Here is a 115,343-nt window from a genome sequence, read left to right as displayed (position 1 = left end):
AGAAAAAAAGAATTTAGAAAATCAGTCACTAAAATTACAGAAAGCAGAGAATGAGATCCAGCTATTATGGCTATATCTTCTTTCAGCGTTACTTGTTGCTCTTCTAATTATCGGTATCATTTTATATCAGAAAAGACAAAAAAAACTTCAGCAAGAAAAGGAACTTGAAGTAAAAAATACTCAACTCAAAATGTCTAAAAAAGTCCATGATGTAGTAGCCAACGGGATTTATCAAGTAATGACAAAAATTGAAAATCAGGAAAATTTTGATAAAGAGAAGGCTCTGGATGAACTGGAATTCGTTTATGAAAAATCCAGAGATATATCCTATGAAAAACCGGAGACTAAAGATACCGTAGAATTTGCTGAAAAAATATTCACACTCATTGATTCCTTTAAAAGCGATCATATAAAACCGTTTCTTACCGGAAACAGTCAAAATATATGGAATGAAGTAAGTGGAACTGTACAAAATGAAATTTTTCAAGTTATCCGTGAGCTGTTGGTCAATATGAAAAAGCACAGTCAGGCCAGTCTTGTGGTTTTTAAATTTGAAAAAAATAATACCCAAATAAACATTCAGTATAAGGATAATGGAATTGGAATCCCAGGAGAAATTATCCATGGAAATGGATTATCAAATACGGTTTCCCGTATTGAAAAAATAAAGGGGTCAATTATTTTTGACAATACAACAGAAAAAGGATTGAAAGTCAATATTTCATTCCCCACATCTTAAAAATGAAAAAAGAAATGTTCAAAAAAATTTTAATAGCCGAAGACCACGAAAGCAGCAGTATTTCTGTACAGAGAACACTGGAAGATCTTAATATTTCCGATGCAGACTATGTTTATTATTGTGATGATGCAGTAGCAAAAATTCAAAAATCAATCCGGGAAACTAATTTCTATGACTTATTAATTACGGATCTCTCCTTTGAAGAAGATCATCATGAGCAAAAGATTAAAGACGGTAAAGAACTCATCAAAACCATAAAAGATCTACAGCCTTCGTTGAAAACTATTGTGTTTTCTTCTGAACACAAATCCGGCATTATCAATTCTCTTTTTACAGAATATGGAATTAACGGCTTTGTCCGTAAGGCAAGAAATGATGCCAAAGACTTAAAAAAAGCAATTGCCTCAGTATATGAAGGGAACAATTATCTCTCGCTTGATCTTAAACAGGAAGTAAAAAAGCTAAACAGCTATGAGTTTTCAGAATATGACACCACTCTTGTTTCTCTCCTATCACAAGGCGTTCTTCAAAAAAACATCCCTGTATATCTCCAAAACAACAACATCAAACCCAACAGTCTGAGCAGTGTAGAAAAGAAGCTGAATAGCCTGAAAGAAGAGCTTGGGATCACCAATAATGAACAGCTTGTTGCTTTTTGTAAAGATCTGGGAATTATTTAGGGGAAAACAAAGCCTGTAATTTTATACAACCTTTCAACTTTTTGAAAGGTTTTTTGTTTTTACGGTTTCCCGTAAGGATAGGCCTATAAAGGGTTATACTTTTGGAATGTTAAACCAATTAAAATAAAATACATGAAAAAGTATTATGTAAACAAGAATGCACAAAGTAATGGCGATCATGAGGTTCATAATGAAAACTGCTATAGGCTCCCAACCATTGATAATAGAAAATATCTAGGTACATTTTCTTCATGTAAAGAAGCTGTAAAAGAAGCAAAAAAAGACTACCCTCAATCAAATGGTTGTTATTATTGCTCTCAGGACTGTCATACCAAATAACACCTCTAAAAAATCACCATCATGGAAACCTCAACCCCAACTGAAACTACATTTTATAAAGATAGCTCTGTAGTTGTTACACAATCAAGATTTGTCACCCAATCAAAAACATATGCAATGCGAAATATTTCTTCTGTTCATATTTTTGAAATTATTAAAAGTAAGACAAAAGCCATTCTAATGATATTTGTAGGACTAGCATTTCTTTTGTCAAAAGATATTTTTTGGATAGGAATAATACTTTTAGGTTTAGGGGTTTGGTTAATTTTCTACATTAAAAATGAATACGCTGTTCGAATAAGCACAAATGCAGGAGAAGCTAATAGCATTGTTTCAAAAGACAGAGATTATATTCAAAAAATTGTAAGCGCTTTAAATGAAGCTATCATTCATCGAGGATAATAAACTAATAACAAAAAACAAATACTATGAAAAAACTACTTTTCACCAGTCTTCTGGGACTGGGACTTTTATTACCTACTAACTTTTCGGCCTCTACAGCCAGCATTACTTCAACAAAAGAATTACTTACCAAAAACCCAAGAAAAGGAAAAACTAAAACCAGCAGAAAAAGCAAATCAACAAGATCTAGCTATTCTTCACCAAGATCCTATTCAAGCTCAACCAGTAGAGGTTGCACTTACAATGGTAACCAATTGTATGTTGGCTCAAGAGGAGGTTGTTATTATTACTCCGGAAATAGCAAGCAGTATGTGGATCGTTCTTATTGCTCTGGCTGCAACTAAAATACAAAGCTAATAACTATGGATTTTAAGTAATCTAAAAAAACACTCAACATATAACCATCATTAAAAAGCGAAGATTCTCTTCGCTTTTTAATGAATATACACTTGATACTACTTAAGCGTTCCAACTCAATTCTATATAAAGCTTTATTCGCAATACCAAGGTAAAACAATGAAAATCAAATAGAAATAAATTACATATTTTAATCTTTGTCAGCTAAGTATTATAATTTTTTGTACTTTAGGATAACACAAAAAACATTTAACTGATGAATAAAAAAATATTTTTTTTATTGCTTCCTTTCCTTGGATATGGACAATATAACTTAGTGAACGTTACGAATTACTGTGGTAATACCAATCCATCTCGTTCAAACAGATATACTCATATATTTGAAAAAACAGAAAATTTTCTGGTCTATAAATTCTATAAAGACTGCCAAGCATCAGGGCAGGATAGCACTTTTTCAGTTTGGGCTTATGACGGGCAAAATCCTCCTTATAAACTAAAATATGATAATGGTAATGAGGTAAATGATACCTCAAACCTTTGGGCGGGGGAACTAGTAAATAGTAATAATAAAATCTTTTATACTAAACCTCAAATTGCTAGTCCCAATAGTGTGGGAAGCCATAAAGAACTTTGGTATTTTGATGAAACCATTTCAAAGACCTTAGTTCATAAAGTAAATACAACCTCTTTTCCCTCTGGCTGCAAAACTTTTGAAAACCTTACCCCATTTTTGGGAGGGTTCTACTATACTGGTGATATCAACAATACTTGTTATATAGACCAAAATATAAATACCACATATCAATTTACAGCCAGTAGATATAAAAATTACTGGAACCCTCCATTTATTTTTAGCAATACAGAGCACAATGGAAGCTTATTCTATAAAACATGGAAGGATAATACGGTAACAAGCAATACTATTAAAAAATACAATCCCACAAATAATCAGACAACAAGCATAGTTTCATCTGAAAATGATCAATTTGGAGCTTATCCAAACTATTTAACAAAATTCAAAAACAAACTATTTTTCATTAATCGAACAACTCAATATGGCACTGAGATCTATTATTATGACGATGCGAACAATAGTATTAACTGCTTAGACATAACACAGGGAGCCAGCTCTTCAAATCCTTCTTTCTTAACAGTCTATAATGATAATTTATACTTCTATAATATTGCAAATAACAAATATTATATCTATAAATATGACGGAATCAACCCTCCTATCATAATTCATCAGGAAAATATTACCACACCGGGAGGAAATTATGATTATACTGGTATATGTGGATATAATGGGAATATATATTTCGTAAGAACAACCTCATTATTAGGAGGAGATCAGAATAACTTCACAACAGAATTGTTTGAATATGCAGGTTCCGGTAATGCTCAATTAGTAGCATCTTTTCCCGAATTCAGAGTTCTTCCTTATGGCCCTATAAATAACACCCTTATTAATTACCTTCCTCAGTTTAACAGTTCGGGAAGAAGTTCTATTTTCTCTTTTAAAAATAGCTTATACATTGTAGGATTTCAAAAATATGGCAGCAATTTTACCGGGGAAGACATATGGAAGATTTCACCAAATACTACCTTATCTGTTAATACTATTGATAGGCAGCAAAGAAGAGATGTTGTAGTATACCCTAATCCTACAAATGATGAGGTTAGCCTGAAGTTCACAAAGAACCCTAAAACGGTAAAAGTTGAGATTTATAATGCCGCATCACAATGGATGAAAACAATAGATTTTAATGATAAAGACGAACTAAGGTTTAAGATGCCTGAATCTAAAGGAACATATTTACTAAGAATCATTAGCGATCAAAAAAACATAGTTACTAAGGTGACAAAAAAATAAAATTGTACTACTACAAAATTCAGAATCTATAAAAATAAAAAAGCGAAGACTGGTCTTCGCTTTTTTATTTTCTAATCATTTCCGTATGCGGAATATCATCTTCCAAATATTTCTTTCCGGTATCCTCAAAACCAAAGTCCCCGTAGAACTTCATACCAGTGGAGAAACACTTCCAATATTTCCTCCTAAAAAATAACAAATAAAACAGCTGCTATTTTATAGCAGCCGTTTTATGGATTCTAGAGTATTATCCTGGGCTCAGTGAATATTAAACAATAGCTCCTGATGCATCTACCCAGCTATTTCCATTAAACCAGATCGGTTTTAATAAATCTGTATCAAATATCATGGAGCCTACAGAATTATTCTCAGGTCTTTGAGCTGAACCTACATGGATTGTAGCATTATATTTATTAGGAATATATGCGCCAAGAACATCATCCTTAACATTTTGGATTGTGGTCATTTTCCCATTATCAATAATACCTGCACTTGGTAAAGTAAAATATTTAATGGTTACATTCTCTATTTTCGTAGCTTCAGCAGAGTTATCAATCTGTACTTCCTGCCAAAATCCTCCTAAAACGGTAGCCCCCTGACCCTGGAACCAAGCTTTTTTGGATGCATAGCAATTAATATATACAGTATGAATTCCATCATCAAGAACATCTGCTATTGAATAATCATTTTCAAATGCACTTCCAATAAATGTATTATAACGGCTTCCTCTGCTTACCATTAAGCCATACTTTGTACAGGATTCCGGAGTTCCACCATAAAAAGTATTCTGATCACCTTGAAAAATATTGACTCCAAAAGGCATTCCCTCCATTTTAATATCATAAAAAGAATTGTTACTACAATTTCCAATTCCTTTTAATACTTCTTCTATTACTTCTTTTCCGTCTTTTATCTTTTTTTCTTTTTCTATTCTATGCCCGTGATCCAGTTTTAATCCCTGATAAGGAATATTTTTATTACCTGTATTCATAACAGTATCAACATCAGAACTACATTGTAAATTTTTGAAACCGGAAAGCATAACTCCTTTAAAATGAAAGCCAATTCCTAGGTCTTTATCAGCTTCCCGTACAGCAACATTCTCCCAATTACTATGAGCTATTCCTTGGGCAAAGATCAATACTTCTGTATTATACTGCCCTTCTACAACAATATTGTTAAGGTTTAAGTTTTTACAAAACGGTGGTGAGTCATTATTATCCTTAAATGCGTCCATCTCCAATGCAATACCTCCCTTCATACATTTTAAAACAACACCTCTGAAAGTTTCTCCTTTAATAGTCAGGTTCTCTATTTTTATATTCCCAATATCAGTATATCGATAAATACCGTTAGGAAAATATATAATAATCGCTTTGTCAAATTGACGATACACTGCGCCATTTTCAGGTATTATTCTCTCTTTTCTGTAATTTTCGCAAAATGCCAGTGCCTTTTTGATCGCAATACTATTATCTGTAAGATCATCTCCTTTAGCACCAAATCTTTGGATATTTAATTGTCCACTGGTCAAAAAGTTAATATCCACATAAAAATCATTTCCTTTTTTTCTGTAAACGACTCCATCATCAGTTACCGTCGCAGAACCTGTATACTTTTGATAGTTCACATTTTCCTTGGTAAAACTATCCACTAATTGAACTAGATCCTCTGAAGGATAAACACTCGTTGGGCTAAAAAAATCTTCTGTAAAAATCATAATAATCTCTTGTTTAAGGTTAACATGACGAAGATATTAAGAGACAGCGCCAAAACTTGACGTATCATAAAGAGAATCAAGGCAAAAGAAAAAGGCATCTCATCCGAGACGCCTTCTTTATTTTATTTCTTAATCATTTCCGTATGTGGAATATCATCTTCCAAATATTTCTTTCCGGTATCTTCAAAACCAAAATCCCCGTAGAACTTCAACAGATAATCCTGCGCTGAAATTCTGATCTCAGAAGTATGAAAACGATTTTCTATCGTGTCAATAGCATATTTGATCAATAACTTTCCTAAACTTTTCCCTCTTGCTTGCTCCGTTGTTAGAACTCTTCCAATTGAAGCTTCATCATATTTTATTCCTTTATCAAAAATACGGCAGTACGCAAGCACTTCCTCATTTTCTTCTGCCCAGATATGAACCGCTTTCTGGTCATAATTATCAAGGTCAGGATAAGGACAGTTCTGTTCAATAACAAAAACATCAATGCGGGCTTTCAATATAGCATATAGCTCAGGAACCGTAAACTCATCAAAAGTTTTAATTTTCCAAACAATATTACTCATCAAAGCTTACACTATTATTTTTTAAAAAATCATTCGTCTTTTCTATAAAGTCGAGAATGTGCTCTCCTCCTTCTTTCTTTTCTGCTGAAGTCACATATAATTCAGGAAGGTCTTCCCACGTTTTATGAAGTTCTGTTTTATAATCTTCAACATTTTTAATAATCACATTAGGCTTTAGCTTATCTGCCTTTGTAAAAACAATTGAGAAAGGAACACCACTTTCTCCGCACCATTGAATAAACTCAAGATCGATCTTTTGAGGATTATGCCTCGAATCTACCAAAACAAAAAGATTCACCAGGTTTCTCCTGTTCAGAATATAATTGGTGATCAGTTTTTCAAAATCTTTTCGTTGAACTTTTGAAACTTTTGCGTATCCATATCCTGGTAAATCGGTAAGATACCAACTCTCATTCACCAAAAAATGATTGATCAGCTGAGTTTTCCCCGGAGTTCCCGAAGTTTTAGCCAAATCTTTATGATTCATCATGGCATTGATCAATGATGACTTTCCTACATTAGATCTTCCAATAAAAGCATATTCGGGAATATTTGGTTCAGGACATTCCTGCCATTTTCCACTACTCTTTACAAACTCTGCTGTCTTAATAACCATTTTTGAATATATTTTAGAAAAATAAACCATTAAGAAAATCTCCTAATGGTTATTTGTTATTTATTTTAAACTTTATCTTTTATCCAGTTGAAAAGGATTTCGTTAAATTCGTCCGGCTTTTCCATCATGGCAGCATGGCCACAATGATCAATCCAGAACAGGTCTGAATTCGGAATGAATTTATGCATATCTTCCGCAACTTCCGGAGGAGTCACATTATCCTGTTTTCCCCAGATTAAACAAGTAGGTGTTTGAATCTTTGGAAGATCATTTAACATATTGTGTTTGATGGCACTTCTTGCCAGCATTACCGTTTTTATTCCTTTCATTCTGTCATTCACCACCGAAAAAACTTCATCTACAAGATCTTCAGTAGCGATCTTAGGATCGTAGAACACCTCTTCTGTTTTCTTTCTGATATATGATCTGTCATTCTTTCTTGGAAAACTATCACCGAAAGTTCTCTCATACAAGCCTGAGCTACCGGTTAGAACCAGGTTCTTTACCAAATCAGGTCTTGCCAAGGTCAAAATAAGCCCTACATGTCCACCCATTGAGTTTCCAACAATATTAACAGGCTCTGAAATATGACTTTCAATAAACTTGATGATATATTTTGCTATAGTGGTAAGATTTGTATTGAGTACCGGCAAATCATAGATCGGCAGCTGAGGAACATATACTTTGAATCCTCTGTCTGAAAAAAAATCTACCATTTTATCGAAATTACTCAAACCACCCATTAATCCGTGCAACAGCACCAATGGATGTCCTTCCCCCGCCTCTACATAGGAATATTTCTTTTCTTTTTTTGTACTAAATATCATACTAATGCCTTAATAAAGCCCTGCAAAAATACAAATTAAACCTCAAAAATATTTTGATTATCCTAATTTAAGATAAAAATAATACAATATTCCCCTTTTTAACTTTTTTTTTCAAAATCGCTTTATTATGGCGTAAATAACAGTTTTAACAACCTTCTACATATCAGATAATTACATTCTTAGAACTCAATCTTTAATAAAACTTATTAACATTGAGTCAAAAAGTGGGAAAAAGTGGGAAATTTTGGAAATTATTATATAAATTTGTCCCAAATGAAAAATTTCATTGGAACATATGAGTGTAAAATTGACGACAAAGGCCGCCTAAAAGTTCCTTCATCTTTAATCAAACAGATGGAAAACTTCGAAGACAAGGCATTTGTAGTCAAAAGATCTGTGTTCCAACCTTGTCTGGAGGTCTATCCTATGAATGCATGGGATAAACTAATGGGCAAAATTAATAAACTGAACAGATTCATAAAAAAGAATGCTGATTTCATACGAATGTTTACGGCAGGAGTAAAAACAGTAGAATTGGACAACGCAGGCAGACTACAGATTTCAAAAGACCTGATGACGTTCGCAAATCTTCAAAAAGAGATTGTGATCACAAGCGCAGGAGAACTCTTCGAAATTTGGGACAAAGATGCCTACGAACAGGTAATTGCCACCAATGAAATTGATTTTGCCAGCCTAGCCGAAGATGTAATGGGCTCTTTTGACGAAGAAGAACTGTAAAGTTATTAAGGATTTTATTAATAAAAAACACAATTAAGCATGTATCATAACCCCGTTTTGTTGAAGCAGAGTGTAGATGATTTGGTGACGAATCCTGACGGAATTTACGTGGACTGCACCTTTGGAGGTGGAGGTCACTCCAGGGAGATTTTGAGCAGACTTTCCGAAAAAGGAAAACTGTTCAGCTTTGACCAGGATCTGGATGCGCTTAAAAATACAATTGATGATCCCAGATTTACATTGGTGAATCAGAATTTCAGATTTCTGGAAAACTCTTTATTAATGTATGGCGTTCCTCAGGTTGATGGTGTTTTGGCTGACCTGGGAGTTTCTTCTCATCAGTTTGACGAAGCAGACCGTGGGTTTTCTACAAGAAGCAATGCGCCTCTGGATATGAGAATGAATGTAATGCAGAGTCTTGATGCCAAAAGAGTAATTAATGAATATGGCGAGGAAGAACTCGCAGATATTTTTTATTACTATGGAGAATTAAGAGAAGCAAGAAAGCTGGCAAGAGATATCGTTCATCATAGAAAAACAAAAAGCATAGAAACCACTGAGGATTTGAAAAAGCTTTTCAGCTATCTTCCACCTCATAAAGTGAATAAATTCTATGCCCAGCTTTTCCAGGCAGTAAGAATAGAAGTGAACCAGGAACTTGAAGTATTGAAAGAAATGTTGGTTCAGGCTTTCAATATATTAAAACCAGAAGGAAGATTAGTAGTAATCTCTTACCATTCCCTAGAAGACCGTTTGGTAAAAAGATTCCTGAAAAACGGAATGTTCGAAGGAGAACCGGAAAGAGATATCTACGGAAATTATAAAAAAGCATTCGAGCTTGTAAAGAGTAAGGCGATCATCCCGGATGATAAGGAGATTGAAGAAAATTCAAGAGCAAGAAGTGCTAAAATGAGAACAGGAATTAAAGTTTAAAAGCGGATGAGTGAATTGTCAATAATAAATTAAGATTGATCATTGACAACAAAAACAAATTCACTGCAAACCAAATTGATTTAATTGAAGTGGCAAAAAGAACAACAAATCGCCCCCAGAAAAGACTCACTTTTATAGATATTATAAAAGGTAATTTTCTGAATCGTGATGAGATCAAAATACATTACAAGTATTTTCTCTTGTTGTTTGTCCTCATGATGGCTATGATTTACAGTAACCATCTCGTCAATAAGAAAATTAAAATTGTAAACGCCTTAAAGGAGGAAACAGAAGAATATAAATCGAGAAACGCTTACGCCCAGAGTAAGCTGATCAAGGTAAAAATGGAATCAGAGCTGGGGAAAGAGGTTGCGCGGGACTCTTTAATGACCCTCGAAAACCACCCTCATAAATTGCTAATAAAACTGGACAGTACAGATGCAAAAGCAAAATGAATACGACAATAAACGTAAAAAAACGTTACGATGGGGCTACCTCTTTGCAGTGGTAGCTTTGTGCGTGTTTGTAATGTTCTTGGCAAGGATCGTAATCCTTCAAAACACCAATGTTCAGGAAATTAAGGATGATTACATTAATAAAAACTATCGGGAGGCTACTTTAAAAGCAGCTCGTGGTAACCTATTTGCTTCCGATGGATCCATTTTGGCAACAACCGTAATGCGCTACGATATCTATCTCGACTTCAAAACGATGAAAGATACGATCTACAGCAACAACATCGGAGCATTAACGGATTCTCTGAGCAAAATGTTCGGAAAATCCAGAGGAGAGTTCAGACAAAAATTCGACGAACAAAAGAAAAAGAAAAACCAATATTATACTTTGGTAAAAGGTCTTGATTTTGATCAATATGACAGAATCAGACAGTTTCCGATCTTCAAAAGAGGGAAAAACAAAGGCGGTTTCATTGTAGACAGAAATTACAAAAGAGAACTTGCCACTTCAGAAATCGGTGCCGGAACCATCGGTATGGATAATGGAGAGCTTAAATCCGGATTAGAAGGAGCTTTCTCTAAACACTTAACCGGGACTGACGGAAAAAGATTAGAGCAAAGAATCAACTCTTCTCAATGGAAACCAATTGATTTCTGGAAAGTTCAGGAACCAGTTGATGGAGAAGATGTTTATACAACCTTAGACCTTAGAATTCAAGACATTGCACACTCCGCATTAGAGAAGCAGCTGATTCACTACGAAGCAAAACACGGAACCGTAATTGTGATGGAAGTAGAAACCGGAAAAGTACGTGCGCTAGTTAATTTAAGAAAAACGGAATCAGGAGATTATGAAGATTCTTACAACTATGCACTAAAAGATAATATAGAACCCGGATCTACCTTCAAAACCATTTCGCTTTTAGCTGCAATGGACGATGGGTTTATCGATGAAAACACAACGGTAAATGTAGGAAACGGTGTTTGGACCTATGCAAAACAAAGAATTTCTGACGGTCACGGAGGAGGAACTTACGATATCAGTGATGTTTTAGCTAAATCCAGTAACGTAGGAACAGCAAAACTGATTACAAAATATTACGCTGAAAAGCCACAGATTTTCCTTGACCATTTAAAACGTTGGAAATTATTTGACAAAATGGACATCGAACTTCCGGGAATCACAAAACCTAAGATTGTAACTCCGGAAAATAAAAGATGGAACGCGGCTACACTTGCTTCTATTTCATTCGGATATTCTTCCAATGTTAATTTGCTGCAGTTGGCAACATTCTACAACGGCGTAGCGAACGGCGGTAAAATGCTTAAACCATTATTCATCGACAAGATCATGAAAGACGGAAAGGTAATGTACAGTGCAAAACCTGAAGTAATGGTAAACAAAATGGCATCTGAAAAGGCCATCAAAATGATGACCAGCGCACTAACCAAAGCAGTAGAAAAAGGAACCGGACGAAGTATCTTCACCCCTAACCTTAAAATGGCTGGAAAAACAGGAACCGCAAGATTTGAATATTGGCTTCCTGGCCCTATGAAGTATCGTGCATCATTCGCAGGATTCTATCCGGCAGATGCACCAAAATATACCTGTTATGTAATGGTAAGTGAACCCAATACATCAATTGGGTTTTATGGAGGCCCCGTAGCAGCACCGGTGTTTAAGGAAATCGCAGGAAAAACCTTCCTGAAAACACCACAAAACATTGAAAAAGAAATGCTCGTAGACAAAAAGGTAAACCTGAGCAAAATGGTGGAACCTAATGTAAAAGTAGCAGTTACTGATAAGCAAATGCCCAATGTAGTAGGATTGATTGGTAAAAATGTCATCCCGCAATTGGAAAACTTAGGATACCGTGTCGATTTTAAAGGAGTTGGACGAATCAAAGAACAGTTCCCGCTAGAAGGCACAACGATTGGTAAGAACCAGAGAATATATTTATCTCTACAGAATTAAAAAAACAGAGTCCCAAAGGGACGGCTTAACAAAAAATAGGATAAAATCCTATTGATATAAAATGATAATAACAGAATTAGTAAACAGAATCCCAGTAATAGAAATTCACGGTGATAACAACCGTGAGGTATTAGAATTGGTGTTTGACAGCAGAAAGGTTACAGAGAACTCTCTTTACATTGCAATAAGAGGAACAGTTGTGGATGGACACTCATTCATTGCATCTTCTATTGAAAAGGGGGCAACAACAATTGTTTGTGAAGAATATCCTGAAACACTGGCAGAAAACGTAACCTATATAAAAGTTAAAGATTCTGCTAAAACTTTAGGTCATCTTGCTTCGAACTTCTACGGAAATCCATCCAGGAAACTGAAGCTGATTGGAGTTACCGGAACAAACGGAAAGACATCTGTTTCTACCCTTCTTTTTGATGTATTCAGAAATTTAGGATATGATTCTGCTTTATTATCAACCGTTGAAATCAGAATTGGGGAAGAAATTATCCCAGCAACTCATACCACTCCGGATGTTATTACCATCAACAAAATATTAGCAGAGGCTGTTGAAAAAGGTTGCGAATTTGCTTTCATGGAAGTAAGTTCTCACGGAATTGCTCAAAACAGAATTGAAGGATTACACTTCAAAGTAGCAGGATTTACCAACCTTACCCACGATCATTTAGATTATCACAAAACGTTTGAAGAATATTTAAAAACGAAAAAAAGATTCTTTGATGAACTAGAAGATACAGCCGTTGCCATCACCAATGTAGATGACAAAAACGGGAATGTCATGCTTCAGAATACAAAGGCCAAAAAGAAGTCTTATGCTTTGAAGACAATGGCAGACTTCCACGGAAAACTATTGGAGGTTGATTTCAACGGAATGCTGCTGAATTTCAACGGAAAAGAATTCTGGACAACATTGACTGGAAAATTCAATGTCTACAACCTATTGCTTGTTTTCGGAATAGCAGAAGAACTTGGATTCGCACAGGACGAAATTCTTCAGGCCATCAGCCAGTTAAAAAGAGTTTCCGGAAGATTTGAAACGATGAAATCGGACGGTGGAATTTTCTTTATCGTAGATTATGCACACACTCCGGATGCCTTAGAAAACATCCTGGACAGTATCAATGATATCAGAACCAAAAACGAGAGATTAATCACCGTTTTCGGATGCGGAGGAGACAGAGATCACTCAAAAAGACCTGAAATGGGAAATATTGCCACTAAAAAATCAACATTGGCAATCATCACTTCAGATAACCCGAGAACAGAAGATCCTGGACAAATTATAAAAGAAATTGAAGCCGGTGTTGAACCTCAGAACTTCAGCAAATACACTTCAATTCCTGACAGAAAAGAAGCCATAAAAATGGCTATCAAGTTTGCAGAACCTAAAGATATCATTCTCGTAGCTGGAAAAGGGCACGAAAACTATCAGGAGATAAATGGTGTAAAACATCATTTTGATGACAAAGAAGTAATTAATGAGCTTTGGAAATTAATGTCCAAGTAAATTGAAAGATTGAATTCATTGAAAGATTTAAAAATTTGATTATGACGAAGAATTTTGAAAATTTTCCAGTATATATCAAAAGTTTAGATCTTATTGAAAAAGTTTATTCATTTCTTCAAAGTCAAAGTTTTGAAAAAGAATTTGAATTTAATAACCAGATAAAAAGAGCGAGTTTTTCAATTAGCAACAATATTGCGGAAGGCTCAGAATATAACAATAACAGACAATTTATTAGATATTTAAAAATTGCAAAAGGCAGCTGTGCTGAAGTAAGAAGCATGCTGATTGTAAGCAGAAGATTAAAATTAGGTGACCAAAATAAAGCAGAAGAAATCATTACCCTTTCGAGAGAAATTTCTTCAAACATATCAAACTTTATTAAGTATTTAAGTGAAAATATTGAGAAACCCAATCTTTAAATCTTTAAATAAATTAAATTTTTAAATAATAAAAAAACAGAAACATGCTATACTATCTATACGAATATCTAACCGACCATGGAATTCACGTTCCGGGATTAGGATTGTTGAAATACATTTCCTTCCGTGCCGGAATGGCGGTATTGTTCTCTTTAATTATTGCTCTTGTTTATGGAAAAAGAGTCATTAACTACCTGAGAACAAAACAAATGGGCGAATTAGTCCGTGATCTTGGATTAGACGGCCAAAAACAGAAAGAAGGAACTCCTACTATGGGAGGGCTTATTATTATTTTGGCGACTATTATTCCTGTATTGTTGTTTACAAGAATTACCAACGTATATATTGTATTACTATTGGTTTCAATGTTCTGGATGGGAGCCATTGGATTCCTGGATGATTATTTAAAGAAAATAAAGAAAAATAAAGACGGACTAAGCGGTAAATTCAAAATTGTAGGACAAGTTGGTTTAGGCCTAATTGTAGGAGTTACGATGTATTTCCACCCGGATATTACCGTGAAAAGAAAGTATGCAGATGCAAAAGTAGTGAACAGAAACAATGTAGAGCAGAACTTTATGCCTACAGAAAAAATCACTGTTTCTACAGTTCCATTCGCAAAGAACAATGAGTTCGACTATAGCGGAATCCTGTTTTGGATGAATGAAAAAGATGCCCACGAATGGGCATGGATTGTCTTTATACCCATCGTAATCTTCATTGTAACAGCGGTTTCCAATGGAGCTAATATTACCGACGGAATAGATGGTCTCGCCGCAGGAACCAGTGCCATAATACTGCTTACCCTTGCCCTTTTCGCCTACCTTTCAGGGAACATCATCTTTGCAGATTATCTCAATATCATGTTCCTACCGAATATGGGAGAGACCACCATTTTTGCTGTCGCTATGGTAGGAGCTGTAATAGGATTCTTCTGGTACAACACCTATCCTGCCCAGGTTTTCATGGGAGATACGGGAAGTTTAATGTTGGGAGGAGTTATTGCCGTATTAGCGATTATTCTAAGAAAAGAATTATTGATTCCTGTTTTATGCGGAATATTTTTGATCGAAAACCTATCTGTAATGCTTCAGGTAATCGTTTTCAAATACAGAAAGAAAAAATATGGGTTGGAATACGCCCAAAACAATAGATTATTCAAAATGTCACCATTACACCATCATTATCAGAAAGATGGATTTCACGAAAGTAAAATCGTAAACAGAATGATTATCATTGGAGTAATACTGGCAATTGTTTGTCTGATCACCTTAAAAATGAGATAAGATCAATTTAAAAATTGAAAGATTTAAACATTGAAAAATTTTTTAATCATTAAATCTTTTAATCATTAAATCAAAATAATATGAAAATAGTTGTTTTAGGAGGAGGAGAAAGCGGATGTGGAGCTGCTTATTTGGCTAAAAAGAAAGGTCTGGAAGTATTTCTTTCAGATAAAGGAGCCATTAAAGATACCTATAAGCAGTTTCTTACCGAAAATGGAATTGAATTTGAAGAAGGAAACCACGATGAAGAAAGGATTTTAAATGCCGATTGGATCGTAAAAAGTCCGGGAATCCCAAAAAAGGCAGAGATCATCCACAAAATTCATGAAAAAGGAATCAGACTTTCCTCAGAAATTGAATTCGCTTCTGAATTTACAGATGCTAAGATCATTGCCATTACAGGGAGCAACGGAAAAACAACCACCACTTCCCTGATCTACTATATCCTGAAAAATGACGGATTAAATGTAGGTTTAGGGGGAAACATTGGATACAGCTTTGCAAAACAGGTGGCTGATGAAAACCATGAATATTATGTATTGGAAGTAAGCTCTTTCCAACTAGATGATATTCAGAACTTCAGACCTTATATTTCTTTATTGTTGAACCTGTCTCAGGATCACCTGGATCAATACAACTACAACTATGAAGAATATGCTTTGGCAAAATTCAGAATCACTGAAAATCAGGAAAATGATAACTTCTTCATCTACAACAAAGATGATGAAATGAGCAAAAACCTGCTTGAAAAATTAGAAATAAAAGCGAAGATGATTCCTTTCTCCACAAAGGAACAGCTTCCTGAAGGAGGTTTTGTAAATGATGATCAGATTGTCGTAAAAATGAAGGATGAATTCTCAATGAAAGTTGAAGAATTATCCTTACTTGGGAATCATAATGTTGCCAATAGCTTAGCCGCATCTATTGCCGGTAAGATATTGAAAATAAACAACGAAAGCATCAGGCATTCATTAATGACATTCCAAGCTGTAGAACACAGATTGGAATTCGTTACAGAAACAGAGGGTGTAAAATACATCAATGATAGTAAAGCAACCAATGTGAATGCTACTTACTACGCTTTAGAAAGCATGAAAACTCCAACCGTATGGATCGTTGGAGGATTAGATAAAGGAAATGACTATACTGAAATTGAAGATTTAGTCAAAAGAAAAGTAAAGGCAATTGTTTGTCTTGGAGTTGATAATAAGAAGATTATAGATTTCTTCAAAGATAAAAAGGAGTTTATTTATGATACTTCAAGCATGGAAGAAGCCGTGAAAATATCAAAATCACTGGCCAAAAAAGGAGACACTGTTCTACTTTCTCCATGTTGTGCAAGCTTTGATTTATTCAAAAGCTATGAAGACAGAGGACGTCAGTTTAAAGAGCAGGTATTAAAAACAGTGTAAAAAGTAGGTATAATATTCATGATCATTCCATCATGAATACATCTTACATCAATACATGAATACAATAATTATGGACGAGCAGAATACAGAAAGCAGATTTGAATTTCTAAAGGGTGATAAAGTACTTTGGATGGTCATTCTTGTGATCTCCATTTTCTCTATTTTCCCTGTTTACTCTGCAAGTTCAAACCTGGAATACATTGTGAATAACGGAACCACTACAGGTCACGTTATCAAACATATGTTCTTTGTAGTTCTGGGATTAGCCATTATGCGGCTTGTAGGAACAATAAAATATGAATACATCGGAAAGCTCAGCAGTATTTTGCTGGGGCTGATGATTGTGTTGTTGATTGTTACTATGTTTACCGGACAAACCATTGATGGAGCCAGTGCTTCCAGATGGCTTAAAATTCCGGGAACACCCATCTCATTCCAGCCCTCATCATTCGCCTTCTTGATGTTGATTATCTATTTATGCAGATATCTCACCAAGAAGATTACAAGAGAAAGGCTTCCTATAGAGAATATCATGTACATTTTCGGACCCATTCTTCTTGTTGTGTTAGTAGCCAAAGATAATGGTTCCACAGCATTAATGATTCTGATGGTTTCAGTCATTGTCTTGATTGTTGGTCAGCTTCACTGGAAATACATTGCAGGATTTATTTCGGCATCATTTGTAGCCATTGTCTTCTTTCTATTGATTGCATTGAATACCAATATGATCGGCGGAAACCGTGTTCACACATGGATGAGCCGTATTGAAACATTTACATCAAGCAAGGCAAAATCAGCTGATACCGATGACGAAAGTGTAAAAGCCAAAAATTATCAGGTAATGCAGGCCAAAGCAGCTATTGTACACGGTGGAATTACCGGAATGGGGCCAGGAAAAAGTGCCTTAAAACAAATGCTTCCACAATCTGCCTCTGACTTTATCTTCGCAGTTATTGTAGAAGAATATGGAGTAATTGGAGCAGCCTTCCTGATCAGTCTCTATCTCATTATGATGATAAGGATCGTGATGATCGCCAGTAAAATGCCGGCCTTCTTCGGATCATTGATGGTGCTCAGTCTCGGAGTAATGATTTTTATACAGTTATCAGTAAATATTGCTGTTGCTGTCAATCTGATCCCGGTAACCGGGCAGCCATTGCCATTAATCAGTTACGGAGGAACATCAATGTTGGTAACCTATTTACAGTTAGGAATTATTTTAAATATAAGCTCAAGAATTCAGATTTATGATGAAGAAGGAATGGGCAAAAAGCAAAGCGTAGCGGAAATAAACGATATTGCATAAACCAAGTCCCAAAAGGACGATTTAACAAAAAATCGGACGCAGTCCTATTAATTAAAATGAGCAAAAAATTAAAAGTATTACTATCAGGCGGAGGAACAGGAGGACATATCTTCCCTGCCATCGCCATCGCTGATGAAATCAAAAAAAGATTTCCTGATGCAGAATTTTTGTTCATTGGAGCCAACGGAAAAATGGAAATGGAAAAAGTTCCACAAGCAGGCTACAAAATTGAAGGAATTGATATCGCCGGATTCAACAGAGGAAACCTATTATCCAACTTAGGACTTCCTTTTAAGATTCTGAAAAGCTTGTCCAGATCTAAAGACATCATCAAAGACTTCAAGCCGGATGTTGCTATAGGAACAGGAGGATTTGCAAGTGGCCCTGCTTTATATGAAGCTACCAAATTGGGAGTTCCTGTTTTTATTCAAGAACAGAATGCCTATGCCGGAGTAACCAACAAAATTTTAAGTAAAGCAGCTAAAGCGATATTTACAGCGTATCCGAAAGTAGCAGGATTTCCTGCAGAAAAAATAAAATTCCTGGGAAATCCAATTCGTTCCACGATTATTACGGGAATGCAGGAAACCTCTCAGGCAAAACAAAAAATGGGATTACATAAAGATAAACTTACCATTCTTTCGGTAGGCGGATCTTTAGGCTCCAGAACATTAAACAATGCTTGGGAATCTCATTTAAAAGAAATTGTAGACAAAGACTATCAGCTCATCTGGCAGACAGGAAAGCTTGATTATAAAGATATTATTGAAAAAACAAAAGATACTGTAACCAGAAATATTCTGATCCGTGAATTTATCAAAGACATGGAACTAGCTTATTCTGCAGCAGATATCATCGTTTCAAGAGCCGGTGCCATTGCCATTTCAGAGTTGGCAGTAGCACAAAAACCGGTCTTATTGGTACCATTCCCTTTTGCAGCGGAAGACCACCAGACCAAAAATGCCATGAATCTGGTTGAAAAAAATGCGGCCAGAATGGTAAAAGACTCTGAAATGCAGGAAAAATTCTGGAATACATTATCAGAAATCTGCGAAAATGAAAATGTTAGAAAGGAAATGTCCGACAATCTGAAATATTTTGCTAAGCCAGATGCTACCAAAGAGATTGTAGATGAGATATTTAAAGTGATAAACATATAAAGAAAAATGAAGAATTTAGAAACCTATCAAAACTTTTACTTCGTTGGAATCGGGGGTATCGGAATGAGTGCATTAGCGCGTTATTTCAATGCGTCCGGGAAAAAAGTATTGGGGTATGATAAAACCAACACCAAGCTTACCCAAAATCTGACGAAAGAAGGAATTGATATTGTTTTTGAAGATCATATTGACGAAAGAATAACTTCCCTTCAAAAAGAAGATACATTGGTCATCTATACTCCAGCTATCAAAACGCTTGGAATTTTAGATTACTTCAATCAAAATCAGTTTGAAGTGTTGAAACGTGCCAAAGTTTTAGGATTAATCACCGAAAATACAGATTGTATCGCAGTAGCAGGAACCCATGGGAAGACGACAACTTCTACCCTGGTTTCTCACTTATGTAAGGAAGTAAACCTTCCTTTTTCATGCTTTTTAGGAGGCATTTCTGAGAACTTTAAGTCAAACTTCCTCTATAATGGTTCTACCTATTCAGTGGTGGAAGCAGATGAATATGACAGAAGCTTTCTGAACCTATCTCCGGATTGGGCCGTGGTAACTTCTACTGATGCAGACCACCTGGATATTTATGGAGATAAAAGCCATATTGAAGAAGGTTTCAGACAATTTGCAGCTTTGGTTCCTGAAGACAGACAGCTGTTCGTAAGAAAAGGAGTGGAAATCGGAAGAGGACATCAAACCTATGCCGTAAATGAAAAGGCAGATTATTACTCGGATAACCTGAGAATGGATCATGATAAGATCTATTTTGACTTCCATACCCCAACAGAGACTATAAAAGATTTCGTTTGGGAGATCCCGGGAATTCATAATGTAGAAAATGCTACAGTAGCATTAGCTATTTTACACAATTTGGGCGCAGATTTTGATACGCTGAAAAAGGCAATTGCCAATTTTAAGGGAATTAAAAGAAGATATACCAAACATTTTTACGAAAATGGTAAAATTTATATAGACGATTATGCTCACCATCCAACAGAAATAAATGCGGTAATGAGCTCTATCAAAACATTTTATCCTAATAAAAAACTGTTAGTAGTCTTCCAGCCACACCTGTTTAGCAGAACAAGGGATTTTGCGGATGGATTTGCAGAAAGCCTGAGCAGTGCAGACGAGTTGATCTTATTGGATATTTATCCGGCAAGAGAGCTTCAGGAGAATTTTGAAGGAATCACTTCAAAATGGCTGTTGGAAAAAGTAACATTAGATAAAAAAGAGGTATCTACTTTATCTGATGCTTTTGAAAAAATAAAAGAAAAAGACTTTGACATCCTTCTCACAGTAGGAGCCGGAAATATAGATACCCTATATGATCCGATCTGCGAATGGATAAATAAATTGTAAAAAGTAATAATGTATTTACGTATTCATGAATACATTGTACATAAATACATGAATACAAAAAATGTATGAAAAATAAGTACAGAATATTAAAAATTGTTATCACGGTAATCATCCTTGGGTTGTTACTGAGTTTCTCGTTGAAGAGATTCGGTGGCCAACAGATTACTGACAATAAGATTTCTGTAAAAATGAATGAAAAAACTCCTGTTTACTTTGTTGATGAAAAAGATATCAGAGACATTGTAAGAAAGGAGAATCCATCAGGAAAAGTAGGAGATCTTAATATTCCGGCATTAGAAAAAAAAATTAACTCACTTTCAGCTGTTGACAGTGCCAATGTATATTTAAATCTAAACGGAAAACTGAATCTGGATATCAAGCAAAGAGTTCCCGTTTTCAGACTCAATAAAGATGGAAAAGACTTTTATGTGGATGAAAAAGGTGTTGAATTTCCTATTTCAAGAACCTATTCCCATCCTTGTATGCTGGTCACAGGAAATGTACAATCGGATGAATACGAAAAACTGGCAGAATTAGTTGGAAAAATTGATCATGATGATTTTAGCAAGAAATTCTTCATTGGAATTTCAAAAAGTAAAGAAAGTTATAATCTACTGACCAGTGAAGGAAACTATAAAGTGGAAATTGGAGATCTTGATAATATTGATTTTAAAGTAAAAGGATTTAAAACTTTTGTGGAAAAATATCTGGTCTATCAGGATCCTCAGAAGTATAACATGGTTTCTGTAAAATATCAGAATCAGATTGTAACCACTCTAAATCCACACTTCAAAGAAAACGATAGTATTCTGAAGGCTGGTAAATTAGAAATGGCAAAAGCTCCAGCACTAACAGCTGCTGCCAAAAAAACAGAAGCAAAGCCAAAAATAGCCGAAGCAAAAAAGGCAAATCCTACCCCGGTAAAACCGAAAGAGAGAACAAAGCCAAAAACACAGGCCAAGGAAGCAAAGAAAACAGAGAAAAAGACAACGGCCCCGGCACAGTCCAAGCCAAAGCCGAAACCAAAGGTGAAAATAGAATAAAAAAGAGTCCCCAAAAGGGCAATTTAACACAAAGCAGGGTGGAGTCCTGTATGGAAAAAGTAGAAAAAATCAAATCGATATAAAAATGGAAAATCAAGAGTATTCAGTAGGTCTGGACATCGGGACAACAAAGATAGTCGCGATTGTCGGAAGAAGGAATGCACACGGGAAGATAGAAGTTCTCGGTGTAGGAAAAGCTAAAAGTCTTGGTGTTCATAAAGGTATTGTGAATAATATTTCACAGACAATTAATTCAATCAAGGCTGCAGTATCCGAGGCACAATCCAGTGCCGGGGTTCCTATCCGCAAAGTTACGGTAGGTATTGCAGGAAAACACATCCGTTCTCTGCAGCACTCCGATTATATTATGCGTGAACATCCGGATAAATTCATCACAGATGATGATATTGAAGCATTAAAAGATCAGGTCAAGAAACTGGTTATGCTTCCTGGAGAAGAAATTATCCATGTCCTTCCACAAGAATATAAAGTGGATTCCGAAGGTGAAATTCAAGAGCCGGTCGGAATGCACGGAAAACGTTTAGAAGCTAACTTCCACGTTGTAGTTGGGCAAATGGGAAGCATCCGAAATATTGCAAGATGCGTTCGTGAAGCCGGACTAGAAATGGAAGCCCTTACTTTAGAACCATTAGCCTCTTCAGAAGCTGTTCTTACCAAAGAAGAAAAAGAAGCAGGAGTAGCTATTGTAGATATCGGAGGGGGTACCACAGATATTGCCATCTTCAAAGACAATATCATCCGTCATACCTGCGTAATCCCTTACGGAGGCGGAATTATCACGGAAGATATTAAAGAAGGATGCTCCATTATTGAAAAACATGCTGAACAATTGAAAGTAAAATTCGGTTCGGCTGTTCCCGAATTAGAAAAAGACAGTACTTTTGTAACAATTCCGGGACTTCATGGGCGACCAGACAAGGAAATTTCCTTAAAAACCCTTGCACAAATCATCAATGCAAGAGTAGAAGAAATTTTAGAAATGGTAAACACCGAATTGAAAGCCTACGGAGCCTTTGAACAAAAGAAAAAGCTGATTGCCGGAATTGTTCTGACGGGTGGTGGATCAAACTTAAAACATCTTAGACAGCTGGCCAATTATACCACAGGTTTTGACAGTAGAATTGGTTTTGCAAATGAATATATTGCCAACGATAAAAATCAGTATCTGAAAGGCCCCGAATTTGCTACGTCTATTGGTTTACTGATGGAAAGTTTGAAGATCAGGGATAAAAAACAGACTGTTGATGATATAGAAGAAATCATTAAAGAGCAGACTAAGCCTGAAGTAGCTCCTGCACAAGCAGAAACTGTTCAACCTATTCAACCAACTGCTGCTCCTGTTCAGGAACAACCGGTTGCCAATGAAAAGCAGGAAAACAGAAAAGCAAGATTGACCTTTGGCCAATCGCTTATGGAAAAAGTAAAAAAATTCTTTGAAGAAGTAGAGTAAATTATAAATGATGAGTGATAAGCGATAAACGATCTTTTCCTTATCAATTATCATCAATCAATTATTAAAAATATAGTTATGGAAAATATAGGTACACAAGGATTTTCATTTGACCTACCAAAAGGAAATTCATCCATCATAAAAGTAATCGGTGTAGGAGGCGGAGGAAACAACGCTCTAAAGCACATGTACGAAAAAGGAATCCACGGAGTTGATTTCGTGATTTGTAATACAGATGCTCAAACTCTGGACAATAACCCTGTTGCTAATAAAGTTCAATTAGGAACTACTATTACCGAGGGATTAGGAGCTGGAGCCGACCCTGAAGTAGGAGAAAAATCAGCCATCGAAAGTATTGAAGACATCAAGGCTGCCATGGGACAAAACACTAAAATGGTGTTCATCACTGCCGGAATGGGAGGTGGTACCGGAACCGGAGCTGCTCCTGTCATTGCTAAAGTAGCAAAAGACATGGGAATCTTAACCGTTGGTATTGTTACCGTTCCTTTCAGCTTCGAAGGAAAAAGAAGACTAGAACAGGCAGAAAACGGACTTGATAAATTAAAAAATAATGTTGACTCACTGATTGTGATCAACAATGATAAATTAAGACAGCAATTTGGAAACCTTGGATTCAAACAGGGATTCTCTAAAGCTGATGAAGTGCTAGCCAATGCTGCAAAAGGTATGGCAGAAGTTATTACCGGGTATTTTGATGTAAACATTGACTTTAGAGATGCTAAATCTGTACTTCAAAACTCTGGTACAGCATTGATGTCCACAGGTTCTGCTTCAGGTGAAAATAAAGCCGAAGAAGCAGTAAGAAAAGCATTAGATTCTCCGTTATTGAATGACAACAAGATCACAGGTGCTAAAAATGTACTATTGTTGATCAGAAGTGGTGCAGAAGAAGTAACCATGGATGAAATCGGTATCATTATGGATCATATCCAGAAAGAAGCCGGAAATACAGCGGATATTATTTTCGGAGTTGGTGCTGATGAAGAATTAGGAGATGCAGTAAGTGTTCTTGTTATTGCAACAGGATTCTCTAATGATAATAAGAAATTTGCAGGCCCTACGGAAAAAATCAGAATCAGTCTTAATGATAATTTAGACTCCCAAAAGTCTTCTCCTTTTAAAACAAGAGAAGAAAGAGAGTCTGCCCCAGAGGCAACACACGATTTCGGAAGAAAAAGTCTTTTCAGATTGGATGATGAAGACCATGACACTTCGTTCAATGTGACTTCTACCGAAAAAAAAATGATTATTCAGGAAGAGGAAATCAGAACAGAGATCAATTTCTTTGATAAAGAAGAAATATAATCAACACTCCTGAGCAAGAGTGGAGAAACGAAGAGGAGCAAGAAGAATACAGCCTACTGTCCATTGAAGAAGAGGAAGATCCAAACGATTTGGAAATTCAGTCTTTCTCTTTTGATTTTGATAACAAAAAAGAAGATCCTCAGTCTGGTAATGTATTCAACAGTGGCTCTTCACAAGAGAAACCAGTAGAATTCAATTTCTTCGTTAATGAGCCTATCAAAAACGAACCAAAGACAGATTATGGACAGCCTAAAGCAGAATTTAATACGCCCACAAATGCTGCTGTAGCAGAACCTGCTCAAAAAATTGAAACCTTCTACCAAAAAGAAGAACCAAAAGTGGAAACAAAACCTGCTTTTGAAAACAAAACAGAAATTGAACCCCCTAAAACTGAAGAATCAGAATTCACTTTTGTGAACAAAACGATCGATCAGGACAGAGTAATCGAAAGAAGAAATAAATTGAAAGAATTCAATTCTCGCTATCAAAGCTTTGACAGCACAAGCGAATTCGAATCTATTCCTGCTTTTAAGAGAAAAAACATCTCTATTGACGGAACTAATGCATCAGACCAAAATATCAATACCTATATGTCTGACAACAATGGTTCTATGCAAATCAGAGAAAACAGATTTTTAAATAAAGACGTAGACTAAATAATATAACAATGTAGAAATGTACCAATGTAACAATTACTACTTTTTCATTGGTAAACTGTTACATTGATACATTGTTAAATTTAAAACCATGAGTTTAGAACATACAATAAGCGAAGCCATAAAAACAGCGATGAGAGAGAAAGATAGGGTTGCCCTTGATTCTCTTCGTGCTGTAAAATCTCAAATTCTTCTTTTGCAAACTGAAGCCAGAGGTGCTGAAGTTTCTGCAGAACAGGAAATTGCTATTCTTCAGAGAATGATCAAACAGCGTAAAGATTCTTTTGAGCAGTTTGCTGCCCAGGGAAGGCAGGATCTTGCGGAAGTGGAAGAAGCTCAAATGAAAGTAATTGAAAAGTATTTACCTAAACAGCTTTCTGCAGAAGAATTAGAAACAGAAATTAAGAATATAATTTCAGAAACCGGAGCCGAATCTATGAAAGATTTAGGAAAGGTAATGGGAGTTGCTTCAAAAGCATTAGCCGGAAAATCAGACGGAAAAAGCATTTCCGAGATGGTTAAAAAGCTCCTTTCATAATGTGATACAGGTTTAGATCAGGGTTAATTCCGGATCTTATAAACACGTATTACGTTCCATAACTAAGGATATACAACCTTTGCATATCGATTTGATTAAGAAGCCCGGGACTTTTTGAGTCTCGGGCTTCATTTTTTGGATATTAAAGTCAATTGATTCAAAAAACTTTAAAAAAAGAGTTTAGATACGATCATATTTCAGACAGTATTAAGTGATTGATTGCTTGAGGGAAAGCCTTAAATGTTTTTTTCATGGTCGTCTGTTTTTCAGAATCATTTCAAATTTAATAATTATATTTCATTATTCCTAATTTTAATTCACATTTTTATGAATATTATTGCAATATTAATATTTGGTTAATTTTATATACCTAATCTACTCATAGTTATTATATATTGACCAAAACTAAAGAATTGTTTAACTTTGTACTGATAAAAACAAAATTTATGTATCCAACAGATTTAGTAATGCCTATGAAGGCTGAACTTACAGATAAAGGTTTCCAGGATTTAACAACTCCTACTCAGGTAGAAGATGCTTTAAAGCAATCCGGAACGACTCTTTTAGTAATCAACTCCGTATGTGGATGTGCAGCTGGTGCTGCAAGACCGGGAGTCGTTTACTCTTTAACAGGAGACAAAAAACCTGATCACTTAACGACTGTATTTGCAGGGTTTGATACTGAGGCCGTAGTAGAAGCAAGAAAACATCTTGCTCCATTCCCGCCAAGTTCTCCTTGTGTAGCACTTTTCAAGGATGGAGAATTGGTTCACATGCTGGAAAGACATCATATTGAAGGAAATCCTGCGGGAGCAATTGCTGCAAACCTTCAGGCTGCTTATGATGAGTACTGCTAAAAAACAATAAACTAGATACTAAACCGTTACAAATTTTGTAACGGTTTTTTTATTTAAGCCTATAAAAAATTCTCTAAACATTCAAATATTATTATATTTGTTGGAATGGCAACCAAAGCACTTTTTAATACCGTAGTCAACTGGTTTATCCGTCAAAGGATAGATCAGATTCAGAATTTCATGGATCATCCCATTGAGACTCAGAAGGGTATACTATTTTCCCAACTATTTCATGCGGAGGATACTGAATATGGTAAATTGCATGGATTCAACTCCATTTCAAGCTATCAGGACTTTAAAAATAAAGTTCCGATTGTTACTTACGAAGAAATGGAACCCTATATTGAAAAAGCAAGGCAGGGGCAAAAAGATGTAAGCTGGCCGGGATTGATTAAACATTTTGCTAAATCTTCCGGCACTACTAATGCTAAAAGTAAATTTATCCCGATCTCTGCAGAAAGCCTTGAATACTGCCATATGAAGGCAGGAAAAGACATGGTATCCATTTACGCCAATAATCATCCTGAAAATCAACTATTTAATTATAAAAATTTACGCTTAGGCGGAAGTTCTGAATTATACGCGGATTTTAATACCAAATTTGGAGATCTATCTGCTATTTTAATTGACAACCTCCCGTTCTGGGTAGAGATCACCACTACCCCAAGCAAAAAAGTTTCTTTAATGGGCGAATGGGAAAGCAAGCTTAGAGCAATCACTTCTGAGGTAAAAAATGAAGATGTAGGAAGCATCCTTGGAGTACCGAGCTGGATGATGGTGCTTTTGCAAAGAGTATTGACCGAAACTAATGTAGGTAGCATTTCGGAACTATGGCCGAATTTAGAGGTGTTTTTTCACGGTGGAATAAGTTTTAAGCCCTACAGGGAACAATTCCGTCAGATCATCGGAAAAAACATCAATTACTACGAAATTTACAATGCTTCTGAGGGCTTCTTCGGAATACAGGACAGATCCAACAGTGATGAAATGCTTTTGATGCTTGATTACGGAATATTCTACGAATTTATCCCAATGGATCAATTTCATTTTTCCAATCCAAAAGTGGTAAGCCTGGAAGATGTGGAAATTGGAAAAAACTACGCCATGGTGATCACTACCAATGGTGGATTATGGAGATACCTGATTGGTGATACGGTTGTATTTACTTCTACCAATCCTTTCAGAATAAAAATAACAGGAAGAACGAAACATTATATCAATGCTTTTGGGGAAGAATTAATGATTACCAATGTAGAATCTGCATTGTCTAAAGCATGTGAGCTTACGGGTGCTCAAATTACAGATTTTACGGGTGCCCCTGTCTTTATGAAAGAAAATGAAGGTGGTGCTCATGAATGGATCTTTGAATTCAGTCAATACCCGGATAATCTGGACAGCTTTATTGATGCCTTTGATCAGCATTTGAAGAAAATCAATTCGGATTATGAAGCAAAAAGATATAATAACATGACGCTAAGGAGACCCATTGTTCATATTGCCAAAGATAATCTGTTTTATCACTGGCTGGAATCCAGAGGAAAGCTTGGCGGACAAATAAAGTCCCTAGATTAAGTAATGACAGAGAATATATTGAACCTTTACTGGAATTGAATAGATAATAAGGGACAGGGAGCTAGAGGCTGGAAGATGGAGGTTCTTGCAGTCTTTATACTACTTATATTTTCTTTTGAAGTAAGTGTAGAAGGATTTAATTTACAATGACTATAGTTAGAGAGAGAAGGCGCTTCCGGCTTCCCTCTTCTGACTCCCAACCATAAAAAAACCCGCAGTTGAATTCAACTGCGGGTTTTTTATTATTTGCTTAAATCTTCTTTTAATTTTTTAGCAGCATCTTCTACTTTCGAAGCTCCTTTTCTTGCAGCTTCTTTAGCGTCTTTTCCTGCTTCCTGAGCACCTGTTTTAATATCCTTTCCTACTTTATTAGCCTCTGTTTTGATATCTTGCCCTGTTTTGTTAAGATCTTGTTTCGTCTTGTCTGCTGTAGCATCAATTTTAGCTTTAGCTTTTTGAGCGGCATCGTCTATTTTATTACCTGCCTGATCTAGCTTTGCATCGACTTTTTCCTTGGCTTCGTTTACCTTCGCCGAATCAACCATATGAGGAGAGGTTTCGGTAACCGTAGTTGTTGTGGTAGTAACAGATCCATCTGCATTTTCTACCTGCTCAGTCTTTGATGTTGATTTTGTACAAGCAACCGTGAATACTGAAATCACTATTGCTGCAAGAATTTGCTTTTTCATATTGTATATTTTTTAAAATGTTTTGGGTTTATTCTGTCTTGGTTTCAGTGGAAGGAGGAGCCTCAGCTGCTTTTTTCTTCTTTTCAGCATCTGCCTTTTTCTTTTCTTCCTCTGCCTTCGTTTTATTTTCTTTCTCCAGCTCAGCTTTAATTTTCTTTTCCTCTTCCAAGGCTTTTTTAGCCTGTTTTACGGAATCCAGATACTGAGGCGAAGACATTTTAATCTTACGGGCAATATCTACGGTAACAGCACCATTAGAAAAAGAATCCACAGCAACTGTATCATAATGCATTCTCATTTCCTGTTCAGCTGCAAATCCCGGAGAATCTTTCTTGGAACAGGCGGTAAAAAGAAGAATTAAAACAAAAATCGCAGACAGTAAATTTTTCATGGAACTAATTTAGCAGAAATTCTGCAATTACTGGATAATGATCCGATAATTCTACAGTATTATCTACTTTATAGCTTAATGGAATGATTGATTTTGAACTGAAAATATAATCAATTCTTAGAGGAACTTTATAATCATGAAAACTTGAAGCACTTCCCTTTCCTGCCGTTAAAAATGCATCCTGAAGGTCTTTTCCTAGACTATAATATTCATATGAATTAGGAACAGAATTAAAATCTCCAGCTAAGATTACCGGGTAAGGAGAAAAATCAATGGCTTTTCTGATCTTTTTAATTTGATCCTCATGCGCCTGAAAAGTAGGAATCATATGGGAAAGAAGACTAGAAACATTTCCTATTCCCATCGCATCCAACTTTGTAAACATTGTCTTCTGAAGTCTGAAAGGTTCCAGGTAAACATTTACGATTCTTATGATTTTTCCATTAATATCGACATCCGCATAGAAAGAATTTCCTCTTGAGTTATCTTCTATAATTTCTGCCTGTCTTACAATCTTATGTTTTGTCTTTAGAATTACCGACGGATATTTTACAAGATCCTGTCTTAAAGCACGGTTGGTATCTTTTTCCTGAACTAAAATAATATCCGGATCCTGCTCCTTGATATAATTTTTTACTTTGTCCCATCCGTAATCACCATATTTTACATTAAAAGTAAGAACTTTAATATCCCGTATCGTCTTCACTTTATCTGTTTGAGGAGAAAAATTGACCCATCTTCTTATTGGATTATAAAAAAGTAATGTTCCTAATGCAAAAGCAATCGCTATCTTATTTTTTTTGATAATCCATACCAATGTAAGAATAATATGTACCGATATCAGATAGGGAAAACCAAGAGACAACAAATTCAGGTTCCCCAAAAGATTAGGTGGAACCCAAGCATTTCCTAGGGTACATAACAGTAAAACAGCAACAGCGATATGTATGAATAGTAATATCTGATTCGACTTCATGAAAAAACGGTCTTGGTACCCTTTTTTTAAGCAAAAACCCTACCAAGCCATCAAACTTTAACTATTTTTATGATTATTTCTCGTTCAGAGAAAGTTCAGAAATTACCGGATAATGATCTGAAATACTGACAGAACGGTCAACTACATAAGAAACAGCCTTCAATGATTTTGAAGAAAAAACGTAATCTATCCTAATCGGAAATTTATAATCGTGAAAACTGGTTGCGCTTCCTCTGCCCGCAGTCATAAATGCATCTTCAAGCCCTTTAGACAGGTGATAATACTCATAAGAATTCGGAACAGAATTAAAATCTCCGGCTACAATAACAGGATATGGTGAGTTTTCTATAGCTTGATAGATATTCTTTACCTGATCCTGATGTTTTTTGAAAGTAGGAATTAATTTTTTTACAACATCCTTTACTTTTTTCTCATTAGCATCAGAATCCCCATTAAGCTTAACCATTTCTTTTTCAAACTGAAATGGATAGAGATATACATCTACAAATCGATAGGTCTTCCCTTTTATTTCAATATCTACCTGAAGACCACCTGGTAAGCTTGCATTTTCATCTTCAGAGTAGATTACTTTTTCGTTGGAAATCTTATATTTTGTAAGAATTGTTAAAAAGCCATTCGATCGGGTTCTATTATAGCCTTTTAGAGTTGGATAGTCTATTCCACCATCTTCCTGCAAGAGAATAACATCCGCATTTTGAGCTTTCAGATAATTTAAAACCTCTTCTTTTCCCATAAGCCCTGCCTTTATATTAAAAGACACGATTTTTATAGTACTTAAACTCCCTTTACTTTCAGAGGAAAAATTAACCCATCGTTTCACAGGATTAATAAATGCTAATCCCACAAACATGAATACAAAAGCTCTTTTTTTCCAGCTAAAGATCCAAAATATGGTAAAAATAACATACAGACTGATAAGAATCGGGAACCCCAAAGACAACAGATTAAACCACGGAAATATTTTAGGTGGGATATAAGCATTCAACAGCGACCCCAGCAATAGAAATAGGATTCCTACATGCAGGATCAATATAATAAGTCGGAAAATCTTCACAGAAAATGATTAATTGAATCTATATAAATGTTTTTTCCAGATCCTTGCCAATAGCCAACCAACTAAAGCTCCACCAACGTGAGCCAAGTGTGCAATTCCACCTCCATTTCCAGAGACTCCAAGATATACAGAAACCACAATAACGATTGGTAAAAGGTATTTTACTTTTATAGGAACCGGAATAAACATAATTCCAATTTTTGAATCCGGATATAAGGTTGCAAAAGCGGCCACGACTCCAAAAATGGCACCTGAAGCTCCTACCATAGGTGTTGCTACAATGCCTTTTAAACTATCTAATAATTCTTTCTGCTTCATAATCGCAGATGCATCTCCGGAAAATTGCACACTTGCTCCGGACATATAAGCATTTACGTTAAAACCTAATTGCTGTAATTCATTGGAAAGTTGCTGCGCTTCAACAAAATTCCACAAATTAAACAGGAAGAAAGCACCCAAACCACTTAAAAAGTAGAGAATAAGATATTTTTTTTCACCCAATGTTTGTTCCAAAATAGGACCAAAGCTGAAGAGTGTCATCATATTAAACAAAATATGCATAATACTTCCATGCATAAACATATGGGTAATCACCTGCCAAGAATGAAAGAAAGGAGAAAAGGGATAAAATCCGGCAAGGTAGCTGATTACCTGATCCCCCATTAAAGAGGTAACAATAAATACGATCACATTGATGATGATAATATTCCTTGTAATTGGTGGTATATTGTTAAACATATTTTTTAAAATTTGTTTTTAAAATCATTAAACGGAACTTCATAGAAGCATCTTTTTCCATCTGGTAAAAACTCCGGGAATCCTAGTGCTGTAAAATCTTTGATGACTTGTTCCGCATCTTTTTTATAAATAAAGTCAAATCTTGACTTGGATTGCATTTTACTCCATTGGTTGTGGTAATACTGCATGAATTCATCTTCTGTCTTATAATCCAAGATCTCGAAAAGGTTTTCCAGGAACTTCATCGCCTGTGTTTCTTTCAACCCTTCAGGAAGTGAATCTATTCTCAATACACTTTCGTGAGCAATTTTCATGTCAAACCCAAGTTCAGGAAGATACTTCTTGATGGATTCATATTTACTTTTCTCAATCTCATTCATATGATATTCCAGAGAGAAAAGCAAAGCATGGCTGTTTGTACCTGTATTTGTTTTTCTTGTAGACCTGTTATTTTCTGAAACCAACAGTCTGTGCATTCTTCCCAAATCAAGCATCAGAGTAACATCTCCTTTATTGAACAACCAGTATCCATTCGGAAGTCTCATTAAATCCTCATCAAAATCTTCATCTTCAAACAGGTTGATCTTTGATGGTTCTGCTGTAATATTCTGGTGGTACATTTCCGTAAGATTCTGAATTTCTTCCGGATGCACTACATTTTTCTCTTCCAAAAACGGGTTATAATCCCTGTCTACAATAATTTCAGGCATTTTTATAACACCACTTCCTCCTCCATTGCCTTTGCTTGGGATAGGTTTATTCATCATCTCATCCAAATGCGGATCTCTGTCAAAATCAAGACTTGGAGAAACATTATAAATTCCCAATGATCTCTTGATCGTGGAACGAAGTAAGGCAAAAATAAGATGCTCATCTTCAAATTTCACTTCTGTTTTCTGCGGATGAATATTGACATCTATTTTCTCCGGATCCATCTCCAGATAAAGAAAAAACGATGGCACATATCCCGGTTGAAGAAGACCTTCAAAGGCTTCCTGTACTGCTTTATTGAAATAAGGACTTCTAAAATATCTTCCGTTTACGAAGAGGAATTGCTCACCTCTTGCTTTTTTGGCCCCTTCCGGTTTAGCAACAAATCCGTGAAGCTTACACCAGATAATATCTTCTTTGATAGGAATCAAAAGCGGTTGTAATTTTCTTCCGAAAACATCTACAATACGCTGCATCTGACTTCCTTTTCTCAATCTGAAAACAGCTTCATCATCATGAAACAGAGAAAATTCCAATCCTTCATGAGCTAATGCAACACGTTGAAATTCATCAATAACGTGTCTGAATTCAATATTGTTGTTTTTCAGAAATTTTCTTCTGGCAGGAACATTATAAAAAAGATTCTTTACCAGAAAGTTAGATCCTTCTGCAGTCTGTACAGGATCCTGAAACTGAAAAACGCCCCCTTCAATATATATGTTGGTTCCAATAGAAGCATCCTTTTGCTTGGTTCTCAATTCAACTTGTGAAACAGCTGCGATAGAAGCCAGTGCCTCCCCTCGGAAACCTTTCGTTGCGATCTTAAAGATATCTTCGGTTCCTCTGATTTTGGAAGTAGCATGCCTTTCAAATGCTAATCGGGCATCTGTTTCGGACATTCCTTTTCCGTCGTCTACCACTTGGATAAGGTTTTTCCCGGCATCTCTGATGATCAGTTCAATCTTCGTTGCATCTGCATCTATAGCGTTTTCCAAAAGTTCCTTCACGATGGATGCAGGTCTCTGCACCACCTCTCCTGCCGCAATTTGGTTGGCTACATGATCCGGTAAAAGCTGAATAATATCTGACATAAAAACGTAAATCAACTTACAAAAATAGTCAATGAAAATGGGAATTAAAACATTAAAAACGGGAATTAATATTTAATTATCAACATTTCAACAATACAGCTTTCAGCAAATTCTGCTCCAAACTATCTGTGATCTCAGCTTTCAAAGAGAACAATCCCCTATTGTTTTACATCAATAGAGGATTGAACCAGCTAGTTTATACAAAAAATAATAGTAATATTTCCCCTGCACCGGGGATTTAGTCTTCAAAGACTAATTTTCTTTTCTTATTCATTTTAGGAACTCCATGGATCTTTTCGTACAGATAAGCAAAAAGATTGGGTTTCTTATAAATCCTGTTGTATCTGTACTTCGTATTAAAGTGTCTTACATGAATTTTATAAGCATCATATCCGATTACGATCATAAGACATAAACTGATGACATAGAATACTCTAAATTCCAGGTAGTAATATGTTAATCCTGAGAATATAGCTCCTAATACATAGGCTATCATAATACTCATCAGCAATTTTGCTCTTCCGATTAATTCCCCGTTTTTCCTGTATTTCTTCTGGGTAAACATAGAAACCAAAATTCCCAAATCGGTTGTTGTTCCCGTAAGGTGGGTTGTTTTAACAGAGAAGTTGGAAATACTGGCCGTCAACCCATTCTGCAGTCCTGTTGCAAAAAGCATTATTGCTACCAAAACTTCTGTTTCTTCTAATGTTTTCTGATAATACAATTGACCGTATACTCCTACTCCAAACAAACATAGTATTTCCAGGACAAGAGGCATTGCGTGGGCAAAATATTTACTTTTCTTATTAAAATTAATTACGATAAAGTTGGATAGAAAGCTTCCGAAGAAAAATAAAAAGATCCAACTTCCCATTACCGCTACCTGCGTCCAGTTTCCTTTACTGATTTCCGCAGCTAAAATTGCATAGTGGCCAGTTACGTTTGATGTAAAAGAGAGAAATATAAGTAGGGATGCTATATTTATAGTACCTGCCGTAAAGGCAGTCAGCGTCCCCAACCTGATATTGTCTCCCAATGTTCTGCTGTTACTATAATTTCTTAACATTTTAAATCTTTTTTAATGATGTTGATAATAATTTAGACCTCTACAAAGATCTCTGCCAACCTTCCTCTTTCCGGAAGTCTTTCTTTGATTTCAAGGGTAATTTCCCCGGCCTGCAGTTCTTTGCATTTTTTTATATAAGGAACAAGATCAAATTTTCCTTTGCCTTTACTTTTAATGGAGTTAGAATAATAAGCTTCTTCAATCGTATTCGCCACCACATATTGGTTAAAGGTTCTCTGAAAACTTCCTGTAAAGATGTCACAGACAATCTTACTGACTAAATGAGGGTACTTATTCTTGATGATCTCATAAGCATCACAGAATTCTCCAGGTCTTATCTTGTTGAAAATCGTGGTCTTCGTATTGAATAAAAGATCTCTGATAGAATCCCCGGAATCGTATCCTGAAACTAAAAGAATATTATACTGATTCTGATCTTCAGCAGCATCTTTTTCTCTTAATACTTTTTTCAATATGTTCAATGACTCAAGAGAGTAATCTGTTGCAATTAAAATTGTTTTAGCCATGTTCTTTATTATTTTGTATTGTGTTTATCTTTTTTGATGATACAAAACTAGAACGATGAGATTAGAAGCTCTTTGGAATGGAATTAAAATGTCATTAAAGAGATTAAAATGAGATTAGAAAATTGTTAACGGGTATTAATATGGAGAAAAACAGAAATAAGCCGTTTTACATAAACACATTATTATCAACAACATATCCCAACGGGAGAATTTTATCGAAGATAAAATCTTTGCGCCTTAAAAGCGTACATCCTATTAAAGATCTTGCGGCTTTGCGTTTTTCCAAAAGCAGTCAGCAAAATCAGAAGTGGAAAATTTTTAATTATGTTGGAAAACGCCAAGGCGCAAAGGGTTTTAAATAATAATCTGTTTTTAAGGCGCAAGAAAATCAAAGATTTTCGGCAAGTATATATTATAAAAGATAGGCTTATAGGTAACGTAAAAAGTTATTAAAAAGGGAATATTCAGAAAGACCATTAAGATAACACACCTATCTAAAGTATTTGAGGAAGCATTTACTTTCTACCTTCAGATTTACACCGTTTCTTTTTGTGTACTGTAAAAGTTAGGGAAACGCATCTGTACTGTAGTTCCCTGATTTTCATTTGAAGTGACGATCAGCTCACCATGGTGCATTCTTACGATATTTCTTGCCAATGGAAGTCCAATTCCATACCCTTCATAATTATTGGTATTAGAAGCTCTGAAAAACGGATCATAGATTTTATTCATTTCCTGTTGCGGAATTCCAATCCCGTCATCTTTTACAATAATGTAAACATCTGCGTCGGTAGCTCCCAAGGAAACTTTAACCTGTTGGAAATTAGAATATTTGCAGCCATTACTGATAATATTAGCAACAGCGAGATGTAAAAGTTGTTCGTTCCCCTGTACCTTCAATTTTTTAGGATTATCAGGAAGCATACTGATATCCAGATAGATATTATTTCTGGAATCAATTTTTCTCAGGGTTTCAATAACATCCCAGAGCAACTGATCCATTCTTACCTTATCCATTTTCTGAATCTTACCATCAAACCCGGTTTGGGCGATCATTAATAAGGCTTTAATCTTTCTGTCCAGTTTTTCAGCTTCATCCAGAATGATTTCAAGGGTTTCTTTATATTCTTCCGGTGTTCTGCTTATAGAAAGAGCAACATCAGCTTCACCCATAATCGAGGTAAGGGGAGTTCTCAATTCATGGGAAACATTTCCAATCAGATGATTCTGAGTTTCAAAAGACGTTTCAATACGATTAAGCATTCCGTTGAAGGTGTCTACTAATTCATTCAGTTCTTTATTATCCGGTTGTGGCTCAAGTCTCAGGTGAAGATTCTCCGAACTGATCTCTTTTACTTTCCCTGTAATTTTAAGGATAGGTTTAAAGAGTGTTTTAGAAAGATAAAATGAAAAGATCATGCTAAAGAAAAGTGATAGCACTATACAGGTAAGCAGCGTTCTCTTTAAAAATCCAAGGTAATAAATTACATAATGGTTTTTAGCTGAAGCAATAGCGATATAATCTTTATCCTCATATCTAAAACTCTGGCCAATGTAATAGAATTCTTTATCATTATAGTTGTCCTCTCCTTTTTTGAGAACATTTTTAAAGAAATAATCGGGAATGTGAACCTCCTGAGAGATTTTCTTGAAATTAGAATCCGTAGGAACTGCAAAAACGTAGTCTTTTTCCATCGGAAGCTCTTCATCATTCAGATTGCTGAGAATATAATTTTCAGGAAGATCCAGATGATCCTTGCTTTTTTCTATCTGAACAATGGTGGCGGTACGAATTTTTAAAAGCTCATAAAACCTTTGATGAGAAAAATTAACAATTGAAAAATAAACCAATCCACTGAACAGTAAAATAATGACGGTAAAAACCAACATTAAAAGTACCATCGTTTTGGTCTGATTTGTAATCACTTTGTTAAACATTCATTATGCTTTTTCAGAACATACCCCATTCCTATTACGGTATGAATCAATTTATTATCATCTTTATCGTCCAGTTTCTTCCTTAAATAATTCACGTATACATCTACTACATTGGTTCCCAGTTCATAATTTACACCCCAGACAGCATCTAAGATCTCGGCTCTCGAAATTACTTTTTCAGGGTTATGAAGAAAATAAACCAGCAACTTGTATTCTGTAGAAGTCAATGTAATTTCTTCTCCGGCACGGGTTACCTTTTTGGTGTAATCATTTACTGATAAATCAGAAAATTGAAATACATGTTCATTATCCGGCTCTGGTTCAGCGATTTCCTGTGGGCCATTGTTATGGCTTCTTCTAAGAAGAGATTTTACACGGGCAACCAGTTCAATGAATTTGAAAGGTTTCACCAAATAATCATCACCACCACTTTCCAGTCCCAGAACAATATTTTCAGAAGTACCTAAAGCCGTTAAGAATAAAATCGGAACACTCTGATTCGTTTTTCTGATCTCCTTACAGACATCCAACCCATTCATTTCTGGCAGCATAATGTCTAAAATCACCAAATCGAAATCATTGGCCTGTACCAGCTGTACGCCGGTACGTCCGTCAAAAGCCACGGAAATTTCATATCCGTTTTCCTGAAGCCCCTTTTTGATAAAAGATACTACACTGGTTTCGTCTTCGATGAGAATTATTTTTTTCATAAATGAAATAAGGAGTTTTACAAAAATAGGGAAATTTTATCGGGATAGAAATATTGAATGGAAAAGCTTTCTAGGTTGGAAGAAGGAAGCTGGAAGTTGGAGGTTTCTTGAAGACCATGTGGAACTGAAGATTATTTATTTTGGTTTTTAACGCTATGCACGCAAAGAATTGTAAAATGATACTTATAAAATGTTCGTAAAGGCGTTTCACTCAGCTACGATAACCTTCTTTATGGAATGAAGTGTCTTTAGGCTCTAAAAATAAACCAGTGAGCTAATAAACCTGCGAGCTTTGCGTTTTCATTTTTTTCACCTTTTTACAATTTTACCTTTTCGTGAATTCCTCATTTTGCCATACAACCTATATAGAATAATATTACCTTTGCTTTTCATTGACTACAACATGAATGACTTTTTAATAGGGATCGGAAAGAGATTAAAGGATATCAGAAAGAAAAACAATCTAACCATTAACGAACTGGCTTTCAGAGCTAATGTAAGTAACGGTCTGGTTTCCCGTATCGAAAATGGAAGAACAATTCCTTCGCTTCCTGTATTATTAGATCTGATTCAATCACTGGATATTGATGCAAGCTTCTTTTTTGAGGGCGTGGAGAAAAAGTCAAATGCAAAGTTCATTTATGTTCCTAAAGAAAGTCAGCAGGTTATAGAGAAAGAAGTGGAAGCTGAAGGCTTTAAATACATGCACATCTTTAGCAAAAGTCTTCATTCTTTGGGATTTGAAGCAGTATTGCTTACCCTGGAACCTAATTCTAAAAGGGAAAAAGTAATTACAGATGCCTGGGAATTCAAATATATTCTGAAAGGAGAAGTAAAATACATCATTGATAATGAAGAAATCATCATGAAAGAAGGAGATTCTTTATATTTCAATGGAAAGTTTCCCCACGTTCCGGTAAGTATCAGCAACGAAAGCTGCGTGATGCTAGTTCTTTATTTTTATACCGCATAAATTTTATCTTATACAGACTTTTAGCTACGAATGCACAATTAATTTTATTCTATGTGCCTATGTGGTTTAAAAATATAACCACATAGATTTCTATGTTAATAAGCAAGTATTATAAGTGTTTTTTATTGATAAAAATTCTTCTTTTGGAAAAAATGGCTGTTTTCGTTTGATTACGGCCATTATTCGATGTACTAATTTGTTTCTTATAGCATTAAGAACACTCATTTTATTTTTACCCTCTTCTACTTTTCTCAGAAAATAGGTCTTTAATTCCTTGTCTGCTCGTATACTTGCCATGGCAGATAAATGAAGCAGCTTTTTCAGTTTTTGATTCGCCATTTTCGATACACGTTCTTTTTTTACGATGGTTCCTGATTGATTTTTGAACGGAACAACTCCTGCATAACAAGCAAGGTGTTTAGCATTATCAAACGATTTGAAGTTATTGGTAATGATGATCAAATTAAGAGCACATTGAGTTCCGATTCCAGGAATGGAAATCAAAAAGTTCTTTGTTTTTTTTCTTAATCTCATCTTGGATTTCCATAAGTTCTGAAAGCTGATTTTTCTATTGTTTTTTTATAGATGTGGTAAGAGTTTTTCAGCGTTTTTTTTGAAAAAGGCTTGGGTCAATAGCTTAAACACATACACATCGTGACTTTTGGCTTCCCTTAATTGATTTTCCAAAGCCGTTTTTTGCAATAGTAAAGTATCACGGGATTTAGCCAGCACGTTCATTCGTTGTATAACTTCCTCTGATTCCTCATAAGGCATTATTTTATCGTGATAGCGAACAGCGTATTCTGCAATTCTTCTGGCATCTTTTTCGATCATCTTTTTCCTCTTAAATCACTGGCTGCTTTTTTTGATTTTTAACAGGATGTTCCACCCAAAAGCAGATACTCTGATTTTGAACAAAACTTCTCTAATGGTCGGTTATAAATTCCAGTATTTTCGCAGCAAATCAAAAGGTCTTCTTTGGTTATTTTCAGAAGCTTTAAAATACCTTTCAAAAATGAAGATATTCCTTTCTCTGTGTTGGGAATGATCTGCTCACATTGGATCTTATACTCAGAATCCATTATAGCACAATCTAATTTTGATTTGGAAATATCAATGCCGATAACGTACTTTTGTCTCATAACTTTTTTGAGGTTATCATTCACATTGAGAATCGTGTCTAAGCCCTTGATAATAGGTCTCGAACCTAAATTTCTATAATGACCTTATTCTCAAAGAAACAGGGTTCATAATCTATGTATAGGCCTCGAATCCTTGGACACATAATGGTTCACCCTGTTTCTTGTGAATGCTTTTATTTTGTAAACTTAATTTCTTTTTACAAACTAAAGGGCACATAGCTTTTACAGCTGTGCATTATTGATTGTATTCAAGAATTCGTAGTCACAAAATATATTTTCTCAGCAACTACATAATTATCTTTCACTAAAAAGTTTACTATTTGTAAACTTTTAGTTTTCTCATTTTGGTTTAAAATGAACGATATGTTAATCAAAAACTCCTTTTCAACAGAAAATATCTATTCAAAAAGCCAGGTTTCAATTAATCCACAATACCCTACAAATAAGACACTTATAAAAAGCACAACTTATTCACTTTTCACATGGAAAAATATTTGAAAAGTAAAATTTGGGTAATAAATAGCCTTAATTTGTTAAACAATACTTAATATCAAATATTTATATATATTAAAATTATTAGCGTGATTTGCATAAAAAATTTAATATATGTAAAAATGAAAACAAATTTAGAGAAATTACTTACCCTTGCTTCTGTCTGTTTCATCACTTTTGTTTCAGCGCAAAAGCAATTAATTATAGGAACTGTTCTTGATGACAGCCAGCCGCTTCCCGGTGCCACGGTCAAAATAAAAGGTTCATCAAAAAACATAACCACCGATGTAGACGGAAAGTTTACCATCAATGATATCAAAGAAGGAGAATATAGCCTCCAAATCAGCTATATTGGTTATACCACTTCTGATATTACGGTTCATCTAAAATCTGATGAAACAACAGACCTTGGAATCATAAAGCTTTCTCAGCCCAGAAAGAATCTTGACGAAGTGGTCGTTACCGGAACTTTAAAAAATACGGAGGCAAGAGCCTTAAACTTACAGAAAAATGCAATCAACATCACCAATGTCATCGCCTCTGACGGGATCGGAAAACTACCGGACAGAAATGCTGCCGAAACGGTACAGCGAGTACAGGGAGTTTCTATTGAAAGAGACCAAGGAGAGGGAAGATTTGTTTCTCTAAGGGGCTTCCGCCATTCTGGGCATCTACAACCATCAACGGAAACAGGCTTCCAACCGCAGAAGAGGAAACGACATCCAGAGCTACCGCTTTCGATTTCTTTCCAACAGAACTGATCTCTTATGTGCATGTCAACAAATCTTTTACGCCTGATATTGAAGCAGATGGAATTGGTGGCGGAGTGAATTTCATTACCAAAACACCGCCTATGAAAACAGAGTTTAAAGCCACATTAGGAAGCGGTTACAACGCCAAAGCGGACAAAGGAGTGTATAATCTTGGTTTATTATATGGAGGAAGAACAAAAGATAAAAAATTCGGATACTTATTCAACTTTGCGCATTTCATCAGAAATTGGTCAACGGATAATTTTGAAGCCAGAAGAAGTGGTGATGAAGGAGTTTTCAGAATGGAACTACGTGATTATAACGGAGTAAGAAAAACTACCGGAATTAATGCAGCTTTCGAATATGTTCTTTCTCCAAAAAACACTTTGTATCTGAAGGGAATGTACGGAACACTTTCTGATGATGAACCCATTACAAGCACAGAATACGATTTGATAAGTTCAGTTCTGCCAATAATACGGCAAGAGTAGAACTTCAGAATATCCACAATTTACTGATTACAGAACTTACCTCTATTTCATTAGGCGGAGTTCATCATTTAAATAAGGGAAAAATTGACTGGGATCTATCCTATTATGACAACCAGTTTAAATATGGAAATATTCCTGACAAGCAGAACAACTCTTATTATGTCATTAAATACACCCAATCCGGAGTAGGCATCAATCCTGATTATATTTCTGATCGTGGAAACGGGCCAAGAGCTTACTGGAAAGCCGATGGTGGAAAATTAGATTATAAAAATCCGGATGCCTTATTTGGTTTCTACAGCAATCCTGACTTTAAAATGGATGCTACCCAGATGAGATTTACCGATCTCGAATTTTACAAGGTATTTGTAGAAGAGAAAGATAAGATTGTAGCAGCTTTTAATCATGAAATTAATGCTTCTGATAACCTGACGATAAAGTATGGTTTCAAATACAGGGATAAGGAACGTAATGCCAAATTCTCTGATATTTTCTACAACTGGAGCAATGGAACCGCACCTCTGTTATCTGATTATGCTCAATATATTACAACTCAGCCCAACGGGAGAAAGTATTTAAGTGAAATGAATGCTCATATCGGAAATACATTCGGGCCAGTGCTTTCTACGGGAGGAATGAACCAGTTCTGGTATGATAATCAGGGGAATTTAAAAATCAATACGACTGATTCCGAAGCCTTGGAATACAATAAAGCGTTAGGAAGAAACTTCGATGTTTTTGAAAAGCATGCCGATGCTTACGGAATGGCCACTTACAAACTGAATGATAAAATTACCCTTTTAGGGGGAATCAGATTATCAAATACCAATACAAAGGTAAAAGGGTATAATGTGATTGATGATGTGCTAACGCCAGTTGAACATACTAAAAATTACCTTGCTGTTCTCCCCATGATTCATCTGAAATATGCCTTAAACGATAAAACCAATCTTCGTTTTGCAGCCACAAGAACATTTTCAAGGCCTAATTTCGGAGATCTGACGCCTGGTGGAACTTATATTGAAGCGGATAATGAATTTAAAGGAGGAAATCCTAATCTTAATCCAACCTATTCTTTGAATTTTGACCTGATGGGAGAATATTACTTCTCAAATGTCGGAATTCTGAGTGGTGGTGTTTTCTATAAATCGATTACAGATCCAATTTTTCAGGATTCTTTCATCGGAACTTACAATGGGATGAACGGCGTGCAGTTCTCTGCTCCTAATAATGGAAGTGCAGCATGGTTGGGCGGCCTTGAATTGGGAATTACCAAAAGATTTGATTTCCTTCCGGGATTCCTTAAGTATTTCGGGGCACAGGTAAACGCAACCTTTATGACTTCTGAAATGGAGAAGCCAAGTGGCAGAAAGGTGGCTCTTCCTTACCAGGCCAAAGAATTATACAACTTCCAGCTATTCTATGAACAAAAAGGATTTAATGCACGACTTGCCTACAATTATAAAGGGAAATACGCTGTAGAATATGCCGAGGATGACATCAATGATTCTTACTATGGAAAATACAGCAGCTTAGACTTCGGAGGATCTTATCAGTTTACCAAAAATATAGGACTGTATATGGATATCAATAATATTCTGAACAAACCTCTGATCTACCACTTCGGAAAAAATGAAGACCGTCCTGAGCAGGTAGAATACTACGGAGTAAGATGTAACCTTGGAATAAAACTGAACTTCTAAACCATTACCATGGCCAGAACGATCAACAAAAAAACACTAGTAACACTGAAGGCCGCCTTTGCTGCCTTTGGTGTCTACTTTTGCATGTACGGTTTCAGAAAACCTTTTACCGTAGCTTCTTTTGAGGGACTCTCCTATTTCGGAGTTGATTATAAAATACTGATTATCATTGCACAGGCTGTAGGATATTTTATTTCCAAGTTTATCGGAATTAAATTTATTTCTGAATTAAAACCAGGGAAAAGGCTCACTTATCTATTCTCTTTTATCGCCATCGCAGAGCTTTCTTTATTGGGATTTGCGGTAGTTCCTGCTCCTTACAATATTCTTTTTATGTTTTTAAATGGAATTCCGTTGGGAATGATCTGGGGAATTGTTTTTTCATATATCGAAGGACGCAAAACAACAGAAATTATAGGACTTTTCCTTTGTTCAAGTTTTGTGGTTTCTTCAGGATTTACCAAGTCGGTAGGAAAATTTTTAATGGATACTTTTTCTGTTTCAGAATTCTGGATGCCTTTTTCAGCAGGATTGATTTTTATTATTCCTTTACTTCTTTTCGGGGTTCTTTTAGAAAGAATTCCCAAACCTAGTGAAGAAGATATTATGCTTAAAAATAAAAGACAACCATTGAACGGAACTCAGAGAAAAGCACTTATCCAACAGTTCTTTATTCCCATTGTCTGCATTATTTTTCTGTACATCTGTCTGACCGTTTTAAGAGATTTCAGGGATAATTTCAACCGTGAGATCTGGGATGGGCTTCATTTTACTTTTGACAGTTCTATTTTCACCCTTACAGAAATTCCGATCGCCATTATGGTTCTTTTGATCCTGAGTTTCATGGTGAAAGTAAAAAATAATAAAAAGGCTTTTGCTTACTATCACTATATTTTGTTTGCAGGAATTCTGACGGTAGGACTTTCTACTTATTTATTCCAGCAGAAAGTATTATCTCCTTTTTTATGGATGACTATTTCAGGTTTTGGGATGTATATCTGCTACATTCCTTTCAATGGAATTTACTTTGACAGAATGATTGCCGCCTTTGATATTAAAGGAAATGTAGGCTTTCTGATCTATATTGTAGATTCTTTCGGATATCTGGGAAGTGTTTTGATTCTTCTTTATAAAAACTTCGGATCGGCTCAGACTTCCTGGCTTACTTTTTATATCAGCTTGAATTATATTATCACTATCAGTGTTTTAATTCTTTCAATCATTGCTTTTTTGGCTTTCAAAAAAAAGGAAAAGCCTAATTCAAACTCAAATCAATACATCAATTTCGATACTTCGAAAATCTTATAAATTATAGTACAATGACAACAAAATTTGATTTACTCGTTGTGGGCGGTGGGATTTTAGGAACATTCCATGCTTATCATGCTCTGAAGAAAAATCTTAAAGTAGCTTTACTGGAAAGAAATTCTCTGCCTCAGGGTGCCACAGTAAGAAATTTCGGACAGGTAGTCCCTTCTGGAATGGATCTTAAATGGCAAAACTTTGGAAGAGAAAGTCTCGCAATATATAATGAACTTCATACCCAAGCCGATCTTACCATCAGACAAAACGGATCTGTATACATCGCTTCCAACGATGAGGAGCTTCAGCTTATTGAAGAGCTGTACGAAATCAACAGAAATAATGATTATGAATCGGTTTTATTCTCCAAAAGTGACTGCATCAAGAAATTTGACGGCCTTCGTTCCGATTATTGTAAAGGAGGATTATTCTTCCCACAGGAGCTTTCTGTAGATTCTGCAGATATGATCGTAAAACTACACAAGCTTCTACAGGAAAAAATGGACTTACAGATCATTTACAATACGACGGTTGTGGAAACGCATGAAGATGATCAAAAATGTACTGCTATCACTGCAAATGGAGAAGAATATACAGCCTCAAAGATTATTATTTGTGGCGGCCATGAATTCAAAACATTATATCCTAACGTATTCAATGAAAGCGATTTGGAAGTAAGTAAGCTTCAAATGCTTCAAACTAAGCCTCAGGGAATCTATTCTCTTCAGGGAAATATTCTGACAGGGCTTTCCATCAGAAGGTATGAGTCTTTTAGTGAATGTGCCTCCTTCCAGAAAATCAAATCGTTGGAAGATCAAAATTCATTTGAGAAAAAATACGGTATTCATATCCTGTTCAAGCAGGCATTAGACGGATCTATTATTTTAGGAGACTCTCATGAATATGCTGATGCTAAAAATGCTGATGATCTTGGTTTTGATTTGAATATGGAAATTGATGAATTCATGATTCATGAGGCTAAGAAAATCATTGATCTTCCTACTTATGAAATCCAGAGAAGATGGTTTGGAGTATACTCCCAATGCAAAACAAAGGATATTTTTGAACACAGTCCAACTCCTAATATTCATATTGTAACAGGAATCGGTGGAAAAGGAATGACAGGAAGCGGTGGCTTCTCTAAGTTTAATATAGATAAAATTTACACATAAATTTCAAATGAAAAATATAGAATTATTGGTTCTGGATATGGCCGGAACTACAGTGGATGAAGATAATGTAGTGTACAAAACGGTAACAGAAGCCGTTAATGAATATGGTTATGAAGTTACTTTAGAACAGGTACTTATCACTTGTGCCGGAATGGAAAAACTGGAAGCCATCACCAGTTTATTAAAGGAAATCAATGGGAATGAAACAGATGCTGTCCCTATTTTTGAAAATTTCTCCGGAAAATTAAAGGAAGCCTATCGGAATCTTGAGGTAAAACCCATCAACGGAACGGAAGCTTTTCTCCTTAAAATGAAAGCTCAGCATAAAAAAGTGGTTCTGAACACAGGATATACTTCTGAGATTGCCCAACAGCTTTTGGATAAATTACAATGGAAAGAAAATGTACATTTTGATGCTTTAATTACGGCTGATGATGTTTCAGAAAGCAGACCAAGCCCGGAAATGATTAATCTGGCTATGAAAAAGTTCGGTATTCAGGAACCCGAAAAGGTTTTAAAAGCCGGAGATTCTGTGATTGATATTGAAGAAGGGAAAAATGCAGGATGTGGATTGACGATTGCTGTACTTTCGGGAGCTCAGAACAGATCAGAATTGGAAAAAGCTGAACCTGATTATATTTTCAATACGATTTCTGAAGCTGAGACTATTCTTTAGATACTTCTTTTTTTAAATACTTATGGCACAAATGTTTTTTGTTAAAGACATTTGTGTTTTTTTAAAACCACCCCGTCAAATCATAGATTTGACACCCCTCCGAAGGAAAGAAATTATTACTCTATCGACTGTTGGTCTTGCCCAACATTACAGTTGACCTACTGTCATTCTGAGCTGAATGAAATGAAGCGAAGAATCTCACCTCTAAAATTCATCTATAAGTTTAGAATAAAATTGAGTATTTGTCAACATTCAAAATTTTCACTCTCCTTAAGTATGTTTCTATACACAATGTATTTCACTTAAAAACAACTTAAGCGTTAAAGTATTAATAAACTTATAGTTACAACACAATCCAAGTTATACACAATTCAATTTTCAAAGGTCTTTTTAATTATCAAATAATTAATTTTCAGTTCATATATATTTACAAATAGTAAACTAATTTTACAATTATTAAAAAATAAATTACTATTTGTAAACTTTTACGATTCAAAACCCTTTATCCCATGAAAACAAAACTATTTTCAATGGCTGTTGTAATGAGCTGTTTCCTTGGAGCTCAAACTAAAAAAGTCCTTTTTATCGGTATCGACGGATGCCGTGCAGATGTGATGATGTCTACCAATACCCCCAACATCCAGAACCTCATCAGCCAATCCATTTATTCTCTTGATGGTTTATGTGCTGCCACAACCTGGAGTGGAAACGGTTGGAGCACGATGCTTACCGGTGTATGGCATACGAAACATAATGTACAGGACAATAATTTTACCAGTCCTAATTACATCAATTATCCTGATTTTATTTCAAGAGCAGAAACTTATAATCCTACTCTGAGAACAATCTCTCTTGCCAATTGGGCACCCATCAACGACAAAATTGTTCAGAATGCAGATGTAAAATCTAATTTAGGAACTGATCTTGCCGTGAAAAATGCAGCCGTAAGTGCTTTACAGAATGACAATCCTGATATTCTTTTCGTAGACTTTGATGATGTAGACCACGCAGGGCATTCTTATGGATTTTCTTCTGCCGTTCCACAATATGTTTCTTCTATTCAGACTACAGATGCCTATATTGGAGAAATTGTAAATGCCATGAAAAGCAGATCCACCTACAATAATGAGGATTGGATGGTTGTTTTAACAACAGATCATGGTGCAACAGATTCTTCTCACGGCGGTGGAAGCCTTTCTGAACGAAATATTTTTACTATTTATTCAAATCCAGGATTTACCCCTCAACAAATCAGTAAAACTGTTCTGGAGTCCAATAAAACGTTTAATCAGCTTAATCTTCCTTCAGGAGCTTACGCAAAACCCACCAACCAAACGCCTTTTAATTTTGGAGCGAATCAGGATTTTACCATTGAATTTTGGGTAAAACCAAATGCAGCCTATACCAGTGATCCTGTATTTCTTGGGAATAAAAACTGGGCGAATGGAAAGAACAAAGGGATCATCTTCTCTGGCTACTCCGGACAGACCTTTAAAATGAATATTGCAGATGGTACTAACCGAATTGATCTTGTAGGCGGAAAAGTAGAAACCAATAAATGGAAACACATCGCAGCAAGTTTTGACAGAGATGGCCTGGTAACCTTATATGAAGACGGTGTTCCGGTAACTTTTGCTAAAATGAATACGATCGGAAATATAGATTCTATACTTCCTTTGACATTAAATCAGGATGGCACCAATACGTACGGAGTTAATCTTGCCGCGTCTTACAAAGATGTAAGAATCTGGAAATCTGCTCTTCCGAATGACGTTATTGCCAATTGGGCCAATCAGGATATTACAGCTTCACATCCTTATTATTCTCAGTTATTGACGAACTGGAAATGTAATGAGTCTTCAGGAAGTACTTTAACCGATTCCAGTCCTAACGCGAATCATATGAGCATCACAGGATCTCCAACTTATACTGTTAATGCTTCCAATACTTTTAAAATCTATGATTATTCCTCAACAACAAGGGAAACAGACCATTTCCCAACCGTTTTGAACTGGCTTTGTATTCCGGTACAGTCTTCATGGGGAATTGATGGCATCAACAGAATTCCTGTCTGTTCAAAAGAAACTTTGGCTACCCAAGAAGTAAAAGGAGCAACAGTTCATTTTGCTATATATCCTAATCCTGCATCTACTCAAATTACGATCAGTTATCAGTCAGGTGATAAGGAAGTCAGAGCTGAAATCATTGATACTAAAGGATCACTTATTTCCACAAAAAGCTTTAAGTCCTCTAATGGAAATTATGATGAAAAAATCAATATTGAAGGGCTTCCATCCGGAATGTATTTCATTAAGATTAATGGAAGTAAAAAGTCTATGACGAAGGCTTTTATCAAGAAATAAAACAGTAAAACAATTAGATTTAAATTTTGATATTGGAACAAGGATATAAGCATCCGAGTTCCAATATTTTTTTTACCTAAGATTTAAAATCCAATTCCATTTGTACATCTACACGATCGTACCCCGGATTGGTAATTTCAGTATGCTTAAATCCTAGCTTTTCATATAACTTGATGGCAGGAACCAGCATAGAGTTGGTTTCCAGAAAGATTTTTTCTGCTTTTAACGCTCTGGCTTTTTCAACAAGGGCATTTCCCAGCAGATAACCTATCTTTTTACCTTGTGCTTTAGGGCTAACTGCCATTTTTGACAGTTCAAATGCAAGAGGATCTTCCTGAGCTTTTACCAGGGCACACGTTCCTACTGCTTCACCATTCAACAAAGCAAAAGCAATATATCCACCTTTATCTAAGATATATTCTTCAGGATTATCCAACAGTTTATAGTCACTGGCTTCCATAACAAAGAAGGTTTTGATCCATTCTTCATTTAAGGCTTTAAAAGCTTCTTTATATTGCGGTTCGTAAGCTATAATTTTTACTTCATTATTATTATCATTCATCGCTTAAGTTTATTATATTCTGTTTTTTATCATTTTCCCCAGTTTTTCGAGATCGCTTTCTACACGGTCTGTCCATTCTAAGGCATAGTTTAATCGCATACAGTTTTGATACTGATTGTATTGTGAAAACATTCTTCCCGGAGCAAAGTTTACTTTCTGGCTTACTGCTTCATCATATAAATCTTCTGTACATATTCTTTTATCCAGTTCCAGCCACAACATAAATCCTCCCTTTGGTTCTGAAATCTTGGTATTATCCGGAAAATACTGTGTCACCGACTTTTGAATCTGCAAATAATTGGCATACAATTTCTTCCTGAACATTCTTAGGTGATGATCATAACGGCCATGTTCAAGGAAATCCGCAATGACATCCGAAAATAAAGACGGCCCCGAAACGGTCTGTACCAATTTTTGTCTGATAATCTTTTCTTTAAATTTTCCCGGAGCTACCCAACCTACCCGATATCCCGGAGCTAAGGTTTTAGATACTGAACCCACCCACATTACAATGCCTGCTTCATCATAAAACTTACATGGTTTTGGCCTCCCTGCTCCGAAATAAATATTTCCATAGACGTCATCTTCCACCAAAGGAACATTATGCTCAGTAAGCATTCTTACCAGTTCTTTCTTATTGTCATCCGGCATCTGAAAGCCTAAAGGATTATTGTAATTCACTACAAAACAACAAGCTGAAAGTTTCGGCATTACCTTTTTTAAAGCATCCAGATCTACTCCGGTAATAGGATGGGTAGGAATTTCCACAGCCTTCAATCCCAGTAGCTGGATAGCCTGAAGAATCCCAAAATAAACAGGACTTTCTACCGCTACATAATCTCCCGGCTGGGTAACAGCCATCAGGCAATTGTAAACCCCATTCATAGCACCGGAAGTGATAACCAGATCATCTTCAGTAATCCTTCCTTCCATCACAATAGACCATTTGGCAATTTCCCTTCTGAGTCCTACATTTCCCTGCACCGGCTCATAATTGGTTCCACTATCATTCTTCCGCTTCATTACATCAATCATGCACTTCTTCATTTTGGCAACGGGAAGAAGGCTTTTTCCAGGAATTCCCAGCGCAAACTGCGTCATATCTGTTCCTCCAATGGCACCAAACACTTTTCCGATAAGATCTTCCGGGCTGTTTTTTTCTTCCGAAACTTTCATTTTAGCCACAGAAGGTAGCGCCAGCTTTCTTTGAGAGGTCTGGCTCACATAATATCCATATTTCGGGCGTGATTCTACAAGCGAGCGGCTTTCAAGCTCCATATAAGCTTGTTTTACAGTATTTAAGCTAACATTATATAGCTTTGAGCACTTCTCAGAGAGGGCAATCTGTCTCCAAACTGCAGGGTATCACTTTTGATCTGCTCAGTGACAGCATTAGCTATTTTAAGATAAAGAACATCTTTAGGCATTGATCACAGTTTTAAGTAAATGTACAACTTTATCACTTTCTGATTATTGATTTAACCAGCTTACCATCCTATAAATACTGTTTTTCAGCTGCTCAGGATTACGGAAATTAGGAGTATTATTCTTTTTAAAATAGCTCTCCGCTCGTAAGATAAAGTTCTTTTCTTCTGAACCCTGGATTCCTGATTTATCATAAACCTTAAAAGCAATTCCGCCTTTTTCGTTGATGACCAGACTAGCAAATGCAATCACCTCATCTTTCTTTTTAGCCAGAAGGAAGGGAATTCCAAATTCTGAATTTATTTTTCCGGTATTCTTTGCCTGCAGAAATATATTTTTTAGCACCAACATGTCTGAAATATAAACTTCTGCATATTGAAGCTGTTCCTGATATTGAACGTTGGTTTCCATAGTATTTCTTTTTTAATACAACAAAATTATGGAGTCTTTGAGTTTGGATACAGATACAGAAGTATGGAATATTGTGGGTACAGATTTTCTACTATTTTTGGAATGAAGTTTTTTGTTGGGAAACGCTAAGGCGCAAAAGATTTACCTGCATATTGTTTTAGGGCGCAAAGACTTTATCTTCGATAAAATTGAATACCGCTAAACTTATGTTTATATAGCCACGAATTCACGAATAAAATGGTTATACGTTAACCTATAAGCCTATGAATCTATGTGGTGAAAAAATTAAACCACATAGTCACATAGATATTATTCCTAAAAATACACATTTGCTAAAATCTTTGATTTTCTTGCGCCTTAAAACAGCATATTATTTTAAAAAATTGCGCCCTTGCGATTTCCAACAAAATTATTTTTTCCTCTCGCTGATTAAGCAGATGTTCATGTAAAATCTGCGTAATCTCCATGATCTGCGAGAGTATAAAAAAATGGCTGCTTCAAAGAAACAGCCGACTATTTTTAGATTTAGGAGATCTGGAGGACTACTCTACTTTTTTCAAAGCTTCTTTAATTCCTTCCAACCCGTCTCCGAATTGAGCAAGTAAAGCAACAATCTGAGACATTCTATCGTTTTCCCCTAAGCCTTTTAGGGTTTTATTTTTAACAAAAGTCTTTTTGATCTCTTCCCAACGCTCTTTTTCTTCTTTCGAGATAACACCTATCAGTTCTTTCAGCTTCAACATATTTGCTTCTGCGCCTGTTGTTAACGTTTGAGATTCATTCTGATAATGATTCAATACGATCTGAATGACTTCATTTTCTTTTAAAATAGGCTGAATCTGAGTAATCAGCTTATTCATATTACGATAGGATCCCTGAAGCTTAAACGGAGGCTCATTTCTGTAGTCATCGGACATTGCTGCCGAAGCAATATATTCTTTATTGACTTTCAGAATCATATTTCTGACCATAATGGTATTTTTCAATACAGATCTGAAATCTGAGATTTCATTGGAACTGAAATTTCCTTTCAGATTGTCTGCAGGATTATCTGTTATAACACAATCATAGAGCTCATAAAGATTCTCCATACCTGGATAGGTCAGTCTGGTCAGATATTCATTGGACATCAGGGAGTTTTCAATTAAACTCAGATCAAAAAGGTTTGTTTTTGAGCCTGATATTTCTCCTAAATTGTAAGTATCTGAACGGTTGGCCAGCATATCCGGAATTTTAAATTTCTCTCCACTTTCGGTATATGGATTTCCTGCCATGACCAGACAGAATCTTTTCGAGCGTAGGTCATACGTTTTACTTTCTCCATTGTAAATTCCTTCAATTTTTCTCTGCCCATCGGCAAGGGAAATGAATTTGCAGAAACTCTGGATTACAGTGCTGGATATCATCCAGATATAACATCACATTATCTCCCATTTCCAGAGCAATGTTCAGTTTCTCCAGTTCCTGTCTTGCGCCTGCATTTCTGGCTTCTGCCGGATCTGTGGAAACTATATCATAACCTAATGAAGGGCCATTGATCTTCATAAACACTAATCCCATACGTTCTGCCATGTATTCCATCAAAGTGGTCTTACCATATCCAGGAGGTGATACCAGAAGAAGCATTCCCATTCGGTCTGTTCTCTTATCTGAACCTGCTGTTCCTAGCTGTTTTGCCAGGTTGGCTCCAATCAAAGGAAAATAGACATCATTGATCAGTTTATTTCTGACAAATGAGCTTAATATCTGTGGCTGGAAAGTATCTAGCTTCAAGGCTTTTTTCTTCTCATTCACCCAACTGTATTTCAATTCCTGAAGTCTTTTGTATTTTGGAACGGTAACTGTATTGAAATGGCTTAATCTGGATGTAAAGTCAAAATAATTCAGATGGTATTCTGTATCTTTTTCAAGGGATTTTAAATCTTTAATGACTGCTTCATAGGAAATACTTCTGATATTTTTCGGATCAAATTTCTGGGTAATAATACATCCAAGAACCTCATCTAAGATATTTTTCTCCGCATTCGGATCAAAAGCTTTTAATGCTCCTTCTGCAATATAATAACATGCTGAAGGATACTGATACATAGCCTGTATCTGAACAAAAAACTCCAGATCTTTGCCTTTTTCTTTAAGTTCTTTTAAAAATAAACCATACAAAGCCCCTGCTTTTTCCGAGATCAGGAAGTTCTCTTTATCTTCCTGCTTCAGATACACTGCAGCATTGATATAATCTGTCTCTGTAAAAATACCATGTCCTGATGCAAATGATTTCATTTCTTCTGCCAGCTCTTTGCTTAGGTATTCAAATCCTTGTTTTCCCGCAAAAGACTGAGCGATAATAGAAGTTGCTTCAAACTGTTTACTATAATATTCTTTTCTCTCAGGATCCAGGAAGAACCAGAAAATCTGTGCAAGGGTTCTTTCCTGGCCAATAAACCGCATCAATCCCAGCTCATTATGCATTTGCTGAAGCCTGGTGACAATAATCTGTGCGTCTTTATCATGAATTCCCTTTACCAATCCTTCGCCGAAATGTTCTGCTGTAAATTGCTGAACATCTTGTTCGTTCTGCTGTTCTGTGGCAATTTCTTTATGATTTGAAAACACATTCCAGGCAAGGTATTCAAATCGTTTTACATGGGTATTTTCTGAAATAAATTCCTGGTTCCAGACTTCTTTGAACTCATCAACTGTAGGAAAGTTCAGAGGTTCATAGAAGCTAGTTCCGGTAAGGTGATAGTAATATTGTGCATTTCTCAGCACAAGCGTAAGATCCAGTTTCTGTTGATTGACTGCAAATTTATAATCTCCTAATGCTATAATGCTTTCTCCGTCTACATAGATCTCTTTTTTATCTTTAAGCTTTCTTACGGATTCCTGTTGGCTTGTTTTTAAAAGGGTTTGAATTTCTTCACTCTTTGCTGAATCTTCCAGCTCTACCAATTGTCTGGCGAGATCTTTCACTTTCTCAACCATCAGGTCTGAAGCGAAATAGCCATTGATTTCATTTTCAGAGTCAAAGGATTCTGCCTTAGTCTGAACGGATTTCAGGATTCTTTGGGCTGCATCAAAGAGACTTTGGGTTCTTTTGTTTCTTGATTCTGTAAGCTGTACCCTTTTATTCTGGAAATGTCCGTAGACTTCTTCTCTTTTGGTTCCTATCTGCTGGATAAACTCATCAAAATCAATAAATTTGGTTTCCATCTCCTCCAACTGAATGGAAAGTTTGGTCAGATATTCATCACATTTCTCAGGAGTCTGGGAAAGCTCCAGAAAATTAATCACAGACTGATCAAACAAGGTAATCTGAGCCTGAAAATCTGAAGCCAGTTCTTTGCCAGAGATCTCCCGTTTCCTTTTACTAAGCTCCAGTCTTTCCTGATTGAGTCGGGCAAAGATCAAAGAGATGTTTTCAATGATCTGGGTAGATTGGGAAGTATCTTCAATTTTAAGATTATTGACAATATCTACCAACAGTTCCAACTGTCCGGATAATGTGCTTATGTTTTCATCAATGGTTTTAGCATCAATAGCCTTTTGTAACGCAATAATATCCTCTGAAATGGTCTGCGCTTTCTCCTCATAAGGCAATAGCGCCCCTTCCTGCAGCAGAAAATCCACACAAGCATTGGAAAGTTCGGTATAGCGGTCTGAAAGAGCTTTTTCAAGAGAATCCAACAGATTTATATCTGCATATTTCAGTTCTCTTGCTCCTGTAACTTCTCCTCTTAATGCTCTTATCTGGGAAAGAGCATCAATATATTCTGTGAGCTGGGAATAATGGAGTCTTTTGGTATCGTCAAGGATCTTATTACAGGCTAGTTTTATTTTTTCTAAAGCTTCTTCTGTAGTTTTCCTTTGCTCAACTACTTTTTCATATTCATTGATCGCTGAATGGGCAATTTTCCGGATCTCTTTAAGTGGCTGATCCAGTTTCTGAACTTCATTTTCACCTAAGAAGTAATAGGTATCGAGAATAAAGGTGGAAAGCTTTACAATATCATCATATAATCCGCTATAAGAATCTTTTTTATTCAGAAGGGTTATAAGCTCCTGACTTTCGGCCATTACTCTTACAATATCTTTGTTTCCGATCTTGTAAATCAGACTGTCTGCTTTTTCAGCATTCGGCTGCAGTTCTTTCGAAAAAGGGGTCTGCCAGATTTGAGCAAGATGATGCTTGGTGGTTTCAATACTCTCCCGAAGGTAAATCAGTTTTCCATCATTGAGAAGCGAGAAACCGCTGCAACGAATAGGTGTTTCTATCGTTTGGGTGATAATATTATAGGAGATCAGCTGATAGTTATTCGTTTTATCATCATAGAAAACATACAAGAAGTTCTCTCCGTTGGGTTCTATAACGGTTTTCAGGTAATACAGTCTGTTCTGATCCTGTGAAATCACCTTTAATCCACCAGTTTGAAGAGCATATCCGTTTGAAAACAGCACTCCCTGATTTTCCGGGAGCAATAGTCCGGAATATTTGAGCGCATCAGCTCTTGAAACGGTCTTTTCTTTATGGTTATAAATAAAATAGCGTTCTGTTTCCTGGTAGGGTTTTATTTTAAACAAAACAAGATTATCCAGGTCACAGAAATGGATCTCAGCATCATCGAGATTCTGATCTTTATGGATTACATCTTCGGAATAGATTCCCTTTCCGGTTTCTGTATTATCTTCAACTTTAATGGTAATATCACCACCGATACTTTCCACGAAAACCTTATCAGCAAGGGAAACATGCGGATGTTTTCCGGATCGCTGCATGTCTCTTGTCGCTTTTGTCCATGCAAAGCCGTGCTGTGGAGGATAAGTCGTTTCTGAGGCACTTCTTGAATCTACATAAATCAGCTGATTTTCTTTAATCAACCATTTGAATGCTTTAATGTCTGTAGTGCTTTCCGAAAGCTGGAAGACCATATAAAGGTAGTTCTCTGTAAAACTAAATCTTGCAAAGAATGTATTTCTGTAGTATTTGTAAAGGTTTTTAAACTCATCAATAAAAACCTCATCATTGATAAGGGCATGATCCTGAGGCTCAAACCTGTTTTTATTAATTTTATAGATGGAAAAAACGTCCGAAATATTAATTTCAGTCTGTAAGCCTAAATGAGCATTGGAACCAAATATTAAATAATCTCCTAATGAATAGATATCCTTGGCGATACAGTTATGATCTGTGGAAATTCTTTCATTGGCAATCAACGAAAAGTCTATTCCACCGAAGATATTTTTACGGTCTTCGTTAAGCTGCTGAAGCCTTTGTATAAGGTCATTCTTCTGCTCATTCAGACGGTTCTGAATAATTTCGTAGGTTCCGGAATTAAGTTGTTCTGACATAGTGTTGAATTAGATGGTCATGGCTGCCGTTCAGCAGCATATCTTTGTGTAGAACTTATTATACTTTCGCTTTTATCTTCATAGAAACCTTATAGGTTTTGAAAACCTATAAGGTTTGCCAGGCAAGCAGTTAACTTATTTTCAAATTGATTATCAATAAATTAACTACTTTATATATTAAACATGGTTATTGTTTACCGGTTTATTGTCTACGCCCATATGTCTGGCCATATCAAGAGCTCTTTCCAGAATTCCTTTTTCCTGTTGATTGGCAACACTGTTCAGTTTAAAGATCAGGGACGCGATGCTCATATTCTTGATGTCGTCTGATGAGATATTGTATTTATCCACCATTCCCATTACCTTGGCAATGATATTTTCACCATCTCCCAGCAGGTTTTCTCTTATCATCTGTGCATTTTCACTATGGCTTACGAATTTATCCAATCCTTTTCCTGCCGAAACCTGACGGATCACATTATCAAAGAATGTATTATCACCTCCTACGATATCAATCTTCGCTGTTTTGAATGCTTCTGCCAATACCAGAGACTGAGCTTCTGCAATATCTTTCTGGATAGCAATTTCAGCGAGCTCCACTTCTTTTTCTTTATTTAGTTTCAGACGGAATTCTTCGTGATCTTTTCCGGCATCGTTCAGTTTCTTCATCGCTTCTGCTTTTTCATTAATTCCTGCCGCTTCTGCTAATGCTTTTTCTTTAATGACTTCTGCTTGGGCAATTCCTTCTTTTCTCACAGCTTCTGCCTTTTTCTCGATCACTACGGCTTCTACAATACCTTGTCTTTCCGCAGCGTCTGCTTTTGCGTGCAGCACCTGAGCTTCAGATAGTCCTACAGTAGCTTCTTCTTTAGCTTTAGCATCTGCAATGATCTTACGCGCCTCTGCTTCTTTTTCTGCTGCATCTCTCTTCGCCTGTGCTTCGATCACATATTTCTGAGCATCTTTTTCTGCTGCCAGCTTACGCGCTTCTGCGGCTCTGGTTTCTTCGATTAATCTTTTCTCTGCTTCCTGAGTAGCAACAGTAATTTCAACCTGCTTGTTTCTTTCTGCAGTTTTGAATGCTTCCAGATCTTTAATTCCCTGCTGCTCTTCCACTACCGTTTTCTCCATGGTCAAACGTTCACGGATCGCATCCTGAATGCTTTTCTTTTCTATTTCTATCGCTTTCTCTTTTTCAATCTGTGCAAGGGAAACAATTCTTTCTCTTTCTGTTGCCTCTAAAGCTTTGTCTTTTAATACTCTTTCTGTTTCTACGAGATCTGCACGTTCTTTATTTTTTGCTGCAATAACGACCTGACGAAGTTTGTTTTCTTCTGCAATCTGTAATTTTTCTTCTGTTGCAATACGTACCGTTTCATATCTCAGTCGTTCTTCTTCCTCTACTTTTAGGATTTCAGCATTTTCACGGGCTTTGATATTGGCTACTTCTCGTTTTTGAGACTCCTGCTTTTCTGCCAGCTGTTTTTCAAGCTCAAGAATTGCTTCTCTGGCTTCTACATTTTGTTTTGTAATGGTTTTTTCTTCATCACGACGAACCTGATTGGCTTTAATATTCTGGGTTGCCGTAAGCTCTGTAATTTTCTTAATCCCTTCAGAATCAAGAATATTGTCTTTATCTAATTTATCAATAGAAGTCTGTTCAAGGTAATCGATCGCGCAATCATCTAAAACATAGCCATTTAAGTCTGTCCCGATGATGTCAAGAATTTCCTGACGGAATTCGCTTCTTGCTTCGTATAATTCAGTGAAATCAAATTTCTTTCCTACTGTTTTTAAAGCTTCTGAAAATTTAGCTTCAAAAAGCTCTCTTAAAGTTTGAGCATCAGATGCCCTTTGGCACCCAATGGTTTGCCCTACATTCACAATATCATCTACAGATTTATTCACACGGATAAAGAATGCCACCTGAATATCTGCCCTCATATTGTCTTTACAGATCAATCCGGCTCTTCCTTCTCTTGATATCTCCAATTTTTCACAGAAATATCCATAGATTCCATACGGTGAATGACAGGAATCACAATTCCTGCGTTAAAGAAAACCTTTGTTCCCCCATAACCGGTTCTTAAAATAACAATTCCCTGAACGGTCTTTTTATACATGGATAAGATCCAGAAAATCAGTCCGATTGATGCAACTGCAACAACGATAATTCCAGCAATTAATGGTAAGTTCATAGTTTTATAAGTTTAATAGTTTATATAAATGTGTTTTTTTTAAAATGTGTTGAGAAAGATCTTCAACATAGTGTTTAACATGATTAAAAATAAAGCGAACATGGTTATTATTTTTTTAGTATCTCATGGATTTTTGTACGTAGTAAAGGCGTTTATCAAGATCTTCATCTACGATCATAACACGGGTTCCATGTTCCAGTTTTGTTCCATCCTGGCTTCTTACCATCAGTGTCATAGGATCACTTCCGATAAAAAGCTCCATCATTCCTATTTTATCTCCTTGAATACTTGATTTCAGCCTCCCTTCTCTTCCCAGAAATGCATAGGACGCTTCTCCTTTGTGATTAATTTCTTTGAAAAAGGGATTTAGAGGCTTCAGAACGATTTTAGTGATTAACATTCCTGCAATAAACAGGGGAAACAAAATCAGTATTCCTGCCCATGTTGGCAGTGGAATGAAGTAACTAAGATAAAATGACCCCAGCCAAGTAATCAATAATGACAACGTAAGAAAATAAGTAACCGGAACAATATCCAGATTCAGAAACTTCAGGAAGTGCATCCACGCAGAAGGATCGTGATCCGGAGCATGAAAATGACCATCAGGAACATGAGTATCAGCCCCAACATCAAGATCAGAATGCAATCCCACATCGATATCCAGCCCAGTAATAATGGTAAATAACCAATACACAACCGAAAGCCCCAGCAATACACTCAAAACAGTGTTTACTGGCGAAAATGCTATGTTTAAAAATTCCTGAAAGGTCATATTAGCCTTTTTTAAGTGTTTCCTTTAATCTGTTCAAAGCTTCTTCAGCTTCATTATCTTTGTTGTTTACCATCGCGTCAATCTCTTCATCAATCGTCTTTCCTGATTTTGATAGATCAGAATAGGCTTCTGCCAGCGTTTCCTGCTGTACAACTCTTTCTTTCAGTTTTTCCAGCATGCTTACGGTACTCCCGGTATCCATTTGGGTCATTTTCTGATTAATGTCTTTCGTCGCTTCACTTACCTGCACTCTTGCTTTAAGGGTCTTCAATTCGTTTTCCCATTTGGCAATACTGGACTTCAAGTGATTGATAGTCGTCTGCATTTTCTCACATTCGGTGTGTAGCTTTTCATGTTCTTTATGCAGCTGATCTGCATTTTCTTGGGAAGAGGCTTGTCTTTTTAAAGCTTCTTTGGCCAGACGATCCGCTTCTGAAGCTCCCACTTCTCCTTTTTCCGCTTTTTGAACAATCACTATTGCCTTGTTGTAATAGTCCTTTGAAGTCTGTTCTTCTGTTTCTGCTTCATTTTTTTTACGAATGGTAAGTGCCTTTAACTGGGCAAGAGATTCTATACTTTTTCCCAGTTCTTCTTTCATTTCACGGATTCCCTCTTCCGTTAAGTTGATAGGATCTTCAAAGTTGTCAATCACAGAATGGATCTCCGCTTTTCCTATTGTTAATAATCTTTTGAAAATGTTCATTTTAAATATCTTTTGTGAATTACTTACTCATTTCAAGCATCTCGTTGGTAAACTCTCCTACCAGAATTCCTAATGAATTGATAGAGGCCATTACTTCATTCTGTGCCATATGGTCTGTAGGAAGAGTATCTCTGAAAATCACCCGTTTTCCTGTACTGTCTAAAACAAAAGCTCCATGCACAATATCTCTGTTTTTCTGAAGCAGTCTTCTAAAGGTTTGTTCTGTCGGATTTTTTATTTCGAAAAGGAACTGTTCCATAATAAGGATAGAATCTGATATAATAAGGATCATATTTTTGATTCCGTTGGACTCTTTTTCAATGATTAAGATTCTTTGAGCCTCATCTTCCAGGATGATGTTAAACTCATAATCTAACAACCACTCTTTGACCGTTCTAAATATTTGATTTTTCATGCAGGCTAGTTTAGTGTTTTGCTTTTTCTTTCTACACAAATATAACATAAAATTTTCAAATTGCAAATATTTTTAGCAATCATTTGTTTAAGAATCTCTATCTTTGCAAAAAAGATTAGACAAAAATGAGCTTCTTTGGAACTAATATTAAGAAAATAAGACAGGTTAAAGGATTGAGCCAAAAGGCTTTTGCTGATTTATTTGACTTAAATAGAGGGGTAATAAGCTCTTATGAAGAAGGCCGTGCAGAACCGAAGATTGAAACCATCCTAAAGGTGGCCAATCATTTCAATCTTGATCTTGATAAATTATTAACAGAAATACTACAGGTAAACCAGTTAGCCAGTGTTTCAGACATTGATCAACTGATGCTTTTCCCTGAATTAGCTATTAGTGAAAGAAAAGAAACAGCCAATCAAAAGGGAAATAATTCTGACAACAGCTCTATTCTGCAAAAAATATTAGCATCTGTAGATTTGGTCTATGAATTTACCCCAGAAAAGCAGCTTCTTTCCCCTTATCAGCATGGTGATATTTTATTTTTGAATAAAGCAGATCTGAAAAAAGATCCCAATCATCACTTATTGGCGCTGGTTGATGGAGTTTTAAAATACAACGCCAATACTGAAAATCAGGATCTTTATAAAATTGTAGGCCATGTTTCTACTAGTGAAAAGAACATTTTCACAGATATTTTTGAAAGATTGGAAAGGTTGGAAAAAAATAATTAATCTCTTTCTATGTGGAGACTTTCTTCTTTCTCTTAAACCACCATACCAAAAAACCTGTAATAGGAAGTGAAGCTCCTATGATCGTAATAAAGAAATACAAAATTCTTCCCCATATTCCTCCTAAAGCAGATCCTACATGCAGATCATAATTCAGTTTCTGCACTTTCGTGGCAAAATCTGCTTTGTCAAAAGGTGCTGCATATGCTGAAGTATTAGCAAGTCGAATACCTGTGTTTCTATCATAGCTAAAGCTTTGAAGATCATAAAACTGACGATGCGAGGAATATAAAAATACTCCAATAGTTTCCGTTGAATCTTTAGGGACAGATAAATAATAGCCTTTTGCCTCCACTTTATCTATAGCATCTTCCCAAGCCATCAGCATAGATTCCGGTAATTTTTCCGGTTGGTAAGAGGAAATATTTTTAATTTCTTGTCGTTCTGTGGGGGTTTTACCAAGAGAAGTCGTGAAATACAGAAATTTATTAAACCAGGGAAGCCCATAATACATCCCCGTCATCGAAATAACCAAAAGGATAATCAAGGCATAAAAACCAAAGACATTGTGCAGATCATAATTAAGTCTTTTAATTTTTGCATCCCATTTCACGGAGAAGCTCTGTTTCCGCATGGCTTTTGTCCATTTCTTAGGCCACCATAAAACCAAACCTGATAGTAAAGTAATAAAGAAAATAAAAGTAGAGTAATTGATAACAGGTCTTCCGATATCTGATGGCAGCCATAGAAAGCGGTGTCCTTTTAAAGTCCATTCAAAAAAATCAAATTCCTGTTTAAATGAAGGGTTACGAATCACTTCCCCTGTGTAAGGATTCAGGTGCAAAACAAACCCCGGATTTCTCTTTCCAAATCCTATCATGGCTGCTTTACCGGTAGGTCGCCATACAAAGGATATTTCCTGTTCCGGATATAAAATCTTTGCTTTTACATAAAGATCGGCAGGATTGGCCATTTCTTTTCCCGGAACAGAATCAATTCTTAATTCAGGATTCAGCCAGTCTTTAATTTCATCACGAAAAGACCAGGTAACTCCGGTGATACAAATGATCACAATGATAATCCCGGAAACAAGGCCCAGCCACAAATGCAGCCAGGCTGATATCCTGTAAAACAGACTTCTGTTGTTTTTCTTTTTGGGTTTTCTGGAGTTCATCTAGAAATTATATGAAAGATTAAGTCTGAAATTGATCGGATTTGATGCTCTCCATCCATAGTGAGTATACCCCCAGGCTCCTGGATAGAATCCTACATAATTATAACGATCTGTTAAGTTGTTCACCAGGAATGAAATCTGGTAATGATCCCGTTTATAGGAAACACCAACGTCTACTGTGAAATAATCATCTGGAAGATAAGGATGATCTAAAACGACAGGCCATGCCGCTCTTTTAGCCTGATATTCATAACCAAATGAAAACCCAAGCCCCTCCAGATCTCCTGCAGCAATGGTATATTTCAACCAGGCATTGGTAATGTGTTTCGCTGTTCCATACAGCATTCCTCCAATTTTCTTAGGATCATTATCTTCTGTTACTTTTGCATCTGTATAGGCGTAATTGAAGAGAATACTCCAGTTTTTACTGATGTTTCCATTCAAATCAAATTCAATTCCTTTAGAAACACTTTTCCCTGACTGTTCAAAGAGCCCTGGGTACTCAATTCCGGCAGCCGTCAGCATATTTGTTTTGGTAAGATGGTAAAAAGTAAGATTAGTCATCAATTGCCCATTAAACCAAGTTTTCTTGAGTCCAAATTCAGTATTTTTCCCGTACGAAGGGTCTGCTGTACTGCCATTAAGAAGCTTTCCGGTCTGTTCCTGAAAAGTTTCATCATACAATCCATATACCGTGAATGTTGGAGTCAATAGTCCGGTAATACTGAACCTTGGAGTTACTGCTGTATTTTTAACCTCATTTCCTTTATCAGCTGCACTGGTCTTTATCGTTGAAGTATAGCGAAATCCTGCAGCGATTCTCAATTTATCTTCCAGAAAACGGGCTTCATCCTGTAAATGAAATGAAGTATAAGAATAGTCTGTAAGATAATTCGCACCTCTTTCTCTAAGAGATCTTGAACGGTCATATTCCGGGACATCAGATTTTTTCAAATTGCCATAGACAGGATTATAGATATTAAATGCCGGACCTACTTTTTGTGGAAGCACAGACCAATCGGCTACATAAGACTTCTTTCCCATATCGATTCCCGCAAGAATAGTATGATTGATATTGCCTGTTCCAAATTTTCCTCTTGTAAATACTTGCCCAATTGTGGAAGTATTCAAAGCATCATTGATACTGATTCCACGATCTACATCTCCTTTTTTTCTTCCCTTCACAGGATCGTCTGCCAATGCAATAGTATTATAACTGGCATATAATGATTCCCCTTGCATCTGGGATCGTATATACCCAAACTGACCAGTAATCATCCAATTATCATTAAAATTATGATTAATAGTCCCGTACACATTATGTTCCCATGAACGAGTTGGGTCTATAATGGGATCAGAAAAACTGAATGATCTTTTTACATCTTTAAATCCATCAATCCCATAGGCATATTTAGCAAACCCACCCTGAAAGTTATTCTGCGAGAGAATATACTCCAATGTAATATTAGTATTCTCTGATGCAATATATTTGAAAGACGGGTTGATGATGTATTGCTCATGCTCTACATACTGCTGAAAAGAACCCGATTTTGCTCCCATCAAATTAAGCCTTCCCCAGAACTTGCCATCTTTGCTCAATTTTTTTTCAATATCTGTAGAGGCTCTATACAGGTTAAAACTTCCTAAAGTAAGCTGAACATTTCCTTTCTCTCTTCCTACAGGCTTTTTGGTTACAATATTATAGAAACCTCCGGGTTGTGTATTGCCCATCATAAATCCAGCAGGGCCTTTTACAAATTCTACACGGTCTACAAAGGACATGTCTTCACGAAGAGGACCAAAGCTTCCGCTTACATCCATTCCGTTCCTAAGATTAGAAGCAGAAATCCACGCACAGCAATGCCCACACTTCCTTCTTCCTGATGGGTAATCGTTCGCACTCCACTTACATTTCGGCTCAATCCTTCAGCAGTCGTAAGAATTTGCTGATCATTCAGTAAACGCTGATCAATCACCTGAATATTCTGAGGCGTTACCAAAAGATTTTCCCCTAATCTTAAGGTTGAAGAAGGGATTGTTTTACGGTTTGCGGTAACGTTTACAGCAACAATCTGGTAAGTATCTGTTGTTTGTATAAAATCATGAGTAATACTATCACTTTCCTTTAGTGTAAAAGAATAGGTTTTGATTACCTCCGGATCATCTACTTTAAGTAAATAGTTTCCCGCGGGTACATTATTAAAACGATAAAAGCCATTATCATCGGTATATGTTTCTGATTCTCCGTTATTAAGAATAACTTTTGCAGCTGGAACTGGTTTCTTTTGAGAGTTCATTACCTTTCCTGTAATCTGCGCCGTGCTTTGTGCCCAGATCACTGCAGGAAAAAGCACTGCAGGAAAAAGGAATCTGTTCTTATTCATAAATTGTTATTTAGAATTAGTTTAATTAAATTTACACGGGCAAAATTAGCGGTTGCCGATAGGAAAAACTTTTGAGCCTGGGATAAAGACTTTAGATTTTGGGAGAGATTGTACCAAACCGTACCATAGTAAAGCAGATTTTAGATTTTTATAGCGAAAATCATGGTGGCAGCGTGCCCGAAACTTTCATCAATGAACTTGGAAAGTTTGAAACTTTGACAGTATACGAAGGGGATGAATTTCTGGTAAAAGAATATCAGTTTTCCTATCTTAAAGATTATACAATGAAATTCCGTACTGAAAAAGTACAATATATTGAGTTGTCTTTTTTTCTAGATGGCGCAGACGTTATAAGAGATCTGATTGATGAAAAAAATGGAGAATATAAATTGTTTCATCATTATATTTATTTCACTCCGGAAAATGCAGATGTAGAAATTTACTTCCAAAAAGAAACTCTGTATAAAAACCTGGATATTTATGTCTCCAAAGATTACTTTCATCAATTGGCAGAAAGCAGCCATGCACTACAAAATTTTATATTTAAAATAGACCAGAACCAGCCCGCCAGTTTATTTCCAGAAGGGCTGCCTATAACCCCACAAATGATGACTATCTTATTGGAAATCAAAAAATGTAATTTGGAAGGGTTCTACAAAGATTATTTTATTAAAAGCAAAATCCTAAGCCTACTCCTCCTCATTTTTGAATTTGCAAAAAATCAGGAGAATGAAACTGAAACGAAAAGCAAGACCTCTATCAGCACCTCTGAAATTCACATTCTGATGGCGGTAAAAGAATTTATAGAAGGAAACCTGAAGTCGTTTTATACTATTGAGCAGCTTTCTATAAAATTTGGAATCAATGAGTTTAAATTAAAAAACGGCTTTAAAGAGCTGTTTGGCGATGGGGTTTTCCATTATGCTTCAAAGCTTAGAATGAAAGAAGCACTTTATTTACTTAAAAATTCCGATTTTTCCATTAAAGAGATTGCCTATCATTTGGGATATGCCTCGCCTTCGTCATTTAGCGTAGCATTTAAGAACGAAATAGGGGTTGGGCCTAGTTATTACCGAAAGAATTAAAAAGAATAAAACAAAGAGCTTTCTCATTCAATTTAGATTCAATCACACCGATGTTATTGGCATTTTCTAAACGAATGTATAACAGTATGATGTTATCAATCGTTTGTATACAAAAACAAAAAACCCTCCGTATTCAAAATACAGAGGGTTTTGTACCCCAGACGGGACTTGAACCCGTACGTCCTTGCGGACACAGGATTTTAAGTCCTGCGTGTCTACCAGTTCCACCACCAGGGCTGGTGTATGGTACAAAAAAAGGATTTGAAAGCAAATCCTACTTTTTATATGGTGCGGATGAAGGGACTCGAACCCCCACGCCTCACGGCACCAGATCCTAAGTCTGGCGTGGCTACCAATTACACCACATCCGCTGGTTATATTGATCTGTTTTCACAGATTCAAAATCAATTCTCTTACAAATATAAGAAATTCTATTAAAGAACACTCTCTATATAAACAAAAAACCCTCCGTAGCAAATACAGAGGGCTTTGTACCCCAGACGGGACTTGAACCCGTACGTCCTTGCGGACACAGGATTTTAAGTCCTGCGTGTCTACCAGTTCCACCACCAGGGCATGGTGTGGAGCGAAAAACGGGATTCGAACCCGCGACCCCAACCTTGGCAAGGTTGTGCTCTACCAGCTGAGCTATTTTCGCATAGTGCGGATGAAGGGACTCGAACCCCCACGCCTCACGGCACCAGATCCTAAGTCTGGCGTGGCTACCAATTACACCACATCCGCTGGTTTTTTTGTATTGTAAGTTTTAAAGAGCTTGCTTCGTTTTTGTGAGTGCAAATATAGGACAATTTCCTTTACCTCCAAACTTTTTCAGGAAAAAAATTAAAATTTCCAGATTTTTTTTCAGCAGCACCTATTATTACATTTCATTTTCTTACTTTTACATCGTTAATAATTACGATATGGAATTACAAGGAACGGTAAAGAAACTTTTTGAAACTCAAACATTTGCAAGTGGATTTCAAAAAAGAGAGTTGGTTATTTTAACTCAGGAACAGTATCCACAGCCGATAAACATAGAATTTTTGTCTGATAAAATTAGTTTATTAGATAACATTAAAGAAGGTGAGAACGTAAAAATAGGAATCAACATCAGAGGTAGAGAATGGGTTTCTCCACAAGGTGAAACTAAATACTTCAACTCGATCACAGGATGGAAAGTAGAGAAAGTTTTTGATAATGGATCAGAACCTACTCAGGCTATGCCTCAGCAATCAGCTTCTCCTGTTTCCAACGAGAATCCGTTTGCCGGAGACGATGATGATGATTTGCCTTTCTAATTAAAGAATTAAGATCAAATATAAATCCTGCTTTTTTATGAAGTAGGATTTTTTTTCTAAAAAATGGTTCGATTAGACGAAAACGAGATTTCATTTCCTGATCCGGAGGTGTATGATGGCCACGATGGGCTTATTGCTTATGGCGGAGATCTGTCTGTAGAGCGCATTTGGTTCGCTTATCAATTAGGTATTTTCCCCTGGTATAATCCTGGCGAGGAAATTTTGTGGTGGTCTCCCGATCCGAGATTTGTTTTAATCCCTGATGAAATAAGGGTTTCCAAATCGATGAGAAAGATCTTAAACAGAAATATTTTCACTTTTTCTGAAAATAAAAACTTCAGAGAGGTTATTAAAAACTGTCAGCAAACCGAGCGCAAAGGCCAATCCGGAACATGGCTTTCCGATGAGCTGATGGATTCTTTCATCAAGCTTCATGAATATGGCCTGGCAAGAAGCATAGAAGTGTGGCAAGGTGAAGAACTTGTAGGGGGATTTTATGGCTTACAGATCGGAAATGTCTTTTGTGGTGAAAGCATGTTCGCTAAAGTTAGTAATGCCTCAAAAGCTGGGTTTATTCACTTTGTGGAAAGGAACAAAGAACATATCGAATTAATTGATTGTCAATCTCATACTGAACACTTGGAAAGCTTAGGTGCTAAAATGATTCCTAAGAAAGAATTTTTAAAAATCCTACACGAAAACAATGAACGCAGATAAAGAAAAATGGCTTCTTCTGGCCATCCTTAGTATTATTTGGGGATCTTCTTTTATTTTGATCAAAAAATCGCTGGATCATTTCAACCCATATCAGGTAGGATCATTGAGAGTCCTTATTGCAGGTATTATTTTGTTACCGATTGCCATTTCCAATTATAAACTTTTTCCGAAGAAACATTTAAAATGGCTTATTCTGGCTGCGTTTACCGGAAATTTCATTCCCATGTTCCTGTTTCCAATTGCAGAAAAGGAGGTCACCAGTAGTATTGCAGGAATCATCAACTCTATGATGCCTATTTTCGTTATTATTGTAGGTGCATTGGTGTGGAAATTTGAAACCACAAAGAAACAGATCATTGGTGTATTAATAAGCTTTACAGGAGTCTGTATTCTTGCTTTTGGTGGTGGTGACAGCGGTGAACTTAAGATAATACCGATTTTATTACTGTTGCTGGCCACTTTATGCTATGCTGTGAGTACAACAACGGTGAAATCAAAGCTTATGGAGGTTTCTTCCGTCGTTTTATCTTCATTTATATTTTCTTTTGTTTTAATTTTCCCTTCTCTTATTGCACTTACCAGTACAGGATTTTTTTCAGAATTTAGTTTTTCAAAAGACAATATGCTGGGACTTATGTTTGTCAGTTTGCTTTCCATTTTCGGAACTGGACTTGCCATGACTATGAATTATCGATTATTAAAAGTATCCACTCCGCTTTTTGCTTCAACGGTTACTCTTATCATGCCTATTGTAGCCATTATTTGGGGGATCATTGATGGCGAAAGACTAAGTATTATGCAATTTATAGGAGCAGGAATAATTATTGCCGGATTGATCTTTTTAAGAAGCAATCCGAAAAAATAAAGAAGGGCTGGAAGCTGGGAGAAGTAGGCTGGAAGTTTATTTTGGTTGTATAATTCACTGATTATTTTCTAATCAATTTTATTTTAACACAGAGTTCGCAGAGAATTTAAAAAATGTTGTTTATAAAATGTTGGCGTTTTACTTAGCGATGTTCGCATTCTTTGCTGAACGGAGTGCCCTTACGCACAAAAGATATCCATCTAATCTTATACTCCTTTGCGTATTCTTAGCGTTTAAAAATAAAGTAATCACAATCTGAATTCCGGGTCATTAATAATTCTTACTTCGAAACCATCTTAAAAAGAGATTAAATAGAGTGAACAACAATTATTCATATCTTTCTTTTTCAGATACCTATTTCAAGCTTACAAATACATTTATCAATAAAAAAAGCCTGCATTTCTGCAAGCCTTTTCGTTATTTGGAGTACGTTTAATTCTTTTTCTTCACTCTACTCACTTTCACCTTTTTTACCTCTTCTTTGATGAAAGGATATTTTTTCTGCATATCCTTTACCAGAGACGGATCCAGTTCTAAAGCTTTCTGAAGTGATTCTATTCCTTTATCCTGATCTTTCAGGTTGAAAAAACAGTTGCTTAACTGATAAAATAGCTCAGCTCTGTTATGATGTCTTATTGCTGCATTTAAAACAGTAACAGCTTCTTCATATTCCCCTACAAGCATCAATACTTCTGAATAGGCATACCAGTTATAAAATCTTGATGGCTCAGCATCTACCAGTTTTTTAAGACAGGCAAGACTTTCTTCAAATTTCCCCGAATCAATGAACAGGAATGCTAATCTCTTTTGATAATCAAGATTATTTTCATTCAACTGCGTTGCTTCTTTAGCAAAATGAAGTGCTTCTGACATACCGCCCATTTCTTCATATAAATAAGACTGCTCCATCATCGCCAGATAAAATTGAGGGTCTTCTCTGAGCGATTTTTGAAATGAATTTAAAGCTAAAATAGGTTGTTTTAATGCTTTATTACACAATCCGATTTTATAAAAAGTAAATGCTTTGGTATATTCAAGTTCTAGCATTTCTTCATAGGTCTCAATTGCTTTCTGATATTGACCCATCGCTTCATAACAAGCAGCTTTATTAGCATATACTCCTACAGAATTTGAATTGATGGCTAATAGATAGTCATATCCTTTTATCGCCTCATCATAGTTCTTTCTGTTGAAGTAGAATTGTCCGTATTCAAACCATGCTGTTTCGGAATAAGAGAATTCATCTAAATATTCATTAAGAAAGGCAATCGCCTCCTCACTCTTATTCAAGTCACTGAAACACACCATTGCATTTTCCATCGAATATTCATCGGTAGGATCTTCTTTAAGTGCTTTTCTGTAATGTTTAAGAGCGTTAAAGGGATCTCCCAGGTTTACATATTCATCCGCAATAAAGTTGTGAAGGAAATTTTCTTCTTCCTCCAACGTAAGGGCTTTTTTACAGATTTCAATGGATTTTCTAGGATTACCCAGGTTCGAATAATACTTGGCGTAACAAACTAAAAAATCTGTATTCTCCATAGAGGAACCTTTCAGCTCGTCGATAAGATCTTTCGCCATATTGTATTCTTCCCACTCCAGAAGAATTTCAAGTCTTTGATCTTGATATCTAATGAATTGGGGTGAAGCTTAAGCCCATAATTAACAGCCATATCAGCGTAATTAAAATCACCCAGCTCCAAATAATAAACAATGATATCTTCCAGCTCCTCGGTATCGAAGTAGAATTCGTCATTGTTTTCCATCATTTCTTCGAACTTTTTTACAAGTTCATTTCCAAAATACTCTTCCAATAGTGTCCTCTTCGTCGGCCCAATGCCTGAATTTACTTGCAGACCTCGGCAAACTTTATTAATTAATAATATATCTGAAACTGATATTCAAATATTTATGCAAAGTTGCAACTTTTTTTCGAAATATCCATTTCATAAATTTCTATTATAAAAATAGTAAAAAAAGAAAACCAATAAAAGAATTGTGGATAAAAAAATGGAAATTGGGGTTAAATTTTTATTACGAGCCTTTTTCCGGTTTGTATCTCATTATTCCAAGCAGTTTCGATATCTTTTATATCCACCTCTTCTGTCTCTATTTTTATTTTTCCTTCTATGGCAGCCTGAAACATTTCCGGAATAATTTCTGAAAATAATAATGCTGACTCTTCTTTCGTCCAGCTTCCCAAACCTGATCCTGAAATCTGAATATCTGTTGCTCTGAGAATCTGTGATGATAACTGAATGGTATCACCACTCATCCCGCCTATTGTAATCAACTTGGTTTTATGGGAAAAGGTTCCATCTCCTTTAAAGGCTGATAAAATCATTTCCACAGAGTGTCCCCAGATATAATCAATGACAATATCAATAGGACTTTCATTATGAATTTCTTTGATTTTCTTTTTAAAACCTTCATCACTTAGCTGCAAAGAAACAGCCACATCTGCTCCCAGTTCACGAAGTGCCTGCAAAGAATCTTCATTTCTTCCGGTAACAATAATTTTTGAAGCACCATACACCTTGGCGATCTGAACCGCTATTCTACCTGTAGTTCCGGTTGCTCCATTGACCAGAACAACGCTTCCCGGTTGTATACCTGCTTTGAATTTTAATGCCATCGCCGATCCCATCACTGCATTGGGAAGTGCTGCTGCAATAGAAAAATCAAGTCCGTCAGGAACTTTCACCATCATTTTCTTATCTGCAAGGGCTTTTTCAGCCACCGTTCCTTTTTTACTGAAAAAATATACTTTTGTCCCGTCTTCGAGCATCCCTACTCCATCTGAACCTACAACGGTTGGCTGATGAACTTCATTTTCTGTAGAATAGTGCTTTCCACTGGCTCTTGCCTTATCCAGATTTTTAATGGATGCTGCCTTTACAGCTACTAGGACTTCTTTTTCATTTGCTACTTCCGGTTCCGGAAAATCTGCATATTGAGGAGCGCTTCCTTTTTCAAATACGACTGCTGCTTTCATTACTTTAAATTTTTATACAAAATTATGGCGGAGAAAATGGAGGGACGATAACATTTGTTATCAGTTAGTGAAGAATGGAAGCTGGAAAAGGGAAGCTGGAAGTTATATGAGTCGTAAGTACTAGTGAAAAGGATTAAAACGCAAGGTTCGCTAGGTTCTTTATCATGCTGTTTTATTTTTCGTTCGCAAGGGCGCTTTGCTCAGCTAAGAAGACGAACATCGCTAAGTGAAACGCCTTTTCGTACGTTTTATGAGCATCATTTTTTAATTCTTTGCGGCTGCGTTAAAATCTAATTCATTTGTTCCTTCATCTGCATATCGTCTGTGAGAACTTCCATCTTCCAGCATCCTTCTTCCAGCCTAAGAACTCTCCCCTTTCAATATCTTAGCCTTTATTCTACTGAGGTGTACTGTTGTAATTCCTAAATAGGAAGCAATATAATGCTGGGGGACTCTCTTAATGATTTCCGGTTTTTGTTGGGTAAGCTGAATATAGCGCTGTTGAGGAGTATCTTTTATGAAGGAAAAGAAATGTTTCATATAGTCGAAGGTTCTCTCGAAAAGGGCATCCATAAAAAACGTTCTCATTTCAGGATTTTCATAAATCTCTTCCAGAAATGCTTCTACATCAGGTTTTTTAATTTTATACAAAACACAGGGTTCCACCGTTTCAAAGGAAACCATGCTTGGTAATCCTTTTTTAAAACTTTCCAGGGAAGAAAACATTGTATTTTCCAGGAAGAATTGGAAGGTAACGTCTTTACCATCATTATTATACCAGGCTCTTACAATTCCTTTTTCCAGATAGAAAGCATTAGTGGAAATTTCACCTTCATTTAAAAGCAGGGTTTTAGCAGGAACTTCTATTCTTTCAAAGCTGCCTAAGAATTTTCTCCATTTCTCTTTGGGAAAGGGAAATCTATTTTTGATATGTTCAAACATCCGGGTATAAAAAAAGAACGGAACAAGTCCGTTCTTATATATTATTTAGATTAAAGTTTTAATCTTAGCGATGATATCATCTCCTAATTTATCAGCTTCTTCCTGAGATTTTGCTTCCGTATAAATTCTGATGATTGGTTCTGTATTGGATTTTCTTAAGTGAACCCAATTGTTTTCAAAATCTATTTTCACACCGTCTACTGTAGAAACGTCTTCATTTTCATATTCTTTCTCCATTTTGCTTAGAATAGCATCTACATCAATTTCCGGAGTCAGTTCTATTTTCTTTTTACCCATAAAATAGCTTGGATATCCTGCTCTTAATTCAGAAACCGTCTTATTTTCTTTTGCTAAATGGGTAAGGAATAAGGCTACTCCTACTAAAGAGTCTCTTCCGTAGTGAAGTTCCGGATAGATAATACCTCCGTTTCCTTCGCCACCGATTACAGCGTTCTTCTCTTTCATTAAAGTCACCACATTCACTTCTCCTACTGCACTTGCAAAGTATTCTGAATTGTGTGATTGTGCAACATCTCTCAAAGCACGGCTTGAAGAAAGGTTAGAAATTGCGGCTCCGTTTTTATGCTTTAACAGGTAATCTGCAACAGCTACCAATGTATATTCTTCACCGAACATTTCTCCTTTTTCATCAATCAGGGCTAATCTGTCTACGTCCGGATCTACAACAACTCCAAGGTCTGCATTTTCTTTTTTCACCAATTCACAGATGTCTCCCAAATGCTCTTTTAAAGGTTCGGGATTGTGTGGAAAATGTCCTGTTGGTTCACAATATAATTTAACGGTTTCACAACCTAACTTATCTAATAACATTGGGATAGCAATTCCTCCTGTAGAGTTTACAGCATCCAATACCACTTTAAAATTTTTAGCTTTGATGGCCTCAACATCTACCATTGGTAAATCAAGAATTTGTTGAATATGAATATCAAAAGCATCTTCTCTGGTTTCATATTTTCCAAGGTCATCTACTTCTGCATAGTTGAAGTCTTCGCTTTCTGCCAAAGCAAGTACATCTGCTCCATTTTCACCGGTGATGAATTCTCCTTTTTCATTCAAAAGCTTAAGCGCATTCCATTGTTTGGATTGTGAGAGGCAGTAAGAATAATACCTCCGTCTGCTTTAAGCTCAGGAACCATTATTTCAACAGTAGGGGTTGTAGAAAGCCCTAAATCTACTACATTGATTCCTAATCCCTGTAATGTTGCTGTTACCAGTGAAGAAACCATTTGTCCTGAGATTCTGGCATCTCTTCCGATAACAAGAGTTAAGTCTTTTTTATTTTTATTATTCTGAAGCCATGTTCCGAATGCGGAAGCGAATTTTACCACATCTAATGGTGTCAAGTTATCATTTACTTTTCCCCCTATGGTTCCTCGGATTCCCGAAATAGATTTTATTAACGACATTCTGTTTTATTTCTTATTGATTAGTGTAATAATTTATGCGAAACAAAGATACTTAAAAAGACATTGACCTTATAAAACAGGAATCTTTTTTTGAACTTTATCATACGTATCTTTCACAACTCTCGGAGGGGCAAAACGATAGCCAATATACAGCAAACCATACAGACTATTGTTCTGTATGGTTTGATCTCTTTTTTGATTATAAGCATAGGCACTGAAATTCATTTTTCCACCGAATAGAAAACGGTCTGTATTATATCCTATATGAAGCCCACCTTCCATTCTTAGGGTCAGGTATTGAACATTCTTTACCAAATCATCCCCAAAAACATTGCGATAGGTTGAAAATTTCCCTCCAAGTCCGAGGGCAAAATAAGGGGCTATATTTACATTTTTCCCAAGCACCCAGTTGTAGAAATAGCCCATATTAGCACCTAATTTATACTGTGTTTCTTTGGCATTCTTATCTTCTACTTTGTTTCTTAAAATGGTAAGGTCATAATCCAGAAAAGGAACCCAGCTTCCACTGCTTTTCTTTTGCCATTCACCTTGAGTGTAGATGCTTCTTGCGGAAAAATTTTTATTCAGAATATAGGCGGTAGAGCCTCCAAAGCTTTGTATTCTTAAGTCTGGGAATTGCATATAAGGATCTCCTTCCTTCCAATTGGGAAAGATATCTTTCATATTTTCAATATAAAAGCCTTTGACGTTTTTGTAATACAGGTTCTGGATCAGTCTGTTGGGAAAAAATCTGACACTGAAATCGGTATAAGAACTATTCCCTTTCAGGTCGTTATCTTTATTTCCTGCAAAGAAATGGGGTGCAAAGGATATCGTAGCACTTATGATCCTATAATCTATAGAAAAAGAAACTTTTGTTTTATTATTGATGGAGAAAACCTGTTTTTTTTCATTTCCTTTTTCTCCTTCTGTAAAAATATAGCTTTCAATATTGGTGTCCAGATTGGCACGAATCATTACCTGATCTGCGTAAGACTTTATGTCTGTGGTATCTCTTTGCGCATTGACTTGGATAGCCAACAGGACAAACAATACAACAAATACATCTCTTGTAAGACTCAATCTGGATATTTTAAATTAAAAAAATGAAAATACTACATTTTTTTCAATTATCCAGTGACATTCATGTTAAGAACACCCGCAATCTTTATCGCAGCCTGATCTTTTGGAACTGAACTTCTTAGGAGCAAAATTCTTTTTAAACACTTTGAATAAAGAGTAACAAGCAAATGCTACTAATAAAGCAATCAGTACGTATTGAAAAATTAATGAAGAATCCATTACTTTAAAATTTGATATACTATCATCGACACAAAATATGCCAAACCTGTCATCATAGCTACCTGAAAGCCTGTCCATTTCCAGCTTTTGGTTTCTCTATAGACTACTGCAAGTGTAGACACACACTGCATTGCAAATGCGTAGAACAGAAGAACGGAAATTCCTGTTGCAAAACTGAAGACTTTTTCTCCGTTTGGTTTTACATCTCTTCTCATCTTATCGATCACTTTTACCTCCGGAGCATCATCTTCAAGGCTGTAAAGCGTTGACATGGTCCCTACGAAGACTTCTCTTGCTACAAAGCTGGTCAGGATTCCTACTCCCATTTTCCAGTCGTATCCTAACGGAGCAATTACGGGTTCTATTCCTTTACCCATTTTAGCAAGGTAAGAGTGATCTAGTTCAACATTTGCAGCAACCATTTCATTAGGTTGTTGTTTAGGGCCGAAATAGCTTAAAAACCAGATAATAATACTTACAATAAAGATTATTTTTCCAGCTCCGGTAATGAAGTCCCAAACTTTCCCCAACACCATTTTGAAGTCATAGCCAAAAAGTGGTTTTTTATAAGCAGGAAGATCCATTACCAAATAGGTCTTTCCGTTTTCTTTAATAAATCTTTTCAGAATAGCTGCAGAAAATAATGCGACTAAGAATCCTAACAGATACATCCCCATTAGCACCAAAGCTTTATATTTTATTCCTAAAAATGATCCTTCTGAAATAATCAATCCGATGATGATACTATATACCGGAAGTCTTGCTGAACACGTCATAAATGGTGTTACCAAAATCGTCAGCAATCTTTCTTTAACATTCTCAATGTTTCGAGTAGAAATAACAGCCGGAATTGCACATGCTGTTCCCGACACCAGAGGAACTATACTTTTCCCATTCAGTCCAAAAGGACGAAGAAGCCTATCCATCAGGAAAACGACTCTTGCCATATATCCAGAATCTTCCAATAAGTAAAGGAAGTACAGTAAAATTCCGATTTGTGGTGCAAAAACGACAATCCCTCCAATTCCCGGCACAATTCCATTTGAAATTAAAGAGTTAACCGGTCCATCTGGAAGATGTTCTTTTGTAAAGGCCGAAAACCATGAGAAGAAACTCTCGATCCAGTTCATTGGATATTCTGCCAGGAAGAAAACACTTTGGAAAATGACCAATAGAATCAACATAAAAACAACATATCCCCAGAATTTGTGTACCAAAACTTTATCCAGTTTCTCTGTCAACAATTCTTTAAACTGAGGTTTTTTAGAAATTACATTCTCCAGTATTTTATCTACATTTTGATATCTTCGGACAGTTTCCTGAACTTGTAATCTTTTAGGCACTAGACTCTTAGACTCTGATTCACTGATCTGATTCATTACAGATTCCAGCTTTCCAAGATCCGTTCCCATTGAAATGCTCATCCAAGCTTTATACTCATTATCAAAACCTTTGTGAGACTTTATTTTCTGAAGAAAATCTTTGTGCTCATTAGGGGTTTCAAAGGAAGCTTTATCTGTTTTTACAAATTCGCTATTGAAAACGGCATCTTTTACTTCATTGATTCCAATCTGCTCTTTAGCATTGGTTTGAATAATCTTAATGCCTAATGCTTCTGAAAATTTTTGAATATCTATTGTAATACCTCTCCTTTCTGCTTGGTCAATCTGATTGACAATCAAAATCATAGGAATCCCTAGATCCTGAATCTGCTGAAACAAAAGAAGCCCTCTTTTTAAACTTAATGCTTCAAGAATATAAACAACTCCTGCATAGTTCTCCTGCTCATCAATAAGGTATTTTGAAAAAATAGCCTCGTCCTCTGAGCTCGGATACACGCTGTAAGAACCCGGAAGGTCAATGACTTCAACATCTTCATTTTTATAGGTATAGTTTCCCGAATGGCTTGCAACGGTAACACCAGCATAATTTCCGGTTTTCTGCTTTTTGTTACAAAGTGCATTAAAAACCGTTGATTTTCCTACATTCGGATTCCCAACTAAAAGTATCTGTTTTTTCTTGTTTGCCTGCATTAATTCAATTCTTCAACAATGATATAATCTCCTTCTTCCTCACGAAGAGCAATCCGGCTTTTCTCTGCTCCAAACTCCACATACATCGGTCCATTAAATGGAGCCTGGTACAAAATCCTGAAAACAGTCTCCGGAAGGAGCCCCATTTCAATGATTTTATTAGGCATTTTCAGATGGTCATTATCATATCCCAATATCTTTCCCATTTTATTTTTGGGAAATCCACTTAATTTATGTAATTCTTTCTCTTTCAAAGCCCTAATTTTTTAGTAGTGCAAATATACGCTATTTAAATTTAATCTAAATAACGTTTAGCCTATAAAAAAATCAACCCAAACACATTGCTGTACCTGGGTTGATTCGGAATATAATTTAGTTGATATGAATGCTTATTTTTTCTTTTGAGCTGAAGAAGGCTGTCCTTTTTCGATAGGGTTATCATTAGCATTATAAAAGTCTTTGTAATGCTTTTCCTGCTTTTTCATCATGTCGCCAATTGTTCCGTCCATACCTGGAATTGATTTCGACATCATTTCCTGTGTCATCATTGGACGTACGGAAGCAAATGGGTCTTTCTTGAAATCACTGAATGTTTTTTCAAATTTTTCTCTTGACAGTTCGTTCACTTTGGCTGAGACATTCATAAGATTGTCAGCATAAGAAAGTTCTGTATAGTCTTTTACTTTTTTATTTCCTTGTAATATCCAGGAATAGTTTTTGTCGGCATCTTCAATCTTTACAATAAGCCCTGGTAATCCATAGAATTTATAGGGACCATCCTGAAAAGGAATATCTGTGCTAAACCAGGCTGTCCAAGTTCTTCCGCCAAATTCAGTAGTTGCTTTTTGAGCATTATACTCCCCAATTTTTTGCTTATCGCTGAGAATGTTCCAATTGAACTTTAAGTCTTCACTATATCCAATAGTGGTAGGCGTAAAACCATTAGCCACTTTATCGACATATTGAATTTTCATCCCCGGATAAAACTTATATACTTTTGAGGTAATCTTTGGAGCTTTTAAAGACTTTGAAAGGTCTTTCATGATCCCTGCTTTTTTCATTGCTTCTATTTCCACTTTCATGATAGAATCTTGTGAAATAATGGTATAATCCTGATAAATGGATCTGTTTTTATCCGTAATATCCAGAATGGTAATTACCTTATCCAACTTCGCGGAATCTTTCTTCGGCTTAAAAGTCAATTCATAAAAGAATCGGTTAGCCGTTTCTTTACCATCCTGAGCGTTGGCAAAGGCAAAAAGTGCAATAAGAAATACTGAAAATAGCTTTTTCATTTCTCGATTTTATTAATTAGTAATCACGATTGATAATTTGTTACAGTTTTTTTCAATTTATTTTTCTACAAAAAACAGAATGAGGAGGATTAGAATGAAAGCGAATAGTAAATGAATAATAATTTGTACAAAAAAATAGAGGCGGTGGCAAAAAATTATGATTCTCTTACAACATTTTCAGCGGTAAAAGTTTTACCTTTAAGTTTCTCAAAAACAAAATATTATGGATACTTTATCACAATTTAAAAATGAGCTGGAAGCTGAATATCAGACGACCAGAAAATTCTTTGAAACTTATCCTGACGAAAAAAATGACTATGCTCCTCATGAAAAAAGCATGAAAATGTTGCCACTCGCCACACACATCGCAGAAATTTTTGAATGGCCAAATACCATGCTCACTACTTCGGAGCTTGATTTTGCCAATGGGGATTATCAGCCTAAACAAATTTTTACCCGTGAGGATCTTCTCCAAACCCTTGATCAGAATTTTAAATCCGGGAAAGAGGCTCTTGAAAAGGCTCAAGAAAATGATCTTAATGCCAGCTGGGCATTAAAAAACAACGGCCAGGAATTAGCAAAATGGTCTAAATATGAGTCTATTCGTCATGCGTTAAACCAAATCACTCATCACAGGGCACAATTGGGTGTTTATTACAGAATCAATGATATTCCTTTACCGGGAAGCTATGGCCCTTCTGCAGATCATCAAGCCTTTTAAATCTTTTATATATCTCAACAAAAAACCAATCCGTTCGGATTGGTTTTTTTATTTATTTAAAGTTGAATTTTACGGTAAGCATTACCTGACTAGGACGGAGCTGCATTGTTGTTTGCTCAATCGTTGCATCTTTTACGCTCACTTTTTCAAACACTTTTCTGTCTGCAATATTCATCCATTTTAGTTCGAAATCAACTTTTTTCTTAGTCCAGCTGAACTGATAGGATACGTCAAAAAATCCATTGTTGAATTTTGTGTCCCCCAATTTTGAATTGATCTGATCCCAATAGAAACCAAGCGTATGACCTTCCAAAGGATAGAAGAATACATTTAAATTGTGTGTATAGCCTTCAACTTTTCCTAAGTTTCCCGTCAGATAAGCATTTGATTGCTTACTCCAGGTTTTAGTAGCATTAAAGTCTACACTCATCCATGAGAAATAAGTATTATTAAATTTAAATCCTAGTGTATTTGCATCGGTTTTATTATCAATTAAATCCGCATTTCTTATCAACTGTGATTTTGATAAACTATTCGTGAAGTTAAAAGAAGCATTGGTTTTAAATTTTGGAAAATACTTGCCAATTTCTGCATAATAGCTATTGCTTGTTCTTTTGTTTTCACGTTCGATATATTCAATTACACTGAATCCTAACTCATTGACAACACTTGATGCCAATAAATTGTTTTTAGCATCACTTAATCTATACCCTACATTAAAGAAGAGATTATTAAGCGGGTTTCTGTACTCCAATCGAACTCCCCCATTTTTCGTGGTTGTCTCAGGTATTGGATTTTTAGGATTCATTACATTAAATCCTCCCGGACTTGTCAAAATATATCCTGCATATGCGGTTTGTATATCTCCAAAATTATTGGTGATTCCTCCGCTCATACTTGCTTTGAAGAAAGATGCAAAGGAATATTGTGCAAAAATATTAGGTGTAAAGGTTACTTTATTTAAAGACTTTGAAACATTTCTGAATTCATCTTCAGCTTTTATATTATTAAAATTAACCGGGAAACTAGAAAATAGACTCCATGATTCTGATTTATAATTAATTCCAACGGAAGCAGATGGGTTAACTCTAGTAAATTTCAAATTGTTTTCGTAAGCTGGGCTAGTGAAATCTGGTTGATTATTATTAGTAATTCCATAAAAATCGGTGGTTAATTTATCTGAAGAAAAGTCAATTCCAACTTGCGGCGTAAATGTCCATCCCTTCGTAGAAAAACTAATATTTGCAGAATGCGATGTATCTAAGCTTTTAATTCTAAAACTCTGTAAAACTGAACTTCCCGGAGTAAATTGAATGGTTGAAAATTTTGTACTATCCGGGGCTTTGTAAGGAAACTTTAAATAATCTGCTGGTGTAATTTCCAATACCTGTTTATCATCCTGATAACTGACATAAGATTTAAAGTTTACCATTTTTTCTTTCCAGGGGATGATCGTACTCAAGGAGTTCTGGAATGATGACGTTGGAGACTCTAGCGCCTCATTCCCAAATCTATATCCTGTTTTGTCATTTCTCTCTGCAAAGGCTCTGTCTGCGTTCCAAAACTGAGAAAATGTAGTTGTATTTTTGAAGAATCCCTTTTTTGCATTTTTAGTAAAGATTAATTCTCCTTTTAATTTATCCGTATAAAAATGATTCAAAAACCTCGTATTATACTTTGTTCCTTGTTGAATATCCGTAGTGGAAGTATTTGATTCTCTTTCCACCGCGTTATTTGTATAATTAGCGTTGGCTTTAAGTTCCCATTCTTTTTTCTTATCAATATTGGTAAGGTAATTGGCAGAAAGATAGTGCACACTGTTCAATAGATATCTTTTTACCGGAAGATTGGGTGTCTCAGCATTTTCAACACTTAACCAATTATTTTGAGAAACATTACCCCTTCTTCCTTCCCAGCTATTTCCAAAGGCCAGAATATTTCCTTCATTTTCCACCTGCTCGCCCATATTATTGGTTTTGTAATTGACTACCCACTGGCTTTTCTGTCCGAAAAACATAGGCGTAAGCTTTACATTCCAAAGCCATGGTTCTCCAAAGCCTGTTCCTACTTCACCACGACCCGTCATCGTTACAGAATTCTTCAGTTTGATATTGATCGCTGCTTGATCTGAAGGTACTTTATCTTGAAGGATCTTTACTGGCTGGTGATTTTCAAGAACTTCTACTTTTTGTACAGCGTCTTTGGGCAAAGAATTGTTGATCGTACCATAGCCGCCTTCCATAAGATCTTTTCCGTTAACGTAGAATTTATTGATTGCATTTCCCTGATAAAGAATCGTGCCGTCTGTATTCACTTCAATCCCCGGAATTTCTTCATTACATCAGCTAATGTTCTGTCATTCTTACTATTAAATGCTTTAAGATCGTAGGAAATGGTATCCCCTTTTGCAGTGATCATTTTGGTTTTTAGCTGAACTTCCTTAATTTCTGTAGCTTCAGATTGCATTTTAAAATTCAGGGTCTGATCGCTGTTGCTGATCTGCTTGGTAAGAGGTTTTTGATTAAACGCTTTTACTTTAAGATCTACATTGGATTCCGGAGAGGTAAAGTAACCTTATATTCTCCTTTGGAATTGGTAATTCCATAGGCAAGAATGGCATCTTTACCGGGTTCTTCGATGGTGACACTCGCACTTGGTATCCCTATCCCATCATCATCCGTAATTTTTCCGGAAATTGTTTTCTGAGCAAAGATGAACACTGTCATGAAGAGCATCAGAAATAAGGAAATATTTTTTTTCATATTCACTATTTGATTAATTAGTTAATCATTGTAGTTTTTCGTTACACTTTCTTTAAAGATATATTTTCGTTATAAAGGTTAAATCTCATGGATAAGAAAAAGCAACGTTGTAATGATCATAGCTAAAATCACTACAGATTGAATAATTAAAATTTAATACTCTCAATTTCAACATGTTGAATAAAACATAAAAAAAGTTCTTTTTTTTAAAAAAATAAAAATTATTCTTGGGGGCATTCGTTTTTAAAATTTAAATTTAAAAATATATCCCTATTTATTGAATTGTAATCATGTAACGATCTTTTATCCTTTAATTTATCCTCTTTTTGCAAAAAGTGTCAGTGAAATAAAAATAATATCTTCGTATCAGAATGGATTTTTATTCATCTATTTTGTGTTTTTGCCCTGTAATTCTATTGCAGGGTATTTTTTGTGTTTTTTTGTAAAAAAATAGACGTTTTAACATCAATTTTAAAATATTAATATTTTTATTTAGACTAAATAATAAAATTAAATATGAGACATAGTTAAAAAAAAATTTAAACACACGTTCGTAAATATTTATTTAATAATTTTGTAACATAAAATTTACAAAATGGGAATTATTTTAAAGCCTATAGATGTTGTAGATGATATTTCTAAAGAGGAATTCTACGAAAAATATCTAAAGCCAAGAAGGCCCGTTGTCATCAAAAATATGGCAAAAAAGTGGCCTGCTTACCAAAAATGGACGATGGAATATATGAAGGAGGTTGTAGGAGATGTGGAGGTCCCGTTATATGACAGTTCAAAGGCAGATCCTTCTGCTCCCATCAATTCTTCTGCAGCAAAAATGAAATTCGGAGATTATATAGACCTTATTCAGAGAGAGCCTACTGATCTTAGAATTTTCCTGTTTGATCCGATAAAATACGCCCCGAAACTTCTGGAAGATTATATTTCGCCTAAAGAACTTATGGGAGGATTCCTTGATAAATATCCGAATATGTTCTTTGGTGGAAAAGGTTCTGTGACCTTCTTACATTTCGATATAGATATGGCGCATATTTTCCATACCCATTTCAACGGAAGAAAGCATATTCTTCTTTTTGATTATAAATGGCGTGAAAGATTGTACCAGATTCCTTATGCTACTTATGCTTTGGAGGATTATGATATTGAAAATCCTGATTTCACAAAGTTCCCGGCACTGGATGGTGTAGAAGGTATTGAATGCTTCCTTGAGCATGGAGATACATTATTTATGCCTACAGGATGGTGGCATTGGATGAAGTATTTGGATGGATCTTTCTCTATCTCACTAAGAGCCTGGGATAAGTCATGGGCTGTGAAAGCACATTCTTTATGGAATCTTACCGTACAGCGTAAATTTGATGACATCATGAAGTCTAATTTCAAAAGGCAATATATGGACTGGAAGGAGAAGATGGCCATTAAAAGAGCTGAAATTGCTTTAAAAAGAGGCTTACCAAGATAAATAAAAAAGACGTTTCAAATGAAACGTCTTTTTTTAGCTTATTATTTTATTTTCAATTATTTACAAAATTCTATATACCGGATACTGTCTGAATGTTTTCTCTTCAAAGTAAGGAGAGTGCCTGTAGACCCAATCTAATTGAGCTTCTCCATCTTCAGATAGTTTTTTGTCTGATTTTTTAGCGGTTTCAAAGGCAGCTTTCAACTTTTCATCTTTTTTCAGCAGCTCGGCAGCGGTATCTTCAAAGATATAGGCTGAATAATATTCTTTCTGAGCCAGAATCCCATCGAAAAAATTCCAGTTAAAAAATGAATCCAATGCTTCGGGCTCAAGAGTTTCTATAATATATTTAACTCCTGGTTGATGAGTAGATACTATATAATCTCCTGCCATAAATGCTTGGTTCTTTTTGGAAGGATCTACTGTGGTTTCAAAATGCAGATAATGTCCTTCGTAAGGGTTCTTTACGGTTTTAAAGTCTTTGATCTTATAGGATTCTACGGCTATGGTACTATCTTTCTGAATTGGCTTCATTTGAATTCCGTTTCTTTTAAATTCTTCAAGTACCCTGTATTGCGATTGTGGAATGACATAATACTTAGGAATGGTAATATATCCCGTGGGAACCGCTGTGGTAAAAAGTTTTATATTTTTGGTAAAAGGTTTATTTCTGTCATAGTACAATCTTGGTTTCCCAGAAACTTCACTCGGCTTATATTTTCCCTCATAGCCTTTAAAATCCATCGTCGTGTATTGAGTAGAATCTATTTTCCAACGAATACCATACTGCTTTCCTGCCTGATATTGTTTAAGGTTTTCCAGACGAAGCTGCTTTATTTTCTGATACTCTTTATCGAGATTCTGTAGATTCACCAACATGTATTTGTAAGTAGCATCTACTCTTTTATCATAAGGCTTCAGCATATGGGTTTCCGGAACGGTTCCCAAGGAATTGAATAAGGTAGTGTATCCCGTGGAATATCTTGGGGAATCTTCAAAAGAAGCAAAACCAACTTCAGGAATATCACCATGAATGTTAACATACGGAGTACTTTCATATCCCAATTTCTTCATCTCCTCAAGGTTTTTAGCCTGATAATCATTATAAAAATAAGCTCCTAATGTATTTCCTAAACGCTCTTTAAAAGTTGAGATATAGGTAAAGGTATATTGATAATCTGCTCCATTGCTGACATGATTATCAATGAAAACGTCTGGTTTCAGCCATTGGTAGATTTCCTGAAAGCTTCTGGCATTTTTAGAATCTGCTTTGATGAAATCCCTGTTCAGATCATAATTCCTGGCATTTCCTCTGAATCCGTATTGTTCCGGGCCATTTTGATTGGCTCTGGAATGAGATCCTCTGTTCAGCATACCACTGATATTATAGGCAGAAATAGCAGCAATAATAAAGTTTTGTGGTGTTTTAATTTTCTTTGTTGCCAAATCTCTCATCAGCATCATGGTCGCATCAATACCGTCCGGTTCACCCGGATGAATTCCGTTGTTGACAAAGAGAATGGCTTTATCTTTTCTCAGTTTTTCAGGATCTTTTTCAGGAAAAGGATTGTAAACCACTACATAAATGGGTTTTCCGTTGTCATCTTCTCCCTTTTTAAGGTATTGAATGGTACTAAAGTTTTTAGCTAAATCCTGGTAATAGGCATTCATTTCATCATAAGTAACGGTTTGATTACCATTTCCTTTTTCAAAAGGAGTCTGAAATGTCTTTTGTCCAAATAACAAGGAAGAACTTAGGGTAAGCAGCAGGTATTTCAGTTTCATTGTTAACATAATTTTCAGGATTTAAAATTAGGTAATATCGTTGGAGCAGAAAAGAAAAATAGTAAAATGAGATGGTTTGATGTGGTTTAAAACAATAAAAACCTTATAGGTTTTGGAAGCCTATAAGGTTTATCTTATATTGAATATTATTCCTTACAAATAATGATAATATAACTGAAAACAGTGTTTATTACTTAGAGTTTTCTATGTTATGGAAGTATGAAGAATGTACACTTATCCACCTCCAATCGATTGACTGCCTCATTGATGTTGCCATAACGACCAACATTAGCCCCATTAGCTACACAAAGCATAGATGCTTTACCTTCAAAGGCTATACACAGATGCATGCTTGTATGGGTATTTACATATCTTTCATAGCATTTTTCAACTATCTTAAAGATTATTTCTCTTCCTTCGTCTGTATAAGGAGCTTTAATAGGATCAAGCATTGTTGCAACCTTCATCTTTAAGTCGCTTATAAATTCGTCCGTGCTCATAGTACTTTCATTACGAAGAATCGCAATATCCAGTCTGGCAATTTTTCCTTGGCTATCTTTCGTCAAAAAGGTTTCATATTCTATCCCTTGAATACTTTTGTTGATCTTACTTGTTACAAAAGTACCTGTTACTGTAAGATCTTCATAAATTTTGATTTTTTCAAAAGAGAGTTTTTCAATGGCAAATGAAAATGAGAACACACATAAGGTCAGCAAAATACTGACCTTAGTCATAAATTTTTCTTTCATAATTAATTATATTTAAATATTTGGCAATACCAATTTAAATAAAAAAACCATAGAAAAATAAACTTTAACTATTCAAATAATAATACTTTATAAGTAAAAGAGAAAGAATTATTAAGTTTGAAAAGTGGTTATACTTCATGAAAATAATAATTTCTTAATAGAAAGATAGCTAACAGATTGTAGAATCAACAAATTTAAAGTTTAGTATATGAATCTGCATATCATTTACTTAGCATATCAGCATTCCGCCCCTTTTCATTAGGATATAAAGTAGGAAGAGCATCACTTTGCCAGAATTCGTTGGTTTCAATATCCATAATGGATAATGCACCTGTAAATGCGGCTCCGGTATCCATATTCCAGATATTAGCTTTATTCGCTGGGGTTTTACTTCCAATATACAGCGTTGGAGTATGTCCGATAAATATTTCTTTGTAAAGAAGAAGCCTTTTAGGATATAATACGGAATGCTTTTCCAGCGTCTTATCCATTGCCACAGCCGTTTCCCACAAAGTTCTGTCCCAACGGTAATTGCTGGAATACACTTCTTTTTCGGGGCCATGCATGGAAGAATATCCTGCATGAATAAACAGTCGGTTCTGATCATCCACATGATAACTTTTCATGCGTTGGAAAAATTCAAGGTGAATTTCCTGGTCTTCATTAGAATAGTTTTCATAACTATCTACCGTACTTTTTCCACCATTGGAAAGCCAGACACCAGGCCCTTCTCCACGGGCTAACCAATCTTCGCACCAGACGTCATGATTTCCTTTGATAAAAATACATTCTTGGCTTTCAGAAAGTTCTATTAAATACTGAATAACCTGGTAAGACTCGCTCCAGCCATCTACATAATCTCCTAAAAAGATCAGCTTATCATTTTGGGTAACCTTTGCTCTTTCAAGTACCTGCCGTAGCGCTTTAAATCCTCCGTGAATATCTCCTATTACTAATGTTCTGCTCATGGTTTGCTTTCGTTGGTGAAAAGATAAGCCATTATCTTTAATAATGGCTCTTTCAGTTCAACACTGTTATTTATTACTTTGAAATGTATTTCGGGTCTATAAATTCCGTTAGCCATACTCCATTGGCAGATTGAAAAAAGGATAATCCATCCTCATCCATCTTTCCGGTTCTGATCGTCAGGATTACAGGTTTACCATGTCTCATTCCCACTTTCGTAGCAGTCTCTTTATCAGCACTTAAGTGCACATGCTGGCGGGTTCTTTTTTCAATTCCTTTTTCTAAAATAGAAGAAATATTGGCTTCAGCTGTTCCGTGGTATAAAAACTCAGGAGGTTGTACTGCTTTCAAGGCTAAATCTATATCGATAGAATGTCCCTGACTTGCTCTGATCTTGGTTTTATCATCATTAAAGGCAAATCTTTTTTTATTATTGGTTTCTACGACCTCATCTAATTCTTCAAAAGAAAAATATACTCTCTTTTTCGCTGATTTTGTCCTTAGCTCTTCTACATCAGCCCACCCGTTTTCATCCAGTTTTAATCCGATCGTCTCGGGTTGATGCCTCAAAATAAGGCTTAAAAATTTACTTATTCTTTTTGTTTCTATTTCGTTCATTGGTTTTTGTTTTAATTAAGCATTATAAAATTCCGGGGAAAATGTGACTGCAAATCCTGTTGTTTTGGTGATCTCATCTGCATATTGATCGAAATAATAGATCTCTGGTGATATTGCAAGCGTTACAAATGATTTTTCGTACAAATAAACCCATAACCCAGCTTCTGCTGGCCCTCTTCCTTTCAACATATTTTGAATTTCTATTCCATTGATCTTATTCAACGGAATTAATAAAGTTCTCTTTTGATCTGTAAAACCCAGCAAACTATTTTGATTATCTATCCAGAGTAATGACTGATCCTTTAAAATTTTCAATACCTCATCCGGTGTCTGAAATAAATAATCCGGCGAAAAATGAACACGGCAATTTCCTAATTCTAATACTTTATTAATTTCTATTCTTCCTTTATATTGTTGCAAAGGGGTACTGAGAAAGATATCCTCAGGGTCGTATTTGGAAAACATGTTAAAAAGGGCTTTTAAGAAAGATTTCATTAGATTACAGGGTATTTATGGCTTAGCTTTTCACATAACTTTTCAATATCATCTTTTCTCACCAGTTCGTTAATCCATTCCTGAGGGATATTTTCAAATCCATAATAGATTCCTGCCAATCCTCCTGTAATGGCTGCGGTTGTGTCTGTATCTTCGCCCAGATTTACCGCCTTCAATACTGCTTCTGAATAACTTTCCGAGTTTAAAAAACACCATAAAGAGGCTTCCAGACTATGAAGAACATAACCACTCCCTCTTATTTCGTCTTCGGAATACCCTGAAATATCATTGTTTAAAATCTTTTGAAAAAGTTCAATCTCATTTAAGCTAAACCATTGTTTTTCTGAATATTCCAGGGCTACCTCTTGTATATGCGTATATGCTTCCGTTTTATTTTTTCCTTTTATTAACTGAATGGCAAAAATCACATAGATAAAACAGGCAAAAACAGATCTGAAGTGTCCATGAGTGATTGAGGAGACTTCTTTTACGGTTAGATATAGCTTCTCAATATCCTTTTCATTTTCCAGATAAAAAGCTAGCGGAAGAATTCTCATCAAAGATCCGTTTCCGTTATCTTCTTCAAAAATATTTCCTGAAAACCGAGCACTTTCTCCTTTGATTAGTCTTGTAATAGCTTCCTTTGTAGTTCCTCCAATATCGAAAAGTCTTCCGTGGGCAGTCCAGTGACCATATTTAACCCATTTTACAAAGCTTTGCCCAATCTTTTCCAGATCATAGCCTTTTACGAGTTCTTCAGCAAGGCAGAGCGTTAGAGAGCTATCATCACTCCAGGTTCCTTTGGGTTGATTATGCGAGCCGAATTCCTGCATTTCTGTAACAGGAAACCTTTTCAGATATTCTCTATCTTTAAACTCCACCGGAACACCAAGCGCGTCCCCGATGCATACTCCCATAATTCCCGCCTTTACTTTATTTTTCATTACGCAAGGTTTATCAGTTTATCGAACAGCAGTTTCATGCCCTGTGTGGCCGTTTCTTTCATCACTACTGCTCTTTGTCCGTAACCAAATCCTGTTTCATTAGGGTTGATAACAATTAAAAGACAATCATCCTTGATATCGTGAATCAAACCAGCTGCAGGATATACTTGCAACGAAGTTCCGATCACCACTAAAATATCTGAATCTTTCACCATTTCTCTGGCATCCTTGTATAAAGGAACATCTTCCCCAAACCAAACGATAAATGGTCTCAATTGTGCTCCATCATCTGCTTTATCTCCTATCTTAATGTCCTCCTTTTGTTCGTAAATCAACTTTTTATTATTGCATGAGCATGATTTGAACAATTCTCCGTGGATGTGAAGGATCTTATTGGAACCGGCTCTTTCATGCAGATCATCAATATTTTGGGTAATGATCTGAACATCAAAATATTTTTCCAGCTCTGCCACTAGTTTGTGGGCTTCATTAGGTTCTACTTCATGAAGCTGTCTTCTTCTCTGGTTGTAAAATTCCAATACCAAGGCTCTGTCTTTCCTCCATCCTTCCGGACTGGCTACGTCTGCTACATTATGGTTTTCCCAGAGGCCATCTCCGTCTCTGAAAGTTTGTATTCCGCTTTCGGCACTGATTCCCGCACCGCTTAATATGGTTAGTTTTTTCATTGGTTTTAAATTTTTGTTTTGTACACTGTGTCTTTTAGCCACTAATGCACGAATATAATTGATTCTAAAGAGGAGACTTTAAAAGCTTTTTATAAATGTCTTCATTCTCTTCATCAAAACAGACAAAAATAACTTTCTCTATATTATCTGACTGAAATTTTCTTACTTCATTGATTGCAATCTGTCCAGCCAATTCTTTCGGGAACTTATAAATTCCTGTACTGATATTTGGGAAAGCAATGATTTTAACGTCCAGGTTTTCCGCCAACTTTAAAGAGTTCTTATAGCAGTCTGACAAAAGTTGAGAGCCCTTTTCTTCATCTCCGTTCCAGACTGGTCCTACGGTATGAATCACATATTTTGCAGGTAACTTTCCTGCTGTTGTTATTACGGCTTCTCCTGTATTACACTTTCCCTGTCTGTTTCTAATCGCTCTACATTCTTCCAGAATTTGTGATCCTCCTGCGCGATGAATAGCTCCGTCTACACCACCCCCTCCCAGTAAAGAAGAGTTAGCAGCATTGACAATTACATCTGCTTGAATCTTTGTGATATCTCCTTTTATGACTTCAATTTTCATATTTTTCAACAGGTATTAATCAACTATTTTAAAGAAAATAAACTACTTTAAATTCAATTTCTCATTCAGAATCTCATCATCAAATAACAGTGGCCTTTCTTCTGGAGTAATAAGCTGATCTAAATCATTATTCAGAACAAACTGATACTGTTCCTTTACAAAATCTGAAATATTTTCAATTAAAATAACATCTTCTTTAGCAAAAGAACGGGTAAACTCATTCCTCAAACCAATCTGTATGGCTCTTCTTTCCAATTTATTTCCAAAAGGATCATGATCCGGATCCCATTGAAGCCTTACAGAAGATTCTTTTATCTGATCCTGCCATTCTTCTCTGGAGATTCCAAGATTATCATTATAGGTAGAAATGATCGCATTTTCAAGATATCTTTTGAAGGCGTTTAATTTTAAATGTATTGCCAGTACGCATTCTTGCCCTTCTTTCGTTCCCCAGCCATTACGATACATCATCCAAAGGAAATTGGGTTTTATCCATGTCATCCTTTCCAGACTGAATCCACCTCCAAAATATTGATTTTTAACAGCAAATTCGCCTATAGATTTTTTATATGACTGATAAACAACAATCGTCTGGTCGTCATATTGTGCCATAATATGATACCCTTTTTGAGGCCAATCCTGAAGCTGTTCTTTATATTTTTTTACTTTAAGTTTCATTGTATTTCTTCAAATGGTTTCAGCATCTCTTCTTTCTTTGTGAGTACTGCAAAAACCACTCTTTTAAATTTGTTCTTGTATTTTCCCTTGAGATATTTTTTGAACAAACCGGCAATCTCTTTCGGATCATTTTTGAATACTCCACAGCCCCAGGCTCCTAAAATTAAGGTTTCATTTCCCTGATGTAAGGCTAGTGCAAGCATCTTATCCATTCTGATATCCATTGCTCCTAATATCTCGTTTTCTCTATGAGATTCCTGTCGTTTTACAACACCCGCATTCACCGCTGGAGAAGTAATGAAATTACACATTACAGGTTTTTCCAGCAATTCTCCTTTATCCTTCCTGAAAACAGGAACTTTTGGACTGTAAATCATGGTATCTGTGTAAAAGCAAGAGGTCATACTGCGATGCAATGTGTAATAATCTTCTGCCATTAACAGAGTTTCATACAATGCAGAAGTTCTTGCTAAGCTTTCTTCCTGTGCTTCTGCTCCATTGACAAATCCACCACCCGGATTTTTTGCTGAGGCAAAGTTCAGACACATGATCTTTTCCGGATCTTCTTCTTTAACTACTTCTAAAATAGCTTTTAGTGAACTGCAACGCCAGGTTTCAAATTGAGTTTCAAAATGAACTTCCGGCATTGAAGCAACTGTCATTTCAGAAAGTTGTTCCGGAGTAAAAAGCAAGGTTCCTTTTTTACTGATTTCCAGCTCTTTTGCTATATCTATTTTTTCGTTTTCTGTATTTATATAATATTTTCTGGCCAGGATATCCAAGGTATCTTTTGCCATTCCTTTATTGGTCATGATTCTTTTTTTTGAGCCACGAATACACTAATTTTTTTATAAGGTTTATGGATTATTTTAAACCTGATAATGATTGCATTATCCTTTTTATTCGTGCATTCGTGGCATGATTCATTTAATTCTTTTTTGGCCACGAATACACTAATTTTTATAAGGTTTATGGATTATTTTAAACCTGATAATGATTGCATTATGCTTTTTATTCGTGCATTCGTGGCATGATTTATTTAATTCTTTTTTGGCCACGAATACACGAATGATTTTACAATCCTATGGATTCATGGTGGTTATTTTTAAAGCACTTATCAGATTATCTATGTCTTTACTTGCTGATTCTTTAAAATCGTTTCCTACAAATACTTTGATGACCTCAATATTTCCAATGATAGCCTTATTGAAGGTGTCGAGCTCTTCTGAAGGAACCCACAATTCATTATGGTTTCTGGCTCCTACATTCTGCGCCGGATACTGATTGGCTACTTCTTCCAGCACTTCAAAACGGGTAACAAAACCAAGATAATTTCCAAACTCATCTCTTGTATTCCATTTCTCAGCAATTTCTGAGGCATAGTCTTCATCCAGAACCGGGTAAAAGATGGGCTGCCATTCTAGTCTTGGAGGAAATTTTTGATATCCGTTCTCGATAATAAGAACCATTTCCTTTTCTCCTACCGGTCTGTACAATCTTGTTGTTTTCATTTTGTTAATCTTATAGTTCTTATCCTATCCTTCGGGCTATTTCTTTGGATAACGGATATATTTTTTCTGTTGGTAATAGTTTTTTTGCCTTATCATATTCTCCCTGCTTGGTAAGATTCAATATCTTTTTTACCAAAGGGGAATAATCTTCTATTTTTACGATCCAGTCTTCATTAAATTCTTCTATCAGATAACGACTGATTCCCACCTGAATGGAGCGATATTCCAGCTTGTTTCCTTTGATATTTCTTTCCGGATCCCATTGTACATAGACTTTTGCATTTTCAAATGCTTCTTCCCAGGCTTTTGGATTGGGATATACTCTTTTTTCAGGAGAGGTTAAAATCGCCAGTTCCAGTGCTTTTTCCCATGCTTCTCTTTTAATATGGATGGCAAGAGTACATTCCTGATTGGATTTTTGTCCGTAATTGCTACGTTCCATCATCCAAAGAAAAGAAGGTTTAATCCATGTCATTCTGCTGAATGAAAAAGGAGCACTAAACTTCTGATTTTCTACCGCAGCTTTAGCAATAGCCTTATTATAAGACTGATATACAACAATTGTGTCACGGGTATAATCTGCTCTTATTTCAAATTCTTTCATCTCATTCTAATCATTTAACTCATCATTCTATTGCTCCCTTAAATATAAACCCTTTATCTGAAGGTATTAAAAAAGCTTTTTAAAATCTTTTGAATAAGGAGAATAAGATCCGAAAATGGTATCAAATTTCATTTCCAGCTGATCAAATTCAAACTCCTCATCCAACTGATCCAGGCATGTTATCACCAGATTCTTTTTTGTTGGGCTGACATAAGCTCCATCTAGTTTCAAAGCATAATTCAACAGTTTATAATCTAACCCTCCGAATCTCAGCTCTTTCTGATACTCATTAAAGGTACAGGTTTCTTCTTCATTATTTCTCAGATGCGGCTCTTTTTCATTACTCATCCATCCGTTTCCGTGGCGAGTTGCATAGCTTCTGGTCACATAATACATTTCAATATCCTCAAGATGAAGTTTCTTACAAATCTCATAAGCATTCTTTGAACTGGTATGAGCATAGGTTACATTTGGAAAAACCCCATGATCCATATCTAATAAAATTCCCTGGCTGCCTTCAAAAATGAGGTTTTCAAACGAGCTTAAATAGCTATAATCATCTATTTTCCATTCTATTTGCTCAATAGCTTCTAAAAAAGGAGTGATTTTTTCATTGATTTGATCTTCTTCCATAAAACCATAGTAATACGCAATTCCTTTCAGTTTTTCCATCAGCATTTCCTTTGGAGCAATAAGATCTATAGCAAATAGTTTGTAAGGGCTTTCATTTCTTTTCATGGTAGCTCCTACTCCTTTTCCACAGGTTCCATGTTCCAGGTTTTGGGAATTGGTTCTGTTTTGCCAGACATCAAAAGGCGTCGTTACCTTGGCTAAGGGATGAATATGAAGCTCCGTATTTCCATTTTTTGCTTTTAATTCTTCTCTTTCATTCAATAGAAACACGGGATGAATCGTGCAATGTTCGGTAAAATAAGAAGGTAATCCACGAAGGGCTCCACTCGCAAAACTTGAGTGAACATGTTTTCTGCCATCCATCATCACGGTATGAGCAGCCTGCTGACCTCCTGAGAATCTGATCACCACAGACCCAGGATTTTGCTGAGCCAAAAAATCTGTAGTGATTCCTTTTCCTTCATCTCCGAAACCTAATCCTATAACAATTTGCGCCTTTTTCATGTCTGGTATTTTTAAAGTTATTGCCGTTCTGGCTAATTTCTGATCTACAGCATCTGTATATCGTCTAATCCATTTATGTTTGGTGTTCCAAAGGTTTTCTCTTTAAATTTTTTGCAGATAATCTTTGTGATCACCTCAGGAATATCTCTGTGGTCTTGTATGGATATACAATTTTCTCCTAATAATTCTTTCCAATCTCTATTTGCTCTTATCGCCTGGTCAGAATGCAGAACATTGATATGATATACCTCGTATTTCTTTTTAGCTTCTTCCAACAGATCGAAATGAGTATACGTTTGCTGTCCTGAGCCCATGATTTCTCTGATGGCTGATGCCGGAAGTACTTTCAGACAAGGTTCGTCACCTACAGTAAATAATAATCCTTTCTGGTTTCTTTTTTCAAAAGCATCTGTTCTGGTGTGGAAAGCGGCAAAATACCATGCTAAAAGATAGCTCTCGCCTCCATTTCCACCGCCTCCGGATTCAATATAAGTTCGGGTAAGCCACATATCCAGTTCTTCATCTCCGGACTCAAACTGCCCTATCTGAAGTGGATAGCCGTCACATTCATGATCTCCTATCCCCAGGAAAAGTAACGCAGGATCCGGAACTCCACCCTGGATGATTCCTCCCATCAATTTTGGTAATCCTTCCTTGATGAGTTCATGAGGAATATGTCCCATGCTTCCGGTTACATCCAACCCAAGAATAATAGGAACTGAATTAGGATGTACTTCGGAATCTCTGGACTCTCTGAAAGAAATCCCATGAGGAATCATTGATGGATGTGCCTGTCTTTGGGCATTCTGTGTGAAAATTTCACCTGCGGATTTTGTTCCGTAACCTGCTCTGCTTGCTCTGTCATAACGAGCGTCTATATCGTATCTTGTACTTCCCATGATTAAAATGTTTTTCCAAATAAATATTCAAATCTCTTTTGAGAAACTTCTAACTGAATATTCAGATTTCTGATTGTTAATGATAATTCCATGTCTTTCTGAACGAATGCTTCGGGATTAAAATCCGCAAAAGTCAAACTGTTTCTATCCAAAGGACTAACATCAATAAGTCCTTCCTGCTCACGTTCGAGTCTTTTTATTTTCAACTCGATATCTTCTACCTTGCGCCTGTAAATCAACTCTGAATCTTCTCCGATCGTTCGCGCACGGTCTTCTCTGATCTGATCATTATTTCTTTGTAATGACTCGATAAATCTTGGTCTTAATTCATCTTCCATACTGATCATTTTTTTTGTGTTATTATTACGCTAATTAAAAAGGACATAGTTTTGCAAAACATTTTTTAGTATTCATCAGGACTTACCTTTTCAGAGTACTATTTTGTCACTGGTTATTGTGTTTTTACCCTCTTAATTCATCTCTTACTTCCATCAAAGCAAATCCTAAAAGGTTTTCTCCGTTCCATAATAAAGGATTTTCTGCTCTTGAATCTGTTTCCAGCATTCCGATTCCCCAGATGGTATCATAAGGACTGGCTTCTACCAGGATCTTATCACCTGTTGACAAAAGAAAGTCTTTATATTTTTTATTCTGTGAAAATTTTAAAAGATTTCCTTGTCTTACAATCTCATATTTGTGCTCATCCCAAAGTTTCGGATCAAAGTTTTTTACTTTTCTGCCCAGGCTTTTAACCTGATTAGGAGTGGGTGCCTGCAATATTTTTTCTAAGTTTTCATGGTCATTAAATAATCTTGCTTTCCCTGCCATCATATAATGTTCCGCCGTTTTATAAACGATTCCATTTTCTTCAAAAGCTCCTGTAAACCATTGGCTAAAGCATGACTTGGTGATTTCATTTTTAACCGTATGTCCCCAGAAAAATAAAAACTTTATCCTTTGTTTCTTCTGAAATTTCTCTTTAATATTTTGTATGGTGTATTTCATATTGTGTTATTTCTACGCAAATGTAATATAATATCATTTTATTTGCCAAATTTATTTGCGTCTATTTTACACTAATACAATTAACACACTGATTATCAATGGTTAAATTTCACACCCATGAAAGATCATTAGTAGGTTTTGGCTAAAGCCTTCGGATTTTTTGAATAAAAAAAACGAACTAAAGTCCGTTTCTATTGAATGTATCTTATGTATATTCTCTTGTATTTTGTATTTGACACTATTATGAACAGCGCCCTCACAATCATATTTTTGTAGGACATTTGTGTTTAAAAATTATTTGATTTCGAAGTAGAATCCCTGTTCTTCCAATTCCTTATATTTTTCCTGATTAAAAGTAAAGAGTTTTCCTGGTCTTCCGCTGCCTTCTTTTTTAACGTTATTAGTCTCATTAAGCAATCCGTAGCTCATGATTTTTTTACGGAAGTTTCTTCGGTCTATTTCCTGTCCTACAATGGTTTTGTAAAGATTTTCAAGGTCTGAAAAAGGGAATTCTTCATTGAGAAGATTAAAGCCGATCGGTTGGTATTGAATTTTGGTACGAAGCCTTTTTAAAGCAATATCAATAATACTTTTGTGGTCAAACGCCACTAAAGGAAGTTGATTGACGCTGAACCATTGTGCATCATCTGCATCAGAGTCAGCAAAGAGTTCATGATAAGATGGGTTCACAAGCCCCAGATAAGCCACAGAAACCACTCTATTTCTTGGGTCGCGGCCTACGTTACCAAATGTATAGAGTTGTTCTAAAAAATCGGGTTTTATGCCTGCTTCTTCATGCAGCTCTCTTTTTACAGCATCATCCAGATTTTCATCATCTAAAACGAGCCCGCCCGGAAGTGCCCATCCGCCTTTAAAAGGTTCTATATTTCTTTTGATTAAAAGTATCTGCAGATCTTTCTTATCGAAATATCCAAAAATAACTGCATCTACAGCCACTTTTATATCCTGTAATTTTTTTGGTGACCCCATAAATTAATTTGCGTTACGAATACGCAAAGCTATGAATAAATATTTACTATTTTTACTTAATTATGAAAAAGCTTTTATACCTTATTTTTATTCTTGGGGTAATCTCTTGCAAAAAAGAATCCTTTGCAGATTCAATTACCTTGCATTATGAAAAAAAGGAGAACCTTACTTTTCAACATTTTAATGAAGGTCTTGGAGAATCAGGAACCGGAATTATTTATATTGGAAAAGAAACCTCATCTATCAATGTGAAATATTATAAAACCATGTTGGCTCCGCCTCCACCGCCTCCAGGTTTTAAAATAGAACAGGATTCGGTAAGAGATTATATTCTTTCAAAATACTTCTATCCTTCTTTAGATAGGATTACCTTTTCTAAGAAAGACATCGTTTACGATTCATTAAGCCCAGAAAATGTAAAAATAATAGCCAAAGTGCAGGATACGATTCCAAAATATGCATATAATTTTGAAACCAAGACATTAAAGAAATATAAATCATTTCCCGTATTTATAAAAAATATTTCCGGTCGTACACTAATTTTACCGGAATTTAAAAACTTATTTCCAGCTATTTTTAATGACAAGAAAAAATGGCAATTATTAAAGAATGACAATGCATTAGTTTGCGGAGATCCATCATGGAATCGTATTTATTGGGAACTTGGTCCTGACGAAATTATAGTTGCTTCTGTAAATTTTCTCCCCGGAAAAGATAAGGGAGAGTTTAAGTTATCTTTCGGTAGTACTGAATCTGAGCCTTTTACAATGAATTATGATAAGAAAATAATCAAAGATCAAAACATGTATTTTGAAATTAAATAAAAAACCGCATTCTTTACAAGGAATGCGGTTTCAAAATTATTTGGTTTCGGATACCCCTGTTGTAGGTACACTCATATTATTATTAAAATATCCAACATTAAATTCCTGTGCCACCCAATTTCCTGTTTTTGAATTAAATACATAGACTTTATGGTCATATTTATCCGTAAACATAAAGTTTCCATTGTTTGCTGTAATTTCGGGATTTCCTAGTCCTCCATTATTATAAAAATATCCAATACTGAACTCCTGGGTCTTCCATTCCATCGTTTTTGAATTGAATACTTTGATGCTGTGCTCATATTTATCTACAAATCCAAAGTTACTTCCTGAATAGATCACTGTAGGAGTACTATTGTTATTAGGATAGCCAACATTGAATTCCTGCCCAGACCAAGTACCGCTTATATAATTGAATGTATATACTTTATGATCTTCTTTATCAATGAACATTACATTTCCGTTATCCATTGTTACCACTTCAGGGCTTGAATGACCATTGTTATAATACCAAACATTAAACAGCTGAGATGACCAATTCCCCGTTTTGGAATTAAAAACGTTTACTGTACGTTCATATTTGTCTGTAAATATGATATTTCCATTAGAGGCACTAATGGTTGGAGTAATGTTATTATTTGTGTATTCTACATTGTATAACTTTGAAGACCAGATACCTGTTTTAGAGTTGAAAGCATAAATTTTTCGATCGAACTTATCCAGAAAATAATAATTACTGCTTTTACTTTCAATGATATCATCTCCTATTGATGAATCTTTAGAGGAAACGTTCACCTTATTGGCTACCATTGCATAAGGAACAGCCATTAACTGATTGGTCCCGACATTGGTATAATTAGTTCCTCCTGCAGGATCCATTTCTACTTTAATAAACTTAGAACTTGCGGCCCAATTTATTCCGGAAAATGAACCGGAAACCGGTGTTCCCTGCCCTATATTAAGATTGACTAATCCCTTTGAATTGGTTGTTTTGGTATGGGTCTCTGTATACATGCTAGATCCATTAACAGAGTTATTCAAAATGCTAATTCTCACTGAAACATTTCCGTTAGCAACCGGAGATCCCGTTGAATTGAAAGCAATAGCCTGATAAGAAAATGCTTCAGGAACTTGTGCAAAGGTAAATAGGGTTGCAGACAGAGCTACAAGAAGGGTATATATTTTTTTCATGGTTTTAGTTTGATTTATTTTTTAATAACTTTTACTGGTTTTAGTTCCGAATCTTTAAATATCAGCATATAAATTCCTTGGGTAAGAAAAGACAAGTCGATACGGTTTTCTTTAATCTCTTTTTGAGAGATCAGTTTACCAGACATATCATATATCATAACTTCTCTTGGCTTTATTCTTGAAGACACATTGAGGGTAATATAATTTGCAGTCGGGTTAGGATAAACACTTACTTTTTCCTGTTCTGCAATAACTTCATTAACGCCTAATACGTTTAAAACAGTTTGATATAAAATTCCTGGTGTTCCGGTATTCTGATGATCAGGATTGGTGGGAATCACATAGATTTCTCCCACTGTATGAATAAGAGTCTCACTGGATGTACTCCCTGAATTGATCCCTCCCACAAGGCTTTGTGAATAGAATAAAACAGTAAAAAAAAGCCCACCGAGTAAATAGATTTTTTTCATGGAAATTAATTTTGCAGCAAATATAACACAAAGAATGAACCCTTATTAAAAATTTATTTTATGTTTAATTTCTTTTTATTTAAAAATCAACAGGTGATATTCCTTTGATCAATACATAAAAAAAACCGGTCAATAACCGGTTTTTTATTTTATATAATCGATGATTAATCATTCAGCTTCAATACAGCCATAAACGCAGACTGTGGTACTTCTACCCTTCCGATCTGCTTCATTTTCTTCTTACCTTCTTTCTGCTTTTCCAATAGTTTACGTTTTCTGGAGATATCTCCACCGTAACATTTTGCGGTAACGTCTTTTCTTAGAGCTTTAATAGTTTCTCTGGCAATAACTTTTGCTCCCAATGCTGCCTGAACAGCAATATCAAACTGTTGTCTTGGGATTAGTTCACGAAGCTTTTCACACATCCTTTTTCCGATGTAGTAAGCATTACTGTCGTGGATCAGAGATGAAAGAGCATCTACCATATCCCCATTGATCAGGATATCCATTTTTACAAGCTTGGAAGCTCTGAATCCGATTGGATGGTAATCGAATGACGCATATCCTTTAGAGATTGATTTCAATCTGTCATAGAAATCGAAAACGACTTCTGCCAAAGGCATATTGAAGATTAATTCTACTCTTTCTGAAGTTAAATAACTTTGATTAACGATCTCTCCTCTTTTCTCGATACATAAAGTCATTACTGCTCCAACAAAGTCAGATTTTGTAATGATAGATGCTTTAATGAAAGGTTCTTCTACTCTATCCATTGTAGAAGGATCCATCATTTCAGATGGGTTGTTGATCAGGATTGGAACTTCAGGTTCTTTTTTAGTATACCCAAAGTACGATACGTTAGGAACTGTTGTAATCACGTTCATATCGAACTCTCTATCCAAACGTTCCTGAACAATTTCCATGTGAAGCATTCCTAAGAATCCGCAACGGAAACCAAAACCAAGAGCAGCAGAACTTTCCGGTTCAAAAACCAAAGAAGCATCATTTAGTCTTAGTTTCTCCAAAGAGAATCTCAATTCTTCAAAATCCTCAGACTCAATTGGATAAATACCCGCAAATACCATTGGTTTTACTTCTTCAAAACCATCGATAGGACCATCTGCAGGGTTCTCAAATGAAGTAATAGTATCTCCTACTTTTACTTCACGGGCATCTTTAATACCAGAAATCAAATATCCTACATCTCCACACTGAATGGTTTTCTTTGGAACCTGCTTTAATTTTAATGTCCCTACCTCATCAGCTCCATATTCTTTTCCTGTTGCGAAGAATTTGATCTTTTCGTTTTTAGTAATACTTCCGTTTACCACTTTGAAGTATGCCTCAATTCCTCTGAATGGGTTATAAACAGAGTCAAAGATCAAAGCCTGAAGTGGCCCGTCAGGATTTCCTACAGGTGCAGGGATTCTTTCAACGATTTGTTCTAATAGATTATGAACTCCCTCTCCTGTCTTTCCTGACACTCTCAATACATCTTCATATTCACATCCGATAAGATTCATGATCTCATCTGTTACTTCTTCAGGGTTAGCAGATGGAAGGTCAATTTTATTCAAAATAGGAATGATCGTTAAATCATTTTCCAATGCTAAATATAAGTTACTGATGGTTTGTGCCTGAATACTTTGAGCAGCATCCACAATAAGAAGTGCTCCTTCACAAGCAGCAATAGAACGGGAAACTTCATAAGAGAAGTCAACGTGTCCCGGTGTATCAATCAGGTTTAGAATATATTTTTCTCCTTTATATTCATAATCCATCTGGATCGCATGAGATTTAATCGTAATCCCACGTTCCTTTTCCAAATCCATATCATCCAACGTCTGAGACTGTAGTTCTCTTTGAGTAACAGTATTAGTATACTCCAAAAGACGGTCTGCCAGGGTGCTTTTACCATGGTCGATATGAGCGATTATGCAAAAATTTCGTATGTTTTTCATTTAAGAATCTTGTAATTTGCAAAGATAAAAAAAAGCGAGAGATTATTGTGTTTCATGATCTTATTGTATCAATTTATTTAAAAAACCCGATAAAATCTAAAAAAACTCTCTCTATTTTCTCTCTATGATTAGTCAAACATATAACTTCCGGTTAATGAATCAAGATATATGTTCGGCATATTTGAAGTATCTACATTGCTGCCCCTTCTGCTAGACCCGGAATCAATAGCTGCCCCAATCAATGCTCCAACAATTCCTCCTGCCATAGCTCCGATCATGGCTCCACTGGCTCCATTGGCTCCATTGGCAGCAAAAAGTTCTGATTTATTGGCAACAACATAAAACCCTTTATCGTCTTTTATCATTTCCAGATATCCAGCCGGTGTAGATCTGTATGCTTTACCATTTTCTATATACCCGAATACTAATTCGTTATCTATGACCTCCTGATTCAAAGTCGCATTCGTATCTTTAATATTGGTTACTCTTCCTTTTTTGTTTTTATCTATAACATATCCCGGCTCAGGCTTCTGATCATAAAACGATCTAAAATCTTTATACACTCCATCTTTTAATTCAGCATTCCCAAAAACAGGAGAAATCTTAGTAAGATATTGCTCATAATTCGGTAATTCTTCCTCAGAAATTGTCCCCACCAAAGGTAAACATGTATAAGAATCCCTGATCGTACCAGTTACAGCACTTGATATCTGGGCTGCCACATGTTTAGGGAAGCTAGAGTCAGAAGTAATAATGTTTTGAAAACGGTTTAGAAAATAATACTTATTGTTTCTTTTGATAAAACTTGAAAGTTTAATTTTAATTTTTGTAGTAGGTAATTTTGCTTCCGGATCCTCACAATAAACCTTTAAATCTTCTAATAATAAAACGATATCATTATTTCCTCTCGTTTTATTATCCTTTAAGAACCAATTTTCAATGTGGCTCTTCAAATCATCATTCGCAAATTTAAATGTATAGGTGTCTTTATGAAACAAGGTATTCCCTATTTCTTTATCAGCTCGGTTATCAATAATGGTTATTGATTTTGCAATTCCTCTTCGATCTTTAATGTTTTGCTTCAATTCTACTAATTCTGTTTTCTGTGCTGCTAATGAAACTGCTATCAGCAAGAAGAAGAATACTTTTTTCATTTATTATTTTTTCGGCAAAAGTATAGATTTAAAGGGAAAATTAAACGGCTCTCACAAAAAAGATTTGTAAGAGCCGTCCAACATTAAAAAAATAAACTATTATGGGTTTTGTTTAGATCCCGAAGTGTTATTATGTACGTGAGGTTTTCTTTCATTCATTTTATCTCTCATCATTCCCTCAGATTGAAACAGCTTCAGAACTTTCTGGCAGGGAATTACCTGCTGCATTTTTTCTGCATATCTTTTTCTGTTATCCAAAAGCTTCTGCCCTATTTCAAAACTTTGCTGTAATTTAGCTTTAGCTTCATCATCAGATAATGTTTCAGGATTAAAGCCTGGATCAAATTGACTTTTTATCTGTTTCTGACTGTCTAGATACTCATTATAAAGCTGTGTAAATTCTGCTTTATCTCCAGGATCTACATTCAGATTATCCATGATCATATTATTTCTGAATTTTTTAAGCAATTCCTTTCTTTCTTCAGGAGAAAGGTTATTGATGACCTCCTTTCTTTGTTTAGGATCCATCTTTTTCCAGTCATAATCTGAATTTTGAGCATTTAAGCCAAAACCATAAATAATAAAAAACGTCAATATTATCTTTTTCATCTTTCTTTATTAGTTATATAAATCCAAATAAACATCTTGGGTCGAATTGCTCGCCAATTCTGCAATTTCAGAATTGGAGAACGAATCCAGATATTCATTCATCCGTGTTTCTTCTTTTTTTGTTGCAGGTTTCACTGTTTTTTGCGAAACAGTCTCTTTTCCATTTTCTTCTTCGCTTTTCAAGGCCAAAGAAGTATTATTTTTCTGATTTACAATTGTTTGATTATTATTTTCAACAGAAGTTAAATCATTTTGCAATGTTTCATAAGCAAGCTCAGCATCTGTTTTAGGCTCACCTTTATGAAGAGTATATGCCTCTTTTGAATTCAGGTTTTTATCTACTGAATCATTATTGGAATTAAAAATAAAAGTTACTCCAAAGATCAAAGCCAATGACGCTGCTGCTGCATACATCCAATTTAATTTAAAGACCGGTGCTGGTGCTTTTTGTTCCGGCTTTATATCATTCATAACCCTCTCCTGAATATTTTCAAACAAATTTTCAGGGACTGTGTAAATGTTTTTACGTTCTAGTTTTTCTATGTCGAACTCTTTCATCTTTGTTTTGTCAAAAATTATCTTTCGTAATTTTCCTTAATATAATCTTCTATTTTCTGTTTAGCATAATGATAATTCGTTTTCAATGTTCCTACTGACATATCTACAATCTTAGATATTTCTTCATAGGGTAAATCATCATAATACCGCATCATAAATACCAGTTTCTGTTTTTCGGGCAGGCTTTGTATAGCGTTCTGTAATAAAGTTTGTATCTCTTCTGCATCTCCTGCCACATTATCTGCCACCAGATTTTGCATGTGATACTCCGGATCTTCATCCGTTTTCTGCATTTTCTTCAATTTATTAACTTGTTGTAATGCTTCATTGGTAGCAATTCTATACAGCCATGTATACAACTGGCTATCGTTTTTAAACTGATGAAAATTCTGATAAGCTTTAATAAAAGTTTCCTGCAAAGTATCCTGGGCAAGATCTCCGTCCACAATAATCCTTCGTATGTGCCAGTACAATCTGCTTTGATAGGCATCCATCAAGGCACGAACACCTTTATCCTGTGTTCGTGGATTCTGCATCAACGAAATAATCTCCGCGTCCTTAATCTTCATAAGATGCCTTTCACTGTTTTGGATTACAAAAATAACTGAAAGTTAAATTAATTATTCAATTTTCAGTTTAAATATTAAAAATAATATGAGACACTTACGCAATAAACGTGCCTATATTTAAGTTTCGAGTTTCCGGATTGTTCTTTCTTTTCCGACTCGGCTTAAAATCTTATATTTGTTAGATGCAAATTGTAATTATCGGTTCCGGAAATGTAGCTTTTCATATCGCAAAGGCGTTCACTTTGAAAGGTATTTCCCTTGCCCAAATTTTTGGGCGGAACGAAAAGGAATTGAGTAAAATTTCTGAAGAGCTAAATATTCCTTATTCTACGGAACATCTGGAAGATGCTGATCTGTATATCATCTGTGTAAGTGATAATTCTGTAGGAGAAGTCTCGAAAAGAATTGCTAAAAAGAATTGTCTGGTAGCTCATACTTCCGGCTCACTTCCGAAGGAAACGTTAAATGGAGAATACAGAAAGGCAAGTTTCTATCCGTTACAGACTTTTTCAAAATCCAAAGAGCTGGAATATGACAAAATTCCGTTTTTCATTGAAGCCGAAAATGAAGAGGATACAAAAATACTCTTTGAACTGGCTTCAAGGGTTTCAAAAAATGTGATGGAAAGCAATCATGAAAAAAGGAAATATATTCATCTAACAGCTGTTTTTGCCTGCAATTTTGTGAATCATCTTTTTTCAAGAGCTAAAGAAATTTCAGATTCCCAGGAAATTCCGTTCGATTATTTTTTACCATTGATTGATGAAACAGTTCAGAAGATCCATGAGATAGAACCTAAAATGGCTCAGACTGGGCCTGCGGTAAGAAATGATCTTAGGGTTTTAGAATTACATGAGCAGTTATTACAAGACGAAGAAAGTCTTACCATTTATAAGACAATGAATCATTCTATTCAAAAAATGTATGAGTTATAAAGAGAAATTAAAGGATATTAAGGCCTTTGTATTTGATGTAGACGGAGTTTTCACAGATGGAAGCGTTTATCTGATGCCTGGAGGGAATATGTGCAGGGTAATGAATGTCCTTGATGGCTACGCGGTCGTTAAGGCGCTAAAAAACAACTACTTAATCGGAGTTATTACCGGCGGGAACGATGAAATGGTAAAACACAGAATCAACTACCTTGGTATTCAGGATTATTATCCAAAATCTCATAATAAAATTGAGGATTTTGAAGATTTTAAGAAGAAATACAATCTTAAAAATGAGGAGATCCTGACCATGGGAGATGATCTTCCTGATATTCATATCATGGAAAGTTCTGCTATTGCTGCATGTCCTGAAAATGCTGTTCCTGAAGTAAAAGGTATATCTGATTATATTTCTACTAAAAAAGGAGGAAGCGGAGCTGTACGTGACGTAATCGAACAGGTAATGAAAGTTCAGGGGAACTGGCACGATGATAACACACAATCTGTATAAACCTATTTATGAAATTACTTTTAGCATCACAATCACCAAGAAGAAAGGAGCTTCTTTCAAGCCTTGGTTTTGAATTTGAGGTTGTAAAAATCGATTGTGAAGAACTCCTTCCTGAGCATATTAAAATAGAAGAAGCGGCGGCTTATTTATCTGAACTAAAAGCTGAAGCCTTCAGAAGCTTAGCTGCAGGCGAAGTTCTATTAACTGCCGATACCGTAGTTGCCATCAATCAACAGATTCTGGGTAAGCCAAAAGATGAAGCTGATGCTCAACATATGCTTCGAAATCTTTCGGGAAGAGCACATCAGGTGTATACGGGAATCACCATCAAAACTGTTGATCAGACATTTACAGAAACGGATGTGGCTGATGTGATCTTTGATGATATTACTGATGATGAGATACAGTATTATATCCAAAATTATAAGCCTTTTGATAAAGCCGGAAGCTATGGAATTCAGGAATGGCTGGGGATGGCAAAAATTAAAAGTCTGACAGGTAGTTTTTATACCATTATGGGACTTCCTACGCACCTCGTTTATAAAATTCTGAAAGAGATTTCTGCGATTTAAAAATCATAGCGATTTCTAACAGTCATAAAGATGAAATAAAATATTTCCGGGAGAAATATAAATATTATTCATTATAAAATTTTATTATTTTTACAAAATCATCAAACTGCTGATAATAAAAAGCAGATTAGCAAGTTATATTGAATAATGAAAAAGAATATATTGTTCCTTTTAGTGATCTGCCTTGTTGCTTCCTGTGGTACCAAAGTAAAAAAGCCGGAGCAGCGATCCAAACTATTGAAGGGATTTTCTACATACTATAACACACTATTTAATGCTAAAGATGCACTAAACAGTGAATTTACCACAAGAGATAAGGGACATAAAGACAATTTCTATGCTCCTTATATTTCTATTCTTACTTTTGAGGATCAGCCTTTGGGAAGTGATCTTGGGCAATCCACAGCTTTTGCTGAGAACTCTATGAAGATGGCAGAAGTTGCCAACAGACCTGGAAGAAATTCCGGAACTCCTAATATGCCCGGTGGCCCTGGAAATGATCCTACCAATCCTGATGGAAATCAGGCTAAGGGTGCAACAACACTAGAGATTGCTGAAGCCAAGGCTTTAAAGGCCATCAACAAATATTCGGTTACCAGAAATGGTGAAGAAAAGAATAAGCAGATTTTTGATGCTTATATCATCCTTGCCCAAGCAAGAATATATCGGAATAAACCTCTGGAGGCTCTGGATGCCCTTAATTATGTTTTCACCCATATGAAGGATGATAAGAGGATTCCTCTGGCAAGAATTTATCAGGGTGTAGCTTATGATAAAATCAAAGACTATCACAGGGCACATGAGACTTTTGCTAAGCTAAAGGATGATAAAATCAATAAAAGCTATGCTAAGCTGCTGAGCATTTATTATGCCGAATCTCTTTTGGATGCGGGAAAAAAAGAAGATGCTGCCAGAGAACTTGATTTGGCTTTTGAGCTTAATTCCAATAGAAAACTAAAGAGCAGAATTGCTTATTTAAGAGGCCAGGTTCTTGAAACGCTGAACCAGAATGATAAGGCGAGAGAAAGTTATACAGCAGCTTATAAATTTTCTAACGATTTTGAATTTGAAGTAAAATCTCAAATTGCTATTGCTAAAACTTTTAATGGTAAAGGTGATTATAACGGAGCCAAAAATTACCTGGAAGGGATTAGCAAAAAAGGAACTTATGGTTCCAGAAAGAATGAATTTTTGTATGCTTTGGGACTTATGGCCAATAAAGCAGGTAAAAAAGATGAAGCACAACAATTTTTCAGGAAGTCTTTATTTGAAAAGGTTTCTGACCCACAGATTCGTGGGCTTGCTTATTATGAGATAGGAAAAGGCTATTTTGAAAAGAATGATTATATCGGTGCCGGAACGTATTATGATTCTGCACTTGCTGTAATGACCTATGAGCCTTCAAAGATTTTGTTGAAAGATCAATCTGCCTATATTAAAAAGATTTCCAAGAACTATTATCTGATTAAAAAGAACGACAGTATCCTTTCTTTAGCCAAAATGGATAATACACAAAGGACAGACTTTTTCTCAAAATACATTGATAAATTAAAGATCAAAGAGGAGAAAGAAGAACAGGAAAGAAGACGAGCAGAACGAAATAAAGGATTTGATGCAGGAGATTATAATTCAAATTCTATTTTTGCGAATAATAATGCCAATGCTTTTGAAGACTTTGGAGTAACAACGAAAGGGTTTTATTTCAATAATACCGGAACTGTAAGTAAAGGAACTTCCTCATTTAAGCAGGTATGGGGAGAAAGAGCTCTTTCTGATAACTGGCGTTTTTCAAAAAAAATGGCTACTATTGAGGATATGAAAAGCGAAGCTCTTGGGGTGACTACAGCTCCTAATCCAAGACGTTTTGAACCGGCTTACTATATAGAGCAGATTCCTACGGATCAGGGTAAACTGGCACAGCTTAAAAAGGATAGAGATACGGCTTCTTTAGGGCTTGGTATTATGTATCAGAATTATTTTACCAATACCCCTCTTGCGACTAAAACCTTGTATGATCTTGTAGATGTAAAACCTGAAGAAAAAGTAATGCTCCAGGCATTGTATGAGATTTTCGCCATGAATTATGAGAAAACTCCTCAGGCTTCAGAAAGAGCAAAACAAATTCTGTTAACTGATTATCCTTATACTTCGTATGCCGAATTTGCCAGAAACCCAAAAAATAATTCTTTTGTAAAATCTACGGCAGATGTAGAAAATGAGTATAAAAAAGCTTATGCTTTATACGAATCTGAGAAATTTGTGGAAAGCAAGGATGTTATAGACCAAACGATTCAGAAGTATCCGAAAGATGCACTGGTTCCGAAACTCTATTTGTTGAATGCTTTCAATTCAGGAAAATCCAGTGGAAAGGAAGTAATGATCCTCCAGCTTGAACAGATTGCCTTAAACTATTCAAAAACTCCGGAAGGAATAAGAGCTAAAGAAATGCTGAATTATCTAAAAAGTGACCTCAGCTTCCAGGCCACCGATAACAAGGGTAATGCACTCCCTCAACAGCCGGGCTCTCCTACTCCACCTGTCAATAAAAACCAAAATGTTCCTCAAGGTAATCTTAACAACATTGACAACTTAAAAACGATAGATACCCAACCGGCACAACCAATGTCAACAGGTAAGGTGAACAATGTCCCTCAACAAAAGACTGATAAGCCTAAACCAAAAAACAAGAATGTCCCTGATGGCGGGCCAGAGAGTAAATAAAATAAAAAAGCGAAGAGTAATTCTTCGCTTTTTGTTTTTATGAGGATAAAGGTTCCTATGAACCCTTTTTCTTTACTCCATGAAAATCTTTAAGATAAAATGGCTCAAAATAAGCCATATCTTCAAATTCTTTATTTTCTATCTTCTCTAGGGTTTTTGTAATCAGGTACTGAGCAGATGGATAAATATCTTCTCTGAACTCTGCATTAGGAAGATTTAAAATATCTTTTGCCTTTGTAGCACCATCCCCCACAAAGATTATTTTTTTATCTCTGAATTCTTCAAAAGAAGTTTCATCCAGAATCTTCGCCTCGGTTGCAGAAATTTCTGTTCCTGTAGAACCGTCATAAACGGCTGTATAAACCTCCATTCTCCTTGCATCGATCAATGGCACTATAAATTCGTAGTTCTGCCCTAAAAAAGGCTCTATCATACTTTCAAGAGAATTAACGGCAATAAATGGAACTTTTAATCCATAACAGAATCCTTTTGCAGAGGCGGCTCCAATTCTTAATCCTGTATAAGAACCCGGTCCTTTTCCTAAGGAAACTGCTTCAATGTCTTTCAATGATATTCCTGCTCCTTCTAAAGCCCACTCAACAAAAGTATGGAGACTTTCAGACTGTTTGTAGTTTTCAGAAACTTCCTCACATAAACATAGAAGCTTTTCATTATCGGATACAGCTACTGAGCAGTTTTTAGACGATGTTTCAAGATATAGAATTTTCATTTTCCTGTTTTAAGCTAAAATAACAACGTTGCGGAAAAGCAAAATTGCTTTACAATTTTTTACAAATTTAAGCCTTTATTTTGAGACTATTTTCTATAGATCGTTCTTGGTTCAGCCTGAGCACTTGGATAGATGCACATATCAGCAATAGTAACGTGCTTTGGAGCATTTACACAATAAGCAATGGCATCTGCAATATCTTCTGCTTTTAAAGGCTCATATCCCGCATATACCGTTGATGCCTTTTCACTGTCACCTTTAAATCTTACCAATGAAAAATCTGTCTCTACAGCTCCGGGTTGAATATTGGTTACTTTGATACCAAATTCAGTAAGCTCCAGTCTCATTCCTTCAGAAATAACATCTACTGCTTTTTTAGTAGCACAGTACACTACTCCATTGGCATAGGTTTGCCTTGCTGCCACAGAACTAATGTTTATAATATGACCTAAATTTTTAGTTTTCATGCCAGGAATGATCATTTTGGAAACATAGAGCAGTCCTTTTACATTCCCATCAATCATAGAATCCCAGTCATCAGTCTTTCCCGATGAAAGGGGATCAAGGCCGTGAGCATTTCCAGCATTATTAATCAGAACGTCAATATCTTTCCATTCTTCAGGAAGCGAATTAATTGCTGTTTCTACCTCTTCAAGATTCCTTACATCAAACATTAAACTAAACATTTCGGTAAATTGAGATAATTCTTCCTTTAAAGATTTCAGTACTTCATCTCTTCTTCCACAAATGATGATTCTGTTTCCCTGTTTCGCTAGAAGCTCAGCAGTGGATTTACCGATACCGGAAGTCGCTCCGGTGATTAATATTGTTTTCATAAAACTGATTATTATTGTAATGTAGCAATGTATCAGCCTAACAATTTTTCAATGCCTGATCTTTATTATTACACTGTTGTATTACTAAACTGATACATTATTTATTTTTATTTGATTAGTTGGCGTCAAACGCCTGAAAAGCGTCGCTTATGTGGTCAATTGTTAAATTTCTATTTTCATCAGGTAAAACAGAAATGATATCGAATCTCACTTCATTCTGCTTATTGAATTCCTCCATATAATGGTTGGCCGCAGATACAATGGATCTGATCTTTGTTTTAGTCACCGCTTCCTGAGGCAACATAAAGGCATCTGTAGATCTAGCCTTTACTTCAACAATAATAATGAACTTATCTTTTTCAGCTATGATATCAATCTCTGCCTTCTGAAACCTGAAGTTTCTGACCAGAACTTTATACCCGTTATTCTGAAGATAATCGGCTGCCAGATCTTCTGCTATTTTTCCAAAGTCGTTGTGATTAGCCATAACCAGTTTTTGGTATATAAGAGTAGGAGAGAAGGGGATCTTTAAAACTCGATCTTCACTTTAGACTCAATCTTCACCTTGGCCGTCCCTCCAATTAAAAGAGGTCGGTTGTCTTTGATATGTCCGTTTGGAAAACCAAATACAACAGGGAATTTATATTTTGAAATTCTTTCTGAGATCATTGTATAGGCAAATTTATCAAAGCTGGATTCATAGTCTTTATTGTCCTTTTCATCACCCATATTGGTCATCCCACCTACGATAAGTCCTTTAATCTTATTGAAAACTCCTGCCAGTTCCAAGCTCATTATCATTCGATCCAGCGCATAGAAATTTTCACCGATATCTTCAATGAATAAAATTTTATCCTTAAAGTCAAAAGAATATTTAGTTCCCAGAAGGGCATAGATAAGGGCTAAATTCCCTCCAATCAATTCTCCTTCAATATTCCCTTTTTTGTTTAATGGGTGAGATTTTAAGCTATATTTAGGCGTTTTCCCTTTTAAAATATCGAAGATCAGATCATAGCTTTCATCGGTAACCCCAAAGCTTGATGTTTTGATGGTCTGCCCGTGGATGGATGCAAAACCTTTTTTCAAAAGATAGCTTTGTATAACTGTATTATCGGAATAGCCGATATACCATTTCGGATTTTCTGTGAAATTTTTCAACTTTAAATGTTGAATCAGATGCTGGCAGCCATAACCGCCTCTGGAAGCCCAGATGGCTCCGACTTCTTTATCATTTAAAGCCCAATTGATATCTTTTATTCTTTCCTTTTCTGTTCCGGCATAATTATATCCGTTTGAAAACTTAGTATAAAGGTGTTCTCCTAAAACAGGTTCAAACCCTTTACTCTTAATTAATTTTATTCCCTTTTCCAGTTGGGAGGCATCTACGGCTCCGGCAGGGGAAATAACAGCTATTTTGGCTCCTTTTTTAAGAGCTTTTGGAAAGATTATTTTTTTCATTTTGTTTTTTGATATTTTACTTCTTTTTTCTCGGCTTCTTCCAGTTGTCTGTCAAACTGATTGAACTTTTTAAAACTCTGCAGGAAGATAAAGAAACTGAAAAATATAAGAATTACTCCTACAACTCTTCTGATTCTATTGGCCAGTTTTTGGGTAAGTTTATCGTGAAACTGCTTAGCCAAAAATATCTTGGCAAGGTCGATACCTAGATAAGTTCCTATCACAATGCTTATGTATAAAATAAAACTGCTGGTGTCCGGATATTGATTCCTTACGGAAATTACCGTTACCAGCCAGAATAGAATGACTCCAACATTTAAAAGATTAAAGAAAAAACCATTGAAAAAGGTCTTAATATAGTTTTGACCAATGATCTTCTCTTCACCGGGCATGTGCATCTTGGTTTTCGTTACCAGCATAACAATTCCATAAATAAAAATCAGAATGGAAGTAATCCTGTAGAAACCCGGATGTTTATCAATTAAGGTAACAATGTCTGCACTGGCATAATAAGCTGCTACAATACACAATAAATCTGCAGTGATAACGCCAAGATCCAATGATAAGGCATGCTTCGGGCCTCTGGAGAAACTGGTTTCTATTAACAGGAAAAATATGGGTCCTATAAAAACCAGACTCAACATGAATCCTAAAATGATAGCAGATAGTACAAGTTCAAGCATTAAGTGGTGTTTTAAAATGAAAAATATTTCATTTCGTTTTATACAAAGTTATACTTTATGATTTAATTATTCAATAAAGATGTTATATATCAACTTTTATTTTACCTGCTATTTGGGACATCGTTTTCAGAAAGAAAGCGGGAAGAGGAGAGAAGGGAAGTTCTTGTAATATGGACAAATAAATATAATTTATAACAACATTTTTTGTGAAATCCTAGAAAAATAAAGAGGTTATTCCTGCTTAGGAACAACCTCTTTTTATTGTTATTTTTTTGATTCTTGATTATATTAAACAATCTTAAAGTCCAATTGTTTTTGGATCAGATTCGCTTTTACTACTTTAATCTGAACCTGGTCTCCCAATTGGTATTTATTTCCGTGTCTTACTCCATATACGGCATGTGTTTTCGCATCATACATATAAGAATCGTCTACTAAATCTCTTAATTTAATAAGACCTTCAGCTCCGTTTTCAGGAATCTCTACCCAGAATCCGAATTCAGCTACTCCGGAAATAACTCCTGTGAATGTTTCACCAAGATGTTTTTCCATGAATTTCACCTGCATATACTTGATAGAATCTCTTTCTGCATCAGCAGCTAATCTTTCCATTGAACTGCAGTGCTTAGATTTTTCTTCCAGTTCTTGCTTGCTTGGAGATTTTCCTCCATCCAGATAATGCTGAAGAAGACGGTGTGCAATCAAATCGGGATAACGACGAATAGGAGAGGTGAAGTGGGTATAATATGCAAATCCTAGTCCGTAGTGTCCTATAGGTTCTGTTGAATATACCGCCTTACTCATACTTCTCATGGCAAGGGTTTCAATCATATTTTCTTCTCCTTTCCCTTTTACATCGTGTAAAAGTTTATTCAAAGATTCTGCAACTTTTTTGGTATTGGCCAAGTCCATTTTGTATCCGAATGTAGAAACAAAATCTCTTAATGATTCCAGTTTAGCAGGATCCGGATCGTCGTGAACCCTGTAGATGAATGTATTATTGGTAATTTCTCCTTTTTTTGTTAAAGAAACAAACTCAGATACCTTTTTGTTGGCTAGAAGCATGAATTCTTCAATCAGGTGATTGGAATCTTTACTGATTTTAAAATAAACTCCGATTGGCTGATTATTTTCATCCAGGTTGAATCTTACTTCGCTTCTGTCAAATGTAATGGCTCCTTTTCTGATACGGTCATTACGCATAATCTTAGCAAGCCTGTCAAGAACATTGATCTCTTCAGACAAATCTCCCTGACCTGTTTCGATACGTTCCTGCGCTTCTTCATAGGTAAATCTTCTGTCTGAATGAATTACTGTTCTTCCAAACCACTGCTTCTGGATTTCAGCCTGATCGTTCAATTCAAAAACCGCTGAAAATGTATATTTATCTTCATGAGGACGAAGAGAACATACGTCATTACTCAATACTTCCGGAAGCATTGGTACCACTCTGTCTACTAAATAAACGGAAGTTGCTCTCTGATAGGCTTCATCATCAAGCATTGTCCCCGGAACTACATAATGGGATACATCGGCAATGTGAACTCCAATTTCCCAGTTTCCGTTTTCCAGTTTTCTGAAGGATAAAGCGTCATCAAAATCTTTCGCATCCTTAGGGTCAATAGTAAATGTACAGATATTACGCATATCCCAACGTTTTGCCACTTCCTCATCGGTAATGCTTCTGTCGATTTTATCAGCATCCAATTCTACTTCTTGAGGGAATTCGTAAGGCAAACCATA

106 protein-coding genes, 5 tRNA genes and 6 pseudogenes (2 of these 117 running past the window's edge) are annotated in these 115,343 nt (G+C 35.8%); 43 read left to right on the top strand and 74 right to left on the bottom strand.

The window, feature by feature from the left end; genetic code table 11:
- The 6 genes from QWZ06_RS27410 to QWZ06_RS27385 all read left to right on the top strand — a co-directional run.
- A protein-coding gene (locus QWZ06_RS27410) for a tetratricopeptide repeat-containing sensor histidine kinase (RefSeq protein WP_290302309.1) crosses the window boundary here: on the top strand, positions 1-739 show its 3' portion. 914 nt of this gene lie to the left of the window's left edge; the window shows 739 of its 1,653 coding nt (coding positions 915-1,653); its start codon lies off the left edge, out of view; it ends in the stop codon at positions 737-739.
- Between the two features lie 2 nt (positions 740-741).
- Positions 742-1,419 (top strand): response regulator, encoded by a 678-nt coding sequence (locus QWZ06_RS27405; protein WP_353960044.1) that lies wholly within the window; start codon positions 742-744, stop codon positions 1,417-1,419.
- 132 nt (positions 1,420-1,551) lie between these two features.
- A complete protein-coding gene (locus tag QWZ06_RS27400; RefSeq protein ID WP_290302308.1) occupies positions 1,552-1,758 on the top strand; it encodes a hypothetical protein in 207 nt (68 codons plus the stop codon).
- 21 nt (positions 1,759-1,779) lie between these two features.
- A complete protein-coding gene (locus tag QWZ06_RS27395) occupies positions 1,780-2,160 on the top strand; it encodes a DUF6232 family protein (protein WP_290302307.1) in 381 nt (126 codons plus the stop codon).
- Positions 2,161-2,186: 26 nt separating this feature from the next.
- On the top strand, positions 2,187-2,504 hold the full coding sequence (locus tag QWZ06_RS27390) for a hypothetical protein (protein ID WP_290302305.1): 318 nt from the start codon (positions 2,187-2,189) through the stop codon (positions 2,502-2,504).
- Positions 2,505-2,773: 269 nt separating this feature from the next.
- Complete coding sequence (locus QWZ06_RS27385; RefSeq protein ID WP_290302303.1) at positions 2,774-4,390, top strand: T9SS type A sorting domain-containing protein; 1,617 nt, start codon at positions 2,774-2,776, stop codon at positions 4,388-4,390.
- A 268-nt stretch (positions 4,391-4,658) separates the two neighbouring features.
- Here the strand turns inward: QWZ06_RS27385 and QWZ06_RS27380 are convergent, their stop codons facing one another.
- The 4 genes from QWZ06_RS27380 to QWZ06_RS27365 all read right to left on the bottom strand — a co-directional run bounded on the left by QWZ06_RS27380 (position 4,659) and on the right by QWZ06_RS27365 (position 8,125).
- On the bottom strand, positions 4,659-6,110 hold the full coding sequence (locus tag QWZ06_RS27380; protein WP_290302302.1) for a glycosyl hydrolase family 28-related protein: 1,452 nt from the start codon (positions 6,108-6,110) through the stop codon (positions 4,659-4,661).
- 122 nt (positions 6,111-6,232) lie between these two features.
- Positions 6,233-6,682: a GNAT family N-acetyltransferase gene (locus QWZ06_RS27375; protein ID WP_290302301.1), complete on the bottom strand. Its 450-nt coding sequence runs from the start codon at positions 6,680-6,682 to the stop codon at positions 6,233-6,235.
- Entirely contained in the window at positions 6,675-7,298 is a 624-nt protein-coding gene (gene yihA / locus QWZ06_RS27370) for a ribosome biogenesis GTP-binding protein YihA/YsxC (protein ID WP_290302300.1), read from the bottom strand. The genes QWZ06_RS27375 and yihA overlap by 8 nt, the downstream gene beginning before the upstream one ends.
- 65 nt (positions 7,299-7,363) lie before the next feature.
- A complete protein-coding gene (locus tag QWZ06_RS27365) occupies positions 7,364-8,125 on the bottom strand; it encodes an alpha/beta fold hydrolase (protein WP_290302299.1) in 762 nt (253 codons plus the stop codon).
- 273 nt (positions 8,126-8,398) lie between these two features.
- On the opposite strand from QWZ06_RS27365, the gene mraZ reads away from it, so the two are divergent.
- The 17 genes and pseudogenes from mraZ to QWZ06_RS27280 all read left to right on the top strand — a co-directional run bounded on the left by mraZ (position 8,399) and on the right by QWZ06_RS27280 (position 28,206).
- The gene (gene mraZ, locus QWZ06_RS27360; RefSeq protein ID WP_290302298.1) at positions 8,399-8,863 is read left to right on the top strand and encodes a division/cell wall cluster transcriptional repressor MraZ; all 465 of its coding nucleotides are present in this window, start codon (positions 8,399-8,401) and stop codon (positions 8,861-8,863) included.
- A gap of 39 nt (positions 8,864-8,902) precedes the next feature.
- Positions 8,903-9,796, top strand: a complete 894-nt coding sequence (rsmH, locus tag QWZ06_RS27355; protein WP_290302297.1) for a 16S rRNA (cytosine(1402)-N(4))-methyltransferase RsmH — start codon at positions 8,903-8,905, stop codon at positions 9,794-9,796.
- Between the two features lie 89 nt (positions 9,797-9,885).
- Positions 9,886-10,251 (top strand): FtsL-like putative cell division protein, encoded by a 366-nt coding sequence (locus QWZ06_RS27350; protein ID WP_053327577.1) that lies wholly within the window; start codon positions 9,886-9,888, stop codon positions 10,249-10,251.
- Positions 10,235-12,226: a penicillin-binding transpeptidase domain-containing protein gene (locus QWZ06_RS27345; protein ID WP_290302296.1), complete on the top strand. Its 1,992-nt coding sequence runs from the start codon at positions 10,235-10,237 to the stop codon at positions 12,224-12,226. The genes QWZ06_RS27350 and QWZ06_RS27345 overlap by 17 nt, the downstream gene beginning before the upstream one ends.
- A 61-nt stretch (positions 12,227-12,287) precedes the next feature.
- Complete coding sequence (locus QWZ06_RS27340; RefSeq protein ID WP_290302295.1) at positions 12,288-13,748, top strand: UDP-N-acetylmuramoyl-L-alanyl-D-glutamate--2,6-diaminopimelate ligase; 1,461 nt, start codon at positions 12,288-12,290, stop codon at positions 13,746-13,748.
- 41 nt (positions 13,749-13,789) lie between these two features.
- Positions 13,790-14,167, top strand: a complete 378-nt coding sequence (locus QWZ06_RS27335) for a four helix bundle protein (RefSeq protein WP_290302294.1) — start codon at positions 13,790-13,792, stop codon at positions 14,165-14,167.
- A 44-nt stretch (positions 14,168-14,211) separates the two neighbouring features.
- Entirely contained in the window at positions 14,212-15,453 is a 1,242-nt protein-coding gene (gene mraY / locus QWZ06_RS27330; protein ID WP_123909606.1) for a phospho-N-acetylmuramoyl-pentapeptide-transferase, read from the top strand.
- Positions 15,454-15,533: 80 nt separating this feature from the next.
- Positions 15,534-16,865 carry a UDP-N-acetylmuramoyl-L-alanine--D-glutamate ligase gene (gene murD, locus QWZ06_RS27325; RefSeq protein WP_290302293.1) on the top strand — a complete coding sequence of 444 codons (1,332 nt, stop codon included), beginning with the start codon at positions 15,534-15,536 and terminating at the stop codon, positions 16,863-16,865.
- Between the two features lie 55 nt (positions 16,866-16,920).
- Complete coding sequence (locus QWZ06_RS27320) at positions 16,921-18,171, top strand: FtsW/RodA/SpoVE family cell cycle protein (RefSeq protein WP_290302292.1); 1,251 nt, start codon at positions 16,921-16,923, stop codon at positions 18,169-18,171.
- A gap of 56 nt (positions 18,172-18,227) precedes the next feature.
- On the top strand, positions 18,228-19,331 hold the full coding sequence (gene murG, locus QWZ06_RS27315) for an undecaprenyldiphospho-muramoylpentapeptide beta-N-acetylglucosaminyltransferase (RefSeq protein ID WP_290302290.1): 1,104 nt from the start codon (positions 18,228-18,230) through the stop codon (positions 19,329-19,331).
- A 6-nt stretch (positions 19,332-19,337) separates the two neighbouring features.
- The gene (gene murC / locus QWZ06_RS27310; RefSeq protein ID WP_290302289.1) at positions 19,338-20,696 is read left to right on the top strand and encodes a UDP-N-acetylmuramate--L-alanine ligase; all 1,359 of its coding nucleotides are present in this window, start codon (positions 19,338-19,340) and stop codon (positions 20,694-20,696) included.
- Between the two features lie 65 nt (positions 20,697-20,761).
- Positions 20,762-21,739, top strand: a complete 978-nt coding sequence (locus QWZ06_RS27305; RefSeq protein ID WP_290302288.1) for a cell division protein FtsQ/DivIB — start codon at positions 20,762-20,764, stop codon at positions 21,737-21,739.
- Positions 21,740-21,824: 85 nt separating this feature from the next.
- A complete protein-coding gene (ftsA, locus tag QWZ06_RS27300; RefSeq protein WP_290302287.1) occupies positions 21,825-23,210 on the top strand; it encodes a cell division protein FtsA in 1,386 nt (461 codons plus the stop codon).
- 78 nt (positions 23,211-23,288) lie between these two features.
- A pseudogene (gene ftsZ, locus QWZ06_RS27295) lies at positions 23,289-25,192 on the top strand (cell division protein FtsZ).
- A gap of 91 nt (positions 25,193-25,283) precedes the next feature.
- Entirely contained in the window at positions 25,284-25,730 is a 447-nt protein-coding gene (locus tag QWZ06_RS27290) for a GatB/YqeY domain-containing protein (RefSeq protein WP_290302286.1), read from the top strand.
- A gap of 446 nt (positions 25,731-26,176) precedes the next feature.
- Complete coding sequence (locus QWZ06_RS27285) at positions 26,177-26,587, top strand: BrxA/BrxB family bacilliredoxin (RefSeq protein ID WP_079243608.1); 411 nt, start codon at positions 26,177-26,179, stop codon at positions 26,585-26,587.
- A gap of 105 nt (positions 26,588-26,692) precedes the next feature.
- Positions 26,693-28,206 (top strand): annotated as a pseudogene (locus tag QWZ06_RS27280) (GH3 auxin-responsive promoter family protein).
- 195 nt (positions 28,207-28,401) lie between these two features.
- On the opposite strand, the gene QWZ06_RS27275 reads toward QWZ06_RS27280, so the two are convergent.
- From QWZ06_RS27275 to QWZ06_RS27230, 10 genes are all read right to left on the bottom strand, one after another.
- Positions 28,402-28,848: a hypothetical protein gene (locus QWZ06_RS27275; protein WP_290302284.1), complete on the bottom strand. Its 447-nt coding sequence runs from the start codon at positions 28,846-28,848 to the stop codon at positions 28,402-28,404.
- A gap of 28 nt (positions 28,849-28,876) precedes the next feature.
- The gene (locus tag QWZ06_RS27270; RefSeq protein WP_290302283.1) at positions 28,877-29,239 is read right to left on the bottom strand and encodes a hypothetical protein; all 363 of its coding nucleotides are present in this window, start codon (positions 29,237-29,239) and stop codon (positions 28,877-28,879) included.
- Between the two features lie 4 nt (positions 29,240-29,243).
- Entirely contained in the window at positions 29,244-30,215 is a 972-nt protein-coding gene (locus QWZ06_RS27265) for an endonuclease/exonuclease/phosphatase family protein (RefSeq protein WP_290302282.1), read from the bottom strand.
- A gap of 73 nt (positions 30,216-30,288) precedes the next feature.
- On the bottom strand, positions 30,289-31,290 hold the full coding sequence (locus QWZ06_RS27260) for an endonuclease/exonuclease/phosphatase family protein (protein WP_290302280.1): 1,002 nt from the start codon (positions 31,288-31,290) through the stop codon (positions 30,289-30,291).
- Between the two features lie 9 nt (positions 31,291-31,299).
- Positions 31,300-32,028: a rhomboid family intramembrane serine protease gene (locus tag QWZ06_RS27255; RefSeq protein ID WP_290302279.1), complete on the bottom strand. Its 729-nt coding sequence runs from the start codon at positions 32,026-32,028 to the stop codon at positions 31,300-31,302.
- Between the two features lie 5 nt (positions 32,029-32,033).
- Positions 32,034-33,830, bottom strand: a complete 1,797-nt coding sequence (mutL, locus tag QWZ06_RS27250; RefSeq protein ID WP_290302278.1) for a DNA mismatch repair endonuclease MutL — start codon at positions 33,828-33,830, stop codon at positions 32,034-32,036.
- A gap of 238 nt (positions 33,831-34,068) precedes the next feature.
- Positions 34,069-34,896, bottom strand: a complete 828-nt coding sequence (locus QWZ06_RS27245; RefSeq protein ID WP_290302277.1) for a YoaK family protein — start codon at positions 34,894-34,896, stop codon at positions 34,069-34,071.
- A 32-nt stretch (positions 34,897-34,928) separates the two neighbouring features.
- A complete protein-coding gene (locus QWZ06_RS27240) occupies positions 34,929-35,423 on the bottom strand; it encodes a hypothetical protein (RefSeq protein ID WP_290302276.1) in 495 nt (164 codons plus the stop codon).
- 534 nt (positions 35,424-35,957) lie between these two features.
- On the bottom strand, positions 35,958-37,361 hold the full coding sequence (locus QWZ06_RS27235) for a sensor histidine kinase (RefSeq protein ID WP_290302275.1): 1,404 nt from the start codon (positions 37,359-37,361) through the stop codon (positions 35,958-35,960).
- Entirely contained in the window at positions 37,346-38,071 is a 726-nt protein-coding gene (locus QWZ06_RS27230) for a response regulator transcription factor (RefSeq protein WP_290302274.1), read from the bottom strand. Before QWZ06_RS27230 ends, QWZ06_RS27235 begins: the two co-directional genes overlap by 16 nt.
- Before the next feature lie 403 nt (positions 38,072-38,474).
- Between QWZ06_RS27230 and QWZ06_RS27225 the strand changes: the two genes are divergently transcribed.
- On the top strand, positions 38,475-39,044 hold the full coding sequence (locus QWZ06_RS27225) for a helix-turn-helix domain-containing protein (RefSeq protein ID WP_290302273.1): 570 nt from the start codon (positions 38,475-38,477) through the stop codon (positions 39,042-39,044).
- A gap of 90 nt (positions 39,045-39,134) precedes the next feature.
- Here the strand turns inward: QWZ06_RS27225 and QWZ06_RS27220 are convergent, their stop codons facing one another.
- The 3 genes from QWZ06_RS27220 to QWZ06_RS27210 are packed head-to-tail and all read right to left on the bottom strand — an operon-like array spanning position 39,135 to position 40,186.
- Positions 39,135-39,578 (bottom strand): IS110 family transposase, encoded by a 444-nt coding sequence (locus QWZ06_RS27220; protein ID WP_290302272.1) that lies wholly within the window; start codon positions 39,576-39,578, stop codon positions 39,135-39,137.
- A gap of 45 nt (positions 39,579-39,623) precedes the next feature.
- Complete coding sequence (locus QWZ06_RS27215) at positions 39,624-39,878, bottom strand: hypothetical protein (protein ID WP_290302271.1); 255 nt, start codon at positions 39,876-39,878, stop codon at positions 39,624-39,626.
- Between the two features lie 38 nt (positions 39,879-39,916).
- Entirely contained in the window at positions 39,917-40,186 is a 270-nt protein-coding gene (locus QWZ06_RS27210; protein WP_290302270.1) for an IS110 family transposase, read from the bottom strand.
- 614 nt (positions 40,187-40,800) lie between these two features.
- Between QWZ06_RS27210 and QWZ06_RS27205 the strand changes: the two genes are divergently transcribed.
- From QWZ06_RS27205 to QWZ06_RS27175, 7 genes are all read left to right on the top strand, one after another.
- Positions 40,801-41,439 carry a beta-sandwich domain-containing protein gene (locus QWZ06_RS27205; RefSeq protein ID WP_290302269.1) on the top strand — a complete coding sequence of 213 codons (639 nt, stop codon included), beginning with the start codon at positions 40,801-40,803 and terminating at the stop codon, positions 41,437-41,439.
- A gap of 8 nt (positions 41,440-41,447) precedes the next feature.
- Positions 41,448-41,921 (top strand): hypothetical protein, encoded by a 474-nt coding sequence (locus QWZ06_RS27200; protein ID WP_290302268.1) that lies wholly within the window; start codon positions 41,448-41,450, stop codon positions 41,919-41,921.
- 317 nt (positions 41,922-42,238) lie between these two features.
- Positions 42,239-43,624: a TonB-dependent receptor domain-containing protein gene (locus QWZ06_RS27195; RefSeq protein ID WP_353960043.1), complete on the top strand. Its 1,386-nt coding sequence runs from the start codon at positions 42,239-42,241 to the stop codon at positions 43,622-43,624.
- A gap of 9 nt (positions 43,625-43,633) precedes the next feature.
- A complete protein-coding gene (locus QWZ06_RS27190) occupies positions 43,634-44,932 on the top strand; it encodes a DUF5690 family protein (protein WP_290302267.1) in 1,299 nt (432 codons plus the stop codon).
- Positions 44,933-44,943: 11 nt separating this feature from the next.
- The gene (locus tag QWZ06_RS27185; protein WP_290302265.1) at positions 44,944-46,098 is read left to right on the top strand and encodes a TIGR03364 family FAD-dependent oxidoreductase; all 1,155 of its coding nucleotides are present in this window, start codon (positions 44,944-44,946) and stop codon (positions 46,096-46,098) included.
- Positions 46,099-46,105: 7 nt separating this feature from the next.
- Positions 46,106-46,774, top strand: a complete 669-nt coding sequence (locus QWZ06_RS27180) for an HAD-IA family hydrolase (RefSeq protein WP_290302264.1) — start codon at positions 46,106-46,108, stop codon at positions 46,772-46,774.
- Between the two features lie 509 nt (positions 46,775-47,283).
- Positions 47,284-49,137: an alkaline phosphatase family protein gene (locus QWZ06_RS27175; RefSeq protein ID WP_290302263.1), complete on the top strand. Its 1,854-nt coding sequence runs from the start codon at positions 47,284-47,286 to the stop codon at positions 49,135-49,137.
- 76 nt (positions 49,138-49,213) lie between these two features.
- Here QWZ06_RS27175 and QWZ06_RS27170 read toward each other — a convergent pair whose 3' ends face one another.
- The 10 genes and pseudogenes from QWZ06_RS27170 to QWZ06_RS27125 all read right to left on the bottom strand — a co-directional run bounded on the left by QWZ06_RS27170 (position 49,214) and on the right by QWZ06_RS27125 (position 60,966).
- On the bottom strand, positions 49,214-49,699 hold the full coding sequence (locus tag QWZ06_RS27170; protein WP_290302262.1) for a GNAT family N-acetyltransferase: 486 nt from the start codon (positions 49,697-49,699) through the stop codon (positions 49,214-49,216).
- Positions 49,700-49,711: 12 nt separating this feature from the next.
- A complete protein-coding gene (locus QWZ06_RS27165) occupies positions 49,712-50,977 on the bottom strand; it encodes an aminotransferase-like domain-containing protein (protein WP_290302261.1) in 1,266 nt (421 codons plus the stop codon).
- 20 nt (positions 50,978-50,997) lie between these two features.
- Positions 50,998-51,126 (bottom strand): hypothetical protein, encoded by a 129-nt coding sequence (locus tag QWZ06_RS27160; protein WP_290302260.1) that lies wholly within the window; start codon positions 51,124-51,126, stop codon positions 50,998-51,000.
- Positions 51,127-51,169: 43 nt separating this feature from the next.
- Positions 51,170-51,535, bottom strand: a complete 366-nt coding sequence (locus tag QWZ06_RS27155; RefSeq protein ID WP_290302259.1) for a hypothetical protein — start codon at positions 51,533-51,535, stop codon at positions 51,170-51,172.
- A gap of 542 nt (positions 51,536-52,077) precedes the next feature.
- Positions 52,078-52,941: a hypothetical protein gene (locus QWZ06_RS27150; protein ID WP_290302258.1), complete on the bottom strand. Its 864-nt coding sequence runs from the start codon at positions 52,939-52,941 to the stop codon at positions 52,078-52,080.
- Positions 52,871-56,878, bottom strand: coding sequence for a DNA repair ATPase (locus QWZ06_RS27145; RefSeq protein WP_290302257.1), 4,008 nt, complete (start codon positions 56,876-56,878; stop codon positions 52,871-52,873). The genes QWZ06_RS27150 and QWZ06_RS27145 overlap by 71 nt, the downstream gene beginning before the upstream one ends.
- A 177-nt stretch (positions 56,879-57,055) precedes the next feature.
- Positions 57,056-59,076: pseudogene (locus tag QWZ06_RS27140) on the bottom strand (flotillin family protein).
- 115 nt (positions 59,077-59,191) lie between these two features.
- Positions 59,192-59,848, bottom strand: a complete 657-nt coding sequence (locus QWZ06_RS27135; RefSeq protein ID WP_290302256.1) for a hypothetical protein — start codon at positions 59,846-59,848, stop codon at positions 59,192-59,194.
- Between the two features lies 1 nt (position 59,849).
- Complete coding sequence (locus tag QWZ06_RS27130; protein ID WP_290302254.1) at positions 59,850-60,551, bottom strand: PspA/IM30 family protein; 702 nt, start codon at positions 60,549-60,551, stop codon at positions 59,850-59,852.
- 19 nt (positions 60,552-60,570) lie between these two features.
- Complete coding sequence (locus tag QWZ06_RS27125) at positions 60,571-60,966, bottom strand: YbjN domain-containing protein (protein WP_160139047.1); 396 nt, start codon at positions 60,964-60,966, stop codon at positions 60,571-60,573.
- Positions 60,967-61,091: 125 nt separating this feature from the next.
- Here QWZ06_RS27125 and QWZ06_RS27120 point away from each other — a divergent pair, with 125 nt between their 5' ends.
- Positions 61,092-61,697: a helix-turn-helix domain-containing protein gene (locus QWZ06_RS27120; RefSeq protein ID WP_290302253.1), complete on the top strand. Its 606-nt coding sequence runs from the start codon at positions 61,092-61,094 to the stop codon at positions 61,695-61,697.
- Positions 61,698-61,704: 7 nt separating this feature from the next.
- On the opposite strand, the gene QWZ06_RS27115 is transcribed toward QWZ06_RS27120, so the two are convergent.
- Genes QWZ06_RS27115 through QWZ06_RS27105 form a run of 3 tightly spaced genes read right to left on the bottom strand, consistent with a single transcriptional unit; the run spans position 61,705 to position 65,252 of the window.
- On the bottom strand, positions 61,705-62,868 hold the full coding sequence (locus QWZ06_RS27115) for a PepSY-associated TM helix domain-containing protein (protein WP_290302252.1): 1,164 nt from the start codon (positions 62,866-62,868) through the stop codon (positions 61,705-61,707).
- Entirely contained in the window at positions 62,869-64,689 is a 1,821-nt protein-coding gene (locus QWZ06_RS27110; protein ID WP_290302251.1) for a TonB-dependent siderophore receptor, read from the bottom strand.
- Complete coding sequence (locus QWZ06_RS27105) at positions 64,680-65,252, bottom strand: carboxypeptidase-like regulatory domain-containing protein (RefSeq protein ID WP_290302250.1); 573 nt, start codon at positions 65,250-65,252, stop codon at positions 64,680-64,682. The genes QWZ06_RS27110 and QWZ06_RS27105 overlap by 10 nt, the downstream gene beginning before the upstream one ends.
- Before the next feature lie 98 nt (positions 65,253-65,350).
- Here QWZ06_RS27105 and QWZ06_RS27100 point away from each other — a divergent pair, with 98 nt between their 5' ends.
- The gene (locus tag QWZ06_RS27100; RefSeq protein ID WP_290302249.1) at positions 65,351-66,337 is read left to right on the top strand and encodes a helix-turn-helix domain-containing protein; all 987 of its coding nucleotides are present in this window, start codon (positions 65,351-65,353) and stop codon (positions 66,335-66,337) included.
- A 153-nt stretch (positions 66,338-66,490) separates the two neighbouring features.
- Here the strand turns inward: QWZ06_RS27100 and QWZ06_RS27095 are convergent.
- The 5 genes from QWZ06_RS27095 to QWZ06_RS27075 all read right to left on the bottom strand — a co-directional run bounded on the left by QWZ06_RS27095 (position 66,491) and on the right by QWZ06_RS27075 (position 67,081).
- Positions 66,491-66,574, bottom strand: a tRNA-Leu gene (locus tag QWZ06_RS27095).
- 49 nt (positions 66,575-66,623) lie between these two features.
- Positions 66,624-66,708, bottom strand: a tRNA-Leu gene (locus tag QWZ06_RS27090).
- A gap of 121 nt (positions 66,709-66,829) precedes the next feature.
- Positions 66,830-66,913, bottom strand: a tRNA-Leu gene (locus QWZ06_RS27085).
- A gap of 6 nt (positions 66,914-66,919) precedes the next feature.
- Positions 66,920-66,995: transfer RNA gene (locus QWZ06_RS27080), tRNA-Gly, on the bottom strand.
- Positions 66,996-66,999: 4 nt separating this feature from the next.
- Positions 67,000-67,081: transfer RNA gene (locus QWZ06_RS27075), tRNA-Leu, on the bottom strand.
- Between the two features lie 179 nt (positions 67,082-67,260).
- On the opposite strand from QWZ06_RS27075, the gene QWZ06_RS27070 reads away from it, so the two are divergent.
- The 3 genes from QWZ06_RS27070 to QWZ06_RS27060 all read left to right on the top strand — a co-directional run bounded on the left by QWZ06_RS27070 (position 67,261) and on the right by QWZ06_RS27060 (position 69,220).
- Positions 67,261-67,638, top strand: coding sequence for a DUF3127 domain-containing protein (locus tag QWZ06_RS27070; RefSeq protein ID WP_123909572.1), 378 nt, complete (start codon positions 67,261-67,263; stop codon positions 67,636-67,638).
- Between the two features lie 63 nt (positions 67,639-67,701).
- Positions 67,702-68,355, top strand: a complete 654-nt coding sequence (gene aat, locus QWZ06_RS27065) for a leucyl/phenylalanyl-tRNA--protein transferase (RefSeq protein WP_290302248.1) — start codon at positions 67,702-67,704, stop codon at positions 68,353-68,355.
- The gene (locus tag QWZ06_RS27060; RefSeq protein WP_290302247.1) at positions 68,342-69,220 is read left to right on the top strand and encodes a DMT family transporter; all 879 of its coding nucleotides are present in this window, start codon (positions 68,342-68,344) and stop codon (positions 69,218-69,220) included. The genes aat and QWZ06_RS27060 overlap by 14 nt, the downstream gene beginning before the upstream one ends.
- A 432-nt stretch (positions 69,221-69,652) precedes the next feature.
- Here the strand turns inward: QWZ06_RS27060 and QWZ06_RS27055 are convergent.
- From QWZ06_RS27055 to QWZ06_RS27020, 8 genes and pseudogenes are all read right to left on the bottom strand, one after another.
- Positions 69,653-71,034 (bottom strand): annotated as a pseudogene (locus QWZ06_RS27055) (tetratricopeptide repeat protein).
- Between the two features lie 209 nt (positions 71,035-71,243).
- Positions 71,244-72,215 (bottom strand): quinone oxidoreductase family protein, encoded by a 972-nt coding sequence (locus QWZ06_RS27050; protein WP_290302246.1) that lies wholly within the window; start codon positions 72,213-72,215, stop codon positions 71,244-71,246.
- Between the two features lie 360 nt (positions 72,216-72,575).
- Positions 72,576-73,157, bottom strand: coding sequence for a Crp/Fnr family transcriptional regulator (locus tag QWZ06_RS27045; RefSeq protein WP_290302244.1), 582 nt, complete (start codon positions 73,155-73,157; stop codon positions 72,576-72,578).
- 45 nt (positions 73,158-73,202) lie between these two features.
- Positions 73,203-74,584: pseudogene (gene glmM / locus QWZ06_RS27040) on the bottom strand (phosphoglucosamine mutase).
- Positions 74,585-74,653: 69 nt separating this feature from the next.
- Positions 74,654-75,667: a DUF4421 family protein gene (locus QWZ06_RS27035; RefSeq protein WP_290302242.1), complete on the bottom strand. Its 1,014-nt coding sequence runs from the start codon at positions 75,665-75,667 to the stop codon at positions 74,654-74,656.
- A 218-nt stretch (positions 75,668-75,885) separates the two neighbouring features.
- Positions 75,886-77,919 carry a ferrous iron transport protein B gene (gene feoB / locus QWZ06_RS27030; protein WP_290302241.1) on the bottom strand — a complete coding sequence of 678 codons (2,034 nt, stop codon included), beginning with the start codon at positions 77,917-77,919 and terminating at the stop codon, positions 75,886-75,888.
- Positions 77,919-78,173 (bottom strand): FeoA family protein, encoded by a 255-nt coding sequence (locus QWZ06_RS27025; protein WP_076551839.1) that lies wholly within the window; start codon positions 78,171-78,173, stop codon positions 77,919-77,921. The genes feoB and QWZ06_RS27025 overlap by 1 nt, the downstream gene beginning before the upstream one ends.
- Before the next feature lie 135 nt (positions 78,174-78,308).
- Positions 78,309-79,214, bottom strand: a complete 906-nt coding sequence (locus QWZ06_RS27020; RefSeq protein ID WP_290302240.1) for a GLPGLI family protein — start codon at positions 79,212-79,214, stop codon at positions 78,309-78,311.
- A 223-nt stretch (positions 79,215-79,437) separates the two neighbouring features.
- Between QWZ06_RS27020 and QWZ06_RS27015 the strand changes: the two genes are divergently transcribed.
- Positions 79,438-79,935 (top strand): DinB family protein, encoded by a 498-nt coding sequence (locus tag QWZ06_RS27015; RefSeq protein WP_290302239.1) that lies wholly within the window; start codon positions 79,438-79,440, stop codon positions 79,933-79,935.
- Positions 79,936-79,987: 52 nt separating this feature from the next.
- On the opposite strand, the pseudogene QWZ06_RS27010 reads toward QWZ06_RS27015, so the two are convergent.
- Positions 79,988-82,697, bottom strand: a pseudogene (locus QWZ06_RS27010) (carboxypeptidase-like regulatory domain-containing protein).
- 595 nt (positions 82,698-83,292) lie between these two features.
- Here QWZ06_RS27010 and QWZ06_RS27005 point away from each other — a divergent pair.
- A complete protein-coding gene (locus QWZ06_RS27005) occupies positions 83,293-84,174 on the top strand; it encodes a cupin-like domain-containing protein (protein WP_290302238.1) in 882 nt (293 codons plus the stop codon).
- Positions 84,175-84,234: 60 nt separating this feature from the next.
- Here the strand turns inward: QWZ06_RS27005 and QWZ06_RS27000 are convergent, their stop codons facing one another.
- The 17 genes from QWZ06_RS27000 to QWZ06_RS26920 form a co-directional block, all read right to left on the bottom strand.
- The gene (locus QWZ06_RS27000; protein ID WP_290302237.1) at positions 84,235-85,959 is read right to left on the bottom strand and encodes a M14 family metallopeptidase; all 1,725 of its coding nucleotides are present in this window, start codon (positions 85,957-85,959) and stop codon (positions 84,235-84,237) included.
- A gap of 209 nt (positions 85,960-86,168) precedes the next feature.
- Positions 86,169-86,708 carry a hypothetical protein gene (locus tag QWZ06_RS26995; protein WP_290302236.1) on the bottom strand — a complete coding sequence of 180 codons (540 nt, stop codon included), beginning with the start codon at positions 86,706-86,708 and terminating at the stop codon, positions 86,169-86,171.
- Positions 86,709-86,929: 221 nt separating this feature from the next.
- The gene (locus QWZ06_RS26990) at positions 86,930-87,676 is read right to left on the bottom strand and encodes a metallophosphoesterase family protein (RefSeq protein ID WP_290302234.1); all 747 of its coding nucleotides are present in this window, start codon (positions 87,674-87,676) and stop codon (positions 86,930-86,932) included.
- A 73-nt stretch (positions 87,677-87,749) separates the two neighbouring features.
- Positions 87,750-88,292 carry an RNA 2'-phosphotransferase gene (locus QWZ06_RS26985; protein WP_290302233.1) on the bottom strand — a complete coding sequence of 181 codons (543 nt, stop codon included), beginning with the start codon at positions 88,290-88,292 and terminating at the stop codon, positions 87,750-87,752.
- Between the two features lie 15 nt (positions 88,293-88,307).
- A complete protein-coding gene (locus tag QWZ06_RS26980; RefSeq protein ID WP_290302232.1) occupies positions 88,308-88,757 on the bottom strand; it encodes a hypothetical protein in 450 nt (149 codons plus the stop codon).
- 29 nt (positions 88,758-88,786) lie between these two features.
- Positions 88,787-89,731, bottom strand: coding sequence for an ADP-ribosylglycohydrolase family protein (locus QWZ06_RS26975; protein WP_290302231.1), 945 nt, complete (start codon positions 89,729-89,731; stop codon positions 88,787-88,789).
- A complete protein-coding gene (locus tag QWZ06_RS26970) occupies positions 89,731-90,417 on the bottom strand; it encodes a Sir2 family NAD-dependent protein deacetylase (protein ID WP_290302230.1) in 687 nt (228 codons plus the stop codon). Before QWZ06_RS26970 ends, QWZ06_RS26975 begins: the two co-directional genes overlap by 1 nt.
- A 64-nt stretch (positions 90,418-90,481) precedes the next feature.
- Positions 90,482-90,997 carry an O-acetyl-ADP-ribose deacetylase gene (locus tag QWZ06_RS26965; protein ID WP_290302229.1) on the bottom strand — a complete coding sequence of 172 codons (516 nt, stop codon included), beginning with the start codon at positions 90,995-90,997 and terminating at the stop codon, positions 90,482-90,484.
- A gap of 42 nt (positions 90,998-91,039) precedes the next feature.
- The gene (locus QWZ06_RS26960; protein ID WP_290302228.1) at positions 91,040-91,675 is read right to left on the bottom strand and encodes a DUF4291 domain-containing protein; all 636 of its coding nucleotides are present in this window, start codon (positions 91,673-91,675) and stop codon (positions 91,040-91,042) included.
- Positions 91,672-92,487 (bottom strand): TIGR02452 family protein, encoded by an 816-nt coding sequence (locus QWZ06_RS26955; RefSeq protein ID WP_290302227.1) that lies wholly within the window; start codon positions 92,485-92,487, stop codon positions 91,672-91,674. Before QWZ06_RS26955 ends, QWZ06_RS26960 begins: the two co-directional genes overlap by 4 nt.
- 270 nt (positions 92,488-92,757) lie before the next feature.
- On the bottom strand, positions 92,758-93,186 hold the full coding sequence (locus QWZ06_RS26950) for an ADP-ribosylation/crystallin J1 (protein ID WP_290302226.1): 429 nt from the start codon (positions 93,184-93,186) through the stop codon (positions 92,758-92,760).
- 19 nt (positions 93,187-93,205) lie between these two features.
- The gene (locus QWZ06_RS26945) at positions 93,206-93,790 is read right to left on the bottom strand and encodes a DUF4291 domain-containing protein (protein WP_290302225.1); all 585 of its coding nucleotides are present in this window, start codon (positions 93,788-93,790) and stop codon (positions 93,206-93,208) included.
- 66 nt (positions 93,791-93,856) lie between these two features.
- Positions 93,857-94,927, bottom strand: coding sequence for an adenylosuccinate synthetase (locus QWZ06_RS26940; protein ID WP_290302224.1), 1,071 nt, complete (start codon positions 94,925-94,927; stop codon positions 93,857-93,859).
- A gap of 44 nt (positions 94,928-94,971) precedes the next feature.
- The gene (locus QWZ06_RS26935) at positions 94,972-95,826 is read right to left on the bottom strand and encodes a hypothetical protein (RefSeq protein WP_290302223.1); all 855 of its coding nucleotides are present in this window, start codon (positions 95,824-95,826) and stop codon (positions 94,972-94,974) included.
- Between the two features lie 2 nt (positions 95,827-95,828).
- Positions 95,829-96,164: a hypothetical protein gene (locus QWZ06_RS26930; protein WP_290302222.1), complete on the bottom strand. Its 336-nt coding sequence runs from the start codon at positions 96,162-96,164 to the stop codon at positions 95,829-95,831.
- A gap of 124 nt (positions 96,165-96,288) precedes the next feature.
- Positions 96,289-96,831, bottom strand: a complete 543-nt coding sequence (gene ybiA, locus QWZ06_RS26925) for a riboflavin biosynthesis intermediates N-glycosidase (protein WP_290302221.1) — start codon at positions 96,829-96,831, stop codon at positions 96,289-96,291.
- Positions 96,832-97,125: 294 nt separating this feature from the next.
- Positions 97,126-97,821, bottom strand: a complete 696-nt coding sequence (locus tag QWZ06_RS26920; RefSeq protein ID WP_290302220.1) for an NUDIX hydrolase — start codon at positions 97,819-97,821, stop codon at positions 97,126-97,128.
- Between the two features lie 62 nt (positions 97,822-97,883).
- On the opposite strand from QWZ06_RS26920, the gene QWZ06_RS26915 reads away from it, so the two are divergent.
- Positions 97,884-98,645: a hypothetical protein gene (locus QWZ06_RS26915; protein ID WP_290302219.1), complete on the top strand. Its 762-nt coding sequence runs from the start codon at positions 97,884-97,886 to the stop codon at positions 98,643-98,645.
- Between the two features lie 36 nt (positions 98,646-98,681).
- On the opposite strand, the gene QWZ06_RS26910 is transcribed toward QWZ06_RS26915, so the two are convergent.
- From QWZ06_RS26910 to QWZ06_RS26880, 7 genes are all read right to left on the bottom strand, one after another.
- A complete protein-coding gene (locus tag QWZ06_RS26910; protein WP_290302218.1) occupies positions 98,682-99,836 on the bottom strand; it encodes a DUF8740 domain-containing protein in 1,155 nt (384 codons plus the stop codon).
- A 14-nt stretch (positions 99,837-99,850) separates the two neighbouring features.
- Complete coding sequence (locus QWZ06_RS26905; protein ID WP_290302217.1) at positions 99,851-100,306, bottom strand: T9SS type A sorting domain-containing protein; 456 nt, start codon at positions 100,304-100,306, stop codon at positions 99,851-99,853.
- A gap of 164 nt (positions 100,307-100,470) precedes the next feature.
- Positions 100,471-102,267, bottom strand: coding sequence for a translation elongation factor 4 (lepA, locus tag QWZ06_RS26900; protein ID WP_290302216.1), 1,797 nt, complete (start codon positions 102,265-102,267; stop codon positions 100,471-100,473).
- A gap of 128 nt (positions 102,268-102,395) precedes the next feature.
- The gene (locus tag QWZ06_RS26895; RefSeq protein ID WP_290302215.1) at positions 102,396-103,421 is read right to left on the bottom strand and encodes a hypothetical protein; all 1,026 of its coding nucleotides are present in this window, start codon (positions 103,419-103,421) and stop codon (positions 102,396-102,398) included.
- A gap of 99 nt (positions 103,422-103,520) precedes the next feature.
- The gene (locus QWZ06_RS26890; protein WP_290302214.1) at positions 103,521-104,030 is read right to left on the bottom strand and encodes a hypothetical protein; all 510 of its coding nucleotides are present in this window, start codon (positions 104,028-104,030) and stop codon (positions 103,521-103,523) included.
- 9 nt (positions 104,031-104,039) lie between these two features.
- Entirely contained in the window at positions 104,040-104,588 is a 549-nt protein-coding gene (locus QWZ06_RS26885; RefSeq protein ID WP_290302213.1) for a hypothetical protein, read from the bottom strand.
- A 17-nt stretch (positions 104,589-104,605) separates the two neighbouring features.
- On the bottom strand, positions 104,606-105,157 hold the full coding sequence (locus QWZ06_RS26880) for an RNA polymerase sigma factor (protein ID WP_290302212.1): 552 nt from the start codon (positions 105,155-105,157) through the stop codon (positions 104,606-104,608).
- Positions 105,158-105,339: 182 nt separating this feature from the next.
- On the opposite strand from QWZ06_RS26880, the gene QWZ06_RS26875 reads away from it, so the two are divergent.
- The 4 genes from QWZ06_RS26875 to porW all read left to right on the top strand — a co-directional run bounded on the left by QWZ06_RS26875 (position 105,340) and on the right by porW (position 109,893).
- Positions 105,340-106,092, top strand: a complete 753-nt coding sequence (locus tag QWZ06_RS26875; RefSeq protein ID WP_290302211.1) for a Rossmann-like and DUF2520 domain-containing protein — start codon at positions 105,340-105,342, stop codon at positions 106,090-106,092.
- A complete protein-coding gene (locus tag QWZ06_RS26870) occupies positions 106,082-106,600 on the top strand; it encodes a KdsC family phosphatase (RefSeq protein ID WP_290302210.1) in 519 nt (172 codons plus the stop codon). The genes QWZ06_RS26875 and QWZ06_RS26870 overlap by 11 nt, the downstream gene beginning before the upstream one ends.
- A gap of 8 nt (positions 106,601-106,608) precedes the next feature.
- Positions 106,609-107,172, top strand: coding sequence for a Maf family protein (locus tag QWZ06_RS26865; protein WP_290302209.1), 564 nt, complete (start codon positions 106,609-106,611; stop codon positions 107,170-107,172).
- Between the two features lie 147 nt (positions 107,173-107,319).
- Entirely contained in the window at positions 107,320-109,893 is a 2,574-nt protein-coding gene (gene porW / locus QWZ06_RS26860) for a type IX secretion system periplasmic lipoprotein PorW/SprE (RefSeq protein WP_290302207.1), read from the top strand.
- Positions 109,894-109,948: 55 nt separating this feature from the next.
- On the opposite strand, the gene tsaB is transcribed toward porW, so the two are convergent.
- From tsaB to rnr, 6 genes are all read right to left on the bottom strand, one after another.
- Positions 109,949-110,623: a tRNA (adenosine(37)-N6)-threonylcarbamoyltransferase complex dimerization subunit type 1 TsaB gene (tsaB, locus tag QWZ06_RS26855; RefSeq protein ID WP_290302206.1), complete on the bottom strand. Its 675-nt coding sequence runs from the start codon at positions 110,621-110,623 to the stop codon at positions 109,949-109,951.
- An 86-nt stretch (positions 110,624-110,709) separates the two neighbouring features.
- Complete coding sequence (locus QWZ06_RS26850; RefSeq protein WP_290302205.1) at positions 110,710-111,459, bottom strand: SDR family NAD(P)-dependent oxidoreductase; 750 nt, start codon at positions 111,457-111,459, stop codon at positions 110,710-110,712.
- Between the two features lie 115 nt (positions 111,460-111,574).
- Positions 111,575-111,946 carry a YraN family protein gene (locus QWZ06_RS26845; protein WP_290302204.1) on the bottom strand — a complete coding sequence of 124 codons (372 nt, stop codon included), beginning with the start codon at positions 111,944-111,946 and terminating at the stop codon, positions 111,575-111,577.
- A gap of 41 nt (positions 111,947-111,987) precedes the next feature.
- Positions 111,988-112,917 carry a S66 peptidase family protein gene (locus QWZ06_RS26840; protein ID WP_290302203.1) on the bottom strand — a complete coding sequence of 310 codons (930 nt, stop codon included), beginning with the start codon at positions 112,915-112,917 and terminating at the stop codon, positions 111,988-111,990.
- Positions 112,914-113,600, bottom strand: a complete 687-nt coding sequence (locus QWZ06_RS26835; RefSeq protein ID WP_290302202.1) for a LysE family translocator — start codon at positions 113,598-113,600, stop codon at positions 112,914-112,916. Before QWZ06_RS26835 ends, QWZ06_RS26840 begins: the two co-directional genes overlap by 4 nt.
- Positions 113,601-113,888: 288 nt before the next feature.
- On the bottom strand, positions 113,889-115,343 hold the 3' portion of the coding sequence (gene rnr / locus QWZ06_RS26830) for a ribonuclease R (RefSeq protein WP_290302201.1). The gene runs 696 nt beyond the window's last position; 1,455 of the gene's 2,151 nt are visible here — the last part of the coding sequence; the start codon falls outside the window, past its right edge; it ends in the stop codon at positions 113,889-113,891.

Source organism: Chryseobacterium tructae (assembly GCF_030409875.1).
Classification (GTDB): domain Bacteria; phylum Bacteroidota; class Bacteroidia; order Flavobacteriales; family Weeksellaceae; genus Chryseobacterium; species Chryseobacterium tructae.
Note: the sequence above shows the minus strand (reverse complement) of the source record. Positions and strands in the feature narration are given on the sequence as shown.

Bases quoted from the DNA above. Each gene is read 5' to 3' on its own strand.
- QWZ06_RS27405 (WP_353960044.1), top strand. From the start codon at position 742: ATGAAAAAAGAAATGTTCAAAAAAATTTTAATAGCCGAAGACCACGAA.
- QWZ06_RS27400 (WP_290302308.1), top strand. From the start codon at position 1,552: ATGAAAAAGTATTATGTAAACAAGAATGCACAAAGTAATGGCGATCAT.
- QWZ06_RS27395 (WP_290302307.1), top strand. From the start codon at position 1,780: ATGGAAACCTCAACCCCAACTGAAACTACATTTTATAAAGATAGCTCT.
- QWZ06_RS27390 (WP_290302305.1), top strand. From the start codon at position 2,187: ATGAAAAAACTACTTTTCACCAGTCTTCTGGGACTGGGACTTTTATTA.
- QWZ06_RS27385 (WP_290302303.1), top strand. From the start codon at position 2,774: ATGAATAAAAAAATATTTTTTTTATTGCTTCCTTTCCTTGGATATGGA.
- QWZ06_RS27380 (WP_290302302.1), bottom strand. From the start codon at position 6,110: ATGATTTTTACAGAAGATTTTTTTAGCCCAACGAGTGTTTATCCTTCA.
- QWZ06_RS27375 (WP_290302301.1), bottom strand. From the start codon at position 6,682: ATGAGTAATATTGTTTGGAAAATTAAAACTTTTGATGAGTTTACGGTT.
- yihA (WP_290302300.1), bottom strand. From the start codon at position 7,298: ATGGTTATTAAGACAGCAGAGTTTGTAAAGAGTAGTGGAAAATGGCAG.
- QWZ06_RS27365 (WP_290302299.1), bottom strand. From the start codon at position 8,125: ATGATATTTAGTACAAAAAAAGAAAAGAAATATTCCTATGTAGAGGCG.
- mraZ (WP_290302298.1), top strand. From the start codon at position 8,399: ATGAAAAATTTCATTGGAACATATGAGTGTAAAATTGACGACAAAGGC.
- rsmH (WP_290302297.1), top strand. From the start codon at position 8,903: ATGTATCATAACCCCGTTTTGTTGAAGCAGAGTGTAGATGATTTGGTG.
- QWZ06_RS27345 (WP_290302296.1), top strand. From the start codon at position 10,235: ATGCAAAAGCAAAATGAATACGACAATAAACGTAAAAAAACGTTACGA.
- QWZ06_RS27340 (WP_290302295.1), top strand. From the start codon at position 12,288: ATGATAATAACAGAATTAGTAAACAGAATCCCAGTAATAGAAATTCAC.
- QWZ06_RS27335 (WP_290302294.1), top strand. From the start codon at position 13,790: ATGACGAAGAATTTTGAAAATTTTCCAGTATATATCAAAAGTTTAGAT.
- mraY (WP_123909606.1), top strand. From the start codon at position 14,212: ATGCTATACTATCTATACGAATATCTAACCGACCATGGAATTCACGTT.
- murD (WP_290302293.1), top strand. From the start codon at position 15,534: ATGAAAATAGTTGTTTTAGGAGGAGGAGAAAGCGGATGTGGAGCTGCT.
- QWZ06_RS27320 (WP_290302292.1), top strand. From the start codon at position 16,921: ATGAATACAATAATTATGGACGAGCAGAATACAGAAAGCAGATTTGAA.
- murG (WP_290302290.1), top strand. From the start codon at position 18,228: ATGAGCAAAAAATTAAAAGTATTACTATCAGGCGGAGGAACAGGAGGA.
- murC (WP_290302289.1), top strand. From the start codon at position 19,338: ATGAAGAATTTAGAAACCTATCAAAACTTTTACTTCGTTGGAATCGGG.
- QWZ06_RS27305 (WP_290302288.1), top strand. From the start codon at position 20,762: ATGAAAAATAAGTACAGAATATTAAAAATTGTTATCACGGTAATCATC.
- ftsA (WP_290302287.1), top strand. From the start codon at position 21,825: ATGGAAAATCAAGAGTATTCAGTAGGTCTGGACATCGGGACAACAAAG.
- QWZ06_RS27290 (WP_290302286.1), top strand. From the start codon at position 25,284: ATGAGTTTAGAACATACAATAAGCGAAGCCATAAAAACAGCGATGAGA.
- QWZ06_RS27285 (WP_079243608.1), top strand. From the start codon at position 26,177: ATGTATCCAACAGATTTAGTAATGCCTATGAAGGCTGAACTTACAGAT.
- QWZ06_RS27275 (WP_290302284.1), bottom strand. From the start codon at position 28,848: ATGAAAAAGCAAATTCTTGCAGCAATAGTGATTTCAGTATTCACGGTT.
- QWZ06_RS27270 (WP_290302283.1), bottom strand. From the start codon at position 29,239: ATGAAAAATTTACTGTCTGCGATTTTTGTTTTAATTCTTCTTTTTACC.
- QWZ06_RS27265 (WP_290302282.1), bottom strand. From the start codon at position 30,215: ATGAAGTCGAATCAGATATTACTATTCATACATATCGCTGTTGCTGTT.
- QWZ06_RS27255 (WP_290302279.1), bottom strand. From the start codon at position 32,028: ATGTTTAACAATATACCACCAATTACAAGGAATATTATCATCATCAAT.
- mutL (WP_290302278.1), bottom strand. From the start codon at position 33,830: ATGTCAGATATTATTCAGCTTTTACCGGATCATGTAGCCAACCAAATT.
- QWZ06_RS27245 (WP_290302277.1), bottom strand. From the start codon at position 34,896: ATGTTAAGAAATTATAGTAACAGCAGAACATTGGGAGACAATATCAGG.
- QWZ06_RS27240 (WP_290302276.1), bottom strand. From the start codon at position 35,423: ATGGCTAAAACAATTTTAATTGCAACAGATTACTCTCTTGAGTCATTG.
- QWZ06_RS27235 (WP_290302275.1), bottom strand. From the start codon at position 37,361: ATGTTTAACAAAGTGATTACAAATCAGACCAAAACGATGGTACTTTTA.
- QWZ06_RS27230 (WP_290302274.1), bottom strand. From the start codon at position 38,071: ATGAAAAAAATAATTCTCATCGAAGACGAAACCAGTGTAGTATCTTTT.
- QWZ06_RS27225 (WP_290302273.1), top strand. From the start codon at position 38,475: ATGAATGACTTTTTAATAGGGATCGGAAAGAGATTAAAGGATATCAGA.
- QWZ06_RS27220 (WP_290302272.1), bottom strand. From the start codon at position 39,578: ATGAGATTAAGAAAAAAAACAAAGAACTTTTTGATTTCCATTCCTGGA.
- QWZ06_RS27215 (WP_290302271.1), bottom strand. From the start codon at position 39,878: ATGATCGAAAAAGATGCCAGAAGAATTGCAGAATACGCTGTTCGCTAT.
- QWZ06_RS27210 (WP_290302270.1), bottom strand. From the start codon at position 40,186: ATGAGACAAAAGTACGTTATCGGCATTGATATTTCCAAATCAAAATTA.
- QWZ06_RS27205 (WP_290302269.1), top strand. From the start codon at position 40,801: ATGAAAACAAATTTAGAGAAATTACTTACCCTTGCTTCTGTCTGTTTC.
- QWZ06_RS27195 (WP_353960043.1), top strand. From the start codon at position 42,239: ATGGATGCTACCCAGATGAGATTTACCGATCTCGAATTTTACAAGGTA.
- QWZ06_RS27190 (WP_290302267.1), top strand. From the start codon at position 43,634: ATGGCCAGAACGATCAACAAAAAAACACTAGTAACACTGAAGGCCGCC.
- QWZ06_RS27185 (WP_290302265.1), top strand. From the start codon at position 44,944: ATGACAACAAAATTTGATTTACTCGTTGTGGGCGGTGGGATTTTAGGA.
- QWZ06_RS27180 (WP_290302264.1), top strand. From the start codon at position 46,106: ATGAAAAATATAGAATTATTGGTTCTGGATATGGCCGGAACTACAGTG.
- QWZ06_RS27175 (WP_290302263.1), top strand. From the start codon at position 47,284: ATGAAAACAAAACTATTTTCAATGGCTGTTGTAATGAGCTGTTTCCTT.
- QWZ06_RS27170 (WP_290302262.1), bottom strand. From the start codon at position 49,699: ATGAATGATAATAATAATGAAGTAAAAATTATAGCTTACGAACCGCAA.
- QWZ06_RS27165 (WP_290302261.1), bottom strand. From the start codon at position 50,977: ATGGAGCTTGAAAGCCGCTCGCTTGTAGAATCACGCCCGAAATATGGA.
- QWZ06_RS27160 (WP_290302260.1), bottom strand. From the start codon at position 51,126: ATGCCTAAAGATGTTCTTTATCTTAAAATAGCTAATGCTGTCACTGAG.
- QWZ06_RS27155 (WP_290302259.1), bottom strand. From the start codon at position 51,535: ATGGAAACCAACGTTCAATATCAGGAACAGCTTCAATATGCAGAAGTT.
- QWZ06_RS27150 (WP_290302258.1), bottom strand. From the start codon at position 52,941: ATGATATCCAGCACTGTAATCCAGAGTTTCTGCAAATTCATTTCCCTT.
- QWZ06_RS27145 (WP_290302257.1), bottom strand. From the start codon at position 56,878: ATGTCAGAACAACTTAATTCCGGAACCTACGAAATTATTCAGAACCGT.
- QWZ06_RS27135 (WP_290302256.1), bottom strand. From the start codon at position 59,848: ATGACCTTTCAGGAATTTTTAAACATAGCATTTTCGCCAGTAAACACT.
- QWZ06_RS27130 (WP_290302254.1), bottom strand. From the start codon at position 60,551: ATGAACATTTTCAAAAGATTATTAACAATAGGAAAAGCGGAGATCCAT.
- QWZ06_RS27125 (WP_160139047.1), bottom strand. From the start codon at position 60,966: ATGAAAAATCAAATATTTAGAACGGTCAAAGAGTGGTTGTTAGATTAT.
- QWZ06_RS27120 (WP_290302253.1), top strand. From the start codon at position 61,092: ATGAGCTTCTTTGGAACTAATATTAAGAAAATAAGACAGGTTAAAGGA.
- QWZ06_RS27115 (WP_290302252.1), bottom strand. From the start codon at position 62,868: ATGAACTCCAGAAAACCCAAAAAGAAAAACAACAGAAGTCTGTTTTAC.
- QWZ06_RS27110 (WP_290302251.1), bottom strand. From the start codon at position 64,689: ATGGATGTAAGCGGAAGCTTTGGTCCTCTTCGTGAAGACATGTCCTTT.
- QWZ06_RS27105 (WP_290302250.1), bottom strand. From the start codon at position 65,252: ATGAATAAGAACAGATTCCTTTTTCCTGCAGTGCTTTTTCCTGCAGTG.
- QWZ06_RS27070 (WP_123909572.1), top strand. From the start codon at position 67,261: ATGGAATTACAAGGAACGGTAAAGAAACTTTTTGAAACTCAAACATTT.
- aat (WP_290302248.1), top strand. From the start codon at position 67,702: ATGGTTCGATTAGACGAAAACGAGATTTCATTTCCTGATCCGGAGGTG.
- QWZ06_RS27060 (WP_290302247.1), top strand. From the start codon at position 68,342: ATGAACGCAGATAAAGAAAAATGGCTTCTTCTGGCCATCCTTAGTATT.
- QWZ06_RS27050 (WP_290302246.1), bottom strand. From the start codon at position 72,215: ATGAAAGCAGCAGTCGTATTTGAAAAAGGAAGCGCTCCTCAATATGCA.
- QWZ06_RS27045 (WP_290302244.1), bottom strand. From the start codon at position 73,157: ATGTTTGAACATATCAAAAATAGATTTCCCTTTCCCAAAGAGAAATGG.
- feoB (WP_290302241.1), bottom strand. From the start codon at position 77,919: ATGCAGGCAAACAAGAAAAAACAGATACTTTTAGTTGGGAATCCGAAT.
- QWZ06_RS27020 (WP_290302240.1), bottom strand. From the start codon at position 79,214: ATGAAAAAGCTATTTTCAGTATTTCTTATTGCACTTTTTGCCTTTGCC.
- QWZ06_RS27015 (WP_290302239.1), top strand. From the start codon at position 79,438: ATGGATACTTTATCACAATTTAAAAATGAGCTGGAAGCTGAATATCAG.
- QWZ06_RS27005 (WP_290302238.1), top strand. From the start codon at position 83,293: ATGGGAATTATTTTAAAGCCTATAGATGTTGTAGATGATATTTCTAAA.
- QWZ06_RS27000 (WP_290302237.1), bottom strand. From the start codon at position 85,959: ATGAAACTGAAATACCTGCTGCTTACCCTAAGTTCTTCCTTGTTATTT.
- QWZ06_RS26995 (WP_290302236.1), bottom strand. From the start codon at position 86,708: ATGAAAGAAAAATTTATGACTAAGGTCAGTATTTTGCTGACCTTATGT.
- QWZ06_RS26990 (WP_290302234.1), bottom strand. From the start codon at position 87,676: ATGAGCAGAACATTAGTAATAGGAGATATTCACGGAGGATTTAAAGCG.
- QWZ06_RS26985 (WP_290302233.1), bottom strand. From the start codon at position 88,292: ATGAACGAAATAGAAACAAAAAGAATAAGTAAATTTTTAAGCCTTATT.
- QWZ06_RS26980 (WP_290302232.1), bottom strand. From the start codon at position 88,757: ATGTTTTCCAAATACGACCCTGAGGATATCTTTCTCAGTACCCCTTTG.
- QWZ06_RS26975 (WP_290302231.1), bottom strand. From the start codon at position 89,731: ATGAAAAATAAAGTAAAGGCGGGAATTATGGGAGTATGCATCGGGGAC.
- QWZ06_RS26970 (WP_290302230.1), bottom strand. From the start codon at position 90,417: ATGAAAAAACTAACCATATTAAGCGGTGCGGGAATCAGTGCCGAAAGC.
- QWZ06_RS26965 (WP_290302229.1), bottom strand. From the start codon at position 90,997: ATGAAAATTGAAGTCATAAAAGGAGATATCACAAAGATTCAAGCAGAT.
- QWZ06_RS26960 (WP_290302228.1), bottom strand. From the start codon at position 91,675: ATGAAACTTAAAGTAAAAAAATATAAAGAACAGCTTCAGGATTGGCCT.
- QWZ06_RS26955 (WP_290302227.1), bottom strand. From the start codon at position 92,487: ATGACCAATAAAGGAATGGCAAAAGATACCTTGGATATCCTGGCCAGA.
- QWZ06_RS26950 (WP_290302226.1), bottom strand. From the start codon at position 93,186: ATGAAAACAACAAGATTGTACAGACCGGTAGGAGAAAAGGAAATGGTT.
- QWZ06_RS26945 (WP_290302225.1), bottom strand. From the start codon at position 93,790: ATGAAAGAATTTGAAATAAGAGCAGATTATACCCGTGACACAATTGTT.
- QWZ06_RS26940 (WP_290302224.1), bottom strand. From the start codon at position 94,927: ATGAAAAAGGCGCAAATTGTTATAGGATTAGGTTTCGGAGATGAAGGA.
- QWZ06_RS26935 (WP_290302223.1), bottom strand. From the start codon at position 95,826: ATGGGAAGTACAAGATACGATATAGACGCTCGTTATGACAGAGCAAGC.
- QWZ06_RS26930 (WP_290302222.1), bottom strand. From the start codon at position 96,164: ATGGAAGATGAATTAAGACCAAGATTTATCGAGTCATTACAAAGAAAT.
- ybiA (WP_290302221.1), bottom strand. From the start codon at position 96,831: ATGAAATACACCATACAAAATATTAAAGAGAAATTTCAGAAGAAACAA.
- QWZ06_RS26920 (WP_290302220.1), bottom strand. From the start codon at position 97,821: ATGGGGTCACCAAAAAAATTACAGGATATAAAAGTGGCTGTAGATGCA.
- QWZ06_RS26915 (WP_290302219.1), top strand. From the start codon at position 97,884: ATGAAAAAGCTTTTATACCTTATTTTTATTCTTGGGGTAATCTCTTGC.
- QWZ06_RS26910 (WP_290302218.1), bottom strand. From the start codon at position 99,836: ATGAAAAAAATATATACCCTTCTTGTAGCTCTGTCTGCAACCCTATTT.
- QWZ06_RS26905 (WP_290302217.1), bottom strand. From the start codon at position 100,306: ATGAAAAAAATCTATTTACTCGGTGGGCTTTTTTTTACTGTTTTATTC.
- lepA (WP_290302216.1), bottom strand. From the start codon at position 102,267: ATGAAAAACATACGAAATTTTTGCATAATCGCTCATATCGACCATGGT.
- QWZ06_RS26895 (WP_290302215.1), bottom strand. From the start codon at position 103,421: ATGAAAAAAGTATTCTTCTTCTTGCTGATAGCAGTTTCATTAGCAGCA.
- QWZ06_RS26890 (WP_290302214.1), bottom strand. From the start codon at position 104,030: ATGAAAAAGATAATATTGACGTTTTTTATTATTTATGGTTTTGGCTTA.
- QWZ06_RS26885 (WP_290302213.1), bottom strand. From the start codon at position 104,588: ATGAAAGAGTTCGACATAGAAAAACTAGAACGTAAAAACATTTACACA.
- QWZ06_RS26880 (WP_290302212.1), bottom strand. From the start codon at position 105,157: ATGAAGATTAAGGACGCGGAGATTATTTCGTTGATGCAGAATCCACGA.
- QWZ06_RS26875 (WP_290302211.1), top strand. From the start codon at position 105,340: ATGCAAATTGTAATTATCGGTTCCGGAAATGTAGCTTTTCATATCGCA.
- QWZ06_RS26870 (WP_290302210.1), top strand. From the start codon at position 106,082: ATGAGTTATAAAGAGAAATTAAAGGATATTAAGGCCTTTGTATTTGAT.
- QWZ06_RS26865 (WP_290302209.1), top strand. From the start codon at position 106,609: ATGAAATTACTTTTAGCATCACAATCACCAAGAAGAAAGGAGCTTCTT.
- porW (WP_290302207.1), top strand. From the start codon at position 107,320: ATGAAAAAGAATATATTGTTCCTTTTAGTGATCTGCCTTGTTGCTTCC.
- tsaB (WP_290302206.1), bottom strand. From the start codon at position 110,623: ATGAAAATTCTATATCTTGAAACATCGTCTAAAAACTGCTCAGTAGCT.
- QWZ06_RS26850 (WP_290302205.1), bottom strand. From the start codon at position 111,459: ATGAAAACAATATTAATCACCGGAGCGACTTCCGGTATCGGTAAATCC.
- QWZ06_RS26845 (WP_290302204.1), bottom strand. From the start codon at position 111,946: ATGGCTAATCACAACGACTTTGGAAAAATAGCAGAAGATCTGGCAGCC.
- QWZ06_RS26840 (WP_290302203.1), bottom strand. From the start codon at position 112,917: ATGAAAAAAATAATCTTTCCAAAAGCTCTTAAAAAAGGAGCCAAAATA.
- QWZ06_RS26835 (WP_290302202.1), bottom strand. From the start codon at position 113,600: ATGCTTGAACTTGTACTATCTGCTATCATTTTAGGATTCATGTTGAGT.